A 114,353-nucleotide genomic window follows, 5' to 3' on the forward strand; every position below is an offset into this window, starting at 1 on the left:
ACCCCCCAGGTCATCCGTTCGACAGGGGGACACAGTCATGCCGGGCCCGGAGGCCAGCGGCCCCATTGCGGAGCCGCGAAGAACATAACGGGGACCGTGCCCGGGGCTCTCGCGCTGGTCGCGCGGGGCGCGGACGTCGAGGCCGTGGCCGTCGGGGACCTGGACGTCGAGGGCGCGGCCCCGACGGAGCCGCCGGGCATGACGGACACCGCTACGGCCGGGTCGGCGGTACCGGTACCACCGCGCATGTCGTCCCGGCCACCGGCGGGGTCACGGTCCTGCTCACCCAGGTGGCGATGACGGGCCCGGCGCCCACCGCGCCGATGCGTGACTTCTGGCGGGTCACCGCGTGAGCCGCGGGGCCCCGCCGTTAGGCCGGTCGGGTGATGGTCCGGGTAAGAACCGGGAGGTCAGCGCACCCGTCGCCACCTGCGGGCTTTACCTGAATCCGGGGTGGCCCTCACCGCTTCCGAAGCCGCCCGGGTCGCCGCCGGACAGGACCCGGCGAAGCCTGGAGGAGTCCCCCCGTCACCCGACAGGAGTACTCCCATGCACAGCACCCAGCGCCCGTTCTCCCGCGCCCTCGCCGCCGGGGCCCTCTCCCTGGCCCTGCTGACGGCGGGCAGCGCCGGTGCCTTCGCCGCGGAGGCCAAGCCGAGCCCCTCGCCGAGCCCGTCCGCGTCGATGATGGCCTCGATCACGGTCAAGGCGAGCAAGTCCGACGTCATGGCCGGCGAGTCGGTCACCTTCGCCGGCCACACCAAGGGGCTGAAGGTCGGCTGGCCGCTGGTCCTCCAGCACCAGAAGAACGGCAAGTGGATCCCGCTGAAGGCGACCACGAAGATCAAGAACGGCAGCTCCTACTCGCTGACCGCGAAGATCAACACCAAGGGCACCGAGCACCTGCGGGTCGCGGCGGTCGGCAAGAAGGTCTACTCCCCGACCGTGACGGTCAACGTCAGCTGAGGCCGCGCACCAGCAGTTCCAGCAGCGCCGCGAAGTCCGCGTCCGCCTCCGGCCGCTCCCACTCGCGCACGTAGCACGGGTCGTGGAAGCGGCCGGAGGCCTGGAAGACGGCGCGGGCCGCGGCGGCGGGGTCGGGCAGGGCGAAGGCGCCCTGCCCGACCCCGTCCGTGAGGATGCCGGTCAGCTGTCCGGTCAGGTCGTCGATGTGCTCGCCCACCGCGGAGCCGTTCTCGTCGACGAGCACCATGTAGGTCGCGAACAGCTCGGGGTCGTCGCCCGCCTTGCGGCGCTTCGCGTCGAAGAGGGCCCACAGCCAGTCGCGCAGCCGGGCCTGCGGGTCCCGGTCCCCGGCGGCGATCCCGGACAGCTCCTCCGAGGTGCGGTCCAGCCAGCGCTTGGTGACCGCCTCGCGCAGCGCCGCCTTGGTCCGGAAGTGCCGGTAGACGCTGCCGTGGCTGACGCCGAGCGCGCGGGCCACGTCCACCACGGTGGCCTTGGCCGGGCCGTGCCTGCGCAGCACCTCCTCGGTCGCCTCGAGGATGCGCTCGGCGGTCAGGGCCGGGGTCGGGGGCGGGGACGTCGCTGCCATGACCTAGACGGTACCTGGCACCACGATCAGTGCTCGGTGCCGAGATGGCTCATCTGGGCGGCCGGGTAGCGGGTGCCGGCCGCCGCGTCCGCGGGGACGGCCTCCTCGATCGCCGCGACGTCGGCCGCGTCGAGGGTGACGTCGAGCGCACCGAGCGACTCGGCCAGCCGCTCGCGGGTGCGGGCGCCGACGAGCGGCACGATGTCCTCGCCGCGGGAGAGCACCCAGGCGATGGCGATCTGGGCGACGGTGACGCCCTTCTCCTCGGCGATCTTGCGCAGCGCCTCGACGAGGTCGAGGTTGTGCCGGAGGTTGTCGCCCTGGAAGCGGGGGGACAGCGACCGGAAGTCCTTGGCCTCGAGCTGCCGGTCGCGGCTGAAGTGGCCGGAGATCAGGCCCCGGGAGAGCACGCCGTACGCGGTGATGCCGATGCCCAGTTCGCGGGTGGTCGGGAGGATCTCCCGCTCGATGTCGCGGGTGATGATCGCGTACTCGATCTGGAGGTCGGAGATCGGGGCGGTGGCCGCGGCGCGCCGGATGTTCTCGGCGCTGGCCTCGCTGAGCCCGATGTGCCGTACGTAGCCCTTCTCGACGAGTTCCGCGATGGCGCCGACGGTCTCCTCGATCGGCACGTCCGGGTCGACGCGGGCGATCCGGTAGACGTCGATGTGGTCGACGCCGAGGCGCTGGAGCGAGTAGGCGGCGAAGTTCCGCACGGCGGCGGGCCGGCCGTCGTGGCCGCTCCAGCCGCCGTCCGGGTCGCGCAGGGCGCCGAACTTCACGCTCACCAGCGCCTGTTCGCGCCGGGCCGGCGGGGCGGCGCGCAGCGCCTCGCCGATCAGCATCTCGTTGTGCCCCATGGCGTAGAAGTCGCCGGTGTCGAGCAGCGTGACACCCGCTTCGAGAGCGGCGTGGACCGTCGCCACCGACTCGGCCCGGTCCGCGCTGCCGTACAGCGCGGACATCCCCATGCAACCGAGCCCCAGAGCGGAGACCCGGGGCCCGGCAGAACCAAGAGAACGCAAGTGCATCGTCATGCCCCCACCCTGACATAACAACTGACAGATTTCAATATCTGTCACTCCACATGTGTCACTCCCTGCCTGCCACCCCGAGGGCGGGGCGGGCCGCGGAGGCCCGACGAGCTTGCGCCCGGACGAAAAAACACCCGCCTCCCCGGCCGAGCGGGTCGGCGGGGAGGCGGGTGGTGCCGTGCGGGGGCCGCCTCCCCGGAAGGGGGGGGCGGCGGGGGGTCAGGCGCCCAGGAGGCGGCCCGCGAGGTAGGACTCGATCTGGTCGAGGGAGACGCGCTCCTGCTTCATCGTGTCGCGCTCGCGGACCGTCACCGCGTTGTCCTCGAGCGTGTCGAAGTCGACGGTGACGCAGTACGGCGTACCGATCTCGTCCTGGCGGCGGTAGCGGCGGCCGATCGCGCCCGCGTCGTCGAACTCGATGTTCCAGTTCTGGCGCAGCGCCTGGGCGAGCCCCTTGGCCTTGGGCGAGAGCTCCGGGTTGCGGGAGAGCGGCAGGACGGCGACCTTCACCGGGGCCAGACGGTGGTCCAGGCGGAGCACCGTCCGCTTCTCCAGCTTGCCCTTCGCGTTGGGCGCCTCGTCCTCGACGTACGCGTCGAGCAGGAACGCCAGCATCGCGCGCCCGACACCGGCCGCCGGCTCGATGACGTACGGCGTCCAGCGCTCCCCGGCCTCCTGGTCGAAGTAGGAGAGGTCCTGGCCGGAGGCCTTGGAGTGGGCGCCGAGGTCGTAGTCGGTACGGTTGGCGACACCCTCCAGCTCGCCCCACTCGTTACCGCCGAACTGGAAGCGGTACTCGATGTCGGCGGTGCGCTTGGAGTAGTGGGAGAGCTTCTCCTTCGGGTGCTCGAACCACCGCATGTTCTCCTCGCGCAGACCGAGGCCGGTGTACCAGTTCCAGCGCTGCTCCATCCAGTACTCCTGCCACTGCTCGTCCTCGCCCGGCTTGACGAAGAACTCCATCTCCATCTGCTCGAACTCGCGGGTGCGGAAGATGAAGTTGCCGGGCGTGATCTCGTTGCGGAAGGACTTGCCCATCTGCGCGATGCCGAACGGCGGCTTGCGGCGCGAAGTGGTCTGCACCTGGGCGAAGTTGGTGAAGATGCCCTGGGCGGTCTCCGGGCGCAGGTAGGCGACCGAGCCGCTGTCCTGGGTCGGGCCGAGGTGGGTGGAGAGCAGACCCGAGAACTGCTTGGGCTCGGTGAACTGGCCCTTGTTGCCGCAGTTGGGGCAGTTCACGTCCGCCAGGCCGTTCTCCGGGAGGCGGTTGTGCTTGGCCTCGTAGGCCTCCTCCAGGTGGTCCGCGCGGAACCGCTTGTGGCAGGCGGTGCACTCGGTCAGCGGGTCCGTGAAAGTGGCGACGTGGCCGGAGGCCACCCAGACCTCCGGGGCCAGGATGACGGACGAGTCGATACCGACCACGTCCTCGCGCGACGTCACCATGTAGCGCCACCACTGGCGCTTCAGGTTCTCCTTGAGCTCGACACCCAGCGGCCCGTAGTCCCAGGCGGCACGCTGGCCGCCGTAGATCTCACTGCACGGGAATACGAAGCCACGGCGCTTGCTCAGGCTGACGATGGTGTCGATCTTGTCGGCGGCCACGGTGCTCTCTTCATTACGACGACGGGCGACGAAGCGGCTCCTCGACGATGCGTTCGGAGCGTGCTTCAGAGCGAATGCCTCAGGTTACCGGCGTGGGCTCCCCCTCAACCAAATCGGTATGCCTTACCGGCCTCTCACCCGGGCTTGTTGACAACGGTTTCCATGTTTGTTGAAAATGACTCTCATGAACGTACGACGACACCTCATACCCGTGGCCGCCGCGACCACCCTCGGCATGGCGACCCTCTCGGCCTGCGGGGGTGATGCCACGGCGGCCCAGACCGACAAGTTCGACGTCGTCGCGTCGTTCTATCCGATGGCCTTCCTCGCCGAGCAGATCGGCGGGAACCACGTGCACGTCACCAGTCTCACCCAGCCCGGCCAGGAACCGCACGACCTGGAGATCAGCGCCAAGCAGACGGCGATGCTCCAGCAGTCGGACGCCGTGCTCTACCTGAAGAACCTCCAGCCCTCCGTCGACGACGCGGTCGCCCAGTCCGGGCTGAGGACGAGGATCGACGCCGCCTCCTTCACCACGCTGGAGAAGCACGGCAACGAGGTCGGCGGCCACGCGGCCTCGCACGACACCTCGGAGAACGAGGAGATGTCCGGCCTCGACCCGCACATCTGGCTCGACCCGGTGCGCTACGCCCAGGTCGCCGAGGGCGTCGGCAAGGCCTTCGAGAAGGCCGACCCGAAGCACGCGGCCGACTACGAGAAGAACACCGCGACCCTGGTCAAGAAGCTCGACGACCTGAACACGCGGTTCGAGGACGGGCTCGCGGACACCAGGACGAAGGTGTTCATCACCACCCACGCCGCCTTCGGCTACCTCGCCGAGCGCTACGGCCTGACCGAGGAGGCCATCAACGGCCTCGACCCGGAGTCGGAGCCGAGCGCGGCGCGCGTGAAGGAGCTTGAGACCATGGCCGGGGCCGACGGCGTCACGACCGTGTTCTACGAGACGCTCGTCAGCGACAAGACCGCGAAGACCATCGCCGCCGACGCCGGACTGAAGACGGACGTCCTCGACCCGATCGAGGGCATCACCGCCAAGTCGCGCGGCAAGGACTACTTCGCGGTCCAGGAAGCCAACCTCAAGGCCCTGCAGACGGCCCTGGGAGCCAAGTGACGGCAATGACGGAGGACTCCATGGCCGAGCCGGTCATATCACTGCGCGGCGTCACCGCCGAGCTGGGCTCGCGCCCCGTCCTGCGCGGTGTCGACCTCACCGTGCAGCACGGTGAGGTCGTCGCGCTGCTCGGCGCGAACGGCTCCGGCAAGTCGACGGCGATCCGGTCGATCATCGGGCAGGTACCGCTGAGCGGCGGCGAGATCAGGCTGTTCGGCACCCCGCGCCGTACGTTCCGCGACTGGTCGCGGATCGGGTACGTCCCGCAGCGCACCACCGCGTCCGGCGGGGTCCCGGCGACCGTGACCGAGATCGTCTCCTCGGGACGGCTCTCGCGCACCCGCTTCGGCCTGTTCCGCAAGGCCGACCACGCGGCCGTACGGCACGCCCTGGAGCTGGTCGGGATGGCCGACCGGGCCAGGGACACCGTGACCGCGCTCTCCGGCGGCCAGCACCAGCGGGTGCTGATCGCCCGCGCCCTGGTCTCCGAACCCGAGCTGCTGATCATGGACGAGCCGATGGCCGGCGTCGACCTGGCCAGCCAGGAGATCCTCGCGCGGACCCTGCGCGAGCAGGTCGACCGGGGCACCACGGTCCTGCTGGTCCTGCACGAACTGGGCCCGCTGGAGCCCCTGATCGACCGCGCGGTCGTGCTGCGCGACGGCTGTGTGCTGCATGACGGACCGCCCCCGCGCGCCGTCGGCCAGCACGCGCTGCCCGGCCACGACCACGTCCACCCCCACGCCCCCCACGAGCACACGCCACTGCGCACGGGACTGCTGAGCTGATGGAACTCCTCGACTTCGCCTTCATGCAACGGGCGCTCGTCGCCGCCGTCCTGGTCGGCATCACCGCCCCCGCGATCGGCATCTACCTGGTCCAGCGCCGCCAGCCCCTGATGGGCGACGGCATCGGCCACGTGGCGATGACCGGCGTCGGCCTCGGCTTCCTGCTGAACACCTCCCCGGTGTGGATGGCGACCCTGGTCTCCGCCCTCGGCTCGGTCCTCATGGAACTGATCCGCTGGTACGGCAAGACCCGCGGCGACATCGCCCTCGCCATGCTCTTCTACGGCGGTATGGCCGGCGGCGTGATGTTCGTGAACCTCGCGCCCGGCGGCTCCAACGCCAACCTGAACTCGTACCTGTTCGGCTCGCTGTCCACGGTGTCCCCCTCGGACGTGACCGCGATCTCGGTGCTGGCCGCGTTCGTGGTCGTGGTCACCCTCGGTCTGCGCCGGCAACTGTTCGCGGTGAGCCAGGACGAGGAGTTCGCCCGGGTCACCGGCCTGCCGGTCAGGGCGCTGAACCTGCTCACCGCGGTGACGGCGGCGGTCACCGTGACCGTGGCCATGCGGGTGGTCGGGCTGATCCTGGTGTCGGCGCTGATGGTGGTGCCGGTGGCGGCCGCCCAGCAGCTGACCCGGAGCTTCACGGCGACGTTCGCGATCGCGGTGGCGCTCGGGGTGACGGTGGCCATCGGCGGCACGGTGACCTCGTACTACCAGGACGTTCCGCCCGGTGCGACCATCGTGCTGCTCACCATCGCCGCGTTCGTCCTGCTGACCGCGCTGGCCACCCCGCTGGCCCGGCGGCGCGCCCGCGCGGCCGCCGCGGGACGGCCCGCCGGGGATCCCGCGGAGTGCGCGATTCCGGCCACCCGGGAGGCGGCCGACGAGGTCGGCGTCTGACTGCTCCCGGCCGGGGCTGGCACAATGGCCCGGCAGAGGCAGTGATGTGAGGAGGCAACCGGTGACGACCGCTGGACCGCCCGTGAAGGGCCGCTCGACCCGTCAGCGGGCAGCCGTGGCGGCCGCCCTGGACGAGGTCGACGAGTTCCGCAGCGCGCAGGAACTGCACGACATGCTCAAGCACAAGGGCGACTCGGTCGGCCTGACCACGGTCTACCGCACGCTCCAGAACCTCGCCGACGCCGGCGAGGTCGACGTCCTGCGCACGTCCGACGGCGAGTCGGTCTACCGGCGGTGCTCCACCGGGGAGCACCACCACCACCTGGTGTGCAGAGCCTGCGGCAAGGCGGTGGAGGTCGAGGGGCCGGCCGTCGAGAAGTGGGCGGAGGCGATCGCCGCCGAGCACGGGTACGTCAACGTGGCCCACACCGTGGAGATCTTCGGCACCTGCGCCGACTGCGCGCGGTAGCGCCCTGCGGGGCACGGTCTCCCGCGCCCCGCCCGGGGCGTCTCAGCTCCGGCCGAAGCAGCGCTCCAGTTCGTTCAGGTCGTAGAACTTCGAGCCCTTGGAGACCGGCTTGCAGCCCGCCTTGAAGGCGATCTCCTTCTCGTTGTAGAGCATCCGCACCAGGTAGTCGTCGCCCTTCCTGAAGACGTCCCACTGGATGTTGGAGGCGAGGGAGGCGACCTCGGCGCCGCGCCACGGGTTGTTCGCGTAGGTGTAGGTCTTCCCCGGGGCGGCGGCCTTCTCGCTGCCCGGGAGCCCCATCAGCGCGGCCAGCGGGATGAGTTCCTCGGCGTGGGTGAAGCGGAGTTCGGCGCCCAGCGTGCTGGTGCCGTCCCGCTTGGCCTCGACCTGCTCGAAGAGGTCGTCGAGCAGGACGCCGGCCATCTTGTAGGTGATGTCGCTGTCCGAGAAGCTCGGGCCCTTCTCGTAGAAGTCCTCGGCGTCGCCGAGGTAGCCGAACCAGGCCGCGTCGCGCGGGGCGATGTAGCGGTCGAAGCCCCAGCCCTTGCCGTCCGGGCTCTCCTCGCTCATCGCCGGGGCGATGGCGTACAGGTTGTACACGGCGGTGGCGGCGGTGATGTCGTCGGCAGTGGCGGAGAACTCGCCGTTCACGATCCGCCGCACGAAATCGGGCTTGAAGATCCGGCCGAGGACGCGGGCGGCCGCCCGGTGCGAGGCCGGCTGGTCGGTGACCGACTCCAGGGTCGAGGCCAGGCGCTCGTCGCCCGCCAGCCACTTCTGGTAGTCGGCGCCGCCGGACGACTTGTGGAAGTAGAGCAGGTTCTTGTCGACGCGGGCGGTGCCCAGGGCGGTCTTCAGCGCCGGGTCGGCGTCGGTGAGGCCGGTGGCGAAGGCCGTACCGCTGTCGACCGCGCGGCCCTGGCCGGAGCTGACCACGTCGATCTTCTCGCCGTTCGCGGCGATGGCGGAGAAGAGCGACGGCAGGCGCTTGGCCAGGCGGGCGGCGGTGGCGCGCAGCTCGTCCTTGCCGCGGCCGCTGAGGTTGCCGTAGCCGACCGTGCTCATGGCCGCTTCGAGGGCCTGCACGTCGGGGCCGAACCTCTCGCCGAGCGGGGTGAGCCGGCCTTCGGCCTTGGCCCGGTTCCAGAGCGCGAGGATCGTCTCGCCGTCCTCGCCGTCGCTGGCGGAGCGGGAGCCGTGCCGGGAGACGTTCTCGGTGAGGACGGCGGTGTAGCCGGCCGGCGGCTGCTGGTAGCCGTGCGTCTGCCCGGGGGCGTAGACGGCCTTGGTGCCGTAGCTGTCGCGGTGGCCGGACCCGGCGTCCGAGGCGTGCGCGGGCAGCGCGGTGAGCAGGAGGGCGCCGAGGGCGAGAACGGGGGTGACACGCTTCATGAGGGACCGTTTCGGAGGCGGGAGACCGGGCAGTGGCCAGGAAGTTGTTCTCCCTCATCGTCGACGGCCCTCATGAACGGCGGGTGGCCGTCAGTTGCCCTGGTGGTTGCCCTCCATGGCCAGCAGCTCCTCGTTGGGAATGGCCCCGCCGAACCGCCGGTCGCGGGAGGCGTACTCGACGCAGGCCCGCCACAGGTCGCGCCGGTCGAAGTCGGGCCACAGCACGTCCTGGAAGACCAGCTCGGCGTAGGCGCTCTGCCAGAGCAGGTAGTTGGAGGTGCGCTGCTCGCCGCTGGGCCGCAGGAACATGTCCACGTCCGGCATGTCCCCGTAGTACATGTGCTTCTGGATGGTCTTCTCGGAGATCTTCGACGGGTCGAGCCGGCCCGCCTTCACCTCCTCGGCGATCGACTGGACCGCGTCGGCGATCTCGGCCCGGCCGCCGTAGTTCATGCAGAAGTACAGGGTGAGCAGGTCGTTGTCCTTGGTCTGCTCCTGGGCGACCAGCAGTTCCTTGGCCACCGACTTCCACATCCTGGGCATCCGGCCCGCCCAGCGCACCCGGACCCCGAGCTCGTCGAGCTGGTCGCGGGTCTTGCGGATGAAGTCGCGGTTGAAGTTCATCAGGAAGCGGACCTCGTCGGGCGACCGCTTCCAGTTCTCGGTGGAGAAGGCGTAGAGGGAGATGTTCCGGACGCCGATCTCGATCGAGCCCTGGAGCACGTCCAGCACCCGCTCGGCGCCGACCTTGTGGCCCTCGGTGCGGGGCAGCCCGCGGTCCTTCGCCCAGCGGCCGTTGCCGTCCATGACGATGGCCACATGGTTCGGGACCAGCTCGCCCGGGAGCTTCGGCGGGCGGGCGCCGGACGGGTGCGGCTCCGGCGTCCTGTACTCGCGGCGCTGACGCCCCAGGATCCCGCGTACGACCATGTGCTTCTCGACTCCCTACTAGGCCCTGCTAGGTCTTTTCCACGTAACGGAGGGAGCGCAGCCCGCGCTCCAGGTGCCAGTGCAGATAGGCGGAGACCAGGCCGCTGCCCTCCCGGACGTGCCGGTCCTCGGCCGCGTCCGCCGTCTCCCAGTCTCCCGTAAGCAGCGCGCCGAGGAGTACCAGGGTCTGCGGCGAGGGTACGACGCTGCCGGGCACCCGGCAGTCGACGCAGACGCTGCCGCCGGAGCCGACGGAGAAGAAGCGGTTCGGGCCGGGCATCCCGCACCTGGCGCAGGCGTCGAAGCTGGGCGCGTAGCCGTTGACGGCGAGGGAGCGCAGCAGGAAGGCGTCGAGCACGAGATGGGGCGCGTGCTCGCCGCGGGCGAGCGTCCGCAGGGCCCCCACCAGCAGCAGGTACTGCTGCACGGCCGGCTCGCCCTCGTGGTCGGTGAACCGCTCGGCGGTCTCCAGCATGGCCGTCCCGGCGGTGTACCGGGCGTAGTCGGCGACGATCCCGCCGCCGTACGGCGCGATGGTCTCGCTCTGGGTGCACAGCGGCAGCCCGCGCCCGACCAGCTCGCTGCCGCGGGCGAAGAACTGCACGTCGACGTGGGAGAAGGGCTCCAGCCGGGCCCCGAACTTGGACTTGGTCCGCCGCACCCCGCGCGCGACGGCCCGTACCCGGCCGTGCCCCCGGGTGAGCAGCGTGATGATCCGGTCCGCCTCGCCCAGCTTCTGGGTGCGCAGCACGATGCCGTCGTCGCGGAACAGGCTCATGGCCCCATTCTGCCCTGCCCCGGCCGGGCTCCGGGCGGCCCGCTACATCAGTCCGGCGCCCGCGAGGAACTTCGCCACGTGTTCCGTCTCCGTCTCCGAGAGCGCCACCTGGGGCTCGGCGGTGGCCGGGCAGTCGATGACGCCCCGCAGGTGCAGGGCCGCCTTGAAGGAGCCCAGGGCCGAGGAGCTGCCGCCCATCCGGGCCGGGTCGCCGGCGCCGGTCATCCGGAAGAGGGCGCACAGCCGCTCCTGCTCCGCCCGGGCCCGGTCCCAGTCGCCGGCGCGGCACAGGCGGTACAGGCGGACGTATCCGTCCGGGTCGACGTTGGCGAGCCCCGGCACCACCCCGTCGGCGCCCAGCGCGAGCGCCGAGTCGACGGTCAGCTCCGAACCGGTCAGCGCGCCGAAGCCGGACAGGCCGCGGGCACCGGTGACGACCTCGCGGAAGCCCGCCAGATCGCCGCTGGAGTCCTTCAGCCCGGCCAGCACGCCGTCGGCGGCCAGCTCCAGCACCAGGTCCGCGGGGAGCTTGGTGTGCACGGCGGACGGGATGTCGTAGGCGATCACGGGGACCGGGCTGTGGCCGGCGGCCAGCCGGAAGTGGCGGGCGGTCTCGGCGCGGTGGGTGCGGGTGTAGAAGGGCGCGGTGACGACGACCGCGTCCGCGCCCGCCGCGGTGACCGACGTGATGTGGTCCAGGACCCGGGGGGTCGTCATGTCGATCACGCCGGCCAGGACCGGCAGCCGGCCGGCCGCCCGGGACACCACCGTCTCCGTGACCAGCCGGCGCTGCCGGTCGGTCAGGTACGCGGCCTCCGACGTCGAGCCGAGCACGAACAGGCCCTCCACCCCGGCCGCCACCAGGTGGTCGACGAGCCTGCGCAGGGAAGGGACGTCCACCTCGCGGTCCGGGGTCAGGGGCGTGCAGACGGGCGGTACGACTCCGGCCGGCGGGACGGAAAGGGGCATCAGGTCTCCCTGGGCAGGCTCTGGCTCGGCTGGTCCTCCTCCAGGGGATGGTGACAGCGGTAGCGGTGACCGGGGCGTGACGCGGCCGTGAAGTCAGGCATGCGGAGGGCACAGGTGTCGTCCGCCCGCCAGCAGCGGGTGCGGAACGGGCACCCGGACGGCGGACGGGTCGCCGAGGGCACCGGGCCGGTCAGCGGGATGGGGTCGACGGGGTTCAGCAGGCCCGGGGCGGCCGAGAACAGGGCCCGGGTGTAGGGGTGGCGGGCGTGCCGGGTGACGGCGGCGGCCGGGGTCTCCTCGACGATCCGGCCCAGGTACATGGTGATCACCCGGTCGCTCATCCGCCGTACCGTCTGGATGTCGTGCGAGACGAACACCAGCGCGAGGCCGAGGCGTTCGCGCAGGTCCAGCAGGAGGTTCAGGATCTGCGCGCGGACCGAGACGTCCAGCGCGCTGGTCGGTTCGTCCGCGACCACCAGAGCGGGGTCCAGGGCGAGCGCGCGGGCGATCGCGACGCGCTGGCGCTGGCCGCCGGAGAGCCGGCCGGGCAGCGCCTCGGCGAGCGCCCGCGGCAGGCCCACCAGTCCCATCAGCTCGCGTACCCGGTCCTCCCGTTCGGCCCTGGTGCCGCGGCCGTGGACGTCCAGCGGGTCGCGCAGGATGCGCCGTACGGGCAGCCGGCGGTTCAGGGCCGTCGACGGGTCCTGGAAGACCATCCCGGTGCTCGCGCCGACGGCCGAGCGGCGTTCGGCCTGCGACATCGACCACAGGTCGCGGCCGTGGAAGGAGACCGTGCCCGCGGTCGGCCGCTCGACGCCCACCAGCACCTTCGCCAGGGTCGACTTCCCGCACCCCGACTCGCCGACCACACCGACGGTCTCCCCGGGCGCCACGGTCAGGTCGGCGTCCGTCAGCGCGTACACCCGCTCCCGGCCGAACACCCCGGCCCCGCGGGCCCTGTGCACCACGTGCACACCGGACAGCTCCACCGCGCTCATGTCACCGCCCCCGTGCTCGCCGGGTCGACGGCCGGGTGGTGGCAGGCCGTGGTGTGGGTCAGGGTGCCGGCCGGGTCCGGCACGGTCGTGCGGCAGACCTCGCTCGCGGCCGGGCAGCGGTCGCTGAAGCGGCAGCCCGCCGGGAAGTCGGCGGGCGCGGGCACCGCACCGCTGATCTGGGTGAGCCGCTCGGCCCCGGACTCCAGCGACAGCACGCTGCCGAGCAGGCCGCGGGTGTAGTGGTGGGCGGGGGCGGCGACGAGTTCGGCGGTGACGCCGGTCTCGACGATCCGGCCGCCGTACATCACCGCCACCCGGTCGGTGACGTCCGCGACCAGGGCGAGGTCGTGGGAGACGAGGACCAGCGCGAAGCCGAGTTCCTCGCTCAGGCGCAGCAGGAGGTCCATCACCTGGGCCTGGACGGTGACGTCGAGGGCGGTGGTCGGTTCGTCGGCGATGATCAGGCGGGGGTCGCGGGAGAGGGCCATGGCGATCAGGACGCGCTGGCGCTGGCCGCCGGAGAGTTCGTGGGGGTGGCTGCGCAGGGTGCGGGCGGGGTCGAGGCCGACGAGGGTGAGCAGTTCGGCGGGGGTGCGGTGGCCGCCGCGCCGGGTGAGCTGCTTGAGCTGGGCGCCGACGGTCATGGCGGGGTTGAGGGCGGACAGGGCGTCCTGGTGGACCATGGCGATCTCGTGGCCGAGGAGGCGGCGGTGGGGGGTGGTGAGGTCGACGGGCGGGTGCGTGGGGGCCGGTCGCGCCCGCGCGGCGGCGGCCGCGGGTCCGGTACCGCCCCGCGCCCCCGAAGGGGTGAACCGGATCCGTCCGCCGACCCGTGCCGTCCTCGGTTGCAGGCCCATGACCGTGAGGGCCGTCAGGGACTTCCCGCAGCCGGACTCGCCGACCAGGCCGAGGACTTCGCCGGGGTACACCTCGAAGCCGACGCCGTCCACGACGTGCACGCCCCGGTGGCGGTCGGCGAAGCCGACGGTGAGGTTCTCCACGGCGAGCACCGGCCGGCCGTCCCGCGGCGGCAGCGGGCGGGCCCTGGCCCGGAGCCGCTCCCCCGCCCGTGCCAGGCCCGGCAGTTCGAGGATCCCGCCGCGCCCGACGGCCGCGCCCGGACCGGCCTTCGCCGGCTCCGTCTCCTGCGGCTCCGTCTCCCGCGGCTCCGGGGAAGCCCAGGCGTCGGAGACGCTCTCGGAGAGGATGTTCAGGGCGAGGACGGTGCACAGGATCAGCAGGCCGGGGAAGAGCGTCGCCCACCAGCCGCCGGTCAGCACCATGTTCTTGCCGTCGGCGATGACGCTGCCCCAGGACGGGTCCGGGGGCCGCACGCCCGCGCCGATGAAGGAGAGGGAGGCCTCGAAGACGATGGCCTCGGCGACCTGGACGGTGCAGAAGACCAGCACGGGAGCGGCGCAGTTGACGGCCACGTGGCGGAGCACGATGTGCGGGGTGCGGGCGCCGATCACGCGTTCCGCGGTGACGTAGTCCTCGCCGTACTGGTCGAGGACGTTGGCGCGGACCACCCGGGCCACCGGCGGGGTGAACAGGAAGGCGATCGCGCAGATCAGGACCGTGATGCCGCCGCCGAGGACGGCGACCAGGACGGCGGCGAGCGCGATGCCGGGGAACGCCATCACGACGTCCAGGCAGCGCATCAGCGTCTCGTCCACGCCCTTGCGGGAGGTGGCCGCCAGCGCCCCGAGGAGCGTGCCGGCGACCAGGGCGAGGCCGGTCGCGCCGAGGCCGATGGCGAGGGACCAGCGGGCGCCGTACATCAGCCGGCTGAGGAGGTCGCGGCCGAGGCTGTCCTGGCCCAGCCAGTGGCCGGCGGAGGGGTGCCCGGTGCCGTCGACGGGGGCCTGCTGGGCGAGCGGGTCGTCGGGGGCGAGGAGGGGGGCGAGGGCGGCGACGAGGACGACCGCGGCCAGCAGGACGAGGGCCGCCTTCGACAGGGTCGGCAGCCGCCGCAGCCGTACGCCGGGACGCACCAGTGCGGCCGTCAGGCCCGCGCGGGTGATCGTCGTCATGTCGCCTCCCTCAGGCGGGGGTTGACGAGCAGGTAGAGGACGTCGATGAGGAGGTTGACGACGACGAAGCCGGTCGCGGTGGTGAGGACCACGCCCTGGACGACGGCGGGGTCGCCGTTCTGGACCGCGTCGATCATCAGCTTGCCCATGCCGGGCAGGGCGAAGACGGTCTCGATGACGACGGCGCCGCCGAGGAGGTAGCCGACGCGCAGGCCGAGCACGGTCAGGGGGTTGACCAGGGCGTTGCGCAGGACGTTGCGGCCGACCACGACATGGGGCGGCAGGCCGTTGCCGACGGCCGTGCGGACGTAGTCCTTGTCGAGTTCCTCGACCACCGAGGTGCGGACGACCCGGGTGAGCTGGGCGGCCACCGGCAGGGAGAGCGCGAGGGCGGGCAGGGCCATGGTCCTCAGCCAGCCGGTGACGGAGTCCCCGGGGTTGATGTAGCCGCCGGCCGGGAACCAGCCGCGGTCGACCGCGAGGTACTGGATCATCAGCAGCGCCAGCCAGAAGGCGGGGGCGGCGACCCCGACGAGGGACAGGACGCGGATGGCCTGGTCGGGCCAGCGGTCCCGGTGGACGGCCGCGGTGACCCCGCCGGCCAGCGCCAGGACGACCGCGACGCCGAGGCCGAGGAAGGTCAGCTGGAGGGTGAGCGGCAGGGCGGTGAGGACCTGGTCGAGGACCGGGGTGCGGGTGAGGGCGCTGATGCCGAGGTCGCCGTGGAGCAGGCCGCCGACGAAGCGGGCGTAGCGCAGCGGGAGGGGGTCGAGCAGGCCGTTGCGTTCACGGAAGTCGTGGAGCTGCCGGGGGGTGGGGTCGGCGCCCTGGAAGAACGCGGACGCCGGGTCCACGTCGGAGAAGCGCATCACCAGGAACACGAACAGGGCGATGCCGAGGAGGAGCGGCACCAGCAGGGCGACGCGGCGCAGCAGCACGCGCAGGACGGCGGCCACCGGGTCAGGCCCACCTGGCCTGGAGGAGGTTGATGCCGGGGTAGGGCTGGGCCCTGGTGCCGGTGAGTCTGCGCGGGTCCCAGGCGGTGATCAGCTCGTTGTGGACGATCGGGTAGAGGACGGCCTGTTCGGCGACGACGTCGGCGCAGTCCTGGATCATCGTCCGTCTCCGGTCCGGGTCCGGCTCGCGGGTGGCCGCGTCCATGTCCCGGAAGAGTTTCTTCGCGACGGCGTTGTCGGACCAGCGGGCGTAGCCCGTCCAGAGGTTCGCGGGGCCGTAGTTGTAGCGCATGATCAGGTCGGCGTCGAGGCCGAACTGGTTGGGGTTCGAGACGGCGGCGACGACCTGGTAGTCCTGTTTCTGGTCCATCTTGGTGAACACGGCCGTGGTCTCCTGCGGGGACAGGGTCGTGGCGACGCCGATCGCGTCCCAGGACGACTTGATGGTGGGCAGGCAGTCGACGAGCCAGCTCACGTTGACCGCGAGGAGGTTCACCCGCAGGCCGGTGACCCCGGCGGCCCGCAGGAGCGCCTTCGCCCGGTCGGGGTCGTGGCCGTAGACCGTCCTGGCCCTGCGGTAGGCGGGGTTGGACTCGTCCAGGAACGAACTCGCCGGTTTCCCGTGGCCCTTGAGGGCGACCTCGACGATCTTCTCCTTGTCGATGGCGTAGTGCAGCGCCTGCCGGACCCGGACGTCGTCGAAGGGCCGGTGCCGGGTGTCGAACATCAGGAACGCGTTGTTCATCCCGGCGGCGCCGCGGACCGCAAGGCCGCCCTGTTCGAGGCGCGGGATGTTGGCGTAGGGGATGTTGTCGGAGATCTGCGCGCCCGCGCCGGTCCCCGAGATCCGTGCCACGCGGGAGGCGGCGTCCACGATCGTCAGCCAGTTCATCCGGGCGAACGCGGGCCTGCGGGGGCCGTTGTAGCGGTCGTACGCGGCGAAGGTGGTGTTCGACTTCGGGTGGTGCCCGGTCTGCCGGTACGGTCCCGAGCCGACCGCCAGTCCCTTGATCGCGTCGTCCCAGGCACCGGGCCGGGAGAACACGTGCTCCGGCATGATCTTGGCGAGGGTGAGCCGGGAGAGGCCGTCCGGGAAGGGGAACCGCAGGACCAGGTCCACGGTGCGGGTGTCGACCTCGCGGACCTCCTTCAGCCAGCTCGCGAAGAAGCCCTGGGCGAGGGTCCGGGTGTGCGGGTCGAGGATCCGGTCGAAGACGAACACCACGTCGTCGGCGGTGACCGGACGGCCGTCGTGGAAGGTGGCGCCGGGGCGCAGGGTGAACCGCCAGGTGGTGGCGGCGGGGTCGGCGGGCAGCCGGGTCGCCAGCGCGGGGTAGGGGGCGCGGGTGACGGGGTCGGTGTCGGCGAGGCCCTCGTAGATGTGGTTGTTGGCGGCCATCGCGAACGCGGAGGCGGTCTGGGTCGGGTCCCAGCTGCCGTCGTTGCCGTAGCCGATCACGGCCGTCAGGGTGCGGCCGGAGCCGCTGCCGCCGAGGTCGATCGTGGACTCGGGGCCGCAGGCCGCGGTGAGTGAGGCCGCCGCGCCCAGGGCGCCGGTGCGTCTCAGGAAGGTCCTGCGGCCGTGGCTCGCCTGGTCGCGCAACGGTGCCTCCAGCGTGGGGTCTGGAAAGGGGCGTGGGACGTTCTGCGCATGCCCGGTCAGCGCGACCATAGGAGGGGGTCCAGGGCCGGTCAAGGCGACGCGCGCGAGGGGCGCGGCCGCCGCGGGCGGGACCGGCGGTACCCCGCGGCGGCAGGAGTCGGCACTGGTCAGCGGGGGGAAGGGGGCGACCGGCTAGGGGCGGGGCAGGCGCCGGAACTCGATGGTGTCGTAGGCCGTTGTGGTGCCGGTCTCGTAGAGCACGCCCACCGTGTCGCGGTCGATCTGGACGAGGTCGGAGTAGGCGGCCTTGCGGTCGGAGAGGGTGCGGAGGCTGTCGAAGGTCACGCCCTCGTCCGTGCTGGTCCACAGGGCCAGGGCGCGGCGGGCGGTCGGGACCGAGGGGGCGGAGAAGAGCAACGGGGCTCCGGTGCCCTGGAGTTGCAGGACCGAGCCCTGGACCACGGGGACCTCGTCGAGGGTCGGCTGGACGGTGTAGGAGGCGTCCAGGCTCTCGCCGCCGTCGCTCGACCAGGCGTTCAGCCGGTTGCCGGGGCTGGAGCCGTTCTGGTCGCGGGCGTTGAAGTAGAGGCGGCCGTCGGGGAGCTGGGCCGCGGTCGTCTCGTTGGCGTTGTCGTGGCCGGTGTAGGAGTCGTCGACGAAGCCGAGGTGCCAGCTGCGGCCGCCGTCGTCGCTGTAGATGGCGTGGCCGCCGTAGTACCTGGCCTCGCGGCCCGTGTCGGAGGAGCCGGCGCGCGGGGCGGCGGAGTGGTCGGCGGCGACGACCAGGCGGCCGCGGTGCGGTCCCCGGGTGAGCGCGACGGCGTGGCCGGGACCGGTGGCGTACCAGCGCCAGCCGGACGGTTTCACCTGGGCGGTGATCTCGCGCGGGCGGCTGAAGCCGCGCCCGTCGTTCAGGCTGCGCTGCACGAACACCCGGCGGCTCTGCGCCTCGGTGACCTGGCCGCGCATGATCTGGGCCTCGCTCACCGAGCCGTCGTTGTACGAGGTGACCAGGACGACGGTGCCGTTCCTCGGGTCGACGACGGGTGCCGGGTTGCCCCGGGTGTCGCCCCCGCCGCGGGTGACCACCCGGAGCGGGCCCCAGGTGCAGCCGCCGTCGGTGGAGCGTCTCAGCACGACGTCGGTGTCGCCGCTGTCGCCGGCGGTGGCGTGCCGGCCCTCGGCGAAGGCCAGCAGGGTGCCGTGCCAGGTGCGGACGACGGCGGGGATGCGGTACCGGGCGTAGCCGCCCTCGCCCGCCGTGTAGGGCACGGAGGACTCGCAGGAGGCCGCCCAGGCCCGGGGCTCGGCCGTGAACGCTCCGAGGAGCAGTGCGGCGGCGAGGGCGATGCGGCTGGCGCGGGTCACAGGAGACACATGGGTCACTCTTCCATGGTGCTCCCCGGTCCCTTGACCGCACTCCCGCAACGGCCGAACGGGGCACGCGGTTTGGCGGGCCGTCACCTCGCGGCGTCGGGTCAGGAGGGGGTGCGGGCGGCGGCCAGCAGGCGGGTGACGTCGTCGGCGCAGATGGTCAGGGCGGCGCCGACGGTGCGCAGGACCTCGCGTTCGGCGTCGGTGTAGGGGCCGTCGGCGAGGGCGATCCGGGCGGCCTGGAGGAGCAGGGACTCGCGGCCGGCGGGGGCCAGGTGCGGGGCCAGCGGGTCGAGGGCCTCGTGCAGCTCTATCGCGAGGCCCGCGCCGCAGGGCTGTGCGAAGACCCGGCCGGTGTCGGCGGCCAGGGCGTCGACGAGGGCGGCGAGCTGCTCCTCGGTGGCGTCCTCGAAGCCGGCCGCGCGGACGGTGGCCGCGGCCGCCTCCAGGGACGTGCGGGAACAGGTGCCGCCGGCCGCGAGGACGGCGAGGGCGACGGTGTGCACGGCGTCGCGGAGCATCGCGGAGAAGCGGGTGGTGGTGGGGTGGTCGAGGACGTCGGTGCCGTAGTGGTGGCGGCAGGCGGCGCACTCCACGACCGGGCCGGTGGTGCCGCGCGGCAGCACCGGGACGCCGAGCAGGGTGAAGCGGCGGCGGCCGGTGAGGCGCTGGTAGTTGCGGTCGCCTCCGCAGCCCGGGCAGAAGAACTCGCCGTCGCCCACGGGGGTCCACGCGGTGCGGGTGCCCAGAATCCGGGCAGGCCTGACGTTCCGGCCGTCTCGTCCCCGTACTGGCAGCACGTCGCACCTCCGTAACGCCGTGGCAACATCGCCACCGCTGGCGTGATGTTAGCCACATAGGTGAGGTGGAGTCAGTACCCCGTACGAGACCTTTCCGTGACCTCCACGGCCGGATGGCCGGGAAACGACGGGGCCCTGATCTCCGTAGAAGGTGATCAGGGCCCTGAAACCGCCGGTCAGAGTGGTTATCGTGCCGCGCGGTTGACGGCGGAGACGACCGCCTTCAGCGACGCACGCGTCGTGTTCGCGTCGATGCCGATACCCCAGAGGATCTTGTCGTCGATCGCGCATTCGATGTAGGAGGCGGCCTGCGCGGAGGCGCCCTCGCTCATCGTGTGCTCCTGGTAGTCCAGCAGGCGTACGTCCATGCCCAGCTTGCCCAGGGCGTCGAAGAACGCGGAGATCGGGCCGTTGCCGGAGCCGGTCAGGACCGTGTCCTCGCCGTCCACCGTCGCCTCGACCGTGAGGGTGTCGACGCCGTCGGTGTCGGTGGTGGACTGGCCGGTGCGGACCTGGACGCGGCCCCAGGGGTTCTCCGGGTTCGGCAGGTACTCGTCCTGGAAGACCGCCCAGATGTCGGAGCCGGTGACCTCGCCGCCCTCGGCGTCCGTCTTGGCCTGGATGATCCTCGAGAACTCGATCTGCATCCGGCGCGGCAGGTCCAGCTTGTGGTCGTTCTTCAGGACGTACGCGATACCGCCCTTGCCGGACTGCGAGTTGACCCGGATGACCGCCTCGTAGGAGCGGCCGACGTCCTTCGGGTCGATCGGCAGGTAGGGCACCGCCCACTCGATGTCGTCGACGGTGACGCCCTTCGCGGCCGCGTCGGCCTCCATGGCGTCGAAGCCCTTCTTGATGGCGTCCTGGTGGGAGCCGGAGAAGGACGTGTAGACCAGGTCGCCCACGTACGGGTGGCGCGGGTGGACCTCCATCTGGTTGCAGTACTCCCACGTACGACGGATCTCGTCGATGTCGGAGAAGTCGATCTGCGGGTCGACGCCCTGCGAGAACAGGTTCATGCCCAGGGTGACCAGGTCGACGTTGCCGGTGCGCTCGCCCTGTCCGAACAGGCAGCCCTCGACGCGGTCGGCGCCGGCCATCAGGGCCAGTTCGGCGGCGGCGACGGCCGTGCCGCGGTCGTTGTGCGGGTGGACCGAGAGCACGACGTGCTCGCGGCGGGACAGGTTGCGGTGCATCCACTCGAAGCGGTCCGCGTGCGTGGACGGCGTCGAACGCTCCACGGTGGCGGGCAGGTTGAGGATGATCTCGCGGCCCGGACCCGGCTGGTAGACGTCCATGACCGCCTCGCAGACCTCCAGCGCGAAGTCCAGCTCGGTGTCGGTGAAGATCTCCGGGCTGTACTGGTAGCCGAACTCGGTCTCCGGGCCCAGCAGCTTCTCGGCGTACTCCATGACCAGGCGGGTGCCGTCGACGGCGATCTGCTTGATCTCGTCCCTGGAGCCGCGGAAGACGACCCGGCGGAAGACCGGGGCGGTGGCGTTGTACAGGTGGACGGTGGCCCGCCGGGCGCCCTTCAGGGACTCCACCGTGCGCTCGATCAGGTCCTCGCGGGCCTGGGTCAGCACGGAGATGGTGACGTCCTCGGGGATCGCGCCCTCTTCCTCGATGATCGAGCGCACGAAGTCGAAGTCGGTCTGGCCGGAGGCGGGGAAGCCGACCTCGATCTCCTTGTAGCCCATCGCGACCAGCTGGTCGAACATCCGGCGCTTGCGCTCGGGCGACATGGGGTCGATCAGGGCCTGGTTGCCGTCGCGCAGGTCGGTGGAGAGCCAGCGGGGGGCTTCGGTGATCCGCTTGCCGGGCCAGGTGCGGTCCGGGATGTCCACCTGCTCGTAGCGGCCGTACTTGTGGACCGGCATGGTGCTGGGCTGCTGGCGGTTCGCCATGATTGCGGGGCTCCTAGTGGGTGTCCGGAAGGACGGCCGACGACGCAACGCGAAGCTCCGCGGGGAGGGAGTCGACCTGGACTACAGGCCCTCGCCGCGGCAGCTAAGAAGAAGCAGCCCGAAACGCATGATGCTCCGCATGCTAGCCGAGCCCCTTCGGACGCGGGGCGCCGTATCAGTATGCGGGACCGGCGGAACAAACAGGGCAAAAAGTGCGCCATACCACTCCCCCTCACAGAGGGTGGCCAATTGTCACGGTATTTCACCAATCACGGTTGCGGGTAGTGACACCGGCATAACTCAGTGCAAGGGTGCGGTGCATGACGACCAACGGGGGCTTCGAGCCCGTCTCCCGCACGCCCGTCTTCTGCGGGATCGTGCCGCCGCACATTCTCGACCGGCTGGCCCAGCACGCGGACCGGGCGCTCGCCGACTCCGCGCTGCGCACCCTCCAGCACGACTCCGCGGCCCGGACCCGCCGCCGGATCACCGCCGTGCGCACCACGGCCGCCCCGGCCGTCCCGGTGACCGCGGCCGCCGCGCCGCAGCGCACGGTCTACGACGCCGGGCACCGCACCGACCTGCCCGGCACCGAGGTCCGCGCGGAGGGCTCCGAGCCCGGCCAGGACGTCTCCGTCAACCGCGCCTACGCGGGCCTCGGCGCCACCTTCGAGCTGTACCTGAAGGCGTACGAGCGGGACTCCATCGACGGCAGCGGGCTGCCGCTGAACGCGAGCGTCCACTACGACGTCGACTACGACAACGCCTTCTGGAACGGCGAGCAGATGGTGTTCGGCGACGGCGACGGCGAGATCTTCACCGACTTCACCAGCTCCGTCGACGTCATCGGCCACGAGCTCACCCACGGCGTCACCCAGTACACCGCGAACCTGGAGTACTACGGCCAGTCCGGCGCCCTCAACGAGTCCGTCTCGGACGTCTTCGGCTCCCTGATCAAGCAGTACTCCCTCGGCCAGACCGCCGACCAGGCCGACTGGCTGATCGGCGAGGGCCTGCTCGCCCCGGGCGTCCACGGGGTGGCCCTGCGCTCGATGAAGGCCCCGGGCACGGCGTACGACGACACCCGCGTCGGCAAGGACCCGCAGCCCGCGACCATGGAGCACTACGTGCGGACCAGCCGGGACAACGGCGGCGTCCACATCAACTCCGGCATCCCCAACCACGCCTTCTACCTGCTGGCCACCGCCCTCGGCGGCAACGCCTGGGAGAAGGCCGGGCAGATCTGGTACGACGTGCTCACCGGCGGCGAGCTGGCGGCGGACGCCCGGTTCGCGGACTTCGCCAGACTCACGGTCGCGGCGGCCAAGGCCCGCTACCGGGAGGGCGACGAGACCGAGGCGGTCCTCAAGGCCTGGACCCAGGTGGGTGTGCAGACCGCCTGAATCCGTACTACACAGGGACCCATGCGTATTCAGGTGAGGCGCACGGGCGGATTCGCGGGCATCGAGCGGCGGGCCGAGGTGGACACCTCGGGGCGGCCCGACGCCCATGAGTGGCAGGCCCTGGCCGAGCACGCGCTCGCGGCCGGCCGGGGCTCCCCGCCGCCCGGGGTGCCGGACGGGTTCGCGTACGAGATCACGGTGGACGGGCGGACCGTGTTCGCGGCCGATCCACGGCTGACCCGCGAACAACGCGAACTGATCTCGCGGGTACTGAAAGAAGGCGCGTAACAGGTAGTTCCCGTCCGGGCGTTGACTTCCGTAACCGGGGGTAAGGATGATCCCGGCCATGGTGACTGACTCGGTCGATCCGATTCCCCGTTTCCCGGACGGCTTCCTGTGGGGCGTGTCGACCTCGGCCCACCAGATCGAGGGCGCGGCCGACGAGCGCGAGCCGTCCGTGTGGGACGTGTTCGAGGCGGAACCGGGCCGGATCAAGGACGGCTCCACGGCGGCGGTGGCCTGCGACCACTACCACCGCCACCGCGAGGACACGGCCCTGCTGGCCGGCCTCGGCGTGGACGCGTACCGCTTCTCGGTCTCCTGGCCGAGGGTGCGCTCCACCGGCGGACTCGACTTCTACGACCGCCTCGTGGACGAGCTGTGCGCGGCCGGCGTACGCCCGGTCCCCACCCTCTTCCACTGGGACCTCCCGGTGGCCCTCCAGGAGGCGGGGGGCTGGCTGGAACGGGACACCGCGGCCCGCTTCGCCGAGTACGTGACGAAGGTCGCGGACCGGCTCGGCGACCGGGTGCAGAAGTGGATCACCCTCAACGAGCCCGCCGAACACACCCTGTTCGGCCACGCGCTGGGCGCCCACGCCCCCGGCGGGCAGCTGATGTTCGACGCGCTCCCGGTCGCCCACCACCAGCTCCTCGCCCACGGACTCGCCGTCCAGGCGCTGCGCGCGGCCGGCGCGGGCGACATCGGCATCGCCAACTCCCACGGCCCGACCTGGCCTGCCTCCCGGGCGCAGCCCGACCTGGAGGCGGCCGCCTTCTACGACCTGCTCCTCAACCGCCTGTTCGCCGAACCGGTCATCCTGGGCGAGTACCCGGACGGCATGGGCGACCTGATGCCGGGCGACGTCGCGGCCGACCTGAAGGTGATCGCCGAACCCGTCGACTGGTACGGCGTCAACTACTACGCCCCCACGAAGGTGGGCGCCCCGCAGGGAGCCGAGATCGAGTTCGGCGGACTCACCCTCCCGGCCGAACTCCCCTTCTCCGTCCGGGACATCGACGGCGTACCGGTGACGGACTTCGGCTGGCCGGTCGTCCCCGAGGGGCTCACGGAGCTGCTCACCGGCTTCCGCGACCGCTACGGGGAGCGGCTGCCGCCCGTCGTCATCACCGAGAACGGCTGCTCCGGCGAGGGCGTCGACGACCCGGACCGTGTCGCCTACCTGGACGGCCACGTACGGGCCCTGCACCGGGCGATCGAGGCCGGCGTCGACGTACGCGGCTACTTCGTCTGGTCGCTCCTCGACAACTTCGAGTGGGCGGAGGGGTACGAGCGCCGCTTCGGCCTGGTCCACGTCGACTACGAGTCGCTGCGGCGGACGCCGAAGTCCTCGTACGACTGGTACCGGGACGTCCTGCGGGCGCAGAGATGACGACGACCCGGGAGCCGGCCGCCCTCGCGGAACCGGCCGAGAAGGTCGGCCGGGGCTGGACCTCGGCGCTCTCCCTCGCCAACGGCGCGATCTGGGTGGGCTGGTACGGCCCCCTGCAGATCCTGCTCGCCTCCCAGGCCAAGGACTTCGCGCCCGGCTCCGGGATGTCGAAGGAGACGATGCTGGCGTGGGTGACCGGCGTCGGCGCGGTGGTGTCGCTGGCGGCGAACCCGGTCTTCGGCGCCCTGTCGGACCGCACCACGTCCCTGTGGGGCCGCCGCACCCCCTGGATCGTCGCCGGCACGGCGGGCGGGGCGCTGTCCCTGCTGCTCCTCGCGGGCGCCGGCGGCATGTGGACGATGATGCTGGGCTGGTGCCTGGTCCAGCTGACGCTGAACGCGGCCTTCGCCGCGGTCACCGCGGCGGTGCCGGACCGGGTGCCCCGGCTCCAGCGGGGCTCGGTGGGCGGCTGGCTGGGGGCCGCGCAGATCCTCGGCGTGGTCGGCGGCACCGCGCTGGCGACGGCCGCCGGGGGCGTCGGGGCGGGCTATGTGGCGTGCGCGGTGTTCACGGCGCTGGGCGTGCTGCCGTACGTCCTGCGCTTCTCGGACCTGCGGCTGGCGCCGGCGGACCGGCCGCCGTGGTCCTGGCGGGGCTTCGCGGCCGGCTTCTGGCTGAGCCCGCGCCGCCATCCCGACCTCGGCTGGGCCTGGCTGACCCGCTTCCTGATCAACCTCAGCAACTCCCTGGTGCTGCTCTACCTCCTCTACTACCTCCGTGACCGCCTCCACCACCAGGACCCCGAACAGGGCGTGCTGGTCCTCACCGCGGTGAACGGGCTGACGCTGATGGCGACGGTCGTCGTCGGCGGGGTCTGGTCGGACCGGGTGGGCCGGCGCAAGCCGTTCGTGGTCTGGTCCGGCACCCTGATGGCACTGGCGACGGCGCTCCTGGCGGCCTGGCAGACCTGGCCGGGCGCGATCGTCGCGGCGGCCTTCCTCGGCATCGGCTTCGGCGTGTTCACCTCGGTCGACTTCGCCCTGATGACGGACGTCCTGCCGGCCGCGGAGGACCGGGGCAAGGACCTCGGCGTCATCAACGTGGCCAACGCCCTGCCCCAGGTCGCGGCCCCCGCCCTCGCCGCGCCGATCGTGACGTACCTGGGCGGCTACCGCGTGCTCTACCTGGTGGCGGCGGTGATCGGGCTGGCGGGGGCGGCGCTGGTGGGACGGATACGCGGGGTCGACTGACCCGGCCTACAGGGCCCCGGCGTCCCGCGCCGACCAGACGCTGGGGTGGACGGGACGGAAGCCCAGGTCCCGGCGGATCTTCTGGTTGGACATGATCCCGAACCAGGGGTCGGGGTCGGTGCGGGTGTGCAGGTCCGCCGGCACCGGCACCCCGTTGAGCTGGTACAGCTCCACGGTGGTGACGGGGGCGTCGTCGGCGATGTTGTAGACCGGGCCGTCGACCGCGGGGGCGTACAGCAGCCGCATCAGCCCCTGCCCGACGTCGGCGTGGTGCGCCATCTGGAGCCGCTGCGCGGGGGCCCAGCGCGCGGCCCAGCGCATCACGTTCGCGAGGTGCGGGTCCCCCTCGCCGTACACGAAGGGCAGCCGCCCGATCCGCACCTCCATACCGCCGCCGAGCGCGAGCAGCTCCCGCTCGGCGGCCGCCTTGGACTCCGGGTAGGCGCCCCACAGCTCGCCGCCGGGCCTGCTCTCGTCGTCCTCGACGAGCGGGCGGCCGCGCCCGGTGCCGTACACGTTCCCGGTGCTGACCTGCACGAACCGCCGTACCCCGGCGCCGAGTGCGGCCCGTCCGAGGGCCACCGCCGCGTCCCGGTTGACGGCCCAGGCCTCCTCGTCGGGCACCCCGCGGAAGGAGGCGGCGACGTTCACCACGGCGTCCACGCCGGCGACGGCCCCGCCGAGCGCCTCCTCGTCCCGCAGGTCCCCGACGGCCACCTCGGCGCCCAGCCCGGCGAAGGGCTCCCCGCGGGCCGCGTCCCGCACCAGCACCCGTACCCGCTCCCCGGCCCGGACCTGCTGGAGCAGCCGGGGCACGAACCGCCGCCCGACCTGTCCGGTGGTACCGGTGACAAGAGTGATCATGACCGTCTCCCTGGCTGCGTGCCGTTCCTCGTCCGTCGCCACCAGCCTGGTCCGCCCGCCCCTCCACCGGGAGAGACCTCCTGATCAGGGGACCGGCGGTCCCTGGATAACCCGGACGCGCCGGGCCACCCTGGAGACATGGACCGCCCCGAGCTCGCCGACTTCCTGCGCCGCGCCCGCACCCGCCTCGACCCCTCCGACGTGGGCCTGGCACCCGGCGCCCGGCGGCGCACCCCGGGGCTGCGGCGCGAGGAGGTGGCGGCGCTGGCCGGGATGTCCGCCGACTACTACACGCGCCTCGAACAGTCCCGGGGCCCGCGCCCGTCCCGCCAGATGCTGACGGCGCTGGCCCGCGCGCTGCGGCTGACGGAGGACGAGCGCGACCACGTGTTCCACCTGGCCGGTGAGGAGCCCCCGCGCCGGGAGGCGGCCTCCACCCATGTCCGCCCCGGCCTGCTCCTGGTCCTGGACCGGCTGCACGACACCCCGGCGCTGGTGACCACGGACTACGGCGAGGTACTGGCCCAGAACGCGCTGTCGCGGGCGCTCAGCGGCGATGTCCTGGCCCGCCCGCCGCGCGAGCGGAACCTGGTCCGGGGCTTCTTCCTGGACCCGTCGGCGGGCGGCCCGTGCCCGCCGGAGGACCGCCCGCAGCGGGGCCGCGAACACGTCGCGAACCTCCGCGCGGTGGCCGCCGCCCGCCCCTCGGACCCGGCCCCCGCCGCTCTGGTCGCCGAACTCCTGTCGGGCAGCGAGGAGTTCGCCCGGCTCTGGGCCGAACACGAGGTGGCGGTACGCCGCGTGGCCACCAAACGCTTCCTCCACCCCTCGGTCGGCATCCTGGAACTGGACTGCGAGGTCCTCCTCAACGCCGACACCAGCCAACTCCTCGTCGTCCACACGGCCCGCCCCGGCACCGAGTCCTACGAACGCCTCCGGCTGCTGCGCGTGATCGGCCTCCAGGACATGAGCCCGAGCCTGCCTTGACCCACCGGCTACCTTTACCGGGACGCACACACGGGTGAGTGACGGACGGCAACGGGGGTTGCGGGATCATGGCGGGGCCCAGTCGGACGCCGGCCGGCGAAGGAGTACCCGCGGCGTCCCGGCCGCTGGTGCCGGAGGCCGCCGCGCACCCCGTGAGACGGCCGAGCGGGCCTAGAACCCCAGCCGGCGCAGCTGCTTCGGGTCGCGCTGCCAGTCCTTGGCGACCTTCACGTGGAGGTCGAGGAAGACGGGGGTGCCGAGGAGCGCCTCGATCTGCTTGCGGGACTTGATGCCGACCTCCTTCAGGCGCTTGCCCTTGGGGCCGATGATGATGCCCTTCTGGCTGGGGCGCTCGATGAACAGGTTGGCGTGGATGTCCAGGAGGGGCCTGTCGGCGGGGCGGTCCTCGCGCGGGAGCATCTCCTCGACCACGACCGCGATGGAGTGCGGGAGTTCGTCGCGGACGCCCTCCAGCGCCGCCTCCCGGATCAGCTCCGCGATCATGACCTGCTCCGGCTCGTCGGTCAGGTCGCCCTCGGGGTAGAGCGCCGGGCCCTCGGGCAGCAGCGGGACCAGCAGGTCGGCCAGCAGGCTCACCTGCTTGTCGCCGACCGCCGACACCGGGACGATCTCCGCCCACTCGAAGCCCAGCTCCCTGCCGAGCTGGTCGATCGCGATCAGCTGCTCGGCGAGGGCCTTGGAGTCGACCAGGTCGGTCTTGGTGACGACGGCGACCTTGGGGGTCTTCCTGATCCCCGCGAGCTCCTTGGCGATGAAGCGGTCGCCGGGGCCGATCTTCTCGTTCGCCGGCAGGCAGAAGCCGATCACGTCGACCTCGGCCCAGGTGGTGCGGACCACGTCGTTGAGCCGCTCGCCGAGCAGCGTGCGCGGCTTGTGCAGGCCGGGGGTGTCGACCAGGATCAGCTGGGCGTCGTCCCGGTGCACGATCCCCCGTACCGTGTGCCGCGTGGTCTGCGGCTGGTCCGCGGTGATCGCCACCTTCTGCCCGACCAGAGCGTTCGTGAGGGTGGACTTGCCCGCGTTGGGGCGTCCGACGAAACAGGCGAAGCCCGCCCGGTGGACGGTCTCCGACGATTCCGACGGCTCGGTTGACTGGCTGCGAACGCTCATGGCCCCCATTCTCCCTGATCCACGACGCCCCGCCGCACCGTGAGATTTCGGTAACCCCGGGGCAACGAAACGTCACGGAAACACTGCCGTACACGGCCGGAAACCGGGACCGGTGACCCTCGGCTGAGCCCCCACGACGTTGGAGACGCCCGTGTACCTCGCCGCCGCGCATGCCGACACCGGTGACACCGCCTGGCTGCTCGCCGCCACCGCCCTGGTCCTGCTGATGACCCCGGGGCTGGCCCTGTTCTACGGCGGCATGGTCCGCACCAAGAGCGTCCTCAACATGCTGATGATGAGCTTCGTGTCGATCGCGCTGGTGACGGTGGTGTGGCTGGCGGGCGGCTACTCGCTGGCCTTCGGGGACGACGTGGGCGGCGGGCTGCTCGGCGGGCTCGAACACGCCGGGATGAGCGGGCTCGGCCCGGACAGCGTGCAGGGCAGCGTCCCCACCCTGCTCTTCGCCACCTTCCAGCTCACCTTCGCCGTCGTCACGGCCGCGCTGATCAGCGGGGCGATCGCGGACCGGGCGAAGTTCGGGGCGTGGCTGGTGTTCGTCCCGGTGTGGGCGCTGCTGGTATACGTTCCGGTCGCGCACTGGGTGTGGGGCCCGGGCGGCTGGATCGCGCACCGCCTCGGCGCCCTGGACTTCGCCGGCGGTCTGCCGGTGGAGATCACCTCGGGCGCGTCCGGGCTGGCGCTGTGCCTGGTGCTCGGCCCGCGGCTCGGTTTCAAGAAGGACGCGATGCGTCCGCACAACCTGCCCATGGTCGTCCTGGGCGCCGGTCTGCTCTGGTTCGGCTGGTTCGGCTTCAACGCGGGCAGCGCGCTCGGCGCCAACGGGCTCGCGGCCGCCGCCTTCCTCAACACCATGGCCGCGGGCTGCACCGGCCTGCTGGGCTGGCTCTTCGTCGAGCAGAAGCGCGACGGCCACCCGACCACCCTCGGCGCGGCCTCCGGCGCCGTCGCCGGCCTGGTCGCCATCACCCCGTCCTGCGGCTCGGTCTCCCTGCTCGGCGCGCTCGTCGTCGGCCTCGCCGCCGGCGCGGTCTGCTCGTACGCGGTGAGCTGGAAGTTCCGGCTGAACTTCGACGACTCGCTCGACGTCGTCGGCGTCCACCTGGTCGGCGGTGTGATCGGCACCCTGCTCATCGGCCTGTTCGCCGAGCGGGCCATGACCGGCTCGGCCGAGGGCCTCCTGTACGGCGGCGGCCTCGCCCAGCTGGGCAGGCAGGCGGTGGCGGTCGTGGCCGTCGCGGTGTACGCGTTCGCGATGACGTACGGCATCGGCCGGCTGATCGACCGGGTGACGGGCTTTCGCGCGGGCGAGGACCAGGAGCACACCGGCCTGGACCTTACGGTGCACGCCGAGACGGCTTACGATCACGGGGTCCTGGGCCACGGCGCCCCGGTCGCGCACTCCGTCCTCCCCGCCGCCCAGAAAGCCAAGACCCAGCCATGAAGCTCATCACCGCGATCGTCAAGCCCTACCGCCTCGACGCGGTGAAGACCGCGCTCCAGGAGATCGGGGTGCGGGGCCTGACCGTGACCGAGGCCAGCGGGTACGGCCGGCAGCGCGGCCACACCGAGGTCTACCGGGGCGCCGAGTACCAGGTCGACCTGGTGCCCAAGGTCCGTATCGAGGTCGTCGTCGAGGACGCCGAGTCCGAGGCCGTGATCGACACGATCGTCAAGGCCGCGCAGACGGGGAAGATCGGGGACGGGAAGGTGTGGGCACTGCCGGTCGAGACGGTCGTACGGGTGCGGACGGGCGAACGCGGCCCCGACGCGCTCTGAGCAGCGACCGCAGCCTGCGACCGGCCCCGCCGCCCGGACCGCCGCCCGCGCCACCGCCCCCCGCACCGCCGCCGCCACGGCCCTTGCCACCACCGCGGCCGGCCCGGCGCGCCCGCGCGAACAGCGCGCCGCCCGCCACCCCGGCGACGAAGGCGAGCCCCACCAGCAGCCACGGCAGCGCCAGGAACGAGGCGCTCGCCGACTCCCTGGTGCCCCTCGCGCTGGCCGTCAGCGTCACCTTCCCCCAGTCGAGCTGGGGCGCGTCGTGCCAGGGCGCGGTGAGCCGGACCCGCTCCCCCGGCAGCAGCTCGGAGGGGACGCCGGTGAGGTCGCGGCTGAGCAGCGTACGGCCGAACAGGCCCTGTGCGCGCAGCCGCACCCTGGGGTCGAGAGTGACGTTGCCGGTGTTGTGCAGGGTGTAGGAGACGGTCGCGGTGCTGTCGCCGAGGCCGGGCACCCAGGGCTGGTGGTGGGCGATGTGCACGTGCTCGACGGCGAGCGCCGGGAGCGTGGGCCCGCTCACCCGCAGATAGACCCGGGCGCCGACGGCCCGCTGCACGCCGAGCGCGAGGGAGCCCGAGCCGGGGTCGACCCGCTCGTCGAGCGCGACGATCGCCCCCGGGTGGTCGCCGGGTTCGGCCCCTTCGGGCACCCGCAGCGTGAAGGGCACCGTCACCGTCCTGTGCGGGGGCACGGTCACCCTGGTCTTCGAGACCTTCGCCCAGGCTCCCACGCCCCGCATCCGCTCCTTCACCGTCCGCACGGCGAACCCGCCGTCGCGCGCGGTGTTGTAGGCGTCGGCGGCGTACAGCCGGAAGGTCAGCGGCTTGCCGGTCTTGTTGGCGACGGCCACCTTGTCGGTGATCGTCTGCCCGGGGTCGGCGGAGAGGTAGAAGTAGGGCCGCGAGGAGATCTTGGAGGCGACCGGGTAGACGGACCAGCTGCCGTTGTCGGCGGCGCGCGCGGGACCCGCCGTGAGGAACACGCCGAGGAACAGGCTCAGGAGGAGGACGTACGGCTTGGCGCGACGCATGGGTGCGGACCCCCGGTCGAAAGCGGTCGGGTGGCGGCCGGGCCCCCGTCTCCGGGGGCCCGGCCGCCACGCGGGGAGTTGGCTCAGGTGAGCGTCAGGGTGAGGACTCCGGAGTACGACCCCGGAGGCGTGAACGCCGGTACGTCCAGGGAGAGTCCGGCGTCGACCGTGAACTGACCGCCGGTGAGCGTGGAGTCCGGGGTCGACGCGAGGGTCGCTCCGGAACTGCCGACGGTGCCCGCCGAACCGGCCGCGCAGGTGCTCGGGCTGCCCGACTTGGTCGCGCAGCTCGGGGTCCAGCTCAGCTTCCCGGCGTCGATCTTGGCACCGGGACCGGTGAAGTCGGTGACCTTGCCGGTGAGCGACCAGCCGGCCGGACCGCCGCGGAAGTCCTTGACGGTCACGGTCTGCAGGGCGCCCGTGGAGGCCCCGCCCTGGCCGAAGTCGACCGCCGACAGCGCGACGGAGTCACCGGCCTGGGACATGGACAGGGTGCCCGCCTTGACCGTGGTCGTCAGCTTCTGGCTGCCGTCCGGCACGGGGGTCGTGTCGTTCACGACGTAGGCGGCCGGCCCGGCCCCCGTGCTGTCGCTCCACGCGCTTCCCTCGTACGCCACGATCCCGGTCGTCGTCTTGTCGTCGACGACGATCGGCGCGCTGAAGGAACCGTCGGAGCCCGCGGTCGCCGTGGCCGTGTCGGCGGTCTGGGTGTCGCCCGACCGTCCGGCCAGGGTCACGGTCGCGCCCGGCGTGAAGTTCTGCCCGCTGACGGTCACGCTGTCACCGGGGTTGCCGGAGGCCTTGTCCAGGCTGATGGCACGGGTGTTGACCGGGGTGGTCGAGGTCGCCGTGACGGTCTCCGACACCGGTGCGGGCGGGTTGGTGACCGTGCAGGGGGTGTCCAGCTCCAGGATGTAGCTGGTGTGGATGTTGTAGTCACCGGGCGAGAGCGTGATGGCCCCCGGCGAGGTGACCGTGAACGTCCCCGTCATGGAGAACGACGGGAAGGTCCCGTACCCGGGCACCGGGTCGTTCTTCTTCGGCCCGGTCACCGTGACGTCCCCGGTCTGCGCGCCGGCCAGCACCACCTTGCCCGTCGGCGTCATGATGTCGGCCGGCAGGGCGAGGGCGGTGGGGTTGTTGGCGGCGGGCGTGACCACGGTGTAGGTCACGGTGACCGTGTCGCCGACCTCGGGGCTGGTGTTGTCCACCGAGATGTTCGCGGTGGTGGTGCCGTCGATGTCCGGCAGGCCCGCGATGGCGGGCGGAACGCAGTGCGTGGCGAAGTCGACGTTCGTCCCGACGGCACCGGCCGGGCAGGCCATCGCGCCGCCCGCCGTGACCGCGAGCGCGGTCGCCCCGAACAGTGAGATGAAGCGCCACCGTCGGGGTCTTCGTGATCTTGGGGGTGAACCCATGGATGCCCCCTCCTGAGGGTCGCGGGCGCAGCGGCTCCTCTGCGCCGACAGGGGGCCATTGATGTGGAGGGCGCGCGAGAAGTCAATGGAGATGCCGCAGAAAGCTGACGGTTCATCAGCTTCTGCGGCATCCGGAACGAACCCGTCAGGCGGTTCAGCTCATGACGAAGGGTCCGGGCGACTGTGCGGCGCTCGACGTACAGGTGACGGTGACGCCGAAGATGACCATCTTCAGCGAGCCGCCGTAGAAGTCGAGGCTGTCGCCGGAGGCCACGGTGCCGGGGAGCGGGCCGACGGTGATGTTGTCACCGGTGGCCATGGCCGGGTTCACGGTGCCGCTGAAGACGCGGGAGGAACCGGCCGAGTTGGCCAGGGTGAGCGTGGAGGCGATCGAGTTCGCCGACAGCGCGAGCGGAGCGGTGATCGCGCTGGAGGTGAGGGTGATGGTGGAGGAGGTGCCGCTCTGGGTCGCGGTGAGGGTGGCCGCGCCGCCGCCGAAGATGCCGCAGCTCGCGGTGACGGTCGCGGTGGTCGGAGTGACGGCGGCGGCCGAGGGGGCGAAGGCCAGCGCCGTGGCGGCGAGGGCTCCCGCCGCGAGTGCCGCACCGGTGGTGATTCGCTTCATGGAGGTAGGGCTCCCTTCCCGTTGTCTGGGAATGCCATGTGGGGATGGCGACCCCGTTCCGGGTGGATGCGGGCACACCGCGGGGCGCCGTAGCCGGCGGACCGTCAGAATCTGACGCTCCGTCGGATTGCACGGTCCCATTGATGCGTGAGAGACACAGACCGACAAGGTTGAATTCCGGCCTACCTTCCCGGGGGCGGCCGAAGGGGTCGTTGCGGCGGTGACGCGGCTGCGGGTGAGCGGCGGCCGGTCGGGCCCCTTGAGGCGGAACCGGTCGGCGCCCTGTCAGGGGCGCGGAGAACCGCGCGGGCGACCACGACGGCGGCGCACCCCGCCCACGCACCCCGCCTCCATCGCCCCGAGTCAAGCAACCCCGCCCCTCACCCGACGGAGTCAACCGGCCCCTCGCCTCCCGGCCGGCCGAGTCGGGTGGACGGGTGGGAAGAGGTCACGCGGGGACAGTGAGCCGCACTTCCCCGTCCGGCCCCGCCAGCAGCACCGGCGTCCGCGGCCCCCCGAGATCCCGCACCGCCGCCAGGTCCCCGGCGTCGACCTCCCCGGCCTCGCTCACGACCGCCGCCGCCTCCAGCGACTCCGCCCCCGAGGCGACCGCCATCGCCACCGCCGTCCGCAGCGCGCTCAGCTTCAGCGAGGCCAGCTCCACGGTCCCCGCCACATACGTACGGCCCGTGGAGTCCCGTACGGCCGCGCCCTCGGGCACCCCGTTGCGGGCCCGGGCCGAGCGGGCCAGGGTGACGATCTTGCGGTCCTCGGGATCAAGCGCGTTGCTGTCGGTCATGCCCCGAGCATACGAGGCCCTCGCTTGACCGGGTCAACCGTCGTCAGGGCCGGTCCAGCCGCAGCCGTTCGGCCCTCGGCAGCCCGGCCACGACGAGGTCGTACGAGTCCTCGATCAGCTCCTCGACGAGACGGCCGGGGAGACCGCCGTCCACGGTGACGGTGTTCCAGTGCCGCTTGTTCATGTGGTAGCCGGGGGTGACCAGCCCCTCGTGCTCGCCGCGCAGCCGGACCGCGTCGTCGGGGTCGCACTTGAGGTTGACCCGGAGCGGCTTCCCGTCCAGCCGGCTCAGCGCGAACATCTTGCCGAGCACCTTGAACACGGAGGTGTCCGGGCCGAAGGGGAAGTCCTCCTCGGCCGCGGCGAAGGAGAGGCAGAAGGCGCGCAGCCGCTCCGGGGTCATCCGGGGCCGCCCTCCGGGTCCGCGGCCGGCGGCACCGGCTCCACCAGCACCGTCACGATCTTGTTCCGGCGTCCGGCGGCCGCCTCGGCGGTGAGGGCCAGCCGGCGGCCGTCGGGGAGTTCGACCTGCGCGGAGGCCCCGGCGATGGGCACCCGGCCGAGCGCCTTGGCGAGCAGCCCGCCGACGGTCTCCACGTCCTCGTCGTCGTACTCCTCCAGGCCGTACAGCTCGCCCAGGTCGGTGATGTCGAGGCGGGCGGTGACCCGGTAGCGGTCCTCGCCGAGGTCGGTGACGGGCGGGAGTTCGCGGTCGTACTCGTCGGTGATCTCACCGACGATCTCCTCCAGGATGTCCTCGATGGTGACGATCCCGGCCGTGCCGCCGTACTCGTCGATGACGACGGCGACGTGGTTGCGTTCCTTCTGCATCTCGCGCAGCAGGTCGCCGGCGTTCTTGGTGTCGGGCACGAAGAACGCGGGCCGCATGGCGGTGGAGACGAGGTCGGACTCGGCGTCCCGGCTGATGTGCGTCTTGCGGACCAGGTCCTTCAGGTACACGATCCCGACGATGTCGTCCTCGCTCTCCCCGCTGACCGGAATCCGCGAGAAACCGGAGCGGAGCGCGAGGGTGAGGGCCTGCCGGATGGTCTTGTACCGCTCGATGACGACCAGGTCGGTCCGCGGGACCATGACCTCGCGCACCAGGGTGTCGCTCAGCTCGAAGACCGAGTGCACCATCCGGCGCTCCTCGTCCTCGATCAGCGACTCCTTCTCGGCGAGGTCGACCAGCGCGCGCAGTTCGGCCTCGGAGGCGAACGGGCCGCGGCGGAAGCCCTTGCCGGGGGTGAGCGCGTTGCCCAGCAGGATGAGCAGGTACGGGACCGGGCCCATGACGCGGGCGAGCGGCAGCAGCACGTAGGCGGCGGCCGTCGCCGTGTTGAGCGGGTGCTGGCGGCCGATGGTGCGCGGGGAGACGCCGACGGCGACGTAGGACACGAGCACCATCACGCCGATCGCGGCGAGCAGCGCCTGCCAGGTGACCGGGATCTCCTGGAGGCAGGCGTAGGTGACCAGGGCGGCGGCGGCCATCTCGCAGGCGACCCGGACCAGCAGGGCCACGTTGAGGTAGCGGGTGGGGTCGGCGGCGATCTGCGCGAGCTTGGCGCTCCCGCGCCGCCCGGACTTCACGGCCTCCTCGGCGCGGAAGCTGGAGACGCGGGCGATGCCGGCCTCGGCGCAGGCGGCCAGCCAGGCGACGACGACCAGCGCGATCGCGCCGAGGACGATCTGCGGACTCATCCGGGGACGACCCGCTTACGAGACGGTCGGCGCCGGGGAGGGACCGCTGAGGCCCTTCTCCGCGCGCCAGCCGTCCACGATCGCCGCCTGGAGGCCGAACATCTCGGCCTTCTCGTCGGGCTCCTCGTGGTCGTAGCCGAGCAGGTGCAGCACTCCGTGGACGGTGAGCAGCTGGAGCTCCTCGTCCATGGAGTGCTGCGTGTCGGCCTCGGCCCCCTGCTTGGCGGCGACCTCCGGGCAGAGCACGATGTCGCCGAGCAGCCCCTGCGGCGGCTCGTCGTCGTCCTTCGACGGCGGCCGCAGCTCGTCCATCGGGAACGACATGACATCGGTCGGTCCGGGCAGGTCCATCCACTGGATGTGCAGTTGCTCCATGGCGTCGGCGTCCACGACGATCACCGAGAGCTCGGAGAGCGGGTGGATGCGCATCCGTGCGAGCGCGTAGCGGGCGATGTCGAGGATCGCCTGCTCGTCGACCTCGGTTCCGGACTCGTTGTTGACGTCGATCGACATGGCGCTGCGCTTGTCTACTTCCCCTTGTGCCCGGACTTCGAGCGGCCGCCCTGATGCGCGCCGTTCTCCGTGCCGTGCTTGCTGTCGTACTTCTCGTACGCGTCGACGATACGGCCCACCAGCTTGTGCCGTACGACATCGTGGGACGTGAGCCGGGAGAAGTGGACGTCGTCCAGGCCCTCCAGGATGTCCTGCACCTGGCGCAGACCGGACTTGGTGCCGTTCGGCAGGTCGACCTGCGTGACGTCACCCGTGATCACGATCTTCGACTCGAAGCCGAGGCGGGTGAGGAACATCTTCATCTGCTCGGGCGAGGTGTTCTGGGCCTCGTCGAGGATGATGAAGGCGTCGTTGAGGGTACGGCCGCGCATGTACGCCAGCGGCGCCACCTCGATGGTCCCCGAAGCCATCAGCTTCGGGATGGAGTCCGGGTCGAGCATGTCGTGCAGCGCGTCGTACAGCGGTCGCAGGTACGGGTCGATCTTCTCGTAGAGCGTGCCGGGCAGGAAGCCGAGCCGCTCCCCCGCCTCCACCGCGGGCCGGGTCAGGATGATGCGGTTGACCTGCTTGGACTGCAGGGCCTGCACCGCCTTGGCCATGGCCAGGTACGTCTTTCCGGTACCGGCGGGGCCGATGCCGAAGACGATCGTGTGCTTGTCGATCGCGTCGACGTACCGCTTCTGGTTGAGGGTCTTGGGGCGGATGGTGCGACCGCGCGAGGACAGGATGTTCTGCGTCAGAACCTGGGCCGGGGTCTCCTCCGGTCCCTCCCCGTTCTCGCTCGCCCGCAGCATGGCGATCGAGCGTTCCACTGCGTCCTCCGTCATCGGCTGCCCGGTGCGGAGCACCAGCATCATCTCGTCGAACAGGCGCTGGACCAGGGCGACTTCGTGTGCGTCGCCGACCGCGCTGATCTCGTTGCCCCGGACATGGATGTCGGCCGCCGGGAAGGCCTTCTCGATCACGCGCAGCAGGGAGTCGCCGGATCCCAGCACGCTGACCATCGGGTGCTGGGCGGGAACCTCGAACTGAGCTCGGGCCTGCTGCTGCGCGGGGGTGTGAGCTGTGGGTGTCTGAGTCATGGGCCGGCGCTTAAGGCCTGCGGTTCCTCCTCGTCACGGCCGCGTAGCTGAGGGCGGCCTCGCGGTATCAAGCGTACGACGCGTCACTGACAACGCCGTAGGGCTTTTCACGGGAGACCGGCCGGGGAGGGCGCCCCGAGTGAAACGGTGAGCCCTGCATGCGCTCCCGCGCGCCGGGGCAGAATCCGGGCCGTCACTGCCACGCGTGGTCGGGGGGCCGCGTCGCTCACCGCCACCTGTCCGTTCAGAAAGCAGGTAGCCGTGCTGCTGCGTCTGCCCACATCGGTGTCCGAGGCCCGGAAGTACCTGGCCGAGGGGGCGATACCCGTCGGCGGAGCCACCCTCGTGTGGGCCGCCTGGCAGCGGGACGGCTTCCCGGAACAAGCGGTGTCCCTGCGGAAGGTACCGGAGGCGACGGAGATAGGCGACGGCGTGCTCGGCGGCGCGGTGCTGCTGCACCAGGTGGACGACCGGGTTCCCCAGGTGCTGCGGCAGGCGGCGAAGGGCGTCGGCACGGGCGCGGTGCGCCGGACGGCGACGGTCGGCGGGAACATCGTCGGATCCAGCCTGCGGGACCTGCTGCCGGCGGCGATCGCGATCGACGCGCGGGCCGACGTGCTCACGGCGGACGGGGTGGAGGAGGTGGACCTGGCCGAGTTGCAGGCCAAGTCGCCGGTGCTGGTGGCGCTGCGCTGGCGGGAGCCGGCGGCGGGGGCGTACGCGAAGGTCCCGGACCCGGCGGGCGGGGAGGTGCCGACGATCGCCGCGGCGGCGGTGGACGCGGAGGGTGTGCTGCGGGTCGCGGTGCGCGAGGGGTACACGCTGACGAGCGGGTGGGGTACGGCCGACGGGAGCGGGGTGGAGGGGCTGTTCGCCGGGGCGTTGTCCGGGGTGTCCCCGGCGGGGCGGGAACTGCTGCGCGGCCTGGTCGCGACGGTGCTCGGGAAGTAGGCGCGGGTCGCGCCGGTCCGCCGTCAGGTGCGGGGGATGGGCACGGGTCGCGCCGGTCCGCCGTCGGGTGCGGGGGCGGTCGCGCCGTTCCCCGCGCCCCTCACGGGGCACGGTGGCGGTGAGCGGGAGTCCAGGAGCGCCCTAGCCCGCGCGGCCGAAGCCGATCGTCGGGACCGCTCTGCGCAGGGGCCACGGGGGTGCCTGGGCCTCCCGCGGCGCCAGGCCCTCCAGGAACGCGTAGCGGCGCAGGGCCGCGGGGTCCTGGCCCGCCACCGACTGGACCTTCCGCCACCACGCGCCGATCTCCGACCAGCCGGGCGCCGACAGGGAGCCGCCGAACTCCTGGACGGAGAGCGCCGCCGTGAGGCCCGCGAAGGCGAGGCGGTCGGCGAGCGGCCAATGGGCGAGGGTGCCGGTGACGAAGCCCGCGACGAAGACGTCACCGGCACCGGTCGGGTCGAGGGCCTCCACGGCGATCGCCGGGACCTCCGCGGACTCGCCGGTGCGGCCGTCGACCGCGTAGGCCCCCTCCGCGCCGAGGGTGACGACGGCGAGCGGGACGTGCTCGGTGAGGGCGTGGGCCGCGGCGCGCGGGCAGTCGGCGCGGGTGTACCGCATCGCCTCCTCGGCGTTCGGCAGGAACGCCTCGCAGTGTTCGAGGTCGGCGAGGGCGGCCAGGTCCCACTCCCCCGTGTCGTCCCAGCCGACGTCGCCGAAGATCCGGGTGCCCTCGGCGGCGGCGCGGGCGATCCAGGGGTTGCGCTTGCCGGGCGTGAGGGAGGCGACCGCGGCGCGCGCGTGCGCGGGGTGACCGGGCGCGTTCTGCTGGCGGAACAGCGTGTCGGCGGGCGGCTCGTGGCCGTGCGAGACCATGGTCCGCTCGCCCTCGTACGCCATGGAGACGGTGACCGGGGAGTGCCAGCCGCGGACGGTGCGCGACGGGGACAGGTCGATGCCCTCGCCCTGTTCCAGCGCGTCCCAGCAGTACTCGCCGTAGTGGTCGTCGCCGAACGCGGCCGCGAGGGAGGTCCGCAGGCCCAGGCGGGCGAGGGCGGTGGCCATGTTGGCGATGCCGCCGGGGCTGGAGCCCATGCCCCGGGCCCAGGACTCGGTGCCGCGCACCGGCGCGGAGCCGAGGCCGGTGAAGACGATGTCGAGGAAGACGGTGCCGGTCAGATAGACGTCCCAGGGCGGATCGCCCGGTGCGCGCAGGCCGGCCAGCGGGTCGACCTGCGCGGCACGGTGCGGTGCTGTTGCTCCCCTGTCGTCGTCGAGGTACTCCGGTTCCTCTCCGGCGAACGCGTTGGACGCGGTCACGGTGTGCTCCCTGACGTGGTGCCGATCCGGCCAGTCTGCACCATGTCAGGGGGCGGGCGACGGCTCTCGCCGCACGAACGCCCGGACGAACGCCCGGGAGAGTGCCCGGACGAGCGCCGGGACCAGCGCCGGGACCAGCGCCGGGACCAGCGTGTCTACCAGCGGGGGACGGCCGGGGTCGACCAGCCCGGCTCGGCCACCCGCATCGCGGCCGCGTCGTCGCGGTCGCGGAGCGTCCCGTCGTCCTCCAGCCACCGCCGGTGCAGCCGCCGCACCTTCTCCCGGTCCAGTTCGACGCCGAGGCCGGGCGCGTCGGGGACGGCGACCCGGCCGCCGTCGAAGGCGATCCGCTCGGTGAGGACGTCCTCGGACTGCCAGGGGTAGTGGGAGTCGCAGGCGTGGTGGAGGTTCGGGACGGTCGCGGCCACGTGGGTCATCGCGGCCAGGCTGATCCCGAGGTGGGTGTTGGAGTGCATGGAGACGCCGACGCCGAAGACCCGGCAGACGGCGGCCAGTTGCTGGGTGTTGCGCAGCCCGCCCCAGTAGTGGTGGTCGGAGAGGACGACCTGGACGGCGTCCCGGGCGAACGCCTCCTTGATCTCGCCGAACGTCGTCACGCACATGTTGGTGGCGAGCGGCACGCCGGTGCCGGCCGCGACCCGTGCCATCGCCGGGGTGCCGAGGGCCGGGTCCTCCAGGTACTCCAGGACGTCGCCGAGTTCCGCCGCGACCTTCAGGGAGGTCTCGACGGACCAGGCGCCGTTCGGGTCGAGCCGCAGCGGGTGTCCGGGGAAGGCCCGGGCCAGCGCCCGTACGGCGGCGATCTCCTGCTCCGGCGGGAAGACCCCGCCCTTGAGCTTGAAGGAGGTGAAGCCGTACCGCTCCGTGAAGCGGCGGGCCTGCGCCACGATCCCGTCCGGGTCCAGCGCGGCCCCCCAGTCGTCGGCCTCGGCCGCCACGCCCGCCGGGTGCGCGGCCCACTTGTAGAACAGGTACGCGCTGTACTCGACCGCGTCCCGGACCTTCCCGCCGAGCAGCGCGTGCACGGGCAGCCCGAGCGCCTTGCCGAGGGCGTCGAGGCAGGCGACCTCGAAGCCGGAGACGACCGAAAGCCGCAGCTTGTCGGCGGTCTGCACGCCGCGCAGGCCGCCCACGTCGACCTGCCCGGAGACCCGGGCCGCGTCGACGGCGACCTCGTCGGCGACGGTGAACAGCCCGTTCAGGTCACCGGCCTGCCGTCCCCGCAGCCGCTCGGCGAACGGCCGGGCCAGCTCCAGGTACTTGGTGTCGCCGTAGGTCTCGCCGACCCCGACCACCCCGTCGGCGGTCTCCACCTCCACGATCAGCCGGGGGGTGTACGGCTGGTGGACGCCCTGCGTGTTGAGCAGTGGCGGGTCGGCGACCAGGATCGGGGTCAGGCGGACGTCGGTGATCGTGAGGTTCACAGGGACGCTCCTACTAGGTCGAGGCCGGCGGTGAGCAGGGTCCGCAGGTCGGCGAGGTCGGCGGCCGAGGGGTCGGTGAGCGGGGCGCGCACGGGTCCCACCGGCCGGCCGCGCAGCCGGGCGGCCGCCTTCACCAGGGACACGGCGTATCCGGGGACGCGGTCGCGGAGTTCGACGAACGGCACGTAGAAACCGCGCAGCAGCTTGTCGACCGTGCCGTGGTCGCCGTCCTGGACGGCGGTGAAGAAGACGCCGGCGATCTCGGGGGCGAAGGCGTGCACGGCCGAGGAGTAGGCGGGGACGCCGACGGTGGCGTAGGCGCGGGCCTGGATCTCGGCGGTGGCGGCGCCGTTGAAGAAGAGGAAGCCCTCGGGGGCGGCGAGGGTGAGCCGCTGGAGCCGGTCGAGGTCGCTGTGCCCGTCCTTGAGGCCGATCACGCCGGGGATGCGGGCGATCCGGGCCAGTGAGCCGGCCGTGTAGGCGACCTGGCCGCGCTGGTAGGTGACGAGCGGCAGGGAGGTGCCGGCCGCGATCCGCTCCAGCTGGGCGACCAGGCCGTCCTGCGGGGCGGCGACCAGGTAGTGCGGCAGCACGAGCAGGGCGTCCGCGCCGGCCTCCTCGGCGATGCGCGCGAAGCGGACGGCCTGCGCCCAGCCGTACCCGACCCCCGCGACCACCGGGACCCGTCCGCCGGCCTCCGCCACCGCCGCGCCCACGACCTGCCGGTACTCCTCCTCGTCCAGCGAGAAGAACTCCCCGGTGCCGCAGGCCGGGAAGAGCGCGCCGGGATCGGTGGCGGCCTGCGCGCCGACGTACGTCCGGAATCCGTCGATGTCGAGGGACCCGTCGGCGTGGAACGAGGTCAGCGGGAACGACAGCACCCCCCGCGCCATCCCGTCCCGCAGCCTGCGCACCACGCTCTCCGGCTCTCCGCCCACCGCATTCATCTCCCTATGTAGATGGCATCCATGTATGGAGACAGAGACTAGGTAGGCGAACGCACCCCGTCAACGGCGCCCCTCGCCCCGGCCCCTCTACGATCGGCACATGTCCGAGACAGCAGGCGTCCGCGAGGTGAAGTCGGCGGCGCGCACGGTGGAGCTGCTGGAGCTCCTCGCGGCCCGCGGCGACCGCCCGGCCCGCCTCCAGGAACTGGCGGACGAACTCGGCGTCCCGCGCAGCTCGATGTACGCCCTGCTCCAGACGCTGATCACCCGGGGCTGGGTGCGCACCGACACGACCGGCTCCCTCTACGGCGTCGGCCTGCGCACCCTGCTGACCGGCACCGGCTACCTGGACTCCGACCCGCGCGTCCGCCTCGTCCGCCCCTACCTGGACGAGGCGTCGCAGGCCCTGGGCGAGACGATCCACCTGGGCCGCCTCGACGGCCGCGACGTGGCCTACCTGGCGACCCGCGAGTCCCACGAGTACCTGCGCACGATCAGCAGGGTGGGCCGCCGCCTGCCCGCCCACGCGGGCGCCCTCGGCAAGGCGCTCCTCGCGGAACGCCCCGACACCGGCCTCCCCGACGGCCCCTACGAGGCCCTCACCCCCCGCACCCGCACCACGCGGGACGCGCTGACCGCCGACCTCGCCGAGGTGCGCGCCCGCGGCTACTCGACCGACCGCGAGGAGGGCGTCACCGGCATCACCGGCTTCGGCTTCGCCCTGCGCTACGACACCCCGGCCCAGGACGCGATCAGCTGCTCGGTGCCGGTGGCACGCCTGACGCCGGAGCACGAGGACCGGATCGTCACCGTGATGCGGGAGATCCGCACCCGGATCGAGGCGGCGACACCGGGCGGCACGGTCAACTGGCGCTGACGGCCCCCGAAAGGGGCGCGGGCACTGCCCGGCCGCACTCGCCCGCGATCACGCGGCTCCCCCACCGCGCACGGCGCTGCTACCCGGCCCCTGGCACCCGAAACCGAACATGACCCACATCACACCGTTCCCCCTTCTTCCGTCCTCCCCCCGCTTGATACAAATTGCCCGCGCGTTCCTGTCCGTCGACGGCCTGCGCCCAACCCCCTTCTTGAGCCGCTCCTTTCGCATGCCCTGGGAACGCCCGTGTCCGCCCCCCGCACCACCCCCTGGCCCCTCGTCGCCCTTTTCACGGCCGGGTACCTCGCCCCGTACCTCCTGCCGACCACCGTCGGCAGGCTGGAGTCCGGGCTCCCCCTCTCCGCCACCCAGGCGGGCGCCGTCGGCAGCGCCCTGCTGCTGGGTTCGGCGTCGGCGGGCTTCCTGCTCGCGTCCCGCGTGGACCGCGTCGGCCCCCGCACCCTCGCCCGCGCCGGCCTGCTCCTCGCCTTCCTCGGCTACGGCGGCGCGGCGCTCACCGGCTTCGTCCCCGCGGTCGTCGCCGGCGCCGTCGTCGGCGGCTTCGGCTCCGGCGCGGCCACCGCCGTCGCCGCCACCGGCATCGCCGCGCAGCGAGACCCCCACCGCGTCACCACCCTGGGGCTGCTGGGGGTCTCCGCCCTCGCCGGGGCCGTCTATCTGACGGTCCCGCACCTGGGTCCGGGGCATGCGCAGCCCCTCGCCGCGATCGCGCTCACCGCCGTCGCGACCTGGCCGTTCACCGCCCGTCTGGCCCCCCGCGGCGCCCCCGCGCTCCCCGCCACCGCGGCCGGCGGCGGCGGCCGGCCCCGGCTGCCGCATCTGCGCTCGGGTCTGCTGCTGGCCGCCGCGATGCCCTGCTGGTCCGCCGCGCAGAACTCGCTGTGGGGCGTGAGCGGCCGGATCGGCATGACGCAGGCGCACCTGGGCGAGGCGACCGTCGGCGCGGTCTTCGCGGTCGCGCTCGGCGCCGGTCTGCTCGGCGTGATCGGCGCGGGCGCGCTCGGCCCCCGGCTGGGCCAGGCGCTGCCGATCGGCCTCGGCACCGTGCTGATCGCGGGCTGCATCGCGCTCAGCGCGTCCGCCACCGACCTGACGACCTTCGCCACCGGCGAGATCGCCTGGAACGTGGCCTACCCGGTCGTCCTGTCGTACGTCATCGGCCTGGCCGCCGCGCTGGACCCGCGCGGCCGCTGGGCGGTGCTGGTCGGCTCGGCCTCCTCGCTCGGCACGGCCACCGGCCCGCTGATCGGCAGCCTGCTGGCGGCGCGGGCCGGGTTCCCGGCGATGGGGGCGGTCCTGGCGGCCGGCCTGCTCGCCGTCGCCGTACCGCTGACCGCGGTGGCGCTGCGCCGCCGGACCACCACGGTCGCCACCGCCCGCCCGGCCCCCACCGGCGAGCCGGTACGGCTGGACATCGCGGCCTAGCCGAACTCGTACGCCTCGACCTCGGCGAGGTACCCGGCCCGCAGTTCCTCGTCGTCCTCCAGGAAGGACGCGAGGAACGAGTTGCGGGCCAGCTCCCGCATCCGCTCCCGGTCCAGGCCCAGCACATCGCGCACCGCGTGGTAGTTGTCGGCGACGTAACCGCCGAAGTAGGCGGGGTCGTCGGAGTTGACCGTGCACAGCAGCCCGGCCTCGATCATGGCCGGAAGCGGGTGATCGGCCAGGACGTCGACCGTCCGGAGGCGGACGTTGGACAGCGGGCAGAGCGTCAGCGGGATCCGCTCCCGCACCAGCCGGGCGACCAGCTCCGGGTCCTCCATGCAGCGCAGCCCGTGGTCGACGCGCTCCACGCCGAGCACGTCCAGCGCCTCGGTGATATAGGCCGGCGGCCCCTCCTCACCGGCGTGCGCGACGCGCCGCAGCCCGAGCGCGGCGGCGGCCTCGTACACCTCGCGGAACTTGACCGGCGGGTGCCCGACCTCGGCCGAGTCCAGCCCGACCCCGGTGATCCGGTCGAGGTAGGGGCGGGCGGCCCGGAGCGTCTCCATCGCCGACTCGGCGGACTCGTCGCGCAGGAAGCACATGATGAGGCGGGTGGAGACACCGTGGTTGCGGACGCTGTCGCCGAGCGCCCGCCACAGCCCCTCCACGACCGTGCCCATGCCGACACCGCGGGCGAGGTGCGCCTGCGGGTCGAAGAAGATCTCGGCGTGCCGGACGCCCTGCGCGGCGGCGCGGGCGAGGTAGGCGTTGGCCAGGTCCTCGAAGTCCTGCTCGGTGCGCAGCACGGCCATCAGCTCGTAGTACAGGTTCAGGAAGGACTGGAGGTCCTCGAACCGGTACGCCTCGCGCAGCGCGTCCGTGTCCGCGTAGGGCAGCTCGACGCCGTTGCGCCCGGCGAGCCGGAACGCCAGCTCCGGCTCCAGGGTGCCTTCGATATGGAGGTGCAGTTCAGCTTTGGGGAGGGGCATCAGAGCATGGTACGGCGGTTTCACCTGCGCTTCGGAACAGGCACCCGGAGCAGATCGCGCGCCACGGTCAGCTCCCCGTCGTATCCGGCGGCCCGCGCCTGCCGCTCGAACTCCTCGGGGTTCTCGGGTTCCGGGTAGCGCTGGCTGAAGTGGGTGAGCACCAGGTGCCGTACGCCCGCGTCCCGGGCGACGGCCGCCGCCTGCCCGGCGGTGAGGTGGCCGTGCTCCTCGGCGAGCACGGCGTCCCGGTCGAGGAAGGTGGACTCGATGACGAGCATGTCGCAGCCCTCGGCGAGGGCGTGCACGCCCTCGCACAGCCGGGTGTCCATGACGAACGCGAACCGCTGGCCCCGGCGCACCTCGCTGACCCGGTCCAGGGTGACGTCCCCGAGAACGCCGTCGCGCTGGATCCGGCCGACGTCGGGCCCCGTGATGCCGAGCGCGGCGAGCCGTTCGGGCAGCATGCGGCGGCCGTCGGGCTCGACGAGCCGGTAGCCGTACGACTCCACGGGGTGGGACAGCCGATGCGCCTGGAGCGTGTACGACCGGGTGGCGGCGAGGTCGCCGTCCGCGTCGACCGGGGCCTCGGTGACGCCGACGGTCTCGCGGTAGGCGGTGGCGTAGCGCAGGCGTTCGAAGAAGTGCCGCCCGGACTTGGGGTAGTGGGCGGTGACCGGGTGCGGGACCCGGTCGAGGTTGATGCGCTGGACGACCCCGGCGAGGCCGAGGCTGTGGTCGCCGTGGAAGTGGGTGACGCAGATCCGGTGGAGGTCGTGGGCGGCGACACCGGCCCGCAGCATCTGCCGCTGGGTGCCCTCGCCGGGGTCGAAGAGGATGCCCTCGCCGTCCCAGCGCAGCAGGTAGCCGTTGTGGTTGCGGTGCCGGGTGGGGACCTGGCTGGCGGTGCCGAGGACCACCAGTTCGCGTACGGACACGACCGGTTACCCGGGCGGCCAGGTCAGACCGCGGCCGCCCAGGACGTGGGCGTGGGCGTGCCAGACGGTCTGGCCGGCGCCGCTGCCGGTGTTGAAGACGATGCGGTAGCTCTCCAGCCTGTCCTCGTCGGCGACGGCCCGCGCCTCGCGCAGCAGGTCGGCGGCGACGGCGGGTTCGCCCGCGGCGAGTTCGGCCGCGTCCCGGTAGTGGACCCTGGGGATCACCAGGACGTGGGTGGGCGCCTGGGGGTTGATGTCCCGGAAGGCGACGGTGGTGTCCGTCTCCCGGACGATCGTCGCGGGCACATGGCCTGCGACGATCTTGCAGAAGAGGCAGTCGTCCTGGGGTTCCCCTGGCATGCTCGCTCCTCACCCGGTGATCGGTTTCCCGGGCATCGTATCGTCGTCGGGTGCGGGTGCGATGTCGCTGGTCGCGCGGTTCCCCGCGCCCCGGGGCGGGACCCGGCGCCCCTCGTCAGCCCGGCAGCGTCGGCGGAGTCTTCGCCGGAGCCGTCTCCAGTGCCTCCAGCGCGAGGCGGACGGCCTCGTCCAGCTGGGGGTCGCGGCCCGCGCCCCAGTCCTGCGGGGTCTGGACGACCTCCACGTCCGGGTCGACGCCGTGGTTCTCCACGCCCCAGCCGTAACCCTCCAGCCAGAACGCGTACTTCGGCTGGGTGACCAGGGTTCCGTCGACCAGGCGGTAGCGGCTGTCGATGCCGATCACGCCGCCCCAGGTGCGGGTGCCGACGACCGGGCCGATGCCGAGCGCCTTGACCGCCGCGTTGACGATGTCGCCGTCGGAGCCGGAGAACTCGTTGGCGACGACGACCACGGGCCCGCGGGGCGCGTCCCCCGGGTAGCTGACGGGGCGCATGCCGCGCGGCACGTCCCAGCCGACGATCCGCCGGGCGAGCTTCTCGACGACGAGCTGCGAGGTGTGGCCGCCGCGGTTCTCGCGGACGTCCACGACGATGCCCTCGTGGGCCATCTCCACGCTGAGGTCGCGGTGGATCTGGGCCCAGCCGGGCGCCTGCATGTCGGGGACGTGGAGGTAGCCGAGGCGGCCGCCGGAGGCCTCGCGGACACGGGCCCGGCGGTCGGCGACCCAGGCGTGGTAGCGCAGGGGTTCCTCGTCGGCGACCGGGACGACGACGGGGTGGCGCAGTTCGCCGCCGCCGGCCGGGGACACGGTCAGCTCGACGGCCTTGCCCGCGGTGCCGACGAGGAGCGGTCCGGGGCCGGTCACCGGGTCGACGGGGCGGCCGGCGACGGCCACGATCGCGTCGCCGGGGCGTACCGCGACGCCGGGCGCGGCGAGCGGGGAGCGGGCGCCGGGGTCGGAGGTCTCGGCGGGCAGCACGCGGTCGACGCGCCAGGCGCCGTCCGCGTGCCGGGAGATGTCGGCGCCGAGCAGGCCCTGGCGGGGGCCGCGACCGTACCCGCCGTTCGGGGTGACGTAGGCGTGCGAGGTGCCGAGTTCGCCCTGGACCTCCCAGAGCAGGTCGACGAGGTCGTCGTGGGTGGCGACCTGGTCGACGAGCGGACGGTAGCGGTCCAGGACGCCGTTCCAGTCGACGCCGCCGAGGTCGGGCCGCCAGAACTGGTCGCGCATGATGCGGCCGGTCTCGTCGAACATCTGCCGCCACTCGGCGGCCGGGTCGACGGTCTGGCGGACCCGGGACAGGTCGACGGTGATGTTCGCGTCGCTGTCCTCGTCGCCCGGCGCGCGGCGGTCGCTGGGCACGACCTTGAGCTTGCCGTCGGTCCACAGCAGGACGCGCTTGCCGTCGCCGCTGACCTCGAAGTGGTCGGCGTCGGAGGCGAGGTACTCGATGCGCCGCTGGACGAGGTCGTAGCGCTCCAGGCCGGTCTTGGGGCCGGAGTCGTCGGGGTGGGCGCGGGAGACCCCGAGGACGCCGCGCACCGGGTGGCTGAGCCAGAGCACGCCGTCCTTGGCGGCGCGCAGCCCGGAGTAGCGGCCGGCCTCGACCGGGAAGGGCACGATCCGGTCGGCGAGGCCCTCCAGGTCGATCCGGGTCGCGGGGGTGCCCTCGGCGTCCGGGGTCTCGTCCTTGTCGGGCGTCTCGAAGGGGCGGCCGTGGCGCTGCGGGCCGAACGGGGAGGGCGTGGCGGCGGCCAGGGTGATCAGGTGCGGGCGGTCGCCGACCACGAAGGCCAGGTCGAAGACGTGCTCGTCGTAGACCGGGTCGAAGGAGCGGGTGGAGAGGAACGCCAGGTGCTTGCCGTCGCGGGTGAAGACGGGGTCGTAGTCCTTGAAGCGCAGCGGGGTCGCCTCGGTGACCGTGAGGTCGGTGGTGTGGGCGACGCGGAGCTGGGCGAGGGAGCCGGGGCCGGGGTGGGACCAGGCGAGCCAGCCCGAGTCGGGCGAGAAGGCCAGTCCGCGGACCTCGCCGTCCTCGCTGCGGTCGGCCTCGCGGACCTCGCCGCTCTCGCGTTCGACGAGGAGCAGGCGTCCGTCGTGGGCGGCGACGGCGACCCGGGCGCCGTCGGGGGCGACGGCGAGCTCCAGGACCCGGCCGAGCTGTCCGGCGGCGATCCGGCGCGGGGTGGAGCCGGGCGCGAGGCCGGTGGCGGGGGCGAACTCCAGGGCGTCCTCGCCCTCTGCGTCGGTGACCCACACCACCCACTCCTCGCCGTCGGCGCGGAAGGCGACGGGCAGCCGGGCGCGGACCCCCGGCCGGGCGGCGAGGGCGCGGGCCGGGCCGGAGCGGTGGGTCACCCAGTGCACACCGCCGCGGACGCAGACGGCGCTGCCGCGCGCGGTGTGGTCGGGCGAGGCTTCCCCGAGCCAGCGGGCCGCGCTGACCGGACGCGGCTGCCGGTCCACCCGGGGCCCGCCGAGCCGGACGTCCAGCAGGCGCGGTTCGGCGCCGTCCAGGTCGTCCAGCAGCCAGAGTCCGCCGGCCGAGGCGTAGACGACCCGGGTGCCGTCACCGGCGGCGTGCCGGGCGTAGAAACCGTCGAGCGGGGTGTGGCGGCGCAGGTCGGAGCCGTCGGCGAGGGAGGAGTACAGGGCGCCGGTGCCCTCGTGGTCGGAGAGGAAGGCGATCCGGTCGCCCGCCCACACCGGGTACTCCAGGTTCCCGTCGAGGTCCTCGTGGAGCCGTACGAACTCGCCGTCGCCCTCGCGGTCGATCCACAGCTTGCCCGCCGTGCCGCCCCGGTACCGCTTCCACCAGGCCGCCTCCCGGCCCATCGGCGCGGACAGCAGCACGGTGGCGGGCCCGTGGGCGACATGGCCGACCGGGCCGTGGGGCAGGACCTCGGAGGGGCCGCCGTCGAGCGGGACGGTGCGGGCCCAGCTGCGCCGGAGGCCGGCCTGGCCGTAGGTGCTGACGGCGAGGATCCGGCCGTCGCCGGTCCAGCCGCGCACCTGGGTGCGGGAACTGCCCCAGTACGTCAGCCGGGTGGAGGTGCCGCCGTCGACCGGCGCGACATGGATCTCGGGGGCGCCGTCGCGGGTGGAGGTCCAGGCGACGGTGGTCCCGTCGGGGGAGATCCGCGGCAGGGTCACCGGGACGTTGTCGGCGCTGACCCGCCAGGCCCGGCCGCCGTCCAGGGGCGCGAGCCACACGTCGTCCTCGGCGGTGAAGGCGACCAGGTCGCCGTGGACATGGGGAAATCGGAGGTAGGACCGCGGTCCTGTCGCTGCACCCTGAGTCACCCGCTCAGCCTATGCACGCGGCGCGTCCGGGGCGCCCGATTTCGATCACTTGCCCTGCACGGGGGAACACTTGGGGTCGCTCTCGCACCAGATCGTTCTCGTGACGGTCACGGTGGGGCCCGGCTGCTGCCCGTACGTCGGCGGCCGGTAGGTGCTGTACGTCGGCCCGGGCGTGGCGTCGCAGTTGCCGAGGCCCTTGACGTGGAACCACTCCTTGCCGCCGACCTTCGCGACCAGGTTCCCGCGCACGCACGCCCCGCCGACGGCCCTGGTGACCTTCCCGGTGACGGTGATGTCCCGGCCGTCCTTGGTCCTGCCCTTGCAGTCGACGGAGACCACGGTCGTCTCGGACGGCGACGGCGACGGCGTCCCCGTGGCCTTGGCGGCGGAGCCGTAGGAGCCGGTGCAGGTGAGCCAACTGACGTCGACGTGCTGCCGTTTCAGCTCGGCGGTGGCGGTCTGGTCGGTGGTGTACGCGACGGTCGCGGAGTTGAGGTCGCCCGGCTGGCAGGCCACCATCGCGGCGGCGCCCAGCACGACGAGTCCCGTCATGGCCGCCACCCTGGTGCCGCGCGGCCGGCGCCCGATGCGCATCGAAGCCCCCATGACCGGCAGCCTGCCACCGTCCCGCCCGCGGCGGTAGGGGGCGTGCGGTCACTCACGTGTTCGGCCGTGTCCCCCGGGAGGGCGGACGGCCGCTGACGGCGGCCGCCGTCAGGTGCGCAGCAGCAGCCACTCCTGGAGCTCCACCAGGTTCCCCTCCGGGTCCTTGAGGTGGGCGACGCGCATGCGTGCGGTCATCGGCGCCGGGCCGTGCACCAGGACCGCGCCGCGCGCGGTGATCCGCTCGCAGTAGGCGTCGAGGTCGTCGACGCGCAGCACCACCAGGGAGCGGTGCCCGGTCGCCGTCTCCCCCAGCTCGCCCAGCACCTCGGCCATCATCGCCCGGTCCTGGAGCGCGATCCCGGCGGACCCGGCGTGCGGGCTGAACTTCTCGTACGGCCCCTGGGCCGCCCCCGACTGCGGCCGCAGCCCGAGCACCTCGGCGTAGAAGCGGTAGCAGGCGGCGAAGTCGGTGACCAGGAGCCGGACTTGGGCGAGTTCCACGGTACGTTCCCCCGGGTGTCGTGCGGCTGTCGTGCGGCTTCGGTTCGGGTGTCGTGTGCGGCTGTCGTGGGGGTCAGGACCAGCGGCCGGTGCGGCCGAGGAGGAGGGCCGCGGCCGCCGTGCCGGCGGTCGAGGTGCGCAGCACGGTGGGGCCCAGCGTGTACGCCTTCGCGCCGGCTTCCTCGAAGAGCGCCAACTCGTCCCGGGCGACGCCCCCTTCGGGCCCGACGACCAGCACGATCTCGCCCTCGGCGGGCAGTTCGGCCGTGGCCAGCGGCCGGCCGGCGTGCGCGAAGTCGGAGTGCAGCACGGCGGCGAGGTCGGCCCGGGCGAGCAGCGCCGCGACCTGCCTGGTGGACGCCGCGTCCGCGACCTCCGGGAAGCGCACCCGGCGGGACTGCTTGCCTGCCTCACGGGCGGTGGCCCGCCACTTCGCGAGCGACTTCAGGCCCCGCTCGCCCTTCCACTGGGTGATGCAGCGGGCGGCCTGCCAGGGCACGACGGCGTCGACGCCGACCTCGGTCATGGTCTCCACGGCGACCTCGCCGCGGTCGCCCTTGGGCAGCGCCTGGACGACGGTGATCCGGGGCGCCGGCGGGGGCTCCTCGCTCACCGTCGTCAGACGCACGACCAGCCGGTCCCTGCCCTCGGCGGCGATCACGTCGCACAGCGCCCAGCGGCCGGCGCCGTCGGTGAGGACGACCTCCTCACCGGTCTTGAGCCGCTTCACGGAGACCGCGTGCCGCCCCTCGGGCCCGTCCAGGACGTACTGCCCCGAGCCGTCCGCGCGCAGGTCCTCGACGACGAAGACGGGGGCCGTCACCGGTCCTCCCCCTCCCCCTTCGTCGACAACGCCGTCGACGCCGCGGCGAGCTCCTCGGCGAGGGTCTCCACCAGCTGCGCGGCGGGCAGGTCCCGGGCCATCCGGTGCCCCTGCCCGGCCCACAGGGCCATGCCCTGCGCGTCCCCGGCCTTCGCGGCGGCCTTGCGCAGCGGCGAGGTGAGGTGGTGGACCTCCGGGTAGGCGGCGGGCGCGTACGGGCCGTGCTCGCGCATGAAGCGGTTGACCAGGCCGCGCGCGGGCCGCCCGGAGAACGCCCGGGTCAGCGCGGTCCGGGTGAACAGCGGGTTGGTCAGCGCCTGCTTGTGGACGTCGGCGGCGCCGGACTCGGGGGTGGCCAGGAAGGCGGTGCCCAGCTGGGCCGCGCCCGCCCCCGCGGCGAGCACGGCGGCGATCTGGCTGCCGCGCATGATGCCGCCGGCGGCGACGACGGGAAGGTCCACCGCCTCCCGTATCCCGGCGATCAGCGACAGCAGCCCGATCCCGGACCCGTCGTTCTCCTGGACGTCCCGGTGGGTGCCCTGGTGGCCGCCGGCCTCCACGCCCTGCGCGATCACCGCGTCCGCCCCGGCCCGCTCCACGGCCAGGGCCTCCTCGACGGTGGTGGCGGTGACCAGGGTGAGGGTCCCGGCACGGCGCAGCGAGTCCAGTACCTCGCGGGCCGGCACACCGAAGTGGAAGGAGACGGCCGCCACCGGGTTGTCGAGCAGGACGGCCAGCTTGGCGTCGTACCCGTCGTCCCGGCCGCTGTCCGGGTCACCGAGCTCGGTGTCGTACCAGGCGGCCTCACCGGCCAGCTGGTGCGCGTAGACCTCCACGGCCCCCGACTCGGCGTGCTCGGGCTGCGGCATGAAGACGTTCACGCCGAAGGGGCGGCCGGTCAGCCCCCGCAACTGCTTGATCTCCTGGTACATCCCGTCGGCGGTCTTGTACCCGGCGGCCAGGAACCCCAGCCCGCCCGCCCCGGACACGGCGGCGGCGAGCTGCGGCACGGAGACCCCGCCCGCCATGGGGGCCTGCACGATCGGAAGAGGGAAGAGATCGGTCAGCGCGGAGGACATGACGGCATGTTGTCACGTCCTTCGAACAAGTCCGAATCGGGCCGCCCCCTTGGCACATGCCAGAAATTCCGGCCTCACCAGGGGCGGAGTCGGCCCGGCTCCGCCCCGGCGCCGTCAGCGCCCGTTGAACGCGTCCTTCAGGCGGCTGAACAGTCCCTGCTGGCCCGGCTGGAACTGCCCCGTGGGCCGCTCCTCGCCGCGCAGCTTGGCCAGCTCGCGCAGCAGCCGCTCCTGCTCGGGGTCGAGCTTGGTCGGCGTCTGCACCTCGACGTGGACGATCAGGTCGCCCCGGCCGCCGCCACGCAGATGCGTGATCCCGCGGCCGTGCAGCGGGATCGACTGCCCGGACTGGGTGCCCGGCCGGATGTCGACCTCCTCCATCCCGTCCAGCGTCTCCAGCGGCACCTTCGTGCCGAGGGAGGCCGCCGTCATCGGGATCGTCACCGTGCAGTGCAGGTCGTCGCCGCGCCGCTGGAACGTGGAGTGCGGCAGCTCGTGGATCTCGACGTACAGGTCACCGGCGGGACCGCCGCCGGGCCCGACCTCGCCCTCGCCGGCCAGCTGGATGCGCGTGCCGTTGTCGACACCGGCCGGGATCTTCACGGTCAGCGTCCGCCGCGACCGCACCCGCCCGTCGCCCGCGCACTCGGGGCACGGCGTCGGCACGACGGTCCCGAAGCCCTGGCACTGCGGACACGGCCGCGAGGTCATGACCTGCCCGAGGAAGGACCGCGTCACCTGCGAGACCTCACCCCGGCCCCGGCACATGTCACAGGTCTGGGCGGAGGTGCCCGGCGCCGCGCCCTCACCGTTGCAGGTGTTGCAGACGACGGCAGTGTCGACCTGGATGTCCTTGGTCGTGCCGAAGGCCGCCTCGTCGAGCTCGACCTCGATCCGGATCATGGCGTCCTGGCCGCGGCGGGTGCGCGAGCGCGGACCGCGCTGCGACGCCGTACCGAAGAACGCGTCCATGATGTCCGAGAAGTTCCCGAAGCCACCGGCCCCGAAGCCGCCCGCGCCCCCGCCGCCGCTCTGCGACAGCGGGTCCCCGCCCAGGTCGTAGACCTGCTTCTTCTGCGGGTCGGAGAGCACCTCGTAAGCGGCGTTGATCTCCTTGAACCGCTCCTGGGTCTTCGGGTCCGGATTGACGTCCGGGTGCAGCTCGCGAGCGAGCCGACGGAAGGCCTTCTTGATCTCTTCCTGCGACGCGTCGCGGCGCACGCCGAGAACGGCGTAGTAGTCCGTGGCCACTTACGACTCCGCCAGGATCTGTCCGACGTACCGTGCCACCGCTCGTACCGCTCCCATCGTTCCCGGGTAATCCATGCGGGTCGGTCCGACCACGCCGAGTTTGGCGAGTGCCTCGCCGCCCGAACCGTAGCCGACCGACACCACGGACGTGGAGTTGAGTCCCTCATAGGCGTTCTCGTGACCGATGCGTACGGTCATGCCCGAATCCCCGGCCTCGCCAAGGAGCTTGAGGAGGACGACATGTTCCTCCAGCGCCTCCAGGACGGGCCGGATCATGAGGGGAAAGTCATGTCCGAAGCGGGTGAGATTGGCGGTTCCGCCGATCACCAGCCGCTCCTCGTTCTCCTCGACGAGCGTCTCCAGCAGGGTGGAGAGCACCGCCGAGACCGTGCCGCGGTCCTCGACGTCGAAGGCCTCCGGCAGATCCTCCACCAGCCGGGGGACGTCCGAGAAGCGGCGCCCCGCGACCCGGCTGTTCAGCCGCGCCCGCAGATCCGCCAGGGACGCCTCCCCGAAGGGCGCCGGGCAGTCGACCATCCGCTGCTCGACCCGCCCGGTGTCGGTGATCAGCACCAGCATCAGCCGGGCCGGAGCGAGCGCCAGCAGTTCCACATGTCGCACGGTGGACCGCGTCAGCGACGGGTACTGCACGACCGCCACCTGCCGCGTCAGCTGCGCGAGCAGCCGGACCGTGCGCGCGACGACGTCGTCGAGATCGACGGCGCCGTCGAGGAAGTTCTGGATCGCCCGCCGCTCGGGCGCGCTCATCGGCTTGACGCCGGCGAGCTTGTCGACGAACAGCCGGTAGCCCTTGTCGGTCGGGATCCGCCCGGCGCTGGTGTGCGGCTGGGCGATGTACCCCTCGTCCTCCAGGGCGGCCATGTCGTTGCGCACGGTCGCCGGGGACACGCCGAGGTTGTGGCGCTCGGTCAGCGCCTTCGACCCGACCGGTTCCTCGGTGCCGACGTAGTCCTGGACGATGGCGCGCAGCACCTGAAGCCTGCGTTCACTCAGCATCCGGCGCCACACCTCCAGAAAGTCGTCCCCGCGGCCTTTCGGGTCCTTCGGGTCTTTCGTCTGGCACTCTGCGAGTTCGAGTGCCAGCATCCCCGGCCCAGTGTACGGCCGTCGGGTACTGACTGGGCAAGGTCGGCCAGGACCCGTGACGTTCTACGACTAGCGTCGCGGCATGACGGTGACTTGGGAAGAGCTGGGCTGGGAGCGGGTGGCCGAGGGCGTCGGCCGGTGCCGGCTGCCGGGCTGGGACTGCACTGCGGGGCTGGTCCTCGGCCCGGACACGGCCCTGATGGTGGACGCCGGTTCCAGCCTGGCGGAGGGCGCGCGGCTGCGGGTGGAGGCGCAGGCGCTGGCCGACCGGCGTGTGACCCATCTCGCGCTGACCCATCCGCACTTCGACCACGTCCTCGGCGCGGCCGCGTTCGCCGGGACGGACCTGTACGCGGCGGTGGGCACGGACGCGGTGTTCACCCACGACCGCGAGGAGCTGCGCCTGGACGCGGTCCGCAACGGCCTGCCCGCCTCGCAGGCGGCGGAGGCGGCCGACGCCCTCCCCCTGCCGCGCCACCTGGTCTCCGGCGAGTGGACCCTCGGCCTCGGCGACGGCCGCCAGGTGCTGCTGGCCAACGTGGGCCCCGGCCACACCGCGCACGACCTCGCGGTCCTCGTCCCCGGCGACCCCGAGGTGGTCTTCTGCGGGGACCTGGTGGAGGAGTCCGGCGATCCGCAGGCCGGCCCCGACGCCGTGCCGTCCCGGTGGCCGGCGGCCCTGGACCGGCTCCTGGCGCTGGGCGGCGAACGCGCCCTGTACGTGCCCGGTCACGGAGCGGTGGTGGACGCCGCGTTCGTCCGGGCCCAGCGCGACGCACTGGCCGCTCGTTTCGGCGTGTCGCGGTGACCCGGGGCGGGCTTCTCCTATCGTCATCCGAATGCGCCAGTACTCCGCCGACCTGACCCCGCCGTGGAAGAAGCCGAAGCCGGTGCCGGAGGTGGCCGCCGAACCGGGTCTGGTGGTGGAGGAGCCCGGGACGGGTTTCTGCGGCGCGGTGATCCGCTGCGAGGCGGGCACGGTCACCCTGGAGGACCGCTTCGGCAAGCACCGCGTCTTCCCGCTGGAGCCGCGCGGCTTCCTCCTGGAGGGCCGCGCCGTCACCCTCGTACGCCCCACGGCGGCGCCCGCGCGTCCCGCCCGCACCGCCTCCGGTTCGGTCGCCGTGCCCGGCGCACGCGCGCGTGTCGCCCGCGCGGGCCGCATCTACGTCGAGGGCCGTCACGACGCGGAACTGGTCGAGAAGGTCTGGGGCGACGACCTGCGGGTCGAGGGCGTCGTGGTGGAGTACCTGGAGGGCGTCGACGACCTGCCGTCGATCGTCGCCGAGTTCGCCCCCGGCCCGGACGCGCGGCTGGGCGTCCTGGTGGACCACCTGGTGCCGGGCACCAAGGAATGGCGCATCGCGCAGTCGGTGACGGACGAGCACGCCCTGGTGGTCGGCCACCCGTACATCGACATCTGGGAGGCCGTGAAACCCGCCGCCCTGGGCATCGACGCCTGGCCCCGCGTCCCGCACGGCCAGGACTGGAAGACGGGCGTCTGCCGGGCGCTTGGCTGGCCCTCGGAGAACACCGGCGCGGTCTGGCAGGCGATCCTCGCGCGCGTGGGCTCCTACAAGGACCTGGAGCCGGAGTTGCTGGGATGTGTCGAGCGTCTCATCGACCATGTGACCGTGCCCTGACCGGTACCGAGCCATTGGTTCTCCGGGACCGGCGGACCGCTCTGCGCCCGCGCGGAGGTGGTCGCAGAGGGAACGGGAAGCCGGTGTGACCGGTGGACCGCTCTCCGTCCGCGCGGAGGTGGTCCGCCGATCGGTCCGTCCACCCGGCCGGGCAGGTCACGCTCCCCGCTGCCGCGGGGGTGACCCTTCAGTCCACCAGGTCCCGCACCACCGCGTCCGCCAGCAGCCGCCCCCGCAGGGTCAGCACGGCCCGCCCCTCGTCGTAGGCGCCGCTCTCCAGCAGCCCCTCCTCCAGCGCCCGCCGCGAAGCCGCGAGCCCCTCCTCCTTCAGCAGCCCCAGCGGCACCCCTTCCCGCAGCCGCAGCTCCAGCAGGATGCGCTCCACACGCCGGTCCTCGTCCGCCAGGACCTCGCGTCCGGCCCCCGGCGACCGCCCGGACGCCAGCGCCGCCGCGTACGCCCCCGGGTGCTTGACGTTCCACCAGCGCACCCCGCCCACGTGCGAGTGCGCCCCCGGTCCGGCGCCCCACCAGTCCGCGCCCCGCCAGTACAGCTCGTTGTGCAGGCAGCGGGCGGACTCCGAGGTCGCCCAGTTGGACACCTCGTACCAGTCGAACCCCGCCCCCGTCAGCACCGACTCCGCGATCAGGTAGCGGTCGGCGTGGACGTCGTCGTCGGTCATCGGGACCTCGCCCCGCCGGATCCGCCGGGCCAGCTGCGTGCCCTCCTCGACGATCAGCGCGTACGCCGACACGTGGTCCGGCCCCGCCCCGATCGCCGTCTCCAGCGAGGCCCGCCAGTCGTCGTCGGACTCGCCCGGGGTGCCGTAGATCAGGTCGAGGTTGACGTGCTCGAAGCCGGCCGCGCGGGCCTCGGCGACGCACGCCTCGGGACGGCCGGGGGTGTGCGTGCGGTCCAGGACGCTCAGCACGTGCCGCCTCGCGCTCTGCATGCCGAAGGAGATCCGGTTGAAGCCGCCCTCCCGCAGGGTCGCCAGATACGCGGGGTCGACGGACTCCGGGTTCGCCTCCGTCGTGACCTCGGCGTCGGCGGCCAGCCCGAACTCGTCGCGGATCGCGCCCAGCATCCGTACGAGATCACCGGCGGCCAGCAGCGTCGGCGTGCCCCCGCCCACGAACACCGTGCGCACCTCGCGCGCGTCGTCGCCGAGAACCTTCCTGGCCAGCCTGATCTCGTCGGTCAGCGTGTCCGCGTAGTTGTCGCGGGAGGCGAGGACACCGCCGGTGCCGCGCAGCTCGGTCGCCGTGTACGTGTTGAAGTCGCAGTAGCCGCAGCGGGTCGCGCAGTAGGGGATGTGCAGGTAGAACCCGAGGGGGCGGTCGGCGGCGCCGGCCAGCGCGGACGCGGGCAGCGCGCCGTCGTCGGGGACGGGCTCACCGTCGGGAAGTGCGGAAGGCATGTCCTCCATTGTCCCGTACTCGCCCCACGGGGTTTTCCCCCGCGGCCCCGGTCACCCCGCGCCGCGGCAGCGGTCACTCCGCCTGGAGCACCAGCAGCGCCAGATCGTCCTCCGGCTGCCCGCCCCCGAACTCGTGGACGAGCCGTCTGATCCGCTCGGCGATCAGCTCCGCGCTCAGCCCCGCGCAGCCGGACAGGGCGCGCGCGAGCCCGTCGCCGTCGTCGAACTGACGGGAGCCGCAGCGCCGCTCGGTGACCCCGTCGGTCACGCACAGCAGGCTGTCGCCGGGCGCCAGCTCGATGGTCTCGCTGGTGTACGTCTCGTCCTCGACGACCCCGAGCAGGGTCTGCGGCCGCGCGGCCGTGCCGACCTCGCCGTCGGGGCCGAGGACCAGCGGCAGCGGGTGTCCGGCGGAGGCGAGGGTGCAGCGGACGCCGCCCTGGCCCAGGGGGACGAGTTCGCCGTACAGGAGGGAGAGGAAACGCGTCTGCGGGCCGTCGCCGGGCGGCATCGGCCGGCCGCCGGCGGCGACCAGGGCGCGTGCGGCGGCGTCGGCGGCCTCCGTGGCGTCGTCGAGGAGGAGCTGGTTGAGGCGGTCGAGGACGTCGGCGACCCGGTAGCCCTCGCGGGCCAGCAGCCGCAGCCACGGCCGGGCCAGGCCGATGACGACGGCGGCCTCGGGGCCCTTGCCCTGGACGTCGCCGACGGCGAAGCACCAGCGGCCGTCACCGGCCGGGAAGAGGTCGTAGAAGTCGCCGCTGGGGCCGCCCTTGTCGCACGGCTCGTAGACCAGCGCGCTGCGCACGCCCGGGATCTCGGCGACCGCGCCGGGCAGCAGCCCGCGCTGCAGGACGGCGCTGATGGTGGCCTGGCGGGCGTACTGGCGGGCCGCGCCGATGGCGAGGGCGACCCGGCGGCCGAAGTCCTCCACCAGGCCGGTGATCTCGTCCGGGAAGCCGTCCTGGCCGCAGCGGCCGATGACGAGGGTGCCGAGCGGACGGCCGCCCGCGATCAGCCGGTAGGCGAGCGCCGAACCGTGCGCGCCCCGCGGACCGAGCGCCGCGCCGGGCCAGGGGTAGGGCTCGGGCCCGGACCGCAGCCCGCCGGCGGGGCAGGGCGGGTCCTTCTCCAGGGCCCGGCGCAGCTGCTCGATGCGGTTCTCGCTGCCGTGCCAGACCCGGGCCAGCCGCGGGCCGCCCGCGCCCGCCGGATCGTTCCAGCCGCCGCCCCGCACGGTCGACTCGTCCTCCAGCCACACCGCGCACCAGTCGGCCAGCCGCGGCACGATCAGCTGGCCGGTGAGCGCGGCCACCAGGTTCTCGTCGAGCTGCCCGGCCAGCAGGTCGGAGGCCTCGGCCAGGAACGACAGCGCGCCCCGGTTGAGCCAGTCCCGGTCCCGCTCGACACGATGGGGTTCGGGCGCCAGGATCTCGGCGACCTTCAGCTCCTGCTCGTCGGGGAGCGTGCCGCCCCGGCCGGTCAGCCGCGCCCACACCGCCTTCGCACCGGTGCGGTAGGTCACCCCCCAGGACTCCGCGAGCGAGGCCACCAGCCGCAGCCCACGCCCGAACTCCGGTGTCTCGTACGGCGTCTCGCCCGGATGGTCGCGCGGGGCACGGGAGGGGTGGTGGTCGGTGACCTCGACGACGAACGCCGCCTCGTCCTCGTGCTCCGGACAGCACTCCAGCCACCACTCGACCTCGACCTCGGTGCCCGCGTGCACGACGGCGTTGGTGACGAGTTCGCTGACGACGACCATGGCGTCCTCAGCGACCCGCGCCGGGGCGGGCAGCCCCAGATCGCTCCACTCGGTGAGCGAGGCGCGCACCAGCGCCCGCGCGGACCCGGGCGCGAGGGGGCCTCCGGGCAGGGTCGCGCGCCCCTGCGCGCGCGGGCCCGGGCTCTCGTACGCGGGCGCGTCGACGGGCGCGTGCGCGGGCGCGCCGACGAGTGCGGGCGCCCCGTCGAGCGCGGGTACCTCACCGTGCGCAGGCGCCGCACGGCCGCGGGAGGCGGTCTCCCGTTGCGTGGGTATGGCCCCCATGTCCAGCTCCCCGGGCAGTTCGGACGAATACATCCCGATCGATGCCGACAGAGTGACAGACTGACTGCGCCCATAAGCACCGAGTTACCGAAGTGGGCCGCCATGAGTGAGAACAGTGCTACACGTGTGCTCGAAGACGGACAGAAACCGGAACAACTCCGAGCATCCGCACCACGCCCTGCACTCATCGCGACGACCGCCGGCCGGACCGGCCCGGTCCTCGGCCGGATCACGGACCGCGATGCCCACCGCGGCACCGGCGCACGACACGCGAAGCACGAACCCCTCCGGCACGGGCCCGCGGCGGCCCACCGCCGCCCGCAGGCTCCCGGACCCGCCCCGGCGCCCGGGCACCGACGACACGGCCGACGAGGAACGGACGGAGCAATGATCACTGACGAGTGCGCGGGCATCCTCGTGGTCGACGACATGGAGGACAACCTGACGGCCCTGGAGGCCGTTCTCGCTTCACTGAACGAGCCGATAGTGCGGGCGCGTTCCGGCGAGGAGGCGATGAAGGCCCTGCTGCGCCGCCACTTCGCCGTGGTCCTTCTCGACGTGCGGATGCCGGGCATGGACGGCTTCGAGACCGCCGCGAACATCAAGCGCCTCGACCACACGAGAGACGTCCCGATCATCTTCCTGACGGGAGCGGAGGAGGACGCGGGCTACGCGTTCCGCGGCTACGCCACGGGCGCCGCCGATTTCCTGACCAAGCCGTTCGATCCGTGGGTGCTGCGGGCGAAGGTCAACGTCTTCCTGGAACTGCACCGCAAGAACCAGCAGTTGCAGGCGCTGCTCAGCCGGGAACAGGCCGACTTCGGCGAGCTGAGCAGAAGGCTCGCGGCGATGGAGGACCGGCTGGCCGAAGAGCCTGTCGACGTAGCGACGCTGAGAGAAGAGACCAGAAAACTGCGTCGACTGTTAAGCAGGTCTGAACAGTCCTGCTGAATTTCTTCCCGCCGAACATTTCCGCCGACGGGACGCGGGGAAACCGCACGACGGGCCACGAGACGTCCGCGGCCGCCGGCGGTCCCCCGCCACCGCTCCCTACGCCTCGCGCGTCCCCGCGTACATGTCGTCGATGAGGTGCTTGTACTCCCGCTCCACGACCGGCCTCTTCAGCTTCAGGCTCGGCGTGATCTCCCCGTGCTCCACGTCGAGGTCCCGCGGCAGCAGCCGGAACTTCTTGATGGTCTGCCACTTCTGCAGGCCTTCGTTGAGCTGCCTGACATAGCCGTCGACCAGTTCGACGGTCACCGGCGCGGCCACGACGTCGGCGTAGGACTTGCCGTCCAGGCCGTTCTCCTTGGCCCACTCCAGGATCGCGACCTCGTCGAGGGCGATCAGGGCGGTGCAGAAGTTCCGGTCGGCGCCGTGCACCAGGATGTTGGAGACGTACGGACAGACCGCCTTGAACTGTCCCTCGACCTCGGCCGGCGCGATGTACTTGCCGCCGGACGTCTTGATCAGGTCCTTCTTGCGGTCGGTGATCCGCAGATAGCCGTCGGGGGACAGCTCGCCGATGTCACCGGTGTGGAACCAGCCGTCGGACTCCAGGACCTCGGCGGTCTTCTCCGGCAGCCCGTGGTAGCCCTGCATGATGCCGGGACCGCGCAGCAGGATCTCGCCGTCGTCGGCGATCCGCACCTCGCAGCCGGGCAGCGGCTTGCCGACCGTGCCGGTGCGGTAGGCCTCGCCGGGGTTCACGAAGGACGCGGCGGAGGACTCCGTCAGGCCGTAGCCCTCCAGGATGTGCACGCCGGCGCCGGCGAAGAAGTAGCCGATCTCGGGGGCCAGCGCGGCGGACCCGGAGACACAGGCCCGCAGCCGCCCGCCGAAGGCCTCCCGCAGCTTGCTGTAGACGAGGCCGTCGGCGACCTTGTGCTTGGCGGCGAGCCCGAAGGGCGCGGTCGCGGCACCGGTGCGGCGGAAGTTGTCCTGGGTGACCTTGGCGTACTCGCGGGCCACCTCGGCCGCCCACTGGAAGATCTTGTACTTGGCGCCGCCGCCCGCGCGGGCCTTCGCCGCGACGCCGTTGTAGACCTTCTCGAAAATGCGCGGAACGGCGGCCATGTACGTCGGCTGCACGACCGGAAGATTTTCGATGATCTTGTCGACGCGGCCGTCGACGGCCGTGACATGGCCGACCTCGATCTGTCCCGAGGTCAGCACCTTGCCGAAGACATGGGCGAGCGGCAGCCACAGGTACTGCACGTCGTCGGCGCCGATCAGCCCGGTCGCGGCGATCGCCTTCGCCATGTACGACCAGTTGTCCTGCGGCAGCCGCACGCCCTTGGGACGGCCGGTGGTGCCGGAGGTGTAGATGAGGGTGGCGAGCTGGTCCTTGGTGATGGCCCCGACCCGCTCCTTGATCAGCTCGGGGTGCTTCTCCAGGTACCTGGCGCCGCGCTGCTCCAGCTCGGCGAGGGTGGTGACCCAGTCGTCCGTCTCGACGCCGGCCGGGTCGATGACGACGACCTGGACGAGCTCGGGCAGCTCGGCGCGCTTCTCGACGGCCTTGGCGAGCTGCGCCGCGTCCTCCGCGATCAGCACCCGGCTGCCGGAGTCGGAGAGGATGAACGCCGACTCCTCGGCGTTCGTCTGCGGGTAGACGGTCGTGGTGGCCGCGCCGGCGCACAGGATGCCCAGGTCGGCGAGGATCCACTCGACGCGGGTGGCGGCCGCGAGGGCGACGCGCTGCTCGGGCTGGATGCCGAGTTCGATGAGACCGGCCGCGATCGCGTAGACCCGCTCGGCGGCCTGCGCCCAGCTGAGCGACTTCCAGTCGTCGGGGCCCTGACCGGAGGCCGCGGGCACCGGGTAACGGTAGGCCTCGGCGTCCGGTGTGGCCGCAACGCGATCCAGGAAGAGGGCCGCCACGGACGGCGGTCGGTTCTCGATCAGTGTCTGTGTGTCGCTCACGACGTCCTCCGGGGCCCGCGACGGTGCGGCTGGCTCAGTGCGGCTGGGGTTTACTCACGGTGGGGTTGGAGCTGGTTGTTTAACTCGCGAGTAACTATCGAGCAGGGATCAGAGTAAGCCGCGACCGGGCTGTGCGTAAGGGGCATCGGCCTGTCTGTTTCCCCGCATGTTCCACGCAGAGCGACCCTACGCACGCGTAGGGGCCCGCCACACTTTCGCACGACGGGCCCCTGTTGCATCCGATTTGCGGCCGTAACCGATCCTTACCCGCGGTTACTTCTTGGCCTTGCCCGATGCCGCGCTGTCATCACTGCTCAGCACGGCGATGAAGGCCTCCTGCGGAACCTCCACGGAACCCACCATCTTCATCCGCTTCTTGCCTTCCTTCTGCTTCTCCAGCAGCTTGCGCTTACGGGAGATGTCGCCGCCGTAGCACTTGGCGAGGACGTCCTTGCGGATGGCGCGGATGGTCTCGCGGGCGATGACCCGGGAACCGATGGCGGCCTGGATGGGCACCTCGAAGGCCTGCCGCGGGATCAGCTCGCGCAGCTTGGCGACCAGCCGCACGCCGTACGCGTAGGCCGCGTCCTTGTGCGTGATCGCCGAGAAGGCGTCGACCTTGTCGCCGTGCAGCAGGATGTCGACCTTGACCAGGCTGGAGGTCTGCTCACCAGTGGGCTCGTAGTCCAGCGAGGCGTAGCCGCGGGTCTTGGACTTCAACTGGTCGAAGAAGTCGAAGACGATCTCCGCGAGCGGAAGCGTGTACCGGATCTCGACCCGGTCCTCCGACAGGTAGTCCATCCCGAGCAGGGTGCCGCGCCGGGTCTGGCACAGCTCCATGATCGAGCCGATGAACTCGGTCGGCGCGAGGATCGTGGCCCGTACGACGGGCTCGTACACCTCGCTGATCTTCCCCTCGGGGAACTCGCTCGGGTTGGTGACCGTGTACTCGGTCCGGTCCTCCATGACCACGCGGTAGACCACGTTCGGCGCGGTGGCGATGAGGTCGAGCCCGAACTCGCGCTCCAGCCGCTCGCGGATCACGTCCAGGTGCAGCAGGCCGAGGAAGCCGACACGGAAACCGAAGCCCAGCGCCGCCGACGTCTCCGGCTCGTAGACGAGCGCGGCGTCGTTCAGCTGGAGCTTGTCGAGGGCTTCGCGCAGCTCGGGGTAGTCGGACCCGTCCAGCGGATACAGACCCGAGAAGACCATGGGCTTGGGGTCCTTGTACCCGCCGAGTGCCTCGGTCGCGCCCTTGTGCAGGGTGGTGATCGTGTCACCGACCTTGGACTGGCGGACGTCCTTCACGCCGGTGATGAGATAGCCCACCTCACCGACGCCGAGTCCGTCGGCGCCGAGCATCTCCGGAGAGTTCGTGCCGATCTCCAGCAGCTCGTGGGTGGCGCCGGTCGACATCATCCGGATCCGCTCGCGCTTGTTGAGCTGGCCGTCGATGACACGGACGTACGTCACGACACCGCGGTAGGAGTCGTAGACCGAGTCGAAGATCATCGCGCGGGCGGGCGCGTCGGCGACACCGACCGGCGCCGGGATCTCCTTGACGACCTTGTTCAGCAGCGCGTCGACGCCGACGCCGGTCTTGGCGGAGACCCGCAGCACGTCCTCCGGCTGGCAGCCGACCAGGTTCGCGAGTTCCTCCGCGAACTTCTCCGGCTGCGCGGCCGGCAGGTCGATCTTGTTGAGCACGGGGATGATCGTGAGGTCGTTCTCCATCGCCAGGTAGAGGTTGGCGAGGGTCTGCGCCTCGATGCCCTGGGCCGCGTCGACGAGGAGGACGGTCCCCTCGCAGGCCGCCAGCGACCGCGAGACCTCGTAGGTGAAGTCGACGTGCCCCGGGGTGTCGATCATGTTGAGGATGTGCGTGCTGCCCTGGTCCGGGCCCTCGGTCGGGGCCCAGGGCAGACGCACGGCCTGGGACTTGATCGTGATGCCGCGCTCGCGCTCGATGTCCATCCGGTCGAGGTACTGAGCACGCATCTGCCGCTGCTCGACCACACCGGTCAGCTGGAGCATCCGGTCGGCGAGCGTGGACTTGCCGTGGTCGATGTGCGCGATGATGCAGAAATTGCGGATCAGAGCCGGGGCGGTACGGCTCGGCTCGGGCACATTGTTAGGGGTCGCGGGCACGCAGGGTCCTGTCTCTTGAGGCGCCTTGTGCCTCGGGTCGGATCGATACGTAGTCTCCATGGTCCCATGGCGGGGGACCGGGGGCGGTTTGGCCCACTCGGGACGGCCCGCGGGGACCGGCCCTCGCACGGGCCCGGAGGCCGGTTTGGGCCGGCCGCCGCCCCGCTGCTAGTCTGGGCAGCTGTGTCTCATGCCCTCTCAGCACGAGGCACGTCATCAGAAGACACCCGGTACGTGATCCGGACTTCTCCATGCCTTCGCGGCAACGGAGGACTCCCGGCGCGCACCAGAACCTGAAAAGGCTCATTCGTGGCGAACATCAAGTCCCAGATCAAGCGGATCAAGACCAACGAGAAGGCTCGGCTGCGCAACAAGGCCGTCAAGTCCTCCCTGAAGACCGCGATCCGCAAGGCCCGTGAGGCCGCTGCCGCGGGCGACACCCAGAAGGCCACCGAGCTGCAGCGCGCTGCCGCGCGTCAGCTCGACAAGGCCGTCTCCAAGGGCGTCATCCACAAGAACCAGGCCGCCAACAAGAAGTCGGCGCTCGCTTCCAAGGTCGCGTCCCTCCAGGGCTGATCCCTTTCTTTGATCTGATCGCCGGAAGGACCCCGGGCGGGCCCTCTCTCATCCGCCCCCGACCGGCACCCAGAGCCTGTTCGCGGCCTGCGTTCGCCACGCGGGAACGGGCTCGACAGCTGTGAGACCGAAGGCCCCGTCCTCCGCCCTTCCCCAGGGCGACGGACGGGGCCTTCGGCACGTCTCCGGTCTATGCCGGCTTCGGCAGGTGTCCGGTTCAGCAGGCGTCAACGCGGTAGGCGTCACTTCGACGGGCGCCAGTGCGGTGGGCATCCGGTTCGGCAGGTGTCCGGCGGGCCTATCCCCGCCCCCGTGACCGCGCCGCCCGCGCGATGGTCACCACGGCCTTCTCCAGGGCGTACTCGGGATCGTCCCCGCCGCCCTTCACACCCGCGTCCGCCTCGGCCACGGCCCGCAGCGCCACCGCGACCCCGTCGGGCGTCCAGCCGCGCATCTGCTGCCGGACCCGGTCGATCTTCCACGGTGGCATGCCCAGCTCCCGCGCGAGATCGGCGGGCCGTCCGCCCCTCGCCCCGGAGAGCTTCCCGATCGCCCGCACCCCTTGCGCCAGCGCGCTCGTGATCATCACCGGTGCGACCCCGGTCGCCAGCGACCAGCGCAGCGCCTCCAGCGCCTCCGCCGTCCGTCCCTCCACCGCACGGTCGGCGACGGTGAAGCTCGACGCCTCGGCCCGCCCCGTGTAGTACCGGCCGACGACGGCCTCGTCGATGGTCCCCTCGATGTCCGAGGCGAGCTGCGTGGCGGCCGAGGCGAGCTCCCGCAGATCGCTGCCGATGGCGTCGACGAGCGCCTGGCAGGCCTCGGGCGTGGCCGACCGCCCCAGCACCCGGAACTCGCCGCGCACGAACGCGAGCCGGTCCGCGGGCTTGGTCATCTTCGGGCAGGCGACCTCGCGCGCCCCCGCCTTGCGCGCCGCGTCCAGCAGCCCCTTGCCCTTGACGCCGCCCGCGTGCAGCAGGACCAGCGTGATCTCCTCGGCGGGCGCCCCGAGATACGCCTTCACGTCCTTGACCGTGTCGGCGGACAGGTCCTGCGCGTTGCGTACGACCACGACCTTGCGCTCCGAGAAGAGCGACGGGCTGGTCAGCTCGGCGAGCGTGCCGGGCTGCAACTGGTCCGGGGTCAGGTCCCGTACGTCCGTGTCGGCGTCGGCGGCCCGGGCGGCGGCCACCACCTGCTGCACGGCGCGGTCGAGCAGCAGGTCCTCCTGCCCCACGGCGAGGGTCACCGGGGCGAGCGGGTCGTCATCAGCAGTCTTCTTGGCCATCGCGCCAAGCATCCCACGGCCCACTGACAACACCGCCGCGGCCGGTCACCGCAAGGCCGTGGCGGCTACCGGCGCCGACGGTACCGGCGGGTCACGGTTCCTCCCGCCACCCCTCCCACTCCCCCGCGAACTCGTCGAGTTCCGCAGGGTCGAGCCGGCCGTCCTCGTCCCTCAGCAGCACCAGCCACTGGGCGTCCTCCGCGTCGTCCTCCCCCGCGAGCGCGTCCCGCACCAGCCGCGGCTCCTCGGCGACCCCGAACCTCTCCCCGAGGGCCTCGGCCGCCTCCTCCGCCGCATCCCGGTCCGGCAGCACCAGCACATGTCTCACATCACTCACGGCACCATTCTCGGGCACCCGCGCGGGCCGGGACGACGGCCGGGGGCTCAGCCCTTGGGCACGATCTGCATGTCCAGGTCGATACGGATGCTGGGCCCGACGACCGCGATACCGCGCGCCAGCATCGTCTGCCAGCTGACGGTGAAGTCGTCCCGGTGCAGTTCGGTCGTGGCCCGGCAGGCCGCCCGCGTCTCGCCCTCCATGCCGTTGCCGAGGCCGAGGTACTCCGTGTCGAGGGTGACCGTCCGCGTCACACCGTGCAGTGACAGCGCCCCGGTGACGGCCCACCTGGAGCCGCCTCTGTGCACGAACCGGTCGCTGTAGAACTCCAGTGTCGGGAAACGCTGCACGTCCAGGAAGTCCGCCGACCGCAGATGGTCGTCCCGCATCCGCACGCCCGTGTCGATGGTCGCGGCGTCGATCACGACGTGCATCGCGGACCTCTCGACGGGGTCCGCGATCCGCACCGCCCCCGCGAACGAGTTGAACCGCCCGTGGATCCGGGCCAGCCCGATGTGCCGGGCGGTGAAGCCGATCGCGGAATGCGTGGACTCGATCTCCCAGTCCCCGGCCGCCGGCAGCTCCGGCGGCTGGGCGACCTGAAGGGTCACGTCACCGAGCGAGGCGAGCGAGTTCTCGCCGACCGTGGCGGTGGCTCTGTACGGCGTGAAGCCCTCGGCGGACACCGCGAGCCGGTACTCCCCGGCCGGCACCGTGGTGACGAACGACCCGTAGGGATCCGCGCCACCGCTGACCACGGTGCGGCCCATGGCGTCGCTGACCGCGAACTCGGCTTTCACCACCGGCTCGTTGACCGGGTCGAGCGCCCGGCAGCTCAGCACCCCGGCATGCGGCGGGGTCTGCACCGACGCGAGCGGATTGGCCCGCTGCACCCGATTCGTTCGGTTTCCCATCAAGCGGCCGAACATCACGCCACCCCTGTACTCCTCGCTACCGTCCATTACCGAAGAGACATTCGATCACTGATGAGGCTTTCGGGGCAACACGGGCCCACATCGCGGGATTCAATCCCATTCGCCGGAACTACGCTCCAGTAGCGCGCTACGCGTCAGCGGCAACGCGTTCGCGCGCGACATCCGAATCAGCCGTTCCGTTCGGCGGCCCGCGGATTTCGCACAGTCGGCACACGGTCCAGGTCGATCCCGAACCGCTCCCGGTAGACCCGCAGCACGTCTGTGTCCTCCGCCAACTCGCTCACGTCACGCGCCCCGTCGGCCGCCGTGACCGTCAGCGTCCGCCCGCTCAGCGTGATCCGCCCGCCGTCCCCGGTCACCTCGGAACACACGAGTGACTGGGTGAAGTGCGACGACGGCGAGGTGCTGTGCCACCACGCCCCGGCCGTGAAGTCCGCGAGCACCCGCGGCCTCACCTCCAGCCGGTACTGCGGCCGCCCGTCCCGCACCACGTCCAGGTCCCCGGCTCCGGCTCCGGCCTCAGCGCCCGTCCCGTCCCCGCCGCGCACCCCCGCGTCGTCCGGACCGGCCGCCGTGATCCTGAACGTCCCGCCGGGATCGGCCTGCTCGCCCCGCTCCCCGAACGCCAGCGGGTAGTGGCTGTGCGCCCCGAACCCGACGTCGGCGAGCCACTCGCCCCCGTCCGCCGTCCCCACCCGCAGCGCGAGATGGTCGTACGGGATCCCGAGCCGGCCCGCCGCCCCGTACACCCGCGCGGCCAGCGGCGTCACCTCGAAACCGAGCGCGGTCAGCAACACCGAGAAGGCGCCGTTGAGTTCGTAGCAGAACCCGCCCCGGCCCGCTTCCACCACCTTCTCCAGCAGCCGCTCCTCCTCCAGCACGATCTCCTCGCCGAGGTGGATCGACAGGTTCTCGAAGGGCACGGTCCGCAGATGCCTCAGATGCAGTTCCCGCAGGGCTTCGGCGGTGGGCCGGGCAGGGCGGGCGGCCCCGAGGCGGTCGAGGTAGGCGTCGATCTGCTTGGAGTTCACCGAGTTCATGCCCTCAGTCTCGCGCGACCGCCAGCTCTCCCGCCTCCGCCCCGGTACGCCCACCGGTCACGGCGAGCGCCCCGTCCCGGTCCGTGCGCAGCACCACCGCCCCCAGGCCCCGCAACAGAGCCACCGTGCCCGGCGCGGGGTGACCGTACGGGTTGTCCGTCCCGCACGAGATGAGCGCGACCCGGGGAGCGACCAGCCGTATCAGCTCGGGATCCTGGTACGCGGACCCGTGATGGGCGACCTTCAGCACATCCACGCCGCCGAGCGCGCCGGCCGACGGTGACCTGAGAATTTCAGCGAGGCTTGGCACTTTTCAGCGAGAAGTGACACTGCTTCCGCGTTGCCGCGCGGGGACCATTCTGGTTCGGTGCTCGTCAGGTCCAGGGGCTGGCGTCGCTGGATGGCGTTTCGCCGCGGTCGATGATGGGGGTGAGGTAGGTAGCGTACTCGTTCAGCGCTGTGATCAGCTGGTCGTCGGTAGGCCTGGTGGTGCGGTGCCGTATGCGGGCCCAGACCGCGTCGACGCTCATCCTCCATTTCTTCTGAGTTTGCAGGTCTTGTTCATCGCTGATGGGGGTCGGGGCGAGGACGTGCTCGCTTTGGGTCACGAGGGCCCAGAGGATGACGGATGCGATGTTCCGCTTCCGATCGGTGCGGTCGATCGGGAACCCACCGCCGGGGGCCACTCCCCCGCCGGGGACGGCGATTCGGGAACTGATCGCTTCCCAAGGCCCTGGTCCGATGCTCCAATTCTGCAGAGCTTCCCTGCGCTGTTCGTAGTCAATCAGGTCGTCACGAGCATCCAGTTCCGCGGCAAGGTCACGGATTGCGGACTCGAACTCAAGAGGGTTGGGGCGGCTTCGAGCCCACCGGTGAATGCGCTTGGAGCAGTCCGCGAGTCGGAATTTGTCGACACGGTCGGGAAGGAAGAGACTCATCCGGTCCGCGGCCTTCTGGATCGATCCGCCGGATGCTGTCTGGCAGAGTCGCAGTGCGACGGTGCGCCGCAGATGGACAGTCGTGGTGCCTTCCATGTGAGCGAAATACCGCTGATACCAGTCCTCTTCGAGGAACTGCGGGATGTGTTCGGGGCGGAAGCGGGTCATGTGGACCGGTTCTTTCAGGTTCCTCGCAAGGTTCGTTCGGGAATAGCTGTGGACTACTGACGAGACTGCTCGCAGGAAGCCTTCTGAGCAATCGGGCCGGGTGTCGAGAAAGGTTCGGGTCCAGCCGACTTTGGATGGACGGCAGTCAGCGCCCCCGGTCAGGATCCTCAGGTGGCCGGCGAAGCCGTCCGGATTGTGCGCCCTCAGCAGTCGGTCTGCGGCCATGAGGAGGGCTGCATGCGGTCGTGCTGCCAGCTGGGGCGTGTCGCTGACGGTTCGGAGGAACCTCGACTGCGAGATATTTCCCTCGCTGTCGACAAGGCCGTTCTCCAGGGACGCAGTGAGTTCCGGACTGTCCAGAAGATGACGGGAGTTGGGCCAGGATGTCCGCAGGAGTTGGCAGGTTGATCGCAGGTCGTTGAAGTAGTGAGCCGGAGTCGTCTCGTGCCCGAGAATCTCAACGGTCTCAGGACCGTCCGGGTTCAGCAGGTCCAGCAGGAATTTCTGGAACTTCCGAAATTTGGGCGGTAGTGGCTGAACGGAGACTGGGCTCTGGTCCAGGCGGTGCCCGCAGTTTCTATCGATGAATGCTCTGCATTGTGCGGGGTGCAGGTTGTCTTCCACCCAGCGGGGCATGCGCTTGGCTGTGTTGCGGGTCTCGGTGCTGAGGACCAGCGAATTGCAGGCGGGGCAGGTGTGTTCCAGGAAGCGGCAGTGGTCCAGGCAGGAGAAGACGGGCGGAAGGCGCCAGGTCTTCTTCCAGGCTCCGCCGAAGGCTCGTTCCACGGGGTTGTCGTGGCCGGCCAGGCACTGCGGGCAGTATCGCGTGGAGCGCGTGAACAGCCAGCGGTGCTTGGAGTTCACCTGTCCGTTCCGACCGGTCGTGGAGGGTTGTGCGGGCGGGTAGCGGTCGCTGTAGGTGTCCAGCAGCATGGCGTCGACCTCGGCGTCCGCGGCCTTGATCATCGTGGCGAAGGTGTGCTGCCGCTCGGCGGACAGGCCGATGAGAAGCGGCATCGGCATGGCCGCCTCCTGCGGGCGACCGGTCAGCCCGGTGCGGACGGCCAGCTCGGCTGGTGAGGTGTCCAGCCGGAAGGCGAGCCGGAGAAGGAATCCGGGCAGGGACTCGTCCGGCAGCGGTGGAAGGCTTCGGGCGAGAGGACGCAGCGGGGGCATCGCCGGCTCACTTCCGGACTGCGGTCATCTGGGGGACGCCCTTGTCGTCGAAGACGGTGTTGCGCGGTCTGCGGCCCTGGACCGCCTTCTTCGCCGGAAGGGCCGGCGGGACGTCCCCTTCTTCTCCCGCGGCCCGGTCGCGCTTGGGGTGCTGGGTGCGGATGACCACTCTGTCCAGCAGTTCCTCGGTGATCTCTTCAAGGCCGGTGTCCATGGCCAGCGAGGCGCCGTCCTCGATCAGCCGCTCGATCAGCCCGACGACGCCGCCGGTGCGGCGGTAGATGTACTCGGGCATGCCGCCGCCGGTCAGCATGCCCTCACGCGCGTTGAACAGCCGGAGCTCGTCCTCCAGTCCGGTGAGGTGGTCGACGAAGTCGGCGATGTCGTCGTCTGTGCCGTAGTTGAACGGCCGCAGGTCGACGAGGTCGAACCGCCTGGCGGTCTGGGTGGATGCCTCGTCTGTCCAGTCCTTGTGGCCGGGTTCGGGGAACTCCCACTGGCCGGTCTCGGGGTTCTGCCAGCCTCCCCTGAGCAGGCCGGAGTCGGGGATGCCGACACCGATCAGGACCAGGGTGACGCGCATGCTCATCAGGGCCCTGATCAGGTCGAGGGTGTCCTGGTCGTCCTTGCGGTGCATGCGGAGCCGGGTGATGTCGTCGAGGATCAGCACGCGGGTGCGGTGATCACGCAGGGAAGCACGGACCTGCTGGACGAGCTGGGTCAGGGTCATGTTGCGACCGTTGGTGCCGAAGAAGTCGAGGATGGCCTGGCAGGTCGATTTCGGTGTCGCGGTGACCGGCGTCTGAACGTAGGCGACGGTGGCCCGAAGATCGCGGGCGCCGGGCAGCTCGGGAACGTCCACGAACTCCTCGAGCCCCAGCCACAGGTCCTCGAACGCGGCTGCCGCTTCGGCAGCGGTTTCCGTCTTGCCCTGGTTCCCGCCTCCGTTGATCATGAGTCCGGGCCGTGTGGTCGGCTTCTGCTTCATCGCGTTGTTCAGCAGCCGGGTCTCCATCAGTTCGGAGACGAGCAGGCTCATCGGGGTGTCCAGCAGCGGCAGGTTGGCATGCGTGGCCCGGCGGTGGAGATCATGGATCGCCTTGTCGCGTGGGCTCTTGTTGGCATAGACAGCGCGGGAGATGCGGGGTGCGGGGACGAACGAGTGCCGTGTCTTCCTCCACCTCGTCCAGCCCTCGGCGGTCTCCCGGTCCGGGACCTCGCCCGGCAGGATGAACCCCTGGGCGGCAAGCCTGGCCTCGACACTCACCGTGCTTCCCCTCGTTCTGTCTCGTCGTCGCGTACCGAATCCGCATCCGCCTCGGCCGGTTCGTCCGCGGCCATCAGAGCGTGGGCCCTGCGGCGGGATCCGTCTCCCAGCCGGCGCGGTGCGCGGGGCTGCAGGACGGCGGCCTCGCGTCGGCTGCGGCGTTCGGCGTCCACCGCCTCGTCCACGGGGACCGGACGGCTGGGCCTGCTTCCGATGGCGGCGCCGGCCGTGCCCGCTGCAGGCCGGTCGGCCGCTGCCGCCTTCACCTGGGCAGCCTCACGGGCCCGTTCTCTGCGTTGAGCCTTGGTCAGCTGTCCTGGCCACTGCTCGGCCTTGACATGGGCGGCGATCAACTCCAGCAGCAGGGGCAGCAGTTCACTGTCCGTGCGGGGCTTGAGACCGGCCTGTTTCGCCGCGGTCAGCACTTCGCGTACCCGTGCATCGGTGAACGCGGGGACCTCGCCCGCCGGCGGCATGCCCGTCCACCGCAGTTCGTGCCACTCGTGCGTGCGCGGGTCCTGGAAGAACGCGAACCGTGCGTCGCGCGGGTCGCGGTGAACGGTCCAGCGGTCCTTGTGCCGCCCGCCTCGACCGGATCCCTCCTCGTCACGGTAGGGATCCAGGGCCCTGCCGTCATACCAAAGCCCGCGGATCTTCACCCCCCTCCTGCCCTGGATGATGACCTGGTGCCGGGGCAGCAGCTGGTAGTAGAGGCTCGGCGAGGGAATCTCCAGAGCCCATCCGCCTTGAGCCATCGAAGCGGCGAACAGCGTGTTCGGGCTGTGATCGCCGACCGGGTCCCAGCAGGGGGCATATTCGCCCATTCGCCGGTTTTGCCAGATGCGGACGATCCAGGTCGCCAGCAGATGCTCCATCTCTGCGATGGTGAGGACCGCGTCGCCCTCGACATCGGCGCCGCGGTCCGACGCGTCGACGCCGGTGTAGCCGGGAATGTACTCGAACAGCATCGAACGGGCAGATCCGAAGGCCCGTTCGACCGCCTGCTTGTCAGTCGGCCGCAGAACACGTGCTGGCAGCACCTTCACTCCCAGAACGTGCTGGGCCTGCACGAGGTGATGGTTGCGGTAGACACTCCCGTGATCGGTCGTGACCGTCTCCGGCGCAAAGAAGGGCAGCGCGGCCACCTCGTGCCCGGCGAACTCCGCGACCAGGGCCGACGGGACGCCCGGATAGGGCCACTCCATGTCCTCGCCCCAGTCGTCCCTCATCGGCAGCGGCATCGTCACGTCCCGCAGCAGCATCGCGACGTCGGTCGACGTGTCCGAGATCAGCGTCAGGCGGAACCCGACCAGCGAGTGCGTGTAGACACACATCGCCAGCGTCAGATAGACGGTGACCGGGTCGTCGAAGACCGTCTCCCGCAGCATCACCGGCAATACCGTGGTGTCCAGGGCGACGACCTGCCCCGGACGCTCGACGATCACGTGTTCGCCCGTGGTCTCCAGTAGTGCGGAGCGGGCATAGCGCTGACGTGCGCGACCTGTGCCGAACCACTCCTGCCAGACCACCCGCAGCGTGCCGTAGCTCGGGATTTTTTCGGCGGCCTCCTCGCCGTAGGTCTCCAGCACGTACTGGTGGATGAGGCCGACCCGGGCCCGCATGTTGATCTTCGACCGGTGCAGGGTCTCCTGCCGGACGGCGAGAATCGCCTTGCGGACCTCTTCCGTGATGCTCGGATGCCCGCGCGAAGCGGGGGTCCAACGGTCGTCGGCGCATCCCATCGTCACGTCGGCCCGCCGTTTGGACTCCCAGCGAGTCAGCGTCCGGTAGCTCACCCGGGACAGGCCCAGCACCTTCGCGTGTTCCGGATCAAGAGCCTTCAGCTCGGCGACCTTGGCCCAGCGGCGCTGGGTCACGGTGGTGCAGTCCGGATCGTACTCAGGCCGCGGCTCACCCGGCCCTGGGTGCAGCGGATCGCCGCCGCGGTATCCCTTCTCGACTTCCAGCAGATGGCCCCGCCTGATCTGCAGCAACGTCCGCTGATGATCGGTGAGATCGCCCTCGGTCCTCGGCTGCAGATGCCGTCCCGACCCGGCCGCCACCGTCGAGCGCCGGCAGCGAGGATGGTGGGCGAGCATGCGGAACGACACCGTCTGCCGCGTCCCCGTGCCGGACGTCAACAGCACCCGGCCGTACTGCGGTTCGACGAGATCCACCCGCCATTCCTCGTCGTCCAGGATCAGGCTCTCGCCGACGGCCAGTTCCAGCAGCCCTGCCGCCTGCCCGCTCATCGAACGGCCTCCCCCGCGACGCGGAGGACGCTCCTGTCGCGGAACGGAGCCGCCAGGTCGACGCCCAACTGCCGGTGCCAGAGCAGGTGCAAGATCACCGGCCGGGCCAGGGACGGGAACTCGTAGCTGTCCGCCAGACCGCGGAAAGTGAGCGGCTCCGACAGGGCCTGGGCGGCCCGGGCTGTCTGCATCAGCATCGGCTTCAGGCCCAGCCGGTCCTGCATCGGGCGGCGCCGGGAGTAGAACAGGTCGACGTTTCTCCAGGTCAGCGGCCTCCAGCCTGTGACCACGGCGTAGCCCCACCCCAACGCGAGCGCGACCTCGGACGTGGCCGCGAACTTCATCAGATCATCGTCGTCCATCCGGCCTGCCGGTCTGACGTCCACAAGCCACCGGCCTCGCGTGGAAACCAGGAGGAAGTCGGGAATGTGCTCACGCCAGCCGCCCTCGCCCTCGAATTCCAGCAGGAAAGGCTGCGACAGCATTTCCTCCGCCTCACCCGTGAAATCCGCCATCACGACGAACTGATCCTCACGATGCGACTCGAAAGCATGCTGGCGTCCAGTGAACAACACCGACTCCAGACCCGGGCGATGGAACTGCTTTTGATGCCAGGCGAAACCCCGCCAGGGAACACAGCCTGTCAACGGCACCGCCTTCAAACCCTCGACCGGACCGGCCCGCTTCACCTTGCCGACCATCCACGTCGCACTCCACCTGGCTGACCAGCCACGATCGAGCTTCAGCATCGCCCGGCCGACCGCGAGATCCTTCTCACCGCAGAGGAGAGCCAGGTCCTCCCAGCCGCACGTATCCGACCAGAGCGGGCCGGCCACCCTCCCCTCAAGGACACGCGAGACAACAGGCCCTTCCACACTGGTCCGCTTCATAGGAACAGCAGACAGCGGCGTGCAGAAGGTACGGAGAGAATTGATCAAAGACGTGCCAACAAGCGTGAAACCTGCGTAAGGTGCCACCCCTCACCGACAATCGGTGCCAACCATCACTGACAGAACTCATCAGCACTACGGGTCAGCACCCTAATTCGGTGCCATCCCCGACTGAAATTCTCATGACCTCAGCAGTTCCTGCTGGGCCGGGGGTTCGAGGTCGCCGAGCAGCAGCATCCGCAGGCCCGCCGCCCGGACCAGCAGGGTCACACTGGCGTCGTTCGGGCCGTCCGGTGCCGGCGCCGGGTCCGCGGGCGGCCACAGCACCTGCCACTCCAGGGGCCCGGTGCCACGCCGTTCACCGGCCACCGCGCGCGTGACGGGGACGTGATGCTCGGCCGCCTGCCTCCTGACGAACTCGGCCTCATCCTCCGGTTCCTCGAACCCGGTCGTCTCGATCTGCGCCACCGTCCGCCCGCGCAGCACCCCGGGCAGCCCCGCAACATGATCGGCGTGGAAGTGGGTCAGAACGACGAGCGGAATGCGGGTGATCCCCAGTTCCCGCAGACAGTGGTCGACCAGCGCCGGATCCGGCCCCGCGTCCACCACCACACCCGTCCCGGCGCCCGCCGCGAGCACGGTCGCGTCCCCCTGCCCGACGTCGCACATCGCCATCCGCCAGCCGGGCGGCGGCCAGCCCGTGATCACCCTGGTCAGCGGCACCGGCCGTACCACCACCAGCACGAGCAGCACCCCCAGCGCCCCGCACCACCACGGATGCCGCAGCAACCGCCGTCCCAGCACTACGACCGCCACGGTGATCCCGGCCAGCAGCAGCGCCCCCGTCCAGTTCCCCGGCCAGTCCACCCCGGCCCCCGGCAGCGCGGCCCCGGTCCGGGCGATCCACGCGATCCACCCGGCCGGCCAGCCCGCGCACCACGCCAGCACCTTGGCCACCGGCATCGCCACGGGGGCCGCCGCGAGCGCCGCGAACCCCAGAATCGTGGCCGGTGCGACCGCGATCTCGGCCAGCAGATTGCAGGGCACCGCCACCAGGCTCACCCGCGCCGACAGCACCGCCACCACCGGCCCGCACACCGCCTGCGCGGCGGCGGCCGCCGCCAGCCCCTCGGCCAGCCGCTCCGGCACACCGCGCCGCCGCAACGCCTCGCTCCACCCGGGCGCCAGCACCAGCAGCGCCCCGGTCGCCAGCACCGACAGCAGGAAGCCGTAACCGCGCGCCAGCCACGGGTCGTACAGCACCAGCAGCAGAACCGCCGTCGCCAGCGCCGGGAGCAGGGACCTGCGCCGGCCGGTCGCCAGGGCGAGCAGGGCGACACCTCCGCAGGCCGCGGCCCGCAGCACGCTGGGGTCGGGCCGGCACACGACGACGAATCCGAGCGTGAGCACCGACGCCGTCAGCGCCGTACCGCGCAGCGACAGCCCGAGGCGGGGTGCGAGGCCGCGCCGCTCGACCCGCTGGGCCAGTCCCGGCGAGCCGACGAGCAGGGCCAGCAGGATGGTGAGGTTGCTGCCCGACACGGCGAGGGTGTGCGCGAGATCGGTCTCCTCGAAGGCCTCGTCCAGCTCGGGAGTGATCCGCGAGGTGTCCCCGACGACCAGACCCGGCAGGAGCGCCCGTGCGTCCTCGGGCAGCCCGTCGGTCGCCTCCCGCAGCCCGGCCCGTAACCGCCCGGCCAGCCGCTGCGGCCCGCTCGGCTCCCCCACCAGCACCGGCGCCGGGCTCTCCCGCACCCGCAGCATCGCAGCCACCCGGTCTCCGCCGCCCGTCGCCGGCGCCAGCCGTGCGCCAACCCGCAGCCTCGTGGAGGGCAGCAGCCCGAGCCACTCCGCCCGGCCGCCCCCGCCGGGCGCCGACACCCCCGGGTCGACGGCCATCAGCACCGGCGAACGCGTCGTCACCGCCGTACCGTCACCCGTCTCCACCCGCCGCACCTCACCCCGTACCAGCACGGCGACCGGCGTGGCATGATCCCCGCGCACGCGCGGCCTGCTGACCCAGGGATCACCCGTGAGCTCCACTTCCGCGGTCACGGTCGCGTACCCACGAGCCAGCTCCGGCACCGGCCCCCGGCACACGTCGGCCCCGTGCAGCCCCGCCGACACGGCGGCCCCCGCGACGCAGAGCAACAGGGCACCGATGGATGTCTGCCGCCAAGTCGGAGAGGTGGGTGAGGTGTTGACGCGAGTCGCCTGCGCAGTCGCCGCCCCTGCCGCCCCCGTTCGCGCACCGGCCGATCGCGCGCCGACGGATCGCGCAGTGGCCGTTCCCGCCTCGGTAGGCTCCGGTCGAGGTGTCAGCCGGCTCCGGCAGAGCAGGAGCGCCCCGGTGAGCAGGCAGACGACGGCGATCCCGGCCGTCCATCCCGGCGGCGCGTCCAGCACGAGTGCGGCCGTCGCCCAGGCGGCGAGCGCGGGCGGCACCAGTCGCAGGTCGGGGGTCCCACGGTGCCGGGAACGCTCGGTCCCCAGCCTCTGTCCCGACGAACCGGCGTGGACGGCCCGGCGTACGGTTCCGGGGCTCGGCGGGGCCTCGTCGGTCACGGGGCTCATGGCCGGACCAGGTCCCGCAGGTCGGAGAAGCGGCGGTCACCGATGCCCTTGACCTGGCGGAGTTCGCCGACCGAGCGGAAACCGCCGTGCTCGGTGCGGTAGTCGAGGATGTGCTGGGCCAGCACGGGGCCGACTCCGGGCAGGGCGTCGAGTTGTTCCACGGTCGCCGAGTTCAGCAGGATCGGCGTGGACGGGCCCGCTCCCGTCACGGGGCCGGCGACCTGGCCGGGCGCGGCCGGCGGGGCAGGGCCTCCGACGACGATCTGTTCGCCGTCCACGAGGAAGCGGGCTCGATTGAGTCCTTCGGTGTCCGTACCGGGCCGTACCCCGCCGGCCGCTCGCAGGGCGTCGGTCACCCGGGACCCGGCCGGCAGGGTGTGGACCCCCGGCTCACGAACCTTCCCCGTGATGTCCACGACGATCTCGCCGCCGGGGCCGCCCGGCCCGCCCGGCATCACCGTCGCCGTACCGGCACCCACGGCCGGGGCCTTCTCCTCCCTCTCCTTCTTGTACGGCCCCTCCGCCTTGTACGGCCCCTCCGCGTGCACCGTCTCGGGCGCGCTGACCGTTTCGGTCCGGCCGGTCCAGAAGTGCTGCACTGCCAGGGCCGCGGCCACGACGAGGACCGCCCCGAGGGCGACCGCGCCCCGGCGCTCCAGCCCGCAGCGCGTCTGCAGCCAGACCGGCATCCGCTCCCGCACGGCGAGCCCCAGCCGAGCCCGCACCGTGGGGTGCACCGGCGCACGCCGGGCCGTGGCCTCGCCGGACAGCGCACGGGCCGAGGACACCACGGCGGCCGCCGTGGACAGTGCGGCCGCCGCGGTACGCACCCCGGAGGCGGCGGCGCGTACCCGGGAGGTGGCCGCTGTCAGTCCGGTCGCGGAACCGGTGCCGGTCACCGTGCCCGCGTGCGGCGGTCCGTGTTCGGGGTCCGGCGCGGTGACTCCGCGTGCGCCGAAGAGGAGTTCGGCCCGGCGGCGCAGTTCGTCCGCCGGGGCAGGACGGTGGCGGATACGGCCCCGTACCGGGGAACGGCGATGTCGGGAGCGGCCGTCGGAGGCGGGGCCCCGGCCCGGACCGCTGGTCGCAGGTGTCGTGTGTGAGCGTGATCGAAGTGCCATGCGACGAGGATGGGGCTTCCCGCCGATCCTTGATGATCTTGGTCAATTTCCGTGGACCACGACCGAGTTGTGGATAACTTCGCCACCCACACGAGTGATCGTGCTGACGCTGCCGCGCTCGGATCCACAGGTCACCGTGGGGATCACCACGGGGATCACCGTGGGGAGACGACCGCTCCGAGCAGTCCGGGTCCGGTGTGTGCCCCGATGACCGCGCCGACCTCGCTCACATGCAGGTCGGCCAGTCCGGGCACTCGCGCCCGCAGCCGGTCGGCGAGAGCCGAGGCCCGGTCGGGCGCGGCGAGATGGTGGACGGCGATGTCCACCTCGGCGGCGCCCGCCCGCTCGGCCGCCAGTTCCTCGAGCCGGGCGATGGCCCGGGACGCCGTCCGCACCTTCTCCAGGAGTTCGATGCGACCGCCGTCCAGTTGGAGCAGGGGTTTCACCGCGAGTGCCGAGCCCAGCAGTGCCTGCGCGGCGCCGATACGGCCGCCGCGGCGCAGATATTCGAGGGTGTCGACGTAGAAGTACGCGGAGGTGCCGGCCGCTCTCTTCTCGGCCGCCGTGACGGCCTCGTCGACGGTGCCGCCCGCCTCGGCCGCCTCGGCCGCGGCGAGCGCGCAGAAACCGAGGGCCATCGCGACCATGCCGGTGTCCACCACCCGCACCGGGACCGGCGCATCGCGGGCGGCGACGACGGCCGCGTCGTAGGTGCCGGAGAGTTCTGCGGACAGGTGGAGCGAGACGATGCCGGCGGCGCCCGACTCGGCGACTCTGCGGTAGGTTTCGGCGAACACCTCGGGGCTGGGCCGGGACGTGGTGACGGCACGCCGCTTCTGCAGGGCCTGGGCCAGAGAACGGGTCGAGATCTCGGTGCCCTCTTCGAGGGCCCGGTCGCCGAGGACGACGGTCAGGGGTACCGCGGTGATGCCGTGGCGCTCCATCGTCCGCGGCGGCAGGTAGGCCGTTGAATCGGTGACGATCGCGACATGGCGGGACATGAGCTGGAGGTTACCTGGCGTAGCCCAGGGGCGGCAGCCCGCCCCCGCTCACCAGGGCGGCGGCCGGCCGGATCAAGTGGTGCTCTCCGGGCGGGCCTTCTTCTGCCAGGGGTAGGCCTGCCGCCGGGCGGGCGGGGTGATCTCGGGCTGCGCGGGGGCCTCGGCCGGGGCGGAACGGGGTGACTCCGGCCAGGTCCGCCGGTCGTCTGCGGCTGGGCCGGGGGGCGCCTCGGGCCACGGCGAGGGCTCGGCGGCGGATGCGGGGCGGGTCCAGTGCCGCAGGGCGTCCGCCTCGACGCCGATCTGCGTGCTCAGGCTGTCCAGGTCGTCGTCGGCGAACCGACGGGCCCGGTCACGGGCCGCCCAGCGCAGTGCGTCCGCGGACTCGGTGATGCGCTGGGTGCGACGGCGCAGCTCGGGCAGCCGGGCGGTGAGCGTGACCCGGTCCGGCTCGGACTCCAGGTGCCTCAGTTCGCCGTCCAGCTCCTGCCCGTGCGCGCTGAGTCGCTGGAAGAGGCCGAGGGACTCCTTCAGTGACTCGTCCTCCGTGACGCCCGCGGACAGCGCGTCCTGGGTGGCGCGCATCGAAGTACGCAGAGTGAGCCTGAGCTGGGCGATCTCGGCCGCCGGGCCGATCTGGACGAGGGATCTGGCGCGCAGGGTGTGATCCTCCACCGTGCGTCGGGCCTGTGTGATCGTGCGGTCCACGCCGCGCTTGGCGGCACCGACCGCCTTGAAGGTCACGTACGCCCCGCCCGCGACGAAGAGCAGGAAGAGCAGGGCGAATACGGCGAGCACTACTTCCACGGTGGCCTACCTCCGCTCCCGACACCCCGGCCGCTGCGAGCACGGCATGCATGTCCGCGCTCTTCAACGGTAAACGCAACGGGCAGGCCCGGAGTTCCAGAAAAACCCCGAACCTGCCCGTAGGGGACCACCCGGAGGCGGCCCGCGGCCGTCAGGCCGTGACGATGTTCACCAGCTTCGGCGCGCGCACGATCACCTTGCGGATCCCGGCACCGCCCAGCGCCGCGACGACCTTCTCGTCGGCCAGCGCCACCTTCTCCAGTTCGTCCTCGGAAATGGCCGGCGGGACCTCCAGGCGGGCCTTGACCTTGCCCTTGATCTGCACGACGCAGGTCACGGTCTCGTCGACGACGTACCGCGGGTCGGCGACCGGGAAGTCCTGGTGCACGACCGAGTCGGTGTGGCCCAGCTTGCGCCACAGCTCCTCGGCGATGTGCGGGGCCAGCGGGGCGATCATCAGCACCAGCGGCTCGGCGATCGGACGCGGCACCGCGACGGCGGCCTTGGTCAGGTGGTTGTTCAGCTCGGTGACCTTGGCGATGGCGGTGTTGAAGCGCAGGCCGTCCAGGTCCTGGCGGACGCCGTCGATCGCCTTGTGCAGGGCGCGCAGCGTCTCGTCGTCGGGCTCGGCGTCGGTGACGGTGACCGCGCCGGTCGCCTCGTCGACGATGTTGCGCCACAGCCGCTGCAGCAGCCGGAACTGGCCGACCACCGCGCGCGTGTCCCACGGCCGGGAGACGTCCAGCGGTCCCATGGCCATCTCGTAGAGGCGCAGCGTGTCGGCTCCGTACTCGGCGCAGATCTCGTCCGGAGTCACCGCGTTCTTCAGGGACTTGCCCATCTTGCCCAGCAGACGGGTGACCTTTTCGCCCTCGTAGAAGTAGGCGCCGTCCTGTTCCTCGACCTCGGCGGCGGGAACAGGGAAACCGCGGCCGTCACGGTAGACGTAGGCCTGGATCATGCCCTGGTTGAACAGCTTGTGGAACGGCTCGGCGGACGAGACGTGTCCCAGGTCGTACAGGACCTTCGACCAGAAACGGGCGTACAGCAGGTGCAGCACCGCGTGCTCGGCGCCGCCCACGTACAGGTCGACACCGCCGTGCGGCATGCCCTGGCGCGGGCCCATCCAGTACTGCTCGATCTCCGGGTCGACCAGCTGCTCGCTGTTGTTCGGGTCCAGGTAGCGCAGTTCGTACCAGCAGGAACCGGCCCAGTTGGGCATGGTGTTGGTCTCGCGGCGGTACTTCTTCGGGCCGTCGCCCAGGTCCAGGGTGACGTTGACCCAGTCCTCGTTGCGCGACAGCGGCGTCTCGGGCCGGGTGTCCGCGTCCTCGGGGTCGAAGGTGCGCGGCGAGTAGTCCTCGACCTCGGGCAGCTCCAGCGGCAGCATCGACTCGGGCAGCGCGTGGGCGACGCCGTCCTCGTCGTAGACGATCGGGAAGGGCTCGCCCCAGTAGCGCTGGCGGCTGAACAGCCAGTCACGCAGACGGAAGTTGACGGTTCCCTCGCCGATGCCCTTGCGGGCCATCCACTCGGTGATGCGGGCCTTGGCCTCGACGACCGGCAGGCCGTCCAACTTGATGTCGTCGTTGGAGGAGTTGATGATCTTCGCGTCGTACGACCCGAAGGCGTCCTCCCACGTGGAGGTGTCGGTGCCGCGGCCGTCGGTCGGCTCGACGATGCAGACGATCGGCAGCTCGAAGGCGCGCGCGAACTCGAAGTCGCGCTGGTCACCGGCCGGTACGGCCATGATCGCGCCGGTGCCGTAGCCCATCAGGACGTAGTCGGCGATAAAGACCGGGATCTTGTTGCCGTTGACCGGGTTGGTCGCGTAGGCGCCGGTGAAGACGCCGGTCTTGTCCTTGGCCTCGGCCTGGCGCTCCACGTCGGACTTGGCGCCGGCCTGCGCACGGTACGCGGCGACGGCCTCGGCCGGGGTCGCGTGACCGCCGGTCCAGACGTCGTGGGTGCCCTCGGGCCAGGCAGCTGGGACGAACTCGTCGACCAGCGGGTGTTCGGGGGCCAGCACCATGTAGCTCGCGCCGAACAGGGTGTCCGGGCGGGTGGTGAAGACGGTGATCTTCTCGCCGTCGATGGGGAAGTCGACGCGGGCGCCCTCGCTGCGGCCGATCCAGTTGCGCTGCTGCAGCTTGATGGCCTCGGGCCAGTCCAGCTCGTTCAGGTCGTCCAGCAGGCGGTCGGCGTAGGCGGTGATGCGCATGTTCCACTGGCGCAGCTTGGCCTTGAAGACGGGGAAGTTTCCGCGCTCGGAACGGCCGTCGGCGGTGACTTCCTCGTTGGCCAGCACGGTGCCCAGCCCGGGGCACCAGTTGACCGGCGCGTCGGAGGCGTAGGCCAGGCGGAACTCGCCCAGGACGTCACTGCGCTCGGCGGCGGTCAGTTCGTTCCACGCGCGCGTGTGGCCCGGTACGGCACGCTCACCGGACTCGAACTGGGCGATCAGCTCGGAGATCGGGCGGGCCTTGTTCGCCTCGTCGTCGTACCAGGAGTTGAAGATCCGCAGGAAGATCCACTGTGTCCACTTGTAGTAGTCCGGGTCGATCGTGGCGAACGACCGGCGCTTGTCGTGGCCCAGGCCCAGCCGCCGCAGCTGGGCCGTCATGTTCTCGATGTTGGCCTCGGTGGACACGCGCGGGTGCGTGCCGGTCTGCACGGCGTACTGCTCGGCGGGCAGGCCGAACGCGTCGAAGCCCAGGGTGTGCAGGACGTTGTGGCCGTTCATCCGCTGGAAGCGGGCGAAGACGTCGGTGGCGATGTAGCCCAGCGGGTGGCCGACGTGCAGGCCCGCACCGGACGGGTACGGGAACATGTCCATGATGAACTTCTTGGGCCTGGCGACCAGCTCGGGGTCGCCCGCCAGGTCACCCTTGGGGTTCGGCGCCGCGTACGTGCCGTCGGCGTCCCAGACGTCCTGCCAGCGTGCCTCGATCTCGGCCGCCAGGGCTGCCGTGTAGCGGTGCGGCGCTGCCTCCGCCGACGCGGCGGTGGCAGCGGGGTTCGTCTCGCTCATGATCCTCAAAGCTCCATCGATCGTCTCTGCCTGCGGCTGCGAACTTTCTAGAAACGAAAAATCCCCTCACACAGGAGGGGACGCCGCGCCGATGCCGACCAGCCGTTTGGTCCGGCGGTCGGGACTGATCAGCGCGGCCCGCTAAGCAGAAGGCGTACGGCACGCATGGCGTCAGGGTACCGCAGCACTTGAGCAAGCCGCGACGCGCTTACGTATCAACGGTTGACACGTGCGTCTAAGGCGACCACCGGGACGAGAGTTGAACCAGGTTCAAAAATTACTTCGCGTAACGCCCACCGAGGGACATCACAAGTCCCTCATGGCCCGTTGATAACAACGCAATAACTCAAACCTCGTACTGATCGGTATGGCGCCACTTAGGCTGCGGCACCGGGACCGCTTTCCCGAACTGCTCGGAGTTGCCCCCATGAACCCTCGTCGTAGTAACAGCTCGCTCCCCAAGCCAGGCCGCTCGGCCTACGGGGTGGCGTCCGCTGTCGTCCTGCTGCTGATACCCATCGTCGTCCTACTCGGCGGCGACTGGCTGCAACAGTTCCTGAACTTCGGTGCGGGCGTCCTGGCGCTCGTCTGCCTGACCTGCTCGTGCATCTGGGGCCTGGTGGCCCAGGACCGCATCCTTCTCAACATCCGCCAGCGGATCGTTGCCCAGGCCATCCACCGGGTCACCGCGGTGGCCTCGATCGCGTTCCTGCTCGTGCACATCGGCGTGAAGATCGCGCTCGACCACGCCGACTGGATCGCGGCCCTGATCCCCTTCGGCTGGGTGGTCACAGGCGGTGGCGGCGCGAACCCGGGCAGCGCCACCCTCATCGGCATGGGCTCACTGGCCGCCTACCTGATGATCTTCGTGGGCATCACCGGCGCGCTGCGCAACCAGTTCGCCGCGCCCGCCGTCGTGGCCGCCCGCTGGCGCGCGATGCACATGCTGGCCTACCCGGCGCTGTGCTTCGCACTGCTCCACGGCCTCTTCGCGGGGCGCCCGGCGAAGACCTTCTTCATGGTGTCGTACGAGCTCTGCCTGACCGGGATCATCGCGGCCCTCGCCCTGCGCGCCGCGCCCCGCCCGTTCAAGCGCAAGTTCGCCGACCGCCTGGTCACCCTCCTCGGCGACTCCGATCGGTCGCGCATGAGCGACCTGGACGCCAGCCGCGCGCGGGTGGGCGAGTCCTCCCTGTCCGGCTACGACGGCGGGCGCGAGCGGGAGCCCCGCCCGTCGCGGGCCGACACGGGCTCCACAGGATCCAACCCGCTGTTCCCCTCCGCACCCGCCGCCGCACCCACCCCCGAACCGGCGTCCGGCTTCGCGGCCGCCTACCGGGCCACGTCCGGTCCGGGCCAGCCACAGCAGCCGTTCGGGGCGCCGCAGACCGCTCGCATGGAACGGCTGGACATGCAGGGCGGCACCCAGGCCATGCCACGCGTCGACGGACCCTCCAGCACCTCGGGGAGCTGGCCGGTCCCGTCACCGCCGCCGGTCGGCGAGGCGCCCCCGTCGGCGTACGACCCGCTCCAGGACACCGGATACAACATCCCGGTCTACGGCAATTCGGGCGCCGGCGGTGCGGGCGGACGTGACATGTACGACACCGGTGAGACGAACGCCCAGTACGGGACGTACAACTCGAACAACACGTACAACAGCGGTCCCGCCAACGAACCAGCCCCCGGCGCGTCCTTCGACGCACAGGGTTCGGGCGAACCTTGGAACACGCCTTCCGGAGGCTATAGGTGAACGAGGCCCTGCCCGACGTCCCAGAAGTCCGCGTGGTCGGCCTTCCGCAGCTCACGTCGGGCTTCGACCTTGTCGAAAGACTCGATCTGCCCATGCACCTGAAGGTGCACGGGCCGCTTGAACCCCTGGGCGGGGAACAGCTCGCGCAGCTCTCCGACCGCATCAACCTGAAGGGCCGCGGCGGAGCGGGCTTCCCCTTCCACAAGAAGCTGCGTTCGGTCGCCGAAGCGGCGATCAAGCGCGGCGTACGGCCGGTCGTCGTCGTCAACGGCAGTGAGGACGAGCCGGCCTGCCGCAAGGACACGGTTCTGATCAACCGTGCCCCTCATCTGATCCTGGACGGTGCGCTGCTGTGCGCCGAGGCCCTCGGTGCCCGCACCCTCGTCATCGGCGTCACGCGGGAGTCCACGCAGCGCTCCATGGAGCAGGCGCTCGCCGAGCGCGGTCTGAGCAACGGCCGCCGTTCGGCGCTGAAGGCGTTCGTCCAGCGCAACCCGGTCCGTATGGTCACCGGCGCCGCCGCGTCGCTGATCCGCTCGATCGACGGTGGCCCGGCGGTCCCGCCCGGCCGCAAGACCAGTGCCTCGCAGAACGGCGTCGGCGGAGCGCCCACGCTGCTGTCGAACGCGGAGACGTTCGCGCAGCTGGCGATCGCCGCCCGAATAGGTCCGGAGCGCTACGGCAACACCGGCCTGTACGACGAGCCGGGCACGGTCATGCTGACGGTCTCCGGCGCGGTCGCCCGCCCGATGGTGATCGAGGTGCCCACGGGCGTGCCGTTGCGCTACGTCCTGCAGCTGGCCGGCGCCCCGCCGGTGCCGCAGGGTGTGCTGACCGGTGGCTACCACGGCAGATGGATCGACGCGGCAACCGTCAACGAGGCGATCGTCTCCCGGAACTCGCTGGACGCGGTGGGCGGTGCCCTCGGTGCCGGCGCCATTCTCCCGATCACGCAGGAGACGTGCCCCCTGGGCGAGTCGCTGCGGGTCGCCCAGTGGCTGGCGGAGGAGAGCGCGGGACAGTGCGGTCCCTGCTATCTCGGTCTGCCGGCGGCCGCGCGCGGTATGGAGGACATCCTCAACGGCGGTGGGCCTGCTGCCCTGGAGGCCCTGAAGCAGGTCGCGAAGAACGTGAAGCGGCGTGGTGCGTGCTCGCACCCGGACGGCTCCGCGATGTTCCTCGAGTCGACGATCAAGGCGTTCACCGACGACCTGGCCGCGCACGTCCTCGGCAACGGCTGCGGACGGCCCGTCGAGGGCGTTCTGCCTCTCTTCGAGGACGGCAAGATGCCCACGGGCATCCCGGGCGGCGGGGAACCGGATGACAACGGCGGCGGAAGCCGTCAGAAGATCTACGTCGACTGGACGCTGTGCCGGGGCCACGGGCTGTGCGCAGACATCCTCCCGGAGGTCTTCGAGCTGGGTGCCGACGGCTTCCCGACAGTGGCGCAGGCAAAGGTGCCGCGCTTCGCAGAGGCCAAGGCGATACGCGCGGTGCGCCGCTGCCCGGCGCTCGCCCTGCGCCTCGAGGAGGACACGCGCTCCCAGGCGCCGGCCAAAAACCTGCCGGTGCTCTCGCAGGGTCGCGGTCGCCGGGCCCTGGGCCGCTAATCGGGTCCCACCGACACCACGAACAGTGCGGGCCACTCGATTGAGTGGCCCGCACTGTTCGGTGCACATGTTTCCGGACGGCTGATTTTGATGTTCGTGAAAGTTTCCGGACAACTCCGAAGGCGGACCGTCCGTCTGGACGATCCGCCTTCGATTTCTGTGGAGCTAAGGAGAATTGAACTCCTGACCTCCTGCATGCCATGCAGGCGCTCTACCAACTGAGCTATAGCCCCGTGTTTCGTTCCGCCCGGCTTCCCCGGCGGCGACGCCAACATTACACGGTCGACAGGGTGCACCACCAAATCGTTTCCGTTCTGTGTAGATACGGGCGCTAGTGTCGGGCTTCGTGACCGTGATCGCGTTCTCCGAGACCCGGCACCGCGTGCCGGTGGCCCTGGGGGCGTGCCTCCTGTCGTTCATGGCGTTCTGGGCGGCTCAGCAGGCCGCCCACGTGTCGATGATCGACCTGATGGTCTACCGGGCGGAGGGGGCGACCGTCCGCGCGGGCGGCGACCTGTACGCGCTGCGGGTGACCGCCGCCCGTCTTCCGTCCACCTACCCGCCGTTCGCGGCACTGCTGTTCACTCCGCTGACGCTGCTGAACGTCGCGGGCATGCGCGCCCTGGCGGCGGCCGGGAACCTCGCCCTGCTGATGGTGTTCGTCGCACTGTCGCTGCGTCTTGTCGGGCACGCGCGCGTGGAGTGCGTGCTGTGGGTCTCGGCGGCGGCGGTGTGGTGCGAGCCGGTGTGGACGACCTTGCGCTACGGGCAGGTCAATCTGCTGCTGGCCGTCCTGGTCCTGTGGGATCTGTCACGCCGCCCTGCCGATGGCGCGGGCCGCTGGGCGGGAGTGGGTGTCGGGCTGGCGGCCGCGGTGAAGCTGACGCCCGCCCTGTTCGCGGTGTTCCTGCTCGCCACGGGCCTGGTGGCACGCCACCGCGGGCTGGACGGCGGCCCCTGGCTGCGGCACGCGCGCGGGGCGGCCGCCGCCTTCGCGGGGGCGACGCTGCTGGCGGCGGCCGTCCTGCCGTACGACTCATGGCGGTTCTGGACCGGGATGGTGTTCCGGACGGGGCGGGTGGGGCGGGCCGAGGAGACCGCGAATCAGGCCCTGCGCGGCGTTCTGGCGCGGTTGCTGCACGTTCCGGAGCCGGGAGCCCTCTGGGTCGCCGCTGCGGCTCTGACGGCCGTTCTGGGGCTCGCGGTGGCGGTGACGGCCGAACTCCGCGGCCGGCGGGACTGGGCGGTGGCCGGGTGCGCGGTGACCGCTTTGCTGATCAGCCCGGTGTCCTGGTCGCACCACTGGGTGTGGTGCGTGCCCATGGTGCTGCTGTTGTGGACGCGCGGGCGGCGAACAGCGGCCGCGGCAACGCTGCTGGTCTTCTGCTCGTACGCCCTGTGGTGGGTTCCGCACGGCGAGGGGCGGCCCGAACTGAACCAGAACGCCGTGGAATTGACGCTGTCGGCGCTCTATCCGGTCGCCGGGGCGGTGTTCCTGGTGTTCGCCCTGACATCGTTGCCCGGGACATCACCGTCGTCCCCGCCCCGGACACCGTCACCGGCGCCGGGCCGGGGTCAGGCCGTGACGAACGAGTAGAACCGTTTGAGCGTGCAGTGTTCCTCGAGGAGTCGGCCGTAGATCGGCTCGCCCTCCAGCTCACGGTACGTCTCGATCGGGTCGCCTTTTATGATCAGCGCCCGCGCGCATTCCTCGCACCAGTACTGGTAGTCGGGGTTGATCGGCTCCATGTCGCGGACGATGGGGGTGCCGCTCCCACACCAGTCGCACTTCCGCCTGTGTGCACCCATCGATCAGCTCCAGCTGTGGCCGCAGGCCGTGCACACGTAGGAGATCCCGCCGTTGTCGCCCAGCACTTGGGCCACATGCACGGAACCGCAGGAAGGGCAGAGCAGCCGGGTGATCGTGTCCCGTATCAACGCCGCACCGAGGAGGTGGCCGCCCTCCTCAAGGATGCTCGCAGGCATCGCTACTCCTCCCGTCGGGCCGCGCCCCCTTCCGGCCGTTTGATTCTGCCACGGCCGGACCAATACGGTCAGCGACGCCTCAGTACCAGTCCGGACACGGCCCCCACGGCCGCCGTCGCGGCGAGTGCCCACGCGCAGGCTGACAGCGCCTCCGCAGAGGTATACGCCTGTAGGCCCCCGAGTGACTCAAGCCGGTTCAAGAACAGTGTGCCGAACGCGGCGACCCCTATGAGCTGACCGAGCTGGGTGACGGTCGCGAGGAGGCCGCTGGCGTCCGCCGCGTCCTCGGGGCGCACGGTTGCAAGCGCCCGGGTGAACGTCGGACTGAACGCGAGCGCGAGCCCCACGCCCACTCCGGCGTACGCGGCATAGAGCTGCGCGCCCCCGTCGCCGCCACCACGGAACGCCAGCCCGACGCAGGCCACCGACAGCGCGGTGAGCGCGAAACCGGCCGGGGCCAGGACCCGCTGCCAGGAGGCCGGCCACCGGCGCCAGGTGAGGGCGACCGCGCCGAAGACGACGGCGGTCGGCGCGAAGGTGAGTCCGGCGCGCAAGGCACCGTAGCCGAGGCCGTTCTGAACGTGCAGGGTGAGCGTGAACAGGAATCCGGCGTTGACGGCCATCACGGCGAGGATGCGCAGGACGGCCAGGGCCATGCCTGGGTGGCGCAGCACCCGGGGCGCGATCAGCGGGGCGCCGCCGCGGCGGGCCAGCCGGGACTCGTAGCCGCAGAACAACGTGAACAGGACGACAGCACAGGCCAGGGACAGCCAGGACCACAGCGGCCAGTCCTCCTCCTGGCCGAGCACCAGCGGAACCGTCAGCAGGGACACGGCGGCGGCGAGCAGGACCAGGCCGGGCAGGTCCAGGCCGCGGGCCCGTTCGGGTCCGGAGCCGGAACCGGGCGGCAGGACGCGCCGGCCGAGGACCAGGAGTACGGCGCCGACCGGGACGTTGACGAGGAACACCGGCCGCCAGCCGGTGCCGAACAGGTCGGCGCTGACCAGGACGCCGCCGATGATCTGGCCGGCGGCGGCGCCGACCGCGAGGACAGCCGAGTAGGCGCCGAGCGCCCGGATGCGGGCCTCTCCGGTGAAGGTGCGCTGGATGATGCTGAGGACCTGCGGGATCATCACCGCCGAACCGGCGCCCTGCACCAGCCGGAACACGATCAGTTCGGTGGAGCCTTGGGCCAGGCCGCAGGCGAGCGAGGCGGCCGTGAACAGGGCGAGGCCGGCCAGGTGGACCCGGCCGTGGCCGAGCCGGTCGCCGAGCCGGGCGCCGGTGATCAGCAGCACGGAGTAGCTGATCGTGTATCCGGCGACGACCAGTTGCAGGTCGGCGCCTGAGGCGTGGAGTCCGGAACCGATGGTGGGGGCCGCGACGTTCACGATGAACACGTCGAGGACGGCCATGAACAGGGCCGCCAGGACGGCCGCAAGGAGCAGCGGGTGCCGGTTGTCAGTGGCGGGTGCTTCACTTTCGGCAGGGCTCGGGGCGGGCGCGGAATCCGGTCCTGTCCGGGATGTCGTCGTCATGGGTCCGAGCGTGGCGAGGGTCCGGTACGGGTGCCGAGAGCCCGCCGATGCTGGTACTGGCAGCACCTGGCAGGGGACGGGCCGGGAGCGCACGCTGGACGACATGACGACGGGGAACGTGATGACGGGGACGACAGGGCACCGCCGCAGGCCCGAGCTGGCCGCGTTCCTGCGCAGCAGGCGGGCGCGGGTGACACCGGCCGACGTCGGCATGCCGCCGGGGCTGCGGCGGCGCACTCCGGGGCTGCGCCGGGAGGAGGTCGCCCAGCTGTCGGGGGTGGGGGTGACCTGGTACACGTGGCTGGAGCAGGGGCGGCCGATCAACGCGTCGCCGCAGGTGCTGGACGCGGTGGCGCGCACGCTGATGCTGGACCCGCCGGAGCGCGAGCATCTGTACCGGCTGGCCGAGGTGCCGTTCGCGCCGGCGCCGGAGGGGCTGACCCGGGCGGTCGGCGCGGAGGTGCAGGGGATCATCGACGCCCTCGATCCGCTGCCGGCGGTGGTGTACACGTCGCGGTACGACGTGCTGGCGACCAACGCCGCCTACCGGGATCTGTTCCTGGTGCCGGAGACGGTGCGGATCGGGGTGCCGAACGTGCTGTGGACGCTGTTCACGGTGTCGGAGGATGCCTGCCCGATGGTGCACCGGGAGTGTGAACTGCCGGTGATGGTGGCGACCCTGCGTTCCTCCTACGGCAGACATGTCGGCGAGCCGGCCTGGGAGGACTTCATCCACGCGCTCTCGGAGACGAGTGCGGACTTCGCCCGGCTGTGGGCGAGCGGTGCGGTGGCGCAGCCGGGGCCGCGGGTGAAGACGTTCCGTCACGAGGCGGTGGGTGAGCTGCGGATGACGTCGCAGTCGCTGTCGATCGACGGGCTGCCGGAGTCCCGGATCGTGGTCTACACGCCGGCGGACGAACAGGCGCGCAGGAAGGTGGCGTTGCTGCGGGAGCGCAGGCAGCCGCTGTGGCCGGCGATCACGGACGAGAAGGTCGCCGACATCATCCGGGAGTGGAACGCGAAGAATCCCGCCCTCTGAGAGGACGGGATTCTTATCACCGATCTTTGACAATCCGAGAGTGAAGTGCCGATCTGTGGAGCTAAGGAGAATTGAACTCCTGACCTCCTGCATGCCATGCAGGCGCTCTACCAACTGAGCTATAGCCCCTTGCGTTCTTCCCGTCTTTCCGCTTGGCGGGCCGAACAAGAAGAACTTTAGCCTGCGACCTGCCGGAAAGTGAAATCCGGGTCCTGGGGACCCTCCGGCCGGCCGGAGGATCTTCAGTCGTCGTCGCCGAGGACGGGCTCCGGGAGGGTGCCCGCGTTGTGTTCCAGGAGCCGCCAGCCCCGGGCGCCTTCGCCGAGCACGGACCAGCAGCAGTTGGTGAGACCGCCGAGGCTCTCCCAGTGCTGGGAGTCCAGGCCGAGGAGGCGGCCGATGGTGGTGCGGATGGTCCCGCCGTGGCTGACCACCACGAGGGTGCCGTCCTCGGGCAGCTTCTCGGCGTGCCGCAGCACGACGGGGGCGGCCCGGTCGGCGACCTCGGTCTCCAGTTCGCCGCCGCCGCGGCGGACGGGCTCACCGCGCTTCCAGGCGGCGTACTCGTCGCCGTGGCGGGAGATGATCTCCTCGTGCGTGAGGCCCTGCCACACGCCCGCGTAGGTCTCGCGTAGCGCCTCGTCGCGGATCACGTCGAGGCCGGTGAGGACGGCGAGCTCGTCGGCGGTCTCGGCGGCCCGCTTCAGGTCGGAGGAGACGATCGCGTCGGGACCGAGGGAGGCCAGCAGCCGAGCCGCGCGGCGGGCCTGGCCGACGCCGGTCTCGGTGAGGTCGACGTCGGTGGAGCCCTGGAAGCGGCGCTCCACGTTCCAGGAGGTCTGGCCGTGGCGCCACAGGATGATGCGGCGGCCGCGGCCCCCGCGGTCGGTCACTTCTCCGGTGGCGCTCATCACCACTCTCCGCCGGGCTCGCCCGCGTCGTCGGCGGCGGCCTGCAGCCGGGCATGCTCCGCGGCCTTGCCGCGGGTGGCCTTGGCGTCGGCGGGCAGCTCGATCTCGGGGCAGTCCTTCCACAGCCGCTCCAGGGCGTAGAAGACGCGCTCCTCGCTGTGCTGGACGTGGACGACGATGTCGACGTAGTCGAGCAGGATCCAGCGGGCATCACGGTCGCCCTCACGGCGCACCGGCTTGGCGCCGAGCTCCTTCTGAAGGCGCTCCTCGATCTCGTCGACGATCGACTTGACCTGGCGGTCGTTGGGCGCGGAGGCCAGCAGGAAGGCGTCCGTGATCGACAGGACGTCGCTGACGTCGTAGGCGATGACGTCGTGGGCGAGCTTGTCGGCGGCCGCCTGGGCGGCGGCGGAGATGAGCTCGAGGGAACGGTCGGTGGCGGTCACTGCGTGGCTTTCCGTCGGCGGTCGGTTGACCTCAAGGGTCTCACGGACCGCCGGGCGCACCCCACGTGATTACCGGGTCACGTGGGGTGCGACGGGCCGCCGCTCAGGAGGAGGACGGCTGGTAGTCCTGGCCGAGGACGACGGAGACGTCGGCGCCCGAGCCGACCGTGCCCTTCGCCACGTCCTTGGCGTCGAGGCCGAGGGTCTTGGCGACCTCGGTGGCGTTCTCCTTGTCGGAGGCGTCGGCGTACAGCACCTTGGAGGTCGTCTGGACGGCGGAGGCCGTGCCGCCTTCGAGGAAGGTGTAGCCGCCGTTGACGAGGACCACGCGTGCCTTCTCGGTGTTGTCCTTGACGCCGGTGGCGTTCTGGACGGAGACCCGGACCGCGGAGTCGGCGCTGGGGCTCTTGGCGGTGCCGCCGAGGATGTCCTTGATCACGCTGGAGCTGGTCTCGGCGCTGAGGGTGCCGTCGCTCTGCACGGGCAGCAGGGCGGTCTTGTAGTCGCCGCCCTTGGCGAGGTCGGCGAGCCTGGCGAGGAAGCTGCCGAGGTCCTTGTCGGTCAGTGAGGGGTCGAGGATCTGCGCGAGGGTCTGCACGGTGGTCGTGGCGGACGACGCGTCGGACGACATCTTGCGCAGCACGCCCTGCATGACCTGTCCGAACCGTTCCAGCTGGGCGTTCTGGGCCTCGCCGGAGGCGCGGTAGGTGGCGTAGGCGACGGCCGCCTTGCCGCCGAGGGTCTGGCTCTTGCCCTTGTTGACGAGGGGTTCCTCGCCCTTCTTCTTGGCGTCCGGGTCGGGGACGTCGGCGTTGGTGTCTATGTCGATGTTGCCGACGAGTTCGACGAGGTTCTGCAGGTAGGGGGTGTCGAGGCGCCAGGTGCCCTCGATGCTGGTGCCGAGGACGGTGTCGAGCTGGTCGCGGGTACCGGAGGAGCCGTCGCCGTCGACGGACTTGGCAAGGGTCGTGGTGGTGCCGTCGTCGTCGGTCAGGGCGAGGGAGTTGGGCAGCAGGACGGTGCTGCCCTGTTTCGTGGTGGTGTTGTCGACGAGCAGCGCGGTCGAGGTGCCGCCGCCGCTGGTGTTGTGCAGGTGTACGACGATGACGTCGCGTTTCTGGGCGGCCGCGGAGGTCGTCGTACCGCCCTTGGCGGCGGAGGAGGACAGTCCGGGGATCTTTCCGGCGTACCAGAGGTAGCCGGCGCCGCCGACGGCGACCAGGGCGAGGACGACGACGAGGGCGGTCATGCGGCTGCGGGCGCGGCGCTTGGCCTCCTCGCGGCGTTCGGTCCGGTTCTCGGTGAAGTTGAGCCAGTCGATGACGTCCTCGGAGTCACCGTCCGGCTGCTCGACGAACGCGAACTGTTCAGTGCCGTAGTCCCGTTCGCCGTCGGTCTCCCGGGGGGCGACGGGCTGGTCGGCCGGTCCGGCCTGCTGGGGGATGTGGGCGGTCTGCTCGGCGACCCGGGGCTGCGGACCGCTGGTGGCGGCCTGCCCGTAGGGGTCGTACGCGGGGTGGCCGCCGGTGCCGTACGGGTCGTACCCGGGCACGGCCGGCTGCTGGCCGCTGTCGTGGACGGGGGCCTGCTGCCCGGTGTCGTACGACGGCGCGGTCTGCTGTCCGCCGGCGGCGTAGGGGTCGTAGCCGTAGCCCTGTTGCGCGTACGGGTCGTAGGTCTGCTGCTGTTGTGCCGGGATCTGCCGGTACACCGGCTGGCCGTACTCGTCGTAGCCGACGAGTTCGTACTGGTCGTTTCCGTAGCCCGCGTCGTATCGGTCGTTCACCGGTGCCCCTCTCGGCTCACTCGCCGCGGTACAGCTCGCGCTTGTCGATGTAGCGCACGACTCCGTCCGGCACCATGTACCAGATGGGATCGCCCTTGGCGACTCTCGCACGGCAGTCTGTGGAGGAGATGGCGAGTGCGGGAACCTCCACCAGTGAGACACCGCCCTCCGGGAGGCCGTGGTCGGTCAGATGGTGCCCGGGCCTGGTGCAGCCGATGAAGTGGGCGAGGGAGAAGAGTTCGTCCGAGTCGCGCCAGGTGAGGATCTGGCCGAGGGCGTCGGCACCGGTGATGAAGAAGAGGTCGGTGTCGGGGTTGAGCGCGCGCAGGTCGCGCAGGGTGTCGACGGTGTAGGTGGGTCCGCCGCGGTCGATGTCGATCCGGCTGACGGAGAACTGCGGGTTCTCGGCGGTCGCGATGACCGTCATCAGATAGCGGTCCTCGGCCGGTGAGACCTTGCGGTGGGTCTTCTGCCACGGCTGCCCGGTGGGCACGAACACCACCTCGTCGAGGTGGAACTGGGCGGCGACCTCGCTGGCCGCCACGAGGTGCCCGTGGTGGATCGGGTCAAACGTTCCGCCCATGACGCCGAGGCGGCGTTTGCCGGTGTTCGCGGGACCCGCCGGCGTGTACCTCGGGGTCGTCACCGTGTCGTCGGCCTCGTCAGTCGCCGGACCGGTAGGCATGTCCTGCTCTCCCATGCGTGCAGACCCTACCGGCCCGGCCCGTGGGCCCCGCCGCGAGGACGGGTGCCGGGCGCAGCGGCCGGCTCAGCGGTCGCGGTTGAAACGGGTCGTGATCCACAGCAGGAGCAGCAGGATGATGAACGCGCTGCCACCGGTGACGAGCGGGTTGAGGCTGTTGTGGTTGCCACCGTGCTCCTCGCCCTCGGCGGCGAGGGTGACCAACTGAGCAGCGGCGCTGTGGAGATTCATCATCTGCGGCAGGACCTATCGCGTGTGGACGGGATAAAGATGTCGGCCCATCGTATGCGGGCGGCCCCTGCGCGATCACGCCGACTCCTCCGTTGGGCCGACTCCTGTCCCACGGCGGGCGGGGAACGATCCCGGCGGCTCAGTCGTCCTTCTGTTTGTACCCTCGCAACAGGAACCAGGCGGCGAGTCCGCAGCCCAGGAACATGACGATCAGGACGACCCGGAGCAGGTCGCCCGAGCCCTGCTGCTGGGCGGCGCTCGCGGCCTGGGCCAGCCAGACGGCTGGGGGGTTGTGCTCCATGGCGGCACTCCTTCGGCTGTACGGCCCCACGGTATCTCCGCCTGTGCCGGTCTCTGCTTCGGGGGCACGCCGGGCACACTGACGCAGCACATGGGGGATGACATGTCCGACGACGGCCACGAGCGGAACGGGCACACGCGCGTGCCGAGCAGGCAGCGCAGGCGGTTCCCGGGGATCTCCTCGCGTGCGTACGAGCATCCCGCGGACCGCTCCGCGCTGGTGGCGCTGCGCAGGCTGAGCGGCTTCGACACGGTCTTCAAGGCGCTCAGCGGGCTGCTGCCGGAGCGGAGCCTGCGACTGCTGTTCCTGTCCGACTCGGTTCGGGTGTCGGACCAGCAGTTCGCACACCTGAACGACATGTTGCGGGACGCCTGCTACATCCTGGACCTGGAGAAGGTCCCGCCGATGTACGTCACGCAGGATCCGCAGCCGAACGCCATGTGCATCGGCATGGACGAACCGATCATCGTGGTCACCACGGGACTGGTGGAGCTTCTCGACGAGGAGGAGATGCGGGCGGTCGTGGGCCACGAGGTGGGCCACGCGCTGTCCGGGCACTCCGTCTACCGGACGATCCTGCTGTTCCTGACGAGTCTCGCGCTGAAGGTCGCCTGGATCCCGCTGGGCAATCTGGCGATCCTGGCGATCGTGACCGCGCTGCGGGAGTGGTTCCGCAAGTCGGAGCTGTCCGCCGACCGGGCCGGGCTGCTGGCCGGCCAGGACCTGCGGGCCTCGATGCGCGGGCTGATGAAGATAGCGGGCGGCAACCACCTGCACGAGATGAACGTGGACGCGTTCCTGCAGCAGGCCGAGGAGTACGAGGCGAGCGGTGACCTGCGCGACTCGGTGCTGAAGATCCTGAACGTGCTGCCGCGCTCGCACCCGTTCACCACGGTCCGCGCGGCCGAGCTGAAGAAGTGGGCGGAGTCCCGCGACTACCAGCGGATCATGGACGGTCACTATCCGCGGCGCACCGAGGACAAGGACACCTCGGTCGGCGACTCCTTCAAGGAGTCCGCGGCCAGCTACGCGAGCGACGTGAAGAGCTCCAAGGACCCGCTGATGAAGCTGGTCTCGGACATCGCGGGCGGGGCGGGCGGTCTGGGCGGCCGGGTCAGGCGCGGCTTCGACGGCTTCACGAGCACCCCGCCGAAGGACACCCCGCCCAAGGACACGCCCCCGAAGGACGGACCGGCGAAGGACGCGCCGCCCGAGGCGGAGTAGGAGGGGGGCGGGGGCCGGCCTCCGTCACCGCGGCAGACCTGGCGGCGGGAAGTCACACCTTCGGCTCGGCCGCGGCGGCCAGTGTGCCGCACAGGGCGGTGGCGCTGTCCGTGGCGTAGGGGTCGGTGCCCGCCGGGCCGCCCGTCCGGGCCGTCTCGCCGGCCAGCAGGGGATGCAGGTGGTCGGCGGAGTCCTCGGCGCAGGACAGGGGGCCCGCCTGGACGTAGGAGACGATCAGCTGGGCCTGGTGCAGGCGCAGGTCGTCGCGGTCGAAGCGGAAGGTCAGCTCCCGGCGGACGGTGAACAGCGAGATCCGGGAACCGGCCAGGGCACCGGTGGGCCGCAGCGCGTAGACGAAGGTGTGGTCGGCGGTGACCTCCAGGGTGGCCGAGTCGGTCTCGGTGGCCTGCAGGCTGCCCTGGACGCGGATCTTCGGGTCGGCGAGCTCGGCGCGCGCGGGGTCGAGGCGGACCAGCCATCCGGTGGGGGCGTGCCGGCCGTCGGCCGCGGGGTGGCCGAGGCTCTGGTCGAACTGGTCGAGCTGGCCGGGGTCGAGCAGGACCCGGGCGGGGCGGACCTGGCTGCTGTCGATGACCTCGGGGTAGAGCGCGGAGCGGACTATGTAGTCCTTGGCGGTGGTCAGGGCGGTGACGACCTGGCTGTCGGAGAAGTGCGCGGTGCTGCGGACGGCGGGCAGCGGTATGCCCTCGGCGCCGACGCTGTACTGCGCGGCGGGGCTGTGCGCGAACAGGGTCTCGGCGTCGGCGGCGCCGGGCACCTTGCCCTGCGGGGCGAGCGGGATGACGGTCATCCGCAGGGGTTCGACGGGCTGCTCGGCCTGCGGGGTGCCGTAGGGGTGGCGGACGCCCATGTAGATCGCGGTGCCGAAGGCCACGAGGATCAGCACGACGAGGATCAGGGCCTGCCGGGTGAGGCCCCGGCGCAGGGGCGGGCGGCGGCGTACGGCGGGCGCGTGGTCGGTCATGCGTTCGCGCGCGGAGGACTCCTGGAGGCGGGCAGCGCGGACGAACGACTCGTCGAAGACGACGGATCGGTACTCGTCCTCTCCACCCACGGGGCCGCCCTCGGGTGTCCCCTCGGGTGGGTCTCCAGGCCCGCCCATACTTTCAGAGTAGGTCTCGGGAGCCTCAGGTAAACGCCCTGCTACACGACAAGTTCTGACAGGTTCTCACCAGAACTGCCGCTTGGACGGGCCGTCGCGGCGGGCCGCTGCCGCTCAGGGCGTGCGCGGGATCGCGGAGACCGCGGGCTGGGCGGGCTGGGAGTAGTCGGCGGACACGGAGGGTGCCGCCGCGCTGCCCTGTTCCAGGCCCGTGGAGGTGGGCCTGGGCACCTGGTCGCGGCTGCCGCCCGAGGAGGCGCCGCGGTAGACCGCCGCGAAGGCCAGCGCGACCATGCCGATGCCCATGACGAGGGCGAGCACCCAGGCGACGGGACGGTGCCAGCGGACGTGCTTGCCGTACGTCCCGGAGGCGCCGTAGCGGTCCTCCAGCACGTCGGTGTCGTCCAGGTCGTCGGGGTCGCCGCCGGGCCCGAACTCGGAGCCGTCGGGGCCGTAGCCGTCGTCGTAGCGTTCGCCTCTGGCATGAGCGCGGCGGGCTTCGGCCTCGGAGGCCTCGGCTCTGGCCTGTGCCGCGGCGAGGAGGCGTTCGACCGCGGTCGGCTCGTGGATCACGGCCGCCTTTATGAAGGCCTCGTCAAATACCACGGAGTCGAACTCTTCGTCCGACCCTCCGTGGTCATGGTCGTCGTCGGGCTCCCAGCCGTCCGGGAACGGCGTGCCCCCCACGTCCTCCGGCACGGATCCAGAGTAGACCTGGGGGGTCAATTTGGGCAGACGGTATGGAAATTCATAGCGCCTGTGAGACGCCTGTCACGCCCGCCGGCGGCCCGTACGCCCTTCCGCGCGCCTGTACGCCGTACGGTGTGCGCGGTGTGGGCCGTACGGGTTGTCAGCGGCGGATGTGGCCGTCGCCGGTGACGATGTACTTGGTGCTGGTGAGCTCGGGCAGGCCCATGGGGCCGCGGGCGTGCAGTTTCTGGGTGGAGATGCCGATCTCGGCGCCGAAGCCGAACTGGCCGCCGTCGGTGAAGCGGGTGGAGGCGTTCACGGCGACGGTGGTGGAGTCGACCAGCTGGGTGAAGCGGCGGGCTGCCTGCTGCGAGGTGGTGACGATCGCCTCGGTGTGCCCGGAGGTCCACAGCCGGATGTGCTCGACGGCCCGGTCGAGGGAGTCGACGACGGCGGCGGCGATGTCGTACGACAGGTACTCGGTCTCCCAGTCCTCCGGGACCGCCTCGACGACGGTGGCCTTGGAGTTCTTGGCGTGGGCGAGGACGCGTTCGTCGGCGTGGACGGTGACGCCGGCCTCCGCGAGGGCGTCCAGGGCGCGCGGCAGGAACTCGGCGGCGATGTCCTGGTGGACGAGGAGGGTCTCGGCGGCGTTGCAGACGCTGACCCGCTGCGCCTTGGAGTTGATCAGGATGTCGATGGCCGTGTCGATGTCGGCGTGGGCGTCGACGTAGACGTGGCAGTTGCCGGTGCCGGTCTCGATGACGGGGACCTTGGACTCCATGACGACGGTCTGGATGAGGGAGGCGCCGCCGCGCGGGATCAGGACGTCGACGAGTCCGCGGGCGCGCATCAGTTCGTGCACGGACTCGCGGCCCTCGCCGGGCACCAGCTGCACGGCGTCGGCGGGCAGTCCGGCGCCGCCGACGGCGTCCCGCAGGACCCTGACCAGCGCGGTGTTCGACTCGTAGGCGGAGGCGGAGCCGCGCAGCAGGACCGCGTTGCCGGACTTCAGGCAGAGGGCGGCGGCGTCGACGGTGACGTTGGGGCGGGCCTCGTAGATGATGCCGACGACGCCGAGCGGGACGCGGACCTGGCGCAGGTCGATGCCGTTGGGGAGGGTGGAGCCGCGGACGACCTCGCCGACCGGGTCGGGGAGCTTGGCGACGTCGCGGACGTCGGAGGCGATGGCGCGGACCCGCTCCGGGGTGAGGGTGAGGCGGTCGACGACGGACTCGCTGGTGCCGTTCTCGCGGGCCTTGGCGATGTCCTTGGCGTTGGCTTCGACGATCTCGCTCGTACGGACCTCCAGGGCGTCCGCGATGGCGAGCAGCGCGTCGTCCTTCACGGCACGCGGCAGCGGCGCGAGGTCGGCGGCGGCGGCCTTGGCACGGTAGGCGGCCTGCGTGACCGGGGACATGGCGTCGTACGGCGAGAGCGTGGTCATGAGGGAAGGGTAGTGCGCCGCGGTGAGCCGTCCACGCGGCATCCCACACCGCGAGACGTGGATCAAAACGGGTGATTACAGGGCGGCGCCGGAGCGGCGCCGGGAGGGTTGCGAGAAGGGGCGTCGGCAGGGGTGTCGGCAAGGAGTGTCAGAAGGGGTGGATGCCGACCGGTGTCGCGGGCGGCGGGCCGTAGCCCTCGGCGACCCGCTGGTGATAGGTGGCGCGGTCGATGACCTCCAGGCCGACGATCTCCCAGGCGGGCAGGCCGGCGGTCTGGCGGTGCTCGCCCCACAGACGCAGGGCGACGGCGGCCGCGTCGTGGAGGTCACGGGCCTCCTCCCAGTAGCGGATCTCCGCGTGGTCGCAGGCATAGCGGCTGGTGAGGAGGAAGGGATGGTCGTGGGCCAGTTGCTCGAGTCCGCGGCGCAGTTCCGGCAGCGGAACCTCGGCACCGCAGACGCTGAGCGTGACGTGCCACAGACGGGGCAGGTCCTTCGGCTCCTCGTAGGTGTCCCCGGCCGCGACGCTCGTCAGAGCACCGCGGGAGGCCGCAGCCCCAGGGCGCACTCGTCTCACGACGGCCTCCTTCAGCTGTGCTCGTGCGGAACGTGTTCCTGAGACAAAGTTGAGCAGGCCGCAAGGGTTCGTGTGGCGGTTTTACGGAACGTCCCCCACCGGGGTCGTTCGTTACGCCCTGTTTTACGGGTGCAGGATCACCAGGTCGTCCCTGTGTACGACCTCGCGTTCGTACGCGGGGCCCAGTTCGCGCGCCAGCTCCCTGGTCGAACGCCCGATCAGCTGGGGGATCTCCTTGGCGTCGAAGCTGACGAGTCCGCGGGCCACCGCGCGACCCCGGGTGTCGCGCAGCTCGACCGGGTCGCCGGCGCCGAACTCGCCCTCCACGGCGGCGATGCCGGCGGGCAGCAGCGACTTCCGGCCGTCGACGACCGCGCGGACGGCACCGTCGTCGAGGGTGAGCGAGCCCTGCGGGGTGGAGGCGTGCTGAAGCCACAGGAGGCGGTCTGCGGACCGTTTGCCGGTGGGATGGAAGTGGGTGCCGGTGTCGCCACCGGAGAGCGCCTCGGCGGCGTGCACGGCGCTGGTGAGGACCACCGGGATGCCCGCGGCGGCGGCGATACGGGCCGCCTCGACCTTGGTGACCATGCCGCCGGTGCCGACGCCGGCCTTGCCCGCGCTGCCGATCTCGACGCCGGCGAGGTCCTCGGGGCCCTTCACCTCCGCTATCCGCGAGGTGCCGGGCTTGCTGGGGTCGCCGTCGTAGACGCCGTCGATGTCTGAGAGGAGGACGAGGAGGTCGGCGTGGACGAGGTGGGCGACGAGGGCCGCGAGGCGGTCGTTGTCGCCGAAGCGGATCTCGTCGGTGGCGACGGTGTCGTTCTCGTTGACGATCGGGAAGGCACCCATCGCGAGGAGCTTGTCGAGGGTGCGGGAGGCGTTGCGGTGGTGGGCGCGGCGGCTCATGTCGTCCGAGGTGAGCAGCACCTGTCCGACCCGGACGCCGTAGCGGGCGAAGGAGGCGGTGTAGCGGGCGACGAGCAGTCCCTGGCCGACGCTGGCGGCGGCCTGCTGGCGGGCCAGGTCGCGGGGGCGGCGGCGCAGGCCGAGCGGGGCCAGTCCGGCGGCGATGGCGCCGGAGGAGACGAGGACGATCTCCTTCTCCCCGCCGCTGCGGCTCTTGGCGAGGACGTCGACGAGCGCGTCGACGCGGTCGGCGTCCAGGCCTCCGGCGGCCGTGGTCAGCGAGGAGGAGCCCACTTTGACGACGATCCTGCGGGCCTCGCTCACGGCCTGCCTTGCCCTTGCCACGTCCAGTCCCCACTTCGTCGCGCGCGTGGCAGCAATCTACGCGAAGTGGACCGGCGCCAGGCGGGTCCGTCCAGCCTCCGGACAGGCTGTGAACTCCCCCTGATCACAGCAGGGCGTAATCGTTCACTCACGCTTCGAACACGGCAAAAAGGTTGCGTCGACTGTGTATAGAAATTAAAGCGAACTCAAAGTTAATTTAAAGCGTGTCATCTAAAGATCGTCGCGTGAAGCGCATCCTCATCAGGTCGGGAAAGAGTCCCTTCGACGTCGTCAGTGTCGAGGAGGCCCTGCACCGGGACGTCATCGCCACCAACTCGGGCAACCTGATCTTCAGCGACGCCGCCCACAAGATCCTCGAAACACCGGGCATCGAGGTCGTCTCGAACGGCATGCCTTCCGACGTCGCCGCGGCTGGCCGGATCAACGAGCAGTACGACGCCTTCGTCATCCCCCTCGCGAACGCCTTCCGCCCCTCCTTCGAGAGCGCGTTGAAGCGGATGACCCGGCTGATCTCGAAGTTGCGGATCCCGGTCGTCGTGCTCGGCGTCGGCGCGCAGACGGGCGTCAGCTACAACCCGGAGCGGCTGAAGCGCATCGAGCCGACCGTTCGGAACTTCTGCGCCGCCGTGCTGGATCACAGCGCCTCGATCGGCGTGCGGGGCGAGTTCACCGAGCAGTACCTGAAGGACATGGGCTTCAAGGACGTCGAAGTCATCGGCTGTCCTTCGCTGTTCATGTACGGCGACCAGCTGTCGGTGCGGAAGAAGGCGCTGGGGCTGACGCCGGATTCGCGGATCGCGATCAACGGCTCGCACAGCGCCGTACGCGCGCAGGGCCTGGACCGGATCATCACCCGCACCCACGAGCGCTACCCGTACCTGCGGTTCGTCGGCCAGAACCTGAGCGACGCGCGACAGTTGCACTGGCGCGACATGTCGGACCCCAACGCCGAGGTGACCGGGATGCCGACGCACCCGGACCACCCGATGTTCCACGAGGACAAGGTGCGGGTCTATGTCGACCCGATCACCTGGATCGACGATCTGCGTTCTTTCGACTTCTCCTTCGGTTCGCGGATCCACGGCAACATCGCGGCGCTGCTGGCCGGTACGCCGGCGACCGTGCTGTGCGGTGACTCGCGGACGCTGGAGCTGTGCCGTTACTTCGAGATTCCGCACCGTCGGCTGGACAAGGCTGTGAAGGATCCCGAGTCGGCGGATCCGGCGAAGCTGTACGCGGAGGCCGATTTCGGCGGGCTGACCGGCGGCCACCGGGAGCGCTTCGAGCGGTTCACCGGGTTCCTCGGCAAGAACGGGCTGGAGAACACCTTCGAGCACGGCGACGGCGGGGCCGCTTTCGAGGAGCGGATGCGTTCGCTGGCGTTCCCGGCGGGCGTCCGTCCGTGGATCGAGTCGGATCCCGCCTCGCTGACCTCGCGTTTCGGCTGGCTCCAGGGCCGCATCGACGAACTGTCGCTGGACAACGCGCGGTTGCAGAAGGAACTGGCGCGCACCGGGGCCCGCAACAAGGCGGTCGCCGCGCAGTCGTCGGCGTCGACCCCCGCGTCCGCTTCGCCGTCGGTGTACCGGCGGGCCCGGAAGGCCGTGGGCAGGCCGATACGCCGGGCGCTGGGTTCGGGCAAGTAGCAGGTCCGTCGGCGGCCTGACCGGAGCGTTCGCGCCCGGTCAGGCCGCCGCCGCTTTCACTCCCCGTGCCGGCAGGGAGCGCCGGACCCTGCGCAGGGCGCGCCGCAGGAACGTGTTGGCGGCTTCCTCGCGGTAGCCCGCGACCGCGCGGGCCTCGCGGGGTTCGGCGAGGTAGACCCAGTCGGGGACGCCGGCCGCCTTGGAGCGGAAGTGCGGATAGGAGAAGTAGACGCAGGTGCCGCGCTTCTCCAGGATCGCGCCGGCCTGCTTCTTGGCGCGTACGGCCTCGATGACCTCGGGGAGGAGTTCGGGACGCCGTACGGCGACCAGGTGCAGCCGGAGCCGTTCGTGGACGAGGAGCCGGCGGGCCACCTCGGGGTTCCAATAGGTGTCCATGATCGGCTTCGCCAGCTCCATCTTGTGCCAGCGCACGTCGTCGGAGTCCTTGAGGAACTTGGGGCCGAACTGCGGGAGCAGGGTGACCTTGAACGGCCGCACCATGAGCATGTCGCGCCGCGGGCCCACCGGGACCATTTCGGAGATCAGGTTCATCAGGGCGCGCGCGGAGTCGAAACGGAGCGTGTAGCTGCCGCTCTTGGTGACGTGCTTTCCGTCCTCGCGGCCGACCAGGTAGTAGCACGGGTAGTCGGCGACCACGGAGACGCCGTCGGCGCGGAGATAGGCCTCCATGGTGAACAGCGCGTCCTCGCCGGTCCGCAGGGACTCGTCGAAGCGCATGTCGTGCCGTTCCAGCAGGGAGCGGCGGAAGAGTTTCTGGGCGCTGAGCGCGAACTTGATGTTGGAGGAGAAGACGTCGGTACGGTCGAGCGTCCTGCCCCACATGGACTGCGGGGGTTTGCGGTTGATCCCTTCGACCTTGCCGAGGACGACGTCGGTGCTGTTCTTGTCGGCCATGGCGATCATGCGCTGCAGGGCCTCGGGGCCGAGCCGGTCGTCGGCGTCCAGGAAGAACACGTAGCGTCCGGTGGCCTTGGTGAGGCCGACGTTGCGCGGGCCGCTGGGGCCGCCGGAGTTCTCCTGGTGGATCACGGTCACCGGCATGGCGGCGCGGCCCGCGAACTCCTCGAGGTACTCCCCCGTGCCGTCGGCCGACCCGTCGTCGACGGCGATGACCTCCATGCGTGCCGGGTCGAGGGTCTGCCTCTCGACGGAGGCCAGGCATTCGACGAGATACGGCATCGCCTCGTACGCCCCGATGATGACGGTCACATCAGGCTGCGCAACGACGGTCACGTTTCCCCCTAGTCAATGGTGCGTTCCCCCTGCGTTCCCCAGAATCGCAACCCGTTAGATGGCCGAGCGGCGCGACCGGTTGCCTTGGAGCGCGCGCTCAGTGATCCACCTCACACGGCGAACGGACAGATAGGTGATGTACGGCGGGTTACGCCGGACAGTACGGACGCGCGGTAAGAGGAACTCATCGCGGAAGACGAAGCGTGAGTAAGAGAAACGGCACTAATCGCTAAGCAGAGGTAAGAGGACGCGTCGGAAACGAAACGCCGAACGGGCTCGGTCCCGGGGAGGAATCCCCGGGACCGAGCCCGTTCGCGTGGGTGCGGGTGTCAGCCGGCGGTCGCGCCCTCCGCCTCGCCTGCGGCCGTCCGCGGCTTGCCGGGCAGCGCCTCGGCGAGTTCGGCGGCCTCGCCGTCGTCGACGGCGATCCGGGCGTCCTGGCCCAGGTTGCGGGTCTCGGACTTGCGGGCGAGCGCGGACACCGCGCCGTTGAACTGCTGAATGGAGGTCGGCTCGTCCGGTCCCAGCAGGTACCGCTTGAGCTCGTCGCGTTCCGTGGCCAGCGGATCGGCCGAGGGGTCGCGTACGGCGTCCAGCAGGCCGCCCAGTTCCCTGGCGCTGTTGGAGAGGATCACGGCGGCGCGTACGGCGGTGTTCTGCCGCTTGAACTCCTCCACGCCGAGTTCCGCGGAGTCGGTGACGGCGTACGGCTTGCCGCTGGCGATGAAGTCGGAGACCACGCTGGAGATGTCGGAGACCATCGCGTCGGAGACGTTGAAGCAGTCGTACAGGCGCGGTTCGGCGCCGGTGACGACGGCGTGCTGGTACGCCGGCAGGGACTGCCAGTGGGCGTCGTTCCACTCGGCGCGCAGCCGGGCTATCTCCTCGTGCTTCTTCAGGTCGACGACGTCGTCCCGGCTGGCCTCGGCCTCGTCGCGCCGCTCGTTGCCGGTGCCGGTGAGTTCGGCCAGGCGGGTCTCGATGCGGGTCAGCTCGGCCTTCGCGGCCGCCTGGGCGGCCGTGTCGACGGTGAACCGGGAGTCGGTGGCGCGGTCGGCCGCGGCCTTCTCCACGAGGGCGGTGACGCGCCGGTGAGCGGCGCCCGCCTCGGCGCTGACGGTGCCGGTGAAGGGGTGCGGCTTGTAGAGGACGCGGACCGGCGGGTCGGCCTTGACCAGCTTCTTGACGATGTTCTCGCCGGCGAGCACGAGGGAGGTGTTGCCGGGGTTGCCGTCCCAGCCCTCCCAAGTGGGCGCGTAGAGGACGGTGGGGATACGGCCGTCGGGCACGCCCTGCCAGGACTGGATGGGCGCGAGCTGCGGGCGGCCGACCTCGACGATGTCGTCGTCGCGGACACCGACGTCGGCTATGGCGTAGCGGTCGCGGCCCGCGCGGCCGGCGGTCCACACCTCGTCGTAGACCTTGCTGAACGGGTTCACGCTGGCCAGCTTGTCGCTGTCGCCGTGGCCGATGAAGACGTGCTTCATGGTGGGGACGCGCAGCAGGTGGATGTTCTTGCCGACATTGGCGGCATAGAGGGCGACGCGGACCGCGGAGAGGTCCATGTTCATCAGGTGCACACCGCCGGGCACGCAGATGACCGGGACCGTGGTCGGGGCGAGGCTCTGCAGGATGACCCGCTCGCGCAGCAGGACCAGCGGGCGGGACTCCAGCTGTTCCATGGTCTCCAGCCACATGTTGACCTGGTAGGCGGAGTCCTTGGAGCCGGAGAAGTACAGGACGGTGCCGGGCTTGTACTCGGCGAGCCAGTCGTCGACGGCGGCCAGTACGGTGTCGGCGTCCGGTGGGGTCTTGCGACCGCGCACGTACGGCACGAGCACCAGCACGTACAGGGAGCCGAGGCCGAGGGTGAGGGCGATGCCGACGATCGCGGCGGCGGCGCTGTCGGTGGTCGCCGAGACCAGCAGGCCGACGACGGCCGCCAGGTCGAGGTGGAGCATCTTCTCGGCGGAGCGGTCGAGCAGGCCCTGGGGCGGGGCGTCCGGGATGTTGATGCGGGACTTCAGGTCGACGTTACGGGTGGCGACCGGCATCCTGCGGCGGTTGCGGATCAGCTGGACCAGTGCGCCGTGCGGGGCCTGCAGGCCGTAGAAGGCTATGAAGCAGGCGATCGCGCCATAGAAGAGCAGATTGTCCGAGAGGTCCATGCGGGCCAGCAGCAGGATCAGCAGGAGCTGCCGGATCAGGAAGCGGATCGACAGACCGGCCCGGACCTTGCTGAGGCGGCTGACTAGGTAGCTGCCTTGCCGGTGCAGGTAGTGGTCCGCCAGGTACGTGACTGCGGCCGCGGCCGCGAAGGCGTAAACGCTCGGGACGAGCGCGGCGATCATGAGCACCGGGAAGCCCAGGACCATGAGTGCCGCCGCGGCCAGCTCGGCCGCGCTGCCCACCCGGGCGACGCGAATAGCGGTGGATATCACGGAGAACCTTTTGCTGACAAAAAGGCCTGAATTTGACCTTGCGGACGATCTGGGAGGTTGTCGATCTGGGATTTACGGGTTCAGGCCCCTGTGATTGCTCCGCGAACGCGCAGCCACAGAGGCCTGAATAACAGATGACTAATGGATCCCGATTATGCCACGCCGTCCTGTCGGTCCAGGACACTGGCCAGCGCCTGCTCGAAGCCCGAGGCCTGGCCGGCGGAGGCCGTCGGGTCCTGCTGGCGGACGTCGATGACATGGCCGGTGAGCTCGGAGAGCAGCACGTCGAGGGAGGTGCGGGCGACGGCCTCGGAGGAGAGCAGCGAGCCGGTGGGCTCCTGGCCGAAGGCCTTGGTGCGCATCGGGGTGGCGGTGCGCTCGGGGTTGATGCAGTTGACCCGGATGGAGTCGCCGGCCCACTCGTCGGACAGGGCCTGGGTGAGGTTCACCATGGCGGCCTTGGTCGAGGAGTAGAGGCTGTACTCGGCGCGGCCGCGGGTGTAGCTGCTGGAGGTGTAGAGGAGCAGTTGGCCCTTGGTCTCGGCGAGGTACTTGTAGCTGGAGCGGGCGATCTGCACCGGGGCCAGGTAGTTGACCTTCAGCGCCTCTTCGATGGTGGCGTTGTCGGTCTCGGCGAGCTTGCCGATGCGCAGCACGCCCGCCGTGTTGACGACGTAGTCGATCCGGCCGGTCTCGGCGTACGCCTTGGAGAGCGCGTCGTCGACCTCCTCCGGGTTCTCCACGTGGGTGCCGGTGGTGGAGCGGCCGAGGGCGTAGACGCTGGCGCCGTAGGACTCGGCGAGTTCGGCGATGTCCTTGCCGATGCCGTACGAGCCGCCGAAGATCACCACGGTCTTGCCGGTGAGCAGCTCGCGGTAGGCCTCCTCGCCGTTCTGCTCGGGGGCCGCCGTGGAGGCGAGCTGGAAGAGCTTGTCGGCGATGAAGACGTCGACGGGCTGGGTGACCTTCATGTTGTACTCGTCGCCCGCGACGACGTGGATCGGCACGTCCGGCAGGTACTTGAGGACGACGGAGCAGTCGTCGGTGGCCTGGAAGTTGGGGTCGCCGTCGGCGACCTCGTAGGCGCGCTTGATCGTGGAGAGCTTGAACGCCTGCGGGGTCTGGCCGCGGCGCAGCCGGGCGCGGTCCGGGATCTCGGTGATGAACTCGCCGTCCTCACCGTGGGTGCGGGTGACGATGATGGTGTCCGCGGACGGGATGGCGACGTCGACGGCCTGGTAGCGCTCCAGCGCGGCGACGCAGTCGTCGATGACGCGCCGGGAGAGCAGGGGGCGGACGGCGTCGTGGAAGAGGACGTTGAGGTCCTCACCGACGGCCAGGCCCTCGCCGAGGGCCGTGATGGCGCGCTCGGTGGTCTCGTTCCGCGTGCTGCCGCCCTCGATCACCTTCTTGACCTTGGTGAGCCCGGCCTTGGCGACGATCTTCTCGATGTCGGGGACATAGCCGGGCGCCATCAGCACGATGATGTCGTCGATCGAGTCGGCCTTCTCGAAGGTGGCCAGGGTGTGCTCGATGACTGCCTTGCCGGCGATCTTCAGCAGCTGCTTGGGGATCGACAGACCCACCCGCTGGCCGGTGCCACCGGCCAGGATCACTGCGGTGGTTCGGGGCTTGGCTATGTGCTGGGACACAGGTGACCTACCTTGGGGCATCAGGGAACCAGGAAATGGTCCCACTTCCGGTAACCGCTGTGCAAGATGAGCGCCGTCCACCACATATGTGCTCGCAACCTTTCATTCACCTTGCGTCGCTGGTGATGGGCGGCACCCCGTCGGACCTTCGCGGAAGTTCCATGAATTTGCTGTGAGTAACCGCACAGGGCATTCCGATTGCTGTGAGTGACGCGCCGCACGTCTCAGGAGCACTACGCCCTGAGACGCGGACGGCTTAGCAGGGCTAAGCCGTCCGGTCTCGGCGTCTCAGCCTCGTCGCAGCTTCTTGAGACATCGGTGCCCCAGGACCTTCACCAGTTCCTTGGACGAGGTCTGGTGGACCGTGCGGGACTTCGGCTCGGCGGTGTGGCGCACCGGCGCGGCGGCGGCCGCGGCGAGCGCGCCGTACAGCGCCTGGGCGGCGGTCTCCGGTGCAATGCGGGCCTCGTCGGTGGGCGGTCCCGGCTGCCTGGGGATGGCGGGCAGGGCGGAGAGCAGGGCCGGGTCGCCGATGACGCGGACGCCCATGGCGTCGATGCGCTCGACCATCTCGGCGCCGATGCGGCCGGCGGCCTCGACGGCCCAGTCGGGGGTGGAGATCTTCACGTCATCGGCGGCAGGGCTGCACGAGTTCTTCATATGCATGACCGCGCCGTTGCGGACGAGCTTGGAATAGAGCTCGTCGGGCAGTCCATTGCCGCGGAATTCGACATTGAGCTTTCGCAGCATTTCGGTCTCGGCGAGGGTGAGGGAGCGGTTCGCCGTGTCCGGAACGGGCTGGAGGAGTTCCTCGGGCAGTCCGAGCAGCTCCTCGAAGGTGCGCATCAGGCCGTCGCGGTCGCGGTCGTCGACCACGACGACGGTGACACGGTCCGGGCCGACCGCGCGGACCCAGCGTTCGACGAGCCGGTCGTGGCGGTGCCGGCGCCAGAAGCTGGGGTTGGGCTTCTCGTAGGGGGCCTTGCGCAGCATGTGGTCCAGCCAGTCCTCGTAGCCCATGCGCAGTCCGTTCTGGACGTACTGCTGCCACTGCGAGGGCATGATCTTGGCGATGGGCCTCAGGGTGACGAGGACGTGGACGCGTTCGCCGCCGAGCTGTTCGACGATCCGGGCGATGGCCTCGTCGTCGGGGGCGTCGGCGAAGAACTCGCTGCTGATCACGGAGGTACGGGAGCCGGTGGCCTCGACCTGCTTGAGAAGCCGCGTCCAGTGCTTCTCGGTGGGGACGGTGTCGCCCATCATCGCGGGCCTGGCGCAGGCGGCGAGGGCGGCTTCCATCGGGTGCCGGCTGGTGGCCGGGAACTCCACGCCGTACTCGGGCAGCTTGTCCTTAGCGGCGAAGAGGGCGCCCTGGATGGCCGTGGTGCCGGTTTTGTGTGGTCCGATGTGCAGCAGGCGGGTGCCGGCCGGCAAGGCGGCTATGGGACCGATGGGGCCTATCGGGGCGTTGTTCACCGGGGCTTCGCCTCTCGTACAGTCCGTCTCCATGGTTAACGGAAGGTAAGACTTGCACCTTAGGTTCACCTGAGAGAAGCCTGGGACACAGATGAGTCCCAGGCTCCCGTTAACACAGACTTCATGTTCGACGCGCCCGCTTCGCGGCTTACATCACATTTACTCCCGGTTCGTTCGCCTCGACGCGCAGAGTGGCGAGAGTGCTCGCGGTGGCCTGTGGCGACACGACCGTGTCGACCACGCGCACGTGCGCGTCGATGCCGTCGTGGCGGATGTCGAAGAGGTGGTAGCCACGGTGGGCGTCGATGAGCTTCCAGTGCGGGTTGTCGGCCTTCAGCGGGTCCCACTGGGTGTGGAAGGCGGCCTGGTCCTGGTCACCGTTGCTGGAGATGGAGGTGCCGACGAACTCGGCGCCGACGACGTCCGAGGAGGGGTCGGCGAAGTCCTTCTTCAGGTCGCTGACCATGGTCAGATGGCGGTCGCCGCTGAGCACGACGGGGTTGCGGACCGAGGCGAACTCGTCGAGGAGGGCGTTGCGCTCGACCTGGTAGCCGTCCCAGGCGTCGTAGTACCAGAGCTTTCCGTCGCCGGGCAGGATGTCGGTCTCGGCCATCGTGATCTGCGAGGCGACGAGGTTCCAGCGGGCCGGTGAGCCGTGCAGTCCGTCGAGCAGCCACTGTTTCTGTCCGGCGCCGAGCATGGTGAGCGAGGGGTCCTCGGCGGCGGCCTGGCTGGTGACCTGGTCGCTGCGGAACTGCCGGGTGTCGAGGACGTTGAGCCGGGCGAGGCGGCCGAACTCCAGACGGCGGTACATCTGGATGTGCGGCCCGTTGGGGACGGCGGTGGCGCGGACCGGCATGTGCTCGTAGTAGGCCTGGAAGGCGGCGGTCAGCCGGGCCGCGAACGCGTCGTGGGACTGCTTCGCCGGGTCCTGGGGGATCTCGCCGGCCCAGTCGTTGTCGACCTCGTGGTCGTCGAAGGTGACCACCCAGGGCGCGTTCGCGTGCATCGCGGCGAGGTCGGGGTCGCTGCGGTACTGGGCGTAGCGGTTGCGGTACTGGACCAGGGTGTACGGCTCCCCGGTGCCCTCGTGGCGGCGCGGCCCGGCCGAGGACGGTGTGGACTCGTAGATGTAGTCGCCGACGAAGAGGACGACGTCGGGGTCCTGGGCGAGCATGTCGGCGTACGGGGTGAAGTAGCCGTGCTGCCAGTTCTGGCAGGAGGCCAGGGCCACACGCAGGGAGCCGCCCCTGGCGTGCGGGTGGGGGGCGGTGCGGGTGCGGCCGACCGGGGAGAGGCGGCCGCCGGCGCGAAAGCGGTACCAGTAGGAACGGCCGGGGCGCAGTCCCCGTACATCGACGTGAACGCTGTGTCCGTACTCGGGCCGGGCGTGGGCGGTGCCCCGGCGGACGACCTTGCGCAGGCGTTCGTCCTCGGCGATCTCCCAGGCCACGGGGACGACTTCGTCGGGCATGCCGCCGCCGTCGAGGGGTTCGGGGGCGAGCCGGGTCCAGAGCACGATGCCGTCGGGGAGCGGGTCGCCGGAGGCGACGCCGAGGCTGAACACGCCCTCGGGCAGCGGGGAGTCGGCGGCCTGGGCGGTGGCGGGCAGCCAGAGCTGGGCGGACGCGGCGGCGCCCAGGACGGCGGCACCGGCGGTCAGAAAGCGGCGTCGGTCGGGCGATGGCGTTCCGGTCATGCGCGGACTCCCTTGCCACAGTGGCCTCTTGGTCGGTCTGACCTTCGGAAGCTCCCACGGCAGGACGGTCCGCCCGCTGAACACGGACATGCGCGTGCATGACAAATAGGCAGACAACAGAAGACCCGTCGCGACCAGGAACGGGTCCTGGCCACAACGGGTCTGACGGTAGATCAGCCGCCCTCGGCGGCCGGGGAGGCGGACGGCCCCGCCGTCCCCCGGCCCAGCCGGACAGACCGGCCCAGGCCCACCTGGGCAGACCGGCCCAGGCCCAGCCGGGCGGACGGAACACCGGCCCCTTCAGACCAGACGGACCGAGCCCCGGCCCGCCGCCTCCGGAAACCCAGCCCCGGCCCACCGCCCCCGGTCTACTCGAACGGGTCGAAGTCCTCGTACTCGCCCAGGGCCTCGTCCCGCTCGGCCTGCCGGTCGCGGCGGCGCTGCACGGCGGGCCGCTGCTCCTCGAAGCGGTGGTCCTCGCCGCGCCGGCCGAGCATCTCGGCGCCGGACATCATGGTCGGCTCCCAGTCGA

General features: G+C 71.4%; 99 protein-coding genes, 2 tRNA genes and 2 pseudogenes (1 of these 103 running past the window's edge). 26 read left to right on the plus strand and 77 right to left on the minus strand.

The features are described from left to right. Positions 1–209 precede the first annotated feature (209 nt). Together ACZ619_RS32145 and ACZ619_RS32150 are read left to right on the plus strand one after the other, a co-directional pair. Positions 210–353: pseudogene (locus ACZ619_RS32145) on the plus strand (serine hydrolase domain-containing protein); the annotation flags it as partial. 196 nt (positions 354–549) lie between these two features. Beyond that, on the plus strand, positions 550–966 hold the full coding sequence (locus ACZ619_RS32150) for a hypothetical protein (protein WP_469606409.1): 417 nt from the start codon (positions 550–552) through the stop codon (positions 964–966). On the opposite strand, the gene ACZ619_RS32155 is transcribed toward ACZ619_RS32150, so the two are convergent. The 3 genes from ACZ619_RS32155 to ACZ619_RS32165 form a co-directional block, all read right to left on the minus strand. Continuing rightward, positions 959–1,555: a TetR/AcrR family transcriptional regulator gene (locus ACZ619_RS32155; RefSeq protein WP_469606411.1), complete on the minus strand. Its 597-nt coding sequence runs from the start codon at positions 1,553–1,555 to the stop codon at positions 959–961. The genes ACZ619_RS32150 and ACZ619_RS32155 overlap by 8 nt on opposite strands. A gap of 26 nt (positions 1,556–1,581) precedes the next feature. After that, on the minus strand, positions 1,582–2,592 hold the full coding sequence (locus tag ACZ619_RS32160; RefSeq protein ID WP_469606414.1) for an aldo/keto reductase: 1,011 nt from the start codon (positions 2,590–2,592) through the stop codon (positions 1,582–1,584). 216 nt (positions 2,593–2,808) lie between these two features. Next, on the minus strand, positions 2,809–4,191 hold the full coding sequence (locus ACZ619_RS32165) for a glycine--tRNA ligase (RefSeq protein ID WP_469606416.1): 1,383 nt from the start codon (positions 4,189–4,191) through the stop codon (positions 2,809–2,811). Between the two features lie 184 nt (positions 4,192–4,375). Here ACZ619_RS32165 and ACZ619_RS32170 point away from each other — a divergent pair, with 184 nt between their 5' ends. From ACZ619_RS32170 to ACZ619_RS32185, 4 genes are all read left to right on the plus strand, one after another. Continuing rightward, entirely contained in the window at positions 4,376–5,323 is a 948-nt protein-coding gene (locus tag ACZ619_RS32170; RefSeq protein ID WP_469606418.1) for a metal ABC transporter substrate-binding protein, read from the plus strand. A 20-nt stretch (positions 5,324–5,343) separates the two neighbouring features. Then, positions 5,344–6,111: a metal ABC transporter ATP-binding protein gene (locus ACZ619_RS32175; protein WP_469606420.1), complete on the plus strand. Its 768-nt coding sequence runs from the start codon at positions 5,344–5,346 to the stop codon at positions 6,109–6,111. After that, positions 6,111–7,013: a metal ABC transporter permease gene (locus ACZ619_RS32180; protein ID WP_469606422.1), complete on the plus strand. Its 903-nt coding sequence runs from the start codon at positions 6,111–6,113 to the stop codon at positions 7,011–7,013. Before ACZ619_RS32175 ends, ACZ619_RS32180 begins: the two co-directional genes overlap by 1 nt. A 61-nt stretch (positions 7,014–7,074) precedes the next feature. Then, complete coding sequence (locus ACZ619_RS32185; RefSeq protein WP_469606424.1) at positions 7,075–7,482, plus strand: Fur family transcriptional regulator; 408 nt, start codon at positions 7,075–7,077, stop codon at positions 7,480–7,482. A 42-nt stretch (positions 7,483–7,524) separates the two neighbouring features. Here ACZ619_RS32185 and ACZ619_RS32190 read toward each other — a convergent pair whose 3' ends face one another. The 11 genes from ACZ619_RS32190 to leuA form a co-directional block, all read right to left on the minus strand. Then, the gene (locus ACZ619_RS32190) at positions 7,525–8,874 is read right to left on the minus strand and encodes a histidine-type phosphatase (RefSeq protein WP_469606426.1); all 1,350 of its coding nucleotides are present in this window, start codon (positions 8,872–8,874) and stop codon (positions 7,525–7,527) included. A gap of 90 nt (positions 8,875–8,964) precedes the next feature. Next, entirely contained in the window at positions 8,965–9,804 is an 840-nt protein-coding gene (locus tag ACZ619_RS32195) for an isoprenyl transferase (RefSeq protein ID WP_469606428.1), read from the minus strand. Between the two features lie 28 nt (positions 9,805–9,832). Continuing rightward, on the minus strand, positions 9,833–10,582 hold the full coding sequence (recO, locus tag ACZ619_RS32200) for a DNA repair protein RecO (RefSeq protein ID WP_469606430.1): 750 nt from the start codon (positions 10,580–10,582) through the stop codon (positions 9,833–9,835). 42 nt (positions 10,583–10,624) lie between these two features. Beyond that, the gene (locus ACZ619_RS32205) at positions 10,625–11,551 is read right to left on the minus strand and encodes a dihydrodipicolinate synthase family protein (protein WP_469606433.1); all 927 of its coding nucleotides are present in this window, start codon (positions 11,549–11,551) and stop codon (positions 10,625–10,627) included. Continuing rightward, a complete protein-coding gene (locus ACZ619_RS32210; protein ID WP_469606436.1) occupies positions 11,551–12,549 on the minus strand; it encodes an oligopeptide/dipeptide ABC transporter ATP-binding protein in 999 nt (332 codons plus the stop codon). Before ACZ619_RS32210 ends, ACZ619_RS32205 begins: the two co-directional genes overlap by 1 nt. Next, positions 12,546–14,582: a dipeptide/oligopeptide/nickel ABC transporter permease/ATP-binding protein gene (locus ACZ619_RS32215; protein ID WP_469606438.1), complete on the minus strand. Its 2,037-nt coding sequence runs from the start codon at positions 14,580–14,582 to the stop codon at positions 12,546–12,548. The genes ACZ619_RS32210 and ACZ619_RS32215 overlap by 4 nt, the downstream gene beginning before the upstream one ends. Continuing rightward, entirely contained in the window at positions 14,579–15,538 is a 960-nt protein-coding gene (locus ACZ619_RS32220) for an ABC transporter permease (protein ID WP_469606439.1), read from the minus strand. The genes ACZ619_RS32215 and ACZ619_RS32220 overlap by 4 nt, the downstream gene beginning before the upstream one ends. A gap of 4 nt (positions 15,539–15,542) precedes the next feature. Then, complete coding sequence (locus tag ACZ619_RS32225) at positions 15,543–17,141, minus strand: ABC transporter substrate-binding protein (protein WP_469606441.1); 1,599 nt, start codon at positions 17,139–17,141, stop codon at positions 15,543–15,545. A gap of 192 nt (positions 17,142–17,333) precedes the next feature. Further along, positions 17,334–18,509, minus strand: coding sequence for a sialidase family protein (locus ACZ619_RS32230; RefSeq protein ID WP_469606676.1), 1,176 nt, complete (start codon positions 18,507–18,509; stop codon positions 17,334–17,336). A 110-nt stretch (positions 18,510–18,619) separates the two neighbouring features. Then, positions 18,620–19,315: a tellurite resistance TerB family protein gene (locus ACZ619_RS32235; RefSeq protein ID WP_469606443.1), complete on the minus strand. Its 696-nt coding sequence runs from the start codon at positions 19,313–19,315 to the stop codon at positions 18,620–18,622. Positions 19,316–19,500: 185 nt separating this feature from the next. Continuing rightward, positions 19,501–21,222 carry a 2-isopropylmalate synthase gene (gene leuA, locus ACZ619_RS32240; protein WP_469606446.1) on the minus strand — a complete coding sequence of 574 codons (1,722 nt, stop codon included), beginning with the start codon at positions 21,220–21,222 and terminating at the stop codon, positions 19,501–19,503. 320 nt (positions 21,223–21,542) lie between these two features. Here leuA and ACZ619_RS32245 point away from each other — a divergent pair, with 320 nt between their 5' ends. The 4 genes from ACZ619_RS32245 to ACZ619_RS32260 are packed head-to-tail and all read left to right on the plus strand — an operon-like array spanning position 21,543 to position 25,547. Beyond that, complete coding sequence (locus ACZ619_RS32245; RefSeq protein ID WP_469606448.1) at positions 21,543–22,625, plus strand: M4 family metallopeptidase; 1,083 nt, start codon at positions 21,543–21,545, stop codon at positions 22,623–22,625. Positions 22,626–22,646: 21 nt separating this feature from the next. Beyond that, a complete protein-coding gene (locus tag ACZ619_RS32250) occupies positions 22,647–22,913 on the plus strand; it encodes a protealysin inhibitor emfourin (RefSeq protein ID WP_469606450.1) in 267 nt (88 codons plus the stop codon). Positions 22,914–22,971: 58 nt separating this feature from the next. Beyond that, a complete protein-coding gene (locus ACZ619_RS32255) occupies positions 22,972–24,297 on the plus strand; it encodes a GH1 family beta-glucosidase (RefSeq protein WP_469606453.1) in 1,326 nt (441 codons plus the stop codon). Beyond that, positions 24,294–25,547 (plus strand): MFS transporter, encoded by a 1,254-nt coding sequence (locus ACZ619_RS32260; protein WP_469606455.1) that lies wholly within the window; start codon positions 24,294–24,296, stop codon positions 25,545–25,547. The genes ACZ619_RS32255 and ACZ619_RS32260 overlap by 4 nt, the downstream gene beginning before the upstream one ends. Positions 25,548–25,553: 6 nt before the next feature. Here the strand turns inward: ACZ619_RS32260 and ACZ619_RS32265 are convergent, their stop codons facing one another. Further along, positions 25,554–26,411: an NAD-dependent epimerase/dehydratase family protein gene (locus ACZ619_RS32265; RefSeq protein ID WP_469606458.1), complete on the minus strand. Its 858-nt coding sequence runs from the start codon at positions 26,409–26,411 to the stop codon at positions 25,554–25,556. 138 nt (positions 26,412–26,549) lie between these two features. On the opposite strand from ACZ619_RS32265, the gene ACZ619_RS32270 reads away from it, so the two are divergent. After that, on the plus strand, positions 26,550–27,398 hold the full coding sequence (locus ACZ619_RS32270; RefSeq protein ID WP_469606461.1) for a helix-turn-helix transcriptional regulator: 849 nt from the start codon (positions 26,550–26,552) through the stop codon (positions 27,396–27,398). A 171-nt stretch (positions 27,399–27,569) separates the two neighbouring features. On the opposite strand, the gene era is transcribed toward ACZ619_RS32270, so the two are convergent. Beyond that, the gene (era, locus tag ACZ619_RS32275) at positions 27,570–28,538 is read right to left on the minus strand and encodes a GTPase Era (RefSeq protein ID WP_469606464.1); all 969 of its coding nucleotides are present in this window, start codon (positions 28,536–28,538) and stop codon (positions 27,570–27,572) included. Positions 28,539–28,680: 142 nt separating this feature from the next. Between era and ACZ619_RS32280 the strand changes: the two genes are divergently transcribed. Both ACZ619_RS32280 and ACZ619_RS32285 read left to right on the plus strand, forming a co-directional pair. Then, entirely contained in the window at positions 28,681–29,991 is a 1,311-nt protein-coding gene (locus ACZ619_RS32280; protein ID WP_469606466.1) for an ammonium transporter, read from the plus strand. Next, a complete protein-coding gene (locus ACZ619_RS32285) occupies positions 29,988–30,326 on the plus strand; it encodes a P-II family nitrogen regulator (protein ID WP_469606468.1) in 339 nt (112 codons plus the stop codon). The genes ACZ619_RS32280 and ACZ619_RS32285 overlap by 4 nt, the downstream gene beginning before the upstream one ends. Here the strand turns inward: ACZ619_RS32285 and ACZ619_RS32290 are convergent. The 8 genes from ACZ619_RS32290 to ACZ619_RS32325 all read right to left on the minus strand — a co-directional run bounded on the left by ACZ619_RS32290 (position 30,220) and on the right by ACZ619_RS32325 (position 37,497). Further along, positions 30,220–31,359 carry a WxL protein peptidoglycan domain-containing protein gene (locus tag ACZ619_RS32290; protein WP_469606471.1) on the minus strand — a complete coding sequence of 380 codons (1,140 nt, stop codon included), beginning with the start codon at positions 31,357–31,359 and terminating at the stop codon, positions 30,220–30,222. The two genes, ACZ619_RS32285 and ACZ619_RS32290, sit on opposite strands and share 107 nt — an antisense overlap. Before the next feature lie 83 nt (positions 31,360–31,442). Next, complete coding sequence (locus tag ACZ619_RS32295) at positions 31,443–32,777, minus strand: beta-xylosidase (RefSeq protein WP_469606474.1); 1,335 nt, start codon at positions 32,775–32,777, stop codon at positions 31,443–31,445. Between the two features lie 154 nt (positions 32,778–32,931). After that, positions 32,932–33,402, minus strand: coding sequence for a hypothetical protein (locus ACZ619_RS32300; protein ID WP_469606477.1), 471 nt, complete (start codon positions 33,400–33,402; stop codon positions 32,932–32,934). 448 nt (positions 33,403–33,850) lie between these two features. Continuing rightward, complete coding sequence (locus tag ACZ619_RS32305) at positions 33,851–34,201, minus strand: cytidine deaminase (RefSeq protein ID WP_469606479.1); 351 nt, start codon at positions 34,199–34,201, stop codon at positions 33,851–33,853. 43 nt (positions 34,202–34,244) lie between these two features. Continuing rightward, entirely contained in the window at positions 34,245–34,604 is a 360-nt protein-coding gene (locus ACZ619_RS32310; protein ID WP_469606481.1) for an MmcQ/YjbR family DNA-binding protein, read from the minus strand. Next, the gene (locus ACZ619_RS32315) at positions 34,601–35,902 is read right to left on the minus strand and encodes a hemolysin family protein (protein WP_469606484.1); all 1,302 of its coding nucleotides are present in this window, start codon (positions 35,900–35,902) and stop codon (positions 34,601–34,603) included. Before ACZ619_RS32315 ends, ACZ619_RS32310 begins: the two co-directional genes overlap by 4 nt. 15 nt (positions 35,903–35,917) lie before the next feature. Next, positions 35,918–36,415, minus strand: a complete 498-nt coding sequence (ybeY, locus tag ACZ619_RS32320) for an rRNA maturation RNase YbeY (RefSeq protein WP_469606486.1) — start codon at positions 36,413–36,415, stop codon at positions 35,918–35,920. Between the two features lie 14 nt (positions 36,416–36,429). Next, positions 36,430–37,497, minus strand: a complete 1,068-nt coding sequence (locus ACZ619_RS32325; RefSeq protein WP_469606489.1) for a PhoH family protein — start codon at positions 37,495–37,497, stop codon at positions 36,430–36,432. A 261-nt stretch (positions 37,498–37,758) separates the two neighbouring features. Between ACZ619_RS32325 and ACZ619_RS32330 the strand changes: the two genes are divergently transcribed. Continuing rightward, the gene (locus ACZ619_RS32330; RefSeq protein WP_469606492.1) at positions 37,759–38,448 is read left to right on the plus strand and encodes an FAD binding domain-containing protein; all 690 of its coding nucleotides are present in this window, start codon (positions 37,759–37,761) and stop codon (positions 38,446–38,448) included. A gap of 141 nt (positions 38,449–38,589) precedes the next feature. On the opposite strand, the gene ACZ619_RS32335 is transcribed toward ACZ619_RS32330, so the two are convergent. The 3 genes from ACZ619_RS32335 to ACZ619_RS32345 all read right to left on the minus strand — a co-directional run bounded on the left by ACZ619_RS32335 (position 38,590) and on the right by ACZ619_RS32345 (position 42,157). Then, positions 38,590–39,765, minus strand: coding sequence for a carbohydrate kinase family protein (locus ACZ619_RS32335; protein ID WP_469606494.1), 1,176 nt, complete (start codon positions 39,763–39,765; stop codon positions 38,590–38,592). Positions 39,766–39,920: 155 nt separating this feature from the next. After that, positions 39,921–41,210 (minus strand): glucarate dehydratase family protein, encoded by a 1,290-nt coding sequence (locus ACZ619_RS32340; RefSeq protein WP_469606496.1) that lies wholly within the window; start codon positions 41,208–41,210, stop codon positions 39,921–39,923. Further along, positions 41,207–42,157 (minus strand): 5-dehydro-4-deoxyglucarate dehydratase, encoded by a 951-nt coding sequence (locus tag ACZ619_RS32345; protein ID WP_469606498.1) that lies wholly within the window; start codon positions 42,155–42,157, stop codon positions 41,207–41,209. Before ACZ619_RS32345 ends, ACZ619_RS32340 begins: the two co-directional genes overlap by 4 nt. Positions 42,158–42,257: 100 nt before the next feature. Between ACZ619_RS32345 and ACZ619_RS32350 the strand changes: the two genes are divergently transcribed. Both ACZ619_RS32350 and ACZ619_RS32355 read left to right on the plus strand, forming a co-directional pair. After that, the gene (locus ACZ619_RS32350; RefSeq protein WP_469606500.1) at positions 42,258–43,034 is read left to right on the plus strand and encodes an IclR family transcriptional regulator; all 777 of its coding nucleotides are present in this window, start codon (positions 42,258–42,260) and stop codon (positions 43,032–43,034) included. A gap of 246 nt (positions 43,035–43,280) precedes the next feature. Further along, positions 43,281–44,480 carry an MFS transporter gene (locus tag ACZ619_RS32355; protein WP_469606502.1) on the plus strand — a complete coding sequence of 400 codons (1,200 nt, stop codon included), beginning with the start codon at positions 43,281–43,283 and terminating at the stop codon, positions 44,478–44,480. Here the strand turns inward: ACZ619_RS32355 and ACZ619_RS32360 are convergent. The 10 genes from ACZ619_RS32360 to hrcA all read right to left on the minus strand — a co-directional run bounded on the left by ACZ619_RS32360 (position 44,477) and on the right by hrcA (position 55,366). After that, entirely contained in the window at positions 44,477–45,469 is a 993-nt protein-coding gene (locus ACZ619_RS32360; protein ID WP_469606505.1) for an adenosine deaminase, read from the minus strand. The genes ACZ619_RS32355 and ACZ619_RS32360 overlap by 4 nt on opposite strands. Positions 45,470–45,489: 20 nt before the next feature. Beyond that, entirely contained in the window at positions 45,490–46,404 is a 915-nt protein-coding gene (locus tag ACZ619_RS32365; RefSeq protein WP_469606508.1) for a ribonuclease Z, read from the minus strand. 6 nt (positions 46,405–46,410) lie between these two features. Continuing rightward, positions 46,411–46,764, minus strand: a complete 354-nt coding sequence (locus tag ACZ619_RS32370) for a histidine triad nucleotide-binding protein (RefSeq protein ID WP_469606510.1) — start codon at positions 46,762–46,764, stop codon at positions 46,411–46,413. Between the two features lie 115 nt (positions 46,765–46,879). Beyond that, positions 46,880–50,089, minus strand: a complete 3,210-nt coding sequence (locus ACZ619_RS32375) for a S41 family peptidase (protein ID WP_469606512.1) — start codon at positions 50,087–50,089, stop codon at positions 46,880–46,882. Between the two features lie 45 nt (positions 50,090–50,134). Further along, positions 50,135–50,641 carry a hypothetical protein gene (locus ACZ619_RS32380; protein WP_469606515.1) on the minus strand — a complete coding sequence of 169 codons (507 nt, stop codon included), beginning with the start codon at positions 50,639–50,641 and terminating at the stop codon, positions 50,135–50,137. A gap of 162 nt (positions 50,642–50,803) precedes the next feature. Continuing rightward, on the minus strand, positions 50,804–51,196 hold the full coding sequence (locus tag ACZ619_RS32385) for a VOC family protein (protein ID WP_469606518.1): 393 nt from the start codon (positions 51,194–51,196) through the stop codon (positions 50,804–50,806). A 73-nt stretch (positions 51,197–51,269) separates the two neighbouring features. Next, on the minus strand, positions 51,270–52,019 hold the full coding sequence (locus tag ACZ619_RS32390) for a 16S rRNA (uracil(1498)-N(3))-methyltransferase (RefSeq protein WP_469606521.1): 750 nt from the start codon (positions 52,017–52,019) through the stop codon (positions 51,270–51,272). Next, a complete protein-coding gene (locus tag ACZ619_RS32395; protein WP_469606524.1) occupies positions 52,016–53,098 on the minus strand; it encodes a nitronate monooxygenase in 1,083 nt (360 codons plus the stop codon). Before ACZ619_RS32395 ends, ACZ619_RS32390 begins: the two co-directional genes overlap by 4 nt. Before the next feature lie 114 nt (positions 53,099–53,212). Next, entirely contained in the window at positions 53,213–54,349 is a 1,137-nt protein-coding gene (dnaJ, locus tag ACZ619_RS32400; protein ID WP_469606525.1) for a molecular chaperone DnaJ, read from the minus strand. After that, on the minus strand, positions 54,350–55,366 hold the full coding sequence (gene hrcA / locus ACZ619_RS32405) for a heat-inducible transcriptional repressor HrcA (protein ID WP_469606528.1): 1,017 nt from the start codon (positions 55,364–55,366) through the stop codon (positions 54,350–54,352). Positions 55,367–55,538: 172 nt separating this feature from the next. On the opposite strand from hrcA, the gene ACZ619_RS32410 reads away from it, so the two are divergent. Both ACZ619_RS32410 and ACZ619_RS32415 read left to right on the plus strand, forming a co-directional pair. Beyond that, positions 55,539–56,264, plus strand: coding sequence for an MBL fold metallo-hydrolase (locus tag ACZ619_RS32410; RefSeq protein WP_469606530.1), 726 nt, complete (start codon positions 55,539–55,541; stop codon positions 56,262–56,264). A 31-nt stretch (positions 56,265–56,295) separates the two neighbouring features. After that, positions 56,296–57,099 carry a DUF3097 domain-containing protein gene (locus ACZ619_RS32415; RefSeq protein WP_469606532.1) on the plus strand — a complete coding sequence of 268 codons (804 nt, stop codon included), beginning with the start codon at positions 56,296–56,298 and terminating at the stop codon, positions 57,097–57,099. 187 nt (positions 57,100–57,286) lie between these two features. On the opposite strand, the gene hemW is transcribed toward ACZ619_RS32415, so the two are convergent. Both hemW and ACZ619_RS32425 read right to left on the minus strand, forming a co-directional pair. Next, the gene (gene hemW, locus ACZ619_RS32420; protein WP_469606534.1) at positions 57,287–58,519 is read right to left on the minus strand and encodes a radical SAM family heme chaperone HemW; all 1,233 of its coding nucleotides are present in this window, start codon (positions 58,517–58,519) and stop codon (positions 57,287–57,289) included. Between the two features lie 73 nt (positions 58,520–58,592). Beyond that, positions 58,593–60,563 carry a SpoIIE family protein phosphatase gene (locus ACZ619_RS32425; protein WP_469606536.1) on the minus strand — a complete coding sequence of 657 codons (1,971 nt, stop codon included), beginning with the start codon at positions 60,561–60,563 and terminating at the stop codon, positions 58,593–58,595. 387 nt (positions 60,564–60,950) lie between these two features. On the opposite strand from ACZ619_RS32425, the gene ACZ619_RS32430 reads away from it, so the two are divergent. Continuing rightward, positions 60,951–61,514 carry a response regulator gene (locus ACZ619_RS32430; protein ID WP_469606538.1) on the plus strand — a complete coding sequence of 188 codons (564 nt, stop codon included), beginning with the start codon at positions 60,951–60,953 and terminating at the stop codon, positions 61,512–61,514. 99 nt (positions 61,515–61,613) lie between these two features. On the opposite strand, the gene ACZ619_RS32435 is transcribed toward ACZ619_RS32430, so the two are convergent. Together ACZ619_RS32435 and lepA are read right to left on the minus strand one after the other, a co-directional pair. Continuing rightward, a complete protein-coding gene (locus tag ACZ619_RS32435; protein WP_469606541.1) occupies positions 61,614–63,488 on the minus strand; it encodes an AMP-dependent synthetase/ligase in 1,875 nt (624 codons plus the stop codon). 273 nt (positions 63,489–63,761) lie between these two features. Further along, entirely contained in the window at positions 63,762–65,636 is a 1,875-nt protein-coding gene (lepA, locus tag ACZ619_RS32440; RefSeq protein WP_469606543.1) for a translation elongation factor 4, read from the minus strand. 309 nt (positions 65,637–65,945) lie between these two features. Here lepA and rpsT point away from each other — a divergent pair, with 309 nt between their 5' ends. After that, on the plus strand, positions 65,946–66,212 hold the full coding sequence (rpsT, locus tag ACZ619_RS32445; RefSeq protein WP_469606546.1) for a 30S ribosomal protein S20: 267 nt from the start codon (positions 65,946–65,948) through the stop codon (positions 66,210–66,212). 298 nt (positions 66,213–66,510) lie between these two features. Here rpsT and holA read toward each other — a convergent pair whose 3' ends face one another. From holA to leuS, 14 genes and pseudogenes are all read right to left on the minus strand, one after another. After that, the gene (gene holA, locus ACZ619_RS32450) at positions 66,511–67,500 is read right to left on the minus strand and encodes a DNA polymerase III subunit delta (RefSeq protein ID WP_469606548.1); all 990 of its coding nucleotides are present in this window, start codon (positions 67,498–67,500) and stop codon (positions 66,511–66,513) included. 91 nt (positions 67,501–67,591) lie between these two features. Further along, positions 67,592–67,837 carry a hypothetical protein gene (locus ACZ619_RS32455; protein ID WP_469606551.1) on the minus strand — a complete coding sequence of 82 codons (246 nt, stop codon included), beginning with the start codon at positions 67,835–67,837 and terminating at the stop codon, positions 67,592–67,594. A gap of 47 nt (positions 67,838–67,884) precedes the next feature. After that, a complete protein-coding gene (locus ACZ619_RS32460) occupies positions 67,885–68,766 on the minus strand; it encodes a YceI family protein (protein WP_469606554.1) in 882 nt (293 codons plus the stop codon). Positions 68,767–68,939: 173 nt separating this feature from the next. Continuing rightward, the gene (locus ACZ619_RS32465) at positions 68,940–69,803 is read right to left on the minus strand and encodes an arylamine N-acetyltransferase family protein (RefSeq protein ID WP_469606678.1); all 864 of its coding nucleotides are present in this window, start codon (positions 69,801–69,803) and stop codon (positions 68,940–68,942) included. A 13-nt stretch (positions 69,804–69,816) separates the two neighbouring features. After that, positions 69,817–70,119, minus strand: a pseudogene (locus tag ACZ619_RS32470) (ComEC/Rec2 family competence protein); the annotation flags it as partial. A 67-nt stretch (positions 70,120–70,186) separates the two neighbouring features. After that, positions 70,187–72,094 (minus strand): TniQ family protein, encoded by a 1,908-nt coding sequence (locus ACZ619_RS32475; protein ID WP_469606556.1) that lies wholly within the window; start codon positions 72,092–72,094, stop codon positions 70,187–70,189. A gap of 7 nt (positions 72,095–72,101) precedes the next feature. After that, a complete protein-coding gene (locus ACZ619_RS32480) occupies positions 72,102–73,361 on the minus strand; it encodes an ATP-binding protein (RefSeq protein WP_469606559.1) in 1,260 nt (419 codons plus the stop codon). Then, complete coding sequence (locus tag ACZ619_RS32485) at positions 73,358–75,613, minus strand: transposase (RefSeq protein ID WP_469606562.1); 2,256 nt, start codon at positions 75,611–75,613, stop codon at positions 73,358–73,360. The genes ACZ619_RS32480 and ACZ619_RS32485 overlap by 4 nt, the downstream gene beginning before the upstream one ends. Next, positions 75,610–76,503 (minus strand): TnsA-like heteromeric transposase endonuclease subunit, encoded by an 894-nt coding sequence (locus tag ACZ619_RS32490; protein ID WP_469606563.1) that lies wholly within the window; start codon positions 76,501–76,503, stop codon positions 75,610–75,612. Before ACZ619_RS32490 ends, ACZ619_RS32485 begins: the two co-directional genes overlap by 4 nt. Positions 76,504–76,683: 180 nt before the next feature. Beyond that, entirely contained in the window at positions 76,684–79,077 is a 2,394-nt protein-coding gene (locus tag ACZ619_RS32495) for a ComEC/Rec2 family competence protein (RefSeq protein WP_469606566.1), read from the minus strand. Further along, positions 79,074–80,198 (minus strand): ComEA family DNA-binding protein, encoded by a 1,125-nt coding sequence (locus tag ACZ619_RS32500; protein ID WP_469606569.1) that lies wholly within the window; start codon positions 80,196–80,198, stop codon positions 79,074–79,076. Before ACZ619_RS32500 ends, ACZ619_RS32495 begins: the two co-directional genes overlap by 4 nt. 155 nt (positions 80,199–80,353) lie before the next feature. Further along, complete coding sequence (locus tag ACZ619_RS32505; protein WP_469606572.1) at positions 80,354–81,199, minus strand: DegV family protein; 846 nt, start codon at positions 81,197–81,199, stop codon at positions 80,354–80,356. A 72-nt stretch (positions 81,200–81,271) separates the two neighbouring features. Next, complete coding sequence (locus tag ACZ619_RS32510) at positions 81,272–82,006, minus strand: hypothetical protein (protein ID WP_469606574.1); 735 nt, start codon at positions 82,004–82,006, stop codon at positions 81,272–81,274. A 151-nt stretch (positions 82,007–82,157) separates the two neighbouring features. After that, the gene (gene leuS, locus ACZ619_RS32515) at positions 82,158–85,037 is read right to left on the minus strand and encodes a leucine--tRNA ligase (RefSeq protein WP_469606576.1); all 2,880 of its coding nucleotides are present in this window, start codon (positions 85,035–85,037) and stop codon (positions 82,158–82,160) included. 427 nt (positions 85,038–85,464) lie between these two features. On the opposite strand from leuS, the gene ACZ619_RS32520 reads away from it, so the two are divergent. Together ACZ619_RS32520 and ACZ619_RS32525 are read left to right on the plus strand one after the other, a co-directional pair. Continuing rightward, positions 85,465–86,790 carry a cytochrome b/b6 domain-containing protein gene (locus ACZ619_RS32520; protein WP_469606680.1) on the plus strand — a complete coding sequence of 442 codons (1,326 nt, stop codon included), beginning with the start codon at positions 85,465–85,467 and terminating at the stop codon, positions 86,788–86,790. Continuing rightward, positions 86,787–88,400: an NADH-ubiquinone oxidoreductase-F iron-sulfur binding region domain-containing protein gene (locus ACZ619_RS32525; RefSeq protein WP_469606579.1), complete on the plus strand. Its 1,614-nt coding sequence runs from the start codon at positions 86,787–86,789 to the stop codon at positions 88,398–88,400. Before ACZ619_RS32520 ends, ACZ619_RS32525 begins: the two co-directional genes overlap by 4 nt. A gap of 160 nt (positions 88,401–88,560) precedes the next feature. Here the strand turns inward: ACZ619_RS32525 and ACZ619_RS32530 are convergent. Then, positions 88,561–88,633 (minus strand) — tRNA-Ala (locus tag ACZ619_RS32530). A 113-nt stretch (positions 88,634–88,746) separates the two neighbouring features. On the opposite strand from ACZ619_RS32530, the gene ACZ619_RS32535 reads away from it, so the two are divergent. Beyond that, complete coding sequence (locus tag ACZ619_RS32535; protein WP_469606582.1) at positions 88,747–89,997, plus strand: glycosyltransferase 87 family protein; 1,251 nt, start codon at positions 88,747–88,749, stop codon at positions 89,995–89,997. Here ACZ619_RS32535 and ACZ619_RS32540 read toward each other — a convergent pair. The 3 genes from ACZ619_RS32540 to ACZ619_RS32550 form a co-directional block, all read right to left on the minus strand. After that, on the minus strand, positions 89,976–90,209 hold the full coding sequence (locus ACZ619_RS32540) for a hypothetical protein (protein ID WP_006136074.1): 234 nt from the start codon (positions 90,207–90,209) through the stop codon (positions 89,976–89,978). The two genes, ACZ619_RS32535 and ACZ619_RS32540, sit on opposite strands and share 22 nt — an antisense overlap. Before the next feature lie 3 nt (positions 90,210–90,212). After that, positions 90,213–90,386: a hypothetical protein gene (locus ACZ619_RS32545; protein ID WP_107483215.1), complete on the minus strand. Its 174-nt coding sequence runs from the start codon at positions 90,384–90,386 to the stop codon at positions 90,213–90,215. Between the two features lie 68 nt (positions 90,387–90,454). Beyond that, positions 90,455–91,924, minus strand: coding sequence for an MFS transporter (locus ACZ619_RS32550; protein ID WP_469606584.1), 1,470 nt, complete (start codon positions 91,922–91,924; stop codon positions 90,455–90,457). A gap of 103 nt (positions 91,925–92,027) precedes the next feature. Between ACZ619_RS32550 and ACZ619_RS32555 the strand changes: the two genes are divergently transcribed. Then, complete coding sequence (locus ACZ619_RS32555; protein ID WP_469606587.1) at positions 92,028–92,963, plus strand: helix-turn-helix transcriptional regulator; 936 nt, start codon at positions 92,028–92,030, stop codon at positions 92,961–92,963. Between the two features lie 56 nt (positions 92,964–93,019). Here the strand turns inward: ACZ619_RS32555 and ACZ619_RS32560 are convergent. The 7 genes from ACZ619_RS32560 to ACZ619_RS32590 all read right to left on the minus strand — a co-directional run bounded on the left by ACZ619_RS32560 (position 93,020) and on the right by ACZ619_RS32590 (position 97,341). Continuing rightward, a tRNA-Ala gene (locus tag ACZ619_RS32560) sits at positions 93,020–93,092 on the minus strand. Positions 93,093–93,205: 113 nt separating this feature from the next. Beyond that, positions 93,206–93,874, minus strand: a complete 669-nt coding sequence (locus ACZ619_RS32565) for a histidine phosphatase family protein (RefSeq protein ID WP_469606589.1) — start codon at positions 93,872–93,874, stop codon at positions 93,206–93,208. Next, complete coding sequence (gene rsfS / locus ACZ619_RS32570) at positions 93,874–94,320, minus strand: ribosome silencing factor (protein ID WP_469606592.1); 447 nt, start codon at positions 94,318–94,320, stop codon at positions 93,874–93,876. Before rsfS ends, ACZ619_RS32565 begins: the two co-directional genes overlap by 1 nt. Before the next feature lie 103 nt (positions 94,321–94,423). After that, positions 94,424–96,106 (minus strand): LCP family protein, encoded by a 1,683-nt coding sequence (locus ACZ619_RS32575; protein WP_469606595.1) that lies wholly within the window; start codon positions 96,104–96,106, stop codon positions 94,424–94,426. 16 nt (positions 96,107–96,122) lie between these two features. Further along, positions 96,123–96,806, minus strand: a complete 684-nt coding sequence (gene nadD / locus ACZ619_RS32580) for a nicotinate-nucleotide adenylyltransferase (RefSeq protein ID WP_469606597.1) — start codon at positions 96,804–96,806, stop codon at positions 96,123–96,125. A gap of 69 nt (positions 96,807–96,875) precedes the next feature. Then, entirely contained in the window at positions 96,876–97,043 is a 168-nt protein-coding gene (locus tag ACZ619_RS32585) for a hypothetical protein (RefSeq protein ID WP_351692895.1), read from the minus strand. Between the two features lie 136 nt (positions 97,044–97,179). Next, complete coding sequence (locus ACZ619_RS32590; RefSeq protein WP_469606600.1) at positions 97,180–97,341, minus strand: hypothetical protein; 162 nt, start codon at positions 97,339–97,341, stop codon at positions 97,180–97,182. 102 nt (positions 97,342–97,443) lie between these two features. On the opposite strand from ACZ619_RS32590, the gene ACZ619_RS32595 reads away from it, so the two are divergent. After that, entirely contained in the window at positions 97,444–98,565 is a 1,122-nt protein-coding gene (locus ACZ619_RS32595) for a M48 family metallopeptidase (protein ID WP_469606602.1), read from the plus strand. A 52-nt stretch (positions 98,566–98,617) separates the two neighbouring features. Here ACZ619_RS32595 and ACZ619_RS32600 read toward each other — a convergent pair whose 3' ends face one another. The 5 genes from ACZ619_RS32600 to proB all read right to left on the minus strand — a co-directional run bounded on the left by ACZ619_RS32600 (position 98,618) and on the right by proB (position 103,632). Next, positions 98,618–99,688 (minus strand): SCO2583 family membrane protein, encoded by a 1,071-nt coding sequence (locus ACZ619_RS32600; RefSeq protein WP_469606604.1) that lies wholly within the window; start codon positions 99,686–99,688, stop codon positions 98,618–98,620. 114 nt (positions 99,689–99,802) lie between these two features. After that, positions 99,803–100,387, minus strand: a complete 585-nt coding sequence (locus ACZ619_RS32605) for an SCO2584 family spore wall biosynthesis protein (protein ID WP_469606607.1) — start codon at positions 100,385–100,387, stop codon at positions 99,803–99,805. A 151-nt stretch (positions 100,388–100,538) separates the two neighbouring features. Next, positions 100,539–101,825 carry a glutamate-5-semialdehyde dehydrogenase gene (locus ACZ619_RS32610; RefSeq protein WP_469606609.1) on the minus strand — a complete coding sequence of 429 codons (1,287 nt, stop codon included), beginning with the start codon at positions 101,823–101,825 and terminating at the stop codon, positions 100,539–100,541. A gap of 148 nt (positions 101,826–101,973) precedes the next feature. Beyond that, a complete protein-coding gene (locus ACZ619_RS32615; protein WP_293995677.1) occupies positions 101,974–102,402 on the minus strand; it encodes a hypothetical protein in 429 nt (142 codons plus the stop codon). Between the two features lie 123 nt (positions 102,403–102,525). After that, positions 102,526–103,632 (minus strand): glutamate 5-kinase, encoded by a 1,107-nt coding sequence (gene proB, locus ACZ619_RS32620; protein ID WP_469606682.1) that lies wholly within the window; start codon positions 103,630–103,632, stop codon positions 102,526–102,528. 245 nt (positions 103,633–103,877) lie between these two features. Between proB and ACZ619_RS32625 the strand changes: the two genes are divergently transcribed. Further along, positions 103,878–105,299, plus strand: coding sequence for a polysaccharide pyruvyl transferase family protein (locus ACZ619_RS32625; RefSeq protein ID WP_469606613.1), 1,422 nt, complete (start codon positions 103,878–103,880; stop codon positions 105,297–105,299). A gap of 39 nt (positions 105,300–105,338) precedes the next feature. Here the strand turns inward: ACZ619_RS32625 and ACZ619_RS32630 are convergent, their stop codons facing one another. The 6 genes from ACZ619_RS32630 to obgE all read right to left on the minus strand — a co-directional run. Further along, complete coding sequence (locus ACZ619_RS32630; RefSeq protein WP_469606616.1) at positions 105,339–106,553, minus strand: glycosyltransferase family 2 protein; 1,215 nt, start codon at positions 106,551–106,553, stop codon at positions 105,339–105,341. Between the two features lie 329 nt (positions 106,554–106,882). Further along, positions 106,883–108,994, minus strand: a complete 2,112-nt coding sequence (locus tag ACZ619_RS32635) for a hypothetical protein (RefSeq protein WP_469606618.1) — start codon at positions 108,992–108,994, stop codon at positions 106,883–106,885. A 152-nt stretch (positions 108,995–109,146) separates the two neighbouring features. Continuing rightward, on the minus strand, positions 109,147–110,646 hold the full coding sequence (locus ACZ619_RS32640) for a D-ribitol-5-phosphate cytidylyltransferase (protein ID WP_469606620.1): 1,500 nt from the start codon (positions 110,644–110,646) through the stop codon (positions 109,147–109,149). Positions 110,647–110,934: 288 nt separating this feature from the next. Continuing rightward, positions 110,935–112,155 (minus strand): hypothetical protein, encoded by a 1,221-nt coding sequence (locus tag ACZ619_RS32645; RefSeq protein WP_469606623.1) that lies wholly within the window; start codon positions 112,153–112,155, stop codon positions 110,935–110,937. A gap of 115 nt (positions 112,156–112,270) precedes the next feature. Next, on the minus strand, positions 112,271–113,821 hold the full coding sequence (locus tag ACZ619_RS32650) for an alkaline phosphatase D family protein (RefSeq protein WP_469606625.1): 1,551 nt from the start codon (positions 113,819–113,821) through the stop codon (positions 112,271–112,273). A 368-nt stretch (positions 113,822–114,189) separates the two neighbouring features. Further along, on the minus strand, positions 114,190–114,353 hold the end of the coding sequence (gene obgE / locus ACZ619_RS32655; RefSeq protein ID WP_469606627.1) for a GTPase ObgE. Its footprint extends 1,276 nt past the window's final position; 164 of the gene's 1,440 nt are visible here — the last part of the coding sequence; the start codon falls outside the window, past its right edge; its stop codon occupies positions 114,190–114,192.

The organism is Streptomyces sp. NPDC104367 (assembly GCF_055583825.1).

Excerpts from the sequence above, each read along its gene's own strand:
- nadD (WP_469606597.1), bottom strand. The coding sequence starts at position 96,806 with ATGGGAGAGCAGGACATGCCTACCGGTCCGGCGACTGACGAGGCCGAC.
- ACZ619_RS32360 (WP_469606505.1), bottom strand. The coding sequence starts at position 45,469 with ATGCCCCTCCCCAAAGCTGAACTGCACCTCCATATCGAAGGCACCCTG.
- ACZ619_RS32650 (WP_469606625.1), bottom strand. The coding sequence starts at position 113,821 with ATGACCGGAACGCCATCGCCCGACCGACGCCGCTTTCTGACCGCCGGT.
- ACZ619_RS32540 (WP_006136074.1), bottom strand. The coding sequence starts at position 90,209 with ATGGGTGCACACAGGCGGAAGTGCGACTGGTGTGGGAGCGGCACCCCC.
- ACZ619_RS32430 (WP_469606538.1), top strand. The coding sequence starts at position 60,951 with ATGATCACTGACGAGTGCGCGGGCATCCTCGTGGTCGACGACATGGAG.
- ybeY (WP_469606486.1), bottom strand. The coding sequence starts at position 36,415 with ATGTCGATCGACGTCAACAACGAGTCCGGAACCGAGGTCGACGAGCAG.
- ACZ619_RS32590 (WP_469606600.1), bottom strand. The coding sequence starts at position 97,341 with ATGGAGCACAACCCCCCAGCCGTCTGGCTGGCCCAGGCCGCGAGCGCC.
- ACZ619_RS32550 (WP_469606584.1), bottom strand. The coding sequence starts at position 91,924 with ATGACGACGACATCCCGGACAGGACCGGATTCCGCGCCCGCCCCGAGC.
- ACZ619_RS32520 (WP_469606680.1), top strand. The coding sequence starts at position 85,465 with ATGAACCCTCGTCGTAGTAACAGCTCGCTCCCCAAGCCAGGCCGCTCG.
- ACZ619_RS32415 (WP_469606532.1), top strand. The coding sequence starts at position 56,296 with ATGCGCCAGTACTCCGCCGACCTGACCCCGCCGTGGAAGAAGCCGAAG.
- ACZ619_RS32205 (WP_469606433.1), bottom strand. The coding sequence starts at position 11,551 with ATGCCCCTTTCCGTCCCGCCGGCCGGAGTCGTACCGCCCGTCTGCACG.
- ACZ619_RS32490 (WP_469606563.1), bottom strand. The coding sequence starts at position 76,503 with ATGAAGCGGACCAGTGTGGAAGGGCCTGTTGTCTCGCGTGTCCTTGAG.
- holA (WP_469606548.1), bottom strand. The coding sequence starts at position 67,500 with ATGGCCAAGAAGACTGCTGATGACGACCCGCTCGCCCCGGTGACCCTC.
- ACZ619_RS32610 (WP_469606609.1), bottom strand. The coding sequence starts at position 101,825 with ATGACCACGCTCTCGCCGTACGACGCCATGTCCCCGGTCACGCAGGCC.
- leuA (WP_469606446.1), bottom strand. The coding sequence starts at position 21,222 with ATGGCGAACCGCCAGCAGCCCAGCACCATGCCGGTCCACAAGTACGGC.
- ACZ619_RS32325 (WP_469606489.1), bottom strand. The coding sequence starts at position 37,497 with ATGACTCAGACACCCACAGCTCACACCCCCGCGCAGCAGCAGGCCCGA.
- ACZ619_RS32290 (WP_469606471.1), bottom strand. The coding sequence starts at position 31,359 with ATGCGTCGCGCCAAGCCGTACGTCCTCCTCCTGAGCCTGTTCCTCGGC.
- ACZ619_RS32310 (WP_469606481.1), bottom strand. The coding sequence starts at position 34,604 with ATGACCCCGGAGCGGCTGCGCGCCTTCTGCCTCTCCTTCGCCGCGGCC.
- ACZ619_RS32475 (WP_469606556.1), bottom strand. The coding sequence starts at position 72,094 with ATGCCCCCGCTGCGTCCTCTCGCCCGAAGCCTTCCACCGCTGCCGGAC.
- ACZ619_RS32210 (WP_469606436.1), bottom strand. The coding sequence starts at position 12,549 with ATGAGCGCGGTGGAGCTGTCCGGTGTGCACGTGGTGCACAGGGCCCGC.
- ACZ619_RS32565 (WP_469606589.1), bottom strand. The coding sequence starts at position 93,874 with ATGAGCGCCACCGGAGAAGTGACCGACCGCGGGGGCCGCGGCCGCCGC.
- ACZ619_RS32150 (WP_469606409.1), top strand. The coding sequence starts at position 550 with ATGCACAGCACCCAGCGCCCGTTCTCCCGCGCCCTCGCCGCCGGGGCC.
- leuS (WP_469606576.1), bottom strand. The coding sequence starts at position 85,037 with ATGAGCGAGACGAACCCCGCTGCCACCGCCGCGTCGGCGGAGGCAGCG.
- ACZ619_RS32600 (WP_469606604.1), bottom strand. The coding sequence starts at position 99,688 with ATGGGCGGGCCTGGAGACCCACCCGAGGGGACACCCGAGGGCGGCCCC.
- ACZ619_RS32260 (WP_469606455.1), top strand. The coding sequence starts at position 24,294 with ATGACGACGACCCGGGAGCCGGCCGCCCTCGCGGAACCGGCCGAGAAG.
- ACZ619_RS32500 (WP_469606569.1), bottom strand. The coding sequence starts at position 80,198 with ATGGCACTTCGATCACGCTCACACACGACACCTGCGACCAGCGGTCCG.
- ACZ619_RS32395 (WP_469606524.1), bottom strand. The coding sequence starts at position 53,098 with ATGTCCTCCGCGCTGACCGATCTCTTCCCTCTTCCGATCGTGCAGGCC.
- hrcA (WP_469606528.1), bottom strand. The coding sequence starts at position 55,366 with ATGCTGAGTGAACGCAGGCTTCAGGTGCTGCGCGCCATCGTCCAGGAC.
- ACZ619_RS32285 (WP_469606468.1), top strand. The coding sequence starts at position 29,988 with ATGAAGCTCATCACCGCGATCGTCAAGCCCTACCGCCTCGACGCGGTG.
- ACZ619_RS32270 (WP_469606461.1), top strand. The coding sequence starts at position 26,550 with ATGGACCGCCCCGAGCTCGCCGACTTCCTGCGCCGCGCCCGCACCCGC.
- ACZ619_RS32245 (WP_469606448.1), top strand. The coding sequence starts at position 21,543 with ATGACGACCAACGGGGGCTTCGAGCCCGTCTCCCGCACGCCCGTCTTC.
- ACZ619_RS32250 (WP_469606450.1), top strand. The coding sequence starts at position 22,647 with ATGCGTATTCAGGTGAGGCGCACGGGCGGATTCGCGGGCATCGAGCGG.
- ACZ619_RS32170 (WP_469606418.1), top strand. The coding sequence starts at position 4,376 with ATGAACGTACGACGACACCTCATACCCGTGGCCGCCGCGACCACCCTC.
- ACZ619_RS32595 (WP_469606602.1), top strand. The coding sequence starts at position 97,444 with ATGTCCGACGACGGCCACGAGCGGAACGGGCACACGCGCGTGCCGAGC.
- ACZ619_RS32460 (WP_469606554.1), bottom strand. The coding sequence starts at position 68,766 with ATGTTCGGCCGCTTGATGGGAAACCGAACGAATCGGGTGCAGCGGGCC.
- ACZ619_RS32380 (WP_469606515.1), bottom strand. The coding sequence starts at position 50,641 with ATGACGGGACTCGTCGTGCTGGGCGCCGCCGCGATGGTGGCCTGCCAG.
- ACZ619_RS32505 (WP_469606572.1), bottom strand. The coding sequence starts at position 81,199 with ATGTCCCGCCATGTCGCGATCGTCACCGATTCAACGGCCTACCTGCCG.
- ACZ619_RS32255 (WP_469606453.1), top strand. The coding sequence starts at position 22,972 with ATGGTGACTGACTCGGTCGATCCGATTCCCCGTTTCCCGGACGGCTTC.
- ACZ619_RS32555 (WP_469606587.1), top strand. The coding sequence starts at position 92,028 with ATGACGACGGGGAACGTGATGACGGGGACGACAGGGCACCGCCGCAGG.
- ACZ619_RS32425 (WP_469606536.1), bottom strand. The coding sequence starts at position 60,563 with ATGGGGGCCATACCCACGCAACGGGAGACCGCCTCCCGCGGCCGTGCG.
- ACZ619_RS32410 (WP_469606530.1), top strand. The coding sequence starts at position 55,539 with ATGACGGTGACTTGGGAAGAGCTGGGCTGGGAGCGGGTGGCCGAGGGC.
- ACZ619_RS32495 (WP_469606566.1), bottom strand. The coding sequence starts at position 79,077 with ATGAGCCCCGTGACCGACGAGGCCCCGCCGAGCCCCGGAACCGTACGC.
- ACZ619_RS32545 (WP_107483215.1), bottom strand. The coding sequence starts at position 90,386 with ATGCCTGCGAGCATCCTTGAGGAGGGCGGCCACCTCCTCGGTGCGGCG.
- ACZ619_RS32485 (WP_469606562.1), bottom strand. The coding sequence starts at position 75,613 with ATGAGCGGGCAGGCGGCAGGGCTGCTGGAACTGGCCGTCGGCGAGAGC.
- ACZ619_RS32300 (WP_469606477.1), bottom strand. The coding sequence starts at position 33,402 with ATGAAGCGAATCACCACCGGTGCGGCACTCGCGGCGGGAGCCCTCGCC.
- ACZ619_RS32215 (WP_469606438.1), bottom strand. The coding sequence starts at position 14,582 with ATGACGACGATCACCCGCGCGGGCCTGACGGCCGCACTGGTGCGTCCC.
- ACZ619_RS32155 (WP_469606411.1), bottom strand. The coding sequence starts at position 1,555 with ATGGCAGCGACGTCCCCGCCCCCGACCCCGGCCCTGACCGCCGAGCGC.
- era (WP_469606464.1), bottom strand. The coding sequence starts at position 28,538 with ATGGGGGCCATGAGCGTTCGCAGCCAGTCAACCGAGCCGTCGGAATCG.
- ACZ619_RS32295 (WP_469606474.1), bottom strand. The coding sequence starts at position 32,777 with ATGGGTTCACCCCCAAGATCACGAAGACCCCGACGGTGGCGCTTCATC.
- ACZ619_RS32175 (WP_469606420.1), top strand. The coding sequence starts at position 5,344 with ATGGCCGAGCCGGTCATATCACTGCGCGGCGTCACCGCCGAGCTGGGC.
- ACZ619_RS32315 (WP_469606484.1), bottom strand. The coding sequence starts at position 35,902 with ATGAGTCCGCAGATCGTCCTCGGCGCGATCGCGCTGGTCGTCGTCGCC.
- ACZ619_RS32345 (WP_469606498.1), bottom strand. The coding sequence starts at position 42,157 with ATGAATGCGGTGGGCGGAGAGCCGGAGAGCGTGGTGCGCAGGCTGCGG.
- recO (WP_469606430.1), bottom strand. The coding sequence starts at position 10,582 with ATGAGCCTGTTCCGCGACGACGGCATCGTGCTGCGCACCCAGAAGCTG.
- ACZ619_RS32645 (WP_469606623.1), bottom strand. The coding sequence starts at position 112,155 with ATGGAGACGGACTGTACGAGAGGCGAAGCCCCGGTGAACAACGCCCCG.
- ACZ619_RS32265 (WP_469606458.1), bottom strand. The coding sequence starts at position 26,411 with ATGATCACTCTTGTCACCGGTACCACCGGACAGGTCGGGCGGCGGTTC.
- ACZ619_RS32160 (WP_469606414.1), bottom strand. The coding sequence starts at position 2,592 with ATGACGATGCACTTGCGTTCTCTTGGTTCTGCCGGGCCCCGGGTCTCC.
- ACZ619_RS32180 (WP_469606422.1), top strand. The coding sequence starts at position 6,111 with ATGGAACTCCTCGACTTCGCCTTCATGCAACGGGCGCTCGTCGCCGCC.
- ACZ619_RS32190 (WP_469606426.1), bottom strand. The coding sequence starts at position 8,874 with ATGAAGCGTGTCACCCCCGTTCTCGCCCTCGGCGCCCTCCTGCTCACC.
- ACZ619_RS32305 (WP_469606479.1), bottom strand. The coding sequence starts at position 34,201 with ATGACCGACAGCAACGCGCTTGATCCCGAGGACCGCAAGATCGTCACC.
- ACZ619_RS32585 (WP_351692895.1), bottom strand. The coding sequence starts at position 97,043 with ATGATGAATCTCCACAGCGCCGCTGCTCAGTTGGTCACCCTCGCCGCC.
- ACZ619_RS32195 (WP_469606428.1), bottom strand. The coding sequence starts at position 9,804 with ATGGTCGTACGCGGGATCCTGGGGCGTCAGCGCCGCGAGTACAGGACG.
- ACZ619_RS32370 (WP_469606510.1), bottom strand. The coding sequence starts at position 46,764 with ATGCCAGGGGAACCCCAGGACGACTGCCTCTTCTGCAAGATCGTCGCA.
- hemW (WP_469606534.1), bottom strand. The coding sequence starts at position 58,519 with ATGCCTTCCGCACTTCCCGACGGTGAGCCCGTCCCCGACGACGGCGCG.
- ACZ619_RS32350 (WP_469606500.1), top strand. The coding sequence starts at position 42,258 with ATGTCCGAGACAGCAGGCGTCCGCGAGGTGAAGTCGGCGGCGCGCACG.